Annotated in this window: 106 protein-coding genes, 1 pseudogene and 1 riboswitch (1 of these 108 only partly in view); of the genes and pseudogenes, 39 read left to right on the top strand and 68 right to left on the bottom strand. The window is 65.7% G+C overall.

Annotated features, from left to right (window positions below; all coding sequences use genetic code 11):
• Positions 1 to 117: 117 nt before the first annotated feature.
• Both proC and ACFPAH_RS15460 read right to left on the bottom strand, forming a co-directional pair.
• On the bottom strand, positions 118 to 927 hold the full coding sequence (gene proC / locus ACFPAH_RS15455) for a pyrroline-5-carboxylate reductase (protein ID WP_379747049.1): 810 nt from the start codon (positions 925 to 927) through the stop codon (positions 118 to 120).
• 9 nt (positions 928 to 936) lie between these two features.
• Complete coding sequence (locus ACFPAH_RS15460) at positions 937 to 1647, bottom strand: YggS family pyridoxal phosphate-dependent enzyme (RefSeq protein ID WP_379747051.1); 711 nt, start codon at positions 1645 to 1647, stop codon at positions 937 to 939.
• 69 nt (positions 1648 to 1716) lie between these two features.
• Between ACFPAH_RS15460 and ACFPAH_RS15465 the strand changes: the two genes are divergently transcribed.
• The 5 genes from ACFPAH_RS15465 to ACFPAH_RS15485 all read left to right on the top strand — a co-directional run bounded on the left by ACFPAH_RS15465 (position 1717) and on the right by ACFPAH_RS15485 (position 7595).
• Positions 1717 to 2760, top strand: a complete 1044-nt coding sequence (locus ACFPAH_RS15465) for a type IV pilus twitching motility protein PilT (RefSeq protein WP_379747053.1) — start codon at positions 1717 to 1719, stop codon at positions 2758 to 2760.
• Positions 2761 to 2768: 8 nt separating this feature from the next.
• Positions 2769 to 3905, top strand: coding sequence for a PilT/PilU family type 4a pilus ATPase (locus ACFPAH_RS15470; protein ID WP_379747055.1), 1137 nt, complete (start codon positions 2769 to 2771; stop codon positions 3903 to 3905).
• A 118-nt stretch (positions 3906 to 4023) separates the two neighbouring features.
• Positions 4024 to 4506: a glutathione peroxidase gene (locus tag ACFPAH_RS15475; protein ID WP_379747057.1), complete on the top strand. Its 483-nt coding sequence runs from the start codon at positions 4024 to 4026 to the stop codon at positions 4504 to 4506.
• A 103-nt stretch (positions 4507 to 4609) separates the two neighbouring features.
• Positions 4610 to 5560, top strand: coding sequence for a MerR family transcriptional regulator (locus ACFPAH_RS15480; RefSeq protein ID WP_379747059.1), 951 nt, complete (start codon positions 4610 to 4612; stop codon positions 5558 to 5560).
• A gap of 331 nt (positions 5561 to 5891) precedes the next feature.
• Positions 5892 to 7595 (top strand): methyl-accepting chemotaxis protein, encoded by a 1704-nt coding sequence (locus tag ACFPAH_RS15485; RefSeq protein WP_379747061.1) that lies wholly within the window; start codon positions 5892 to 5894, stop codon positions 7593 to 7595.
• Between the two features lie 61 nt (positions 7596 to 7656).
• Here the strand turns inward: ACFPAH_RS15485 and ACFPAH_RS15490 are convergent, their stop codons facing one another.
• From ACFPAH_RS15490 to ACFPAH_RS15500, 3 genes are all read right to left on the bottom strand, one after another.
• Positions 7657 to 9690 carry a glycoside hydrolase family 97 protein gene (locus ACFPAH_RS15490; protein WP_379747063.1) on the bottom strand — a complete coding sequence of 678 codons (2034 nt, stop codon included), beginning with the start codon at positions 9688 to 9690 and terminating at the stop codon, positions 7657 to 7659.
• 213 nt (positions 9691 to 9903) lie between these two features.
• A complete protein-coding gene (locus tag ACFPAH_RS15495) occupies positions 9904 to 10299 on the bottom strand; it encodes a hypothetical protein (protein ID WP_379747065.1) in 396 nt (131 codons plus the stop codon).
• A 211-nt stretch (positions 10300 to 10510) separates the two neighbouring features.
• A complete protein-coding gene (locus tag ACFPAH_RS15500) occupies positions 10511 to 10948 on the bottom strand; it encodes a pilin (protein WP_379747067.1) in 438 nt (145 codons plus the stop codon).
• Between the two features lie 264 nt (positions 10949 to 11212).
• Here ACFPAH_RS15500 and ACFPAH_RS15505 point away from each other — a divergent pair, with 264 nt between their 5' ends.
• Positions 11213 to 11689 carry a tetratricopeptide repeat protein gene (locus ACFPAH_RS15505; protein ID WP_379747069.1) on the top strand — a complete coding sequence of 159 codons (477 nt, stop codon included), beginning with the start codon at positions 11213 to 11215 and terminating at the stop codon, positions 11687 to 11689.
• On the opposite strand, the gene ACFPAH_RS15510 is transcribed toward ACFPAH_RS15505, so the two are convergent.
• From ACFPAH_RS15510 to ACFPAH_RS15530, 5 genes are all read right to left on the bottom strand, one after another.
• A complete protein-coding gene (locus ACFPAH_RS15510) occupies positions 11686 to 12087 on the bottom strand; it encodes a hypothetical protein (RefSeq protein ID WP_379747071.1) in 402 nt (133 codons plus the stop codon). The two genes, ACFPAH_RS15505 and ACFPAH_RS15510, sit on opposite strands and share 4 nt — an antisense overlap.
• Complete coding sequence (locus tag ACFPAH_RS15515; RefSeq protein WP_379747073.1) at positions 12084 to 12770, bottom strand: pentapeptide repeat-containing protein; 687 nt, start codon at positions 12768 to 12770, stop codon at positions 12084 to 12086. Before ACFPAH_RS15515 ends, ACFPAH_RS15510 begins: the two co-directional genes overlap by 4 nt.
• Positions 12771 to 12862: 92 nt before the next feature.
• The gene (locus tag ACFPAH_RS15520; protein WP_379747075.1) at positions 12863 to 13177 is read right to left on the bottom strand and encodes a hypothetical protein; all 315 of its coding nucleotides are present in this window, start codon (positions 13175 to 13177) and stop codon (positions 12863 to 12865) included.
• An 80-nt stretch (positions 13178 to 13257) separates the two neighbouring features.
• Positions 13258 to 14232, bottom strand: coding sequence for a tripartite tricarboxylate transporter substrate binding protein (locus ACFPAH_RS15525; protein WP_379747077.1), 975 nt, complete (start codon positions 14230 to 14232; stop codon positions 13258 to 13260).
• Between the two features lie 54 nt (positions 14233 to 14286).
• Complete coding sequence (locus ACFPAH_RS15530) at positions 14287 to 15348, bottom strand: porin (RefSeq protein ID WP_379747079.1); 1062 nt, start codon at positions 15346 to 15348, stop codon at positions 14287 to 14289.
• 157 nt (positions 15349 to 15505) lie between these two features.
• Here ACFPAH_RS15530 and ACFPAH_RS15535 point away from each other — a divergent pair, with 157 nt between their 5' ends.
• From ACFPAH_RS15535 to ACFPAH_RS15545, 3 genes are all read left to right on the top strand, one after another.
• Positions 15506 to 16195 (top strand): response regulator, encoded by a 690-nt coding sequence (locus ACFPAH_RS15535; protein WP_379747081.1) that lies wholly within the window; start codon positions 15506 to 15508, stop codon positions 16193 to 16195.
• Between the two features lie 13 nt (positions 16196 to 16208).
• A complete protein-coding gene (locus ACFPAH_RS15540) occupies positions 16209 to 17699 on the top strand; it encodes a sensor histidine kinase (RefSeq protein ID WP_379747083.1) in 1491 nt (496 codons plus the stop codon).
• A 263-nt stretch (positions 17700 to 17962) separates the two neighbouring features.
• Positions 17963 to 19465: a CitMHS family transporter gene (locus ACFPAH_RS15545; protein WP_379747085.1), complete on the top strand. Its 1503-nt coding sequence runs from the start codon at positions 17963 to 17965 to the stop codon at positions 19463 to 19465.
• 83 nt (positions 19466 to 19548) lie between these two features.
• Here the strand turns inward: ACFPAH_RS15545 and ACFPAH_RS15550 are convergent, their stop codons facing one another.
• From ACFPAH_RS15550 to ACFPAH_RS15565, 4 genes are all read right to left on the bottom strand, one after another.
• Positions 19549 to 22242, bottom strand: coding sequence for a TonB-dependent receptor plug domain-containing protein (locus ACFPAH_RS15550; protein WP_379747087.1), 2694 nt, complete (start codon positions 22240 to 22242; stop codon positions 19549 to 19551).
• A gap of 488 nt (positions 22243 to 22730) precedes the next feature.
• Entirely contained in the window at positions 22731 to 23963 is a 1233-nt protein-coding gene (gene glcF, locus ACFPAH_RS15555; protein ID WP_379747089.1) for a glycolate oxidase subunit GlcF, read from the bottom strand.
• 3 nt (positions 23964 to 23966) lie between these two features.
• The gene (gene glcE, locus ACFPAH_RS15560) at positions 23967 to 25025 is read right to left on the bottom strand and encodes a glycolate oxidase subunit GlcE (protein ID WP_379747091.1); all 1059 of its coding nucleotides are present in this window, start codon (positions 25023 to 25025) and stop codon (positions 23967 to 23969) included.
• A gap of 2 nt (positions 25026 to 25027) precedes the next feature.
• The gene (locus ACFPAH_RS15565; RefSeq protein WP_379747093.1) at positions 25028 to 26521 is read right to left on the bottom strand and encodes an FAD-linked oxidase C-terminal domain-containing protein; all 1494 of its coding nucleotides are present in this window, start codon (positions 26519 to 26521) and stop codon (positions 25028 to 25030) included.
• Between the two features lie 73 nt (positions 26522 to 26594).
• Between ACFPAH_RS15565 and ACFPAH_RS15570 the strand changes: the two genes are divergently transcribed.
• The 4 genes from ACFPAH_RS15570 to ACFPAH_RS15585 all read left to right on the top strand — a co-directional run bounded on the left by ACFPAH_RS15570 (position 26595) and on the right by ACFPAH_RS15585 (position 31848).
• Positions 26595 to 27149 carry a cob(I)yrinic acid a,c-diamide adenosyltransferase gene (locus ACFPAH_RS15570; RefSeq protein ID WP_379747095.1) on the top strand — a complete coding sequence of 185 codons (555 nt, stop codon included), beginning with the start codon at positions 26595 to 26597 and terminating at the stop codon, positions 27147 to 27149.
• 9 nt (positions 27150 to 27158) lie between these two features.
• Entirely contained in the window at positions 27159 to 28202 is a 1044-nt protein-coding gene (locus ACFPAH_RS15575; protein WP_379747097.1) for a rhomboid family intramembrane serine protease, read from the top strand.
• Between the two features lie 149 nt (positions 28203 to 28351).
• Entirely contained in the window at positions 28352 to 30961 is a 2610-nt protein-coding gene (gene cphA / locus ACFPAH_RS15580) for a cyanophycin synthetase (protein WP_379747099.1), read from the top strand.
• Positions 30962 to 31134: 173 nt separating this feature from the next.
• On the top strand, positions 31135 to 31848 hold the full coding sequence (locus tag ACFPAH_RS15585) for a 2OG-Fe(II) oxygenase (protein ID WP_379747101.1): 714 nt from the start codon (positions 31135 to 31137) through the stop codon (positions 31846 to 31848).
• A 7-nt stretch (positions 31849 to 31855) separates the two neighbouring features.
• On the opposite strand, the gene ACFPAH_RS15590 is transcribed toward ACFPAH_RS15585, so the two are convergent.
• From ACFPAH_RS15590 to ACFPAH_RS15615, 6 genes are all read right to left on the bottom strand, one after another.
• The gene (locus tag ACFPAH_RS15590; protein ID WP_379747103.1) at positions 31856 to 32332 is read right to left on the bottom strand and encodes a hypothetical protein; all 477 of its coding nucleotides are present in this window, start codon (positions 32330 to 32332) and stop codon (positions 31856 to 31858) included.
• A gap of 252 nt (positions 32333 to 32584) precedes the next feature.
• The gene (locus ACFPAH_RS15595) at positions 32585 to 33193 is read right to left on the bottom strand and encodes a PH domain-containing protein (protein ID WP_379747105.1); all 609 of its coding nucleotides are present in this window, start codon (positions 33191 to 33193) and stop codon (positions 32585 to 32587) included.
• Between the two features lie 55 nt (positions 33194 to 33248).
• Positions 33249 to 33785 carry a hypothetical protein gene (locus ACFPAH_RS15600; RefSeq protein ID WP_379747107.1) on the bottom strand — a complete coding sequence of 179 codons (537 nt, stop codon included), beginning with the start codon at positions 33783 to 33785 and terminating at the stop codon, positions 33249 to 33251.
• A gap of 196 nt (positions 33786 to 33981) precedes the next feature.
• The gene (gene dxs / locus ACFPAH_RS15605) at positions 33982 to 35856 is read right to left on the bottom strand and encodes a 1-deoxy-D-xylulose-5-phosphate synthase (protein WP_379747109.1); all 1875 of its coding nucleotides are present in this window, start codon (positions 35854 to 35856) and stop codon (positions 33982 to 33984) included.
• Positions 35857 to 36747 carry a polyprenyl synthetase family protein gene (locus ACFPAH_RS15610; RefSeq protein ID WP_379747111.1) on the bottom strand — a complete coding sequence of 297 codons (891 nt, stop codon included), beginning with the start codon at positions 36745 to 36747 and terminating at the stop codon, positions 35857 to 35859.
• The gene (locus tag ACFPAH_RS15615) at positions 36747 to 37004 is read right to left on the bottom strand and encodes an exodeoxyribonuclease VII small subunit (protein ID WP_379747113.1); all 258 of its coding nucleotides are present in this window, start codon (positions 37002 to 37004) and stop codon (positions 36747 to 36749) included. Before ACFPAH_RS15615 ends, ACFPAH_RS15610 begins: the two co-directional genes overlap by 1 nt.
• A 354-nt stretch (positions 37005 to 37358) precedes the next feature.
• Here ACFPAH_RS15615 and ACFPAH_RS15620 point away from each other — a divergent pair, with 354 nt between their 5' ends.
• From ACFPAH_RS15620 to ACFPAH_RS15635, 4 genes are read left to right on the top strand one after another with little or no spacing between them, the layout of a single operon-like run.
• Positions 37359 to 38459 (top strand): aromatic ring-hydroxylating oxygenase subunit alpha, encoded by a 1101-nt coding sequence (locus ACFPAH_RS15620; protein ID WP_379747115.1) that lies wholly within the window; start codon positions 37359 to 37361, stop codon positions 38457 to 38459.
• A 29-nt stretch (positions 38460 to 38488) separates the two neighbouring features.
• Positions 38489 to 39412, top strand: a complete 924-nt coding sequence (locus ACFPAH_RS15625) for a DMT family transporter (RefSeq protein ID WP_379747117.1) — start codon at positions 38489 to 38491, stop codon at positions 39410 to 39412.
• Between the two features lie 7 nt (positions 39413 to 39419).
• Positions 39420 to 40283: a sulfurtransferase gene (locus ACFPAH_RS15630; RefSeq protein ID WP_379747119.1), complete on the top strand. Its 864-nt coding sequence runs from the start codon at positions 39420 to 39422 to the stop codon at positions 40281 to 40283.
• Position 40284: 1 nt separating this feature from the next.
• Complete coding sequence (locus ACFPAH_RS15635; protein ID WP_379747121.1) at positions 40285 to 40653, top strand: Fur family transcriptional regulator; 369 nt, start codon at positions 40285 to 40287, stop codon at positions 40651 to 40653.
• 17 nt (positions 40654 to 40670) lie between these two features.
• On the opposite strand, the gene ACFPAH_RS15640 is transcribed toward ACFPAH_RS15635, so the two are convergent.
• From ACFPAH_RS15640 to polA, 11 genes are all read right to left on the bottom strand, one after another.
• Positions 40671 to 41093, bottom strand: coding sequence for a MerC domain-containing protein (locus ACFPAH_RS15640; protein ID WP_379747123.1), 423 nt, complete (start codon positions 41091 to 41093; stop codon positions 40671 to 40673).
• Positions 41094 to 41106: 13 nt separating this feature from the next.
• Positions 41107 to 43188, bottom strand: coding sequence for a TonB-dependent receptor domain-containing protein (locus ACFPAH_RS15645; protein ID WP_379747125.1), 2082 nt, complete (start codon positions 43186 to 43188; stop codon positions 41107 to 41109).
• Between the two features lie 191 nt (positions 43189 to 43379).
• Positions 43380 to 43925: a putative glycolipid-binding domain-containing protein gene (locus ACFPAH_RS15650; protein WP_379747127.1), complete on the bottom strand. Its 546-nt coding sequence runs from the start codon at positions 43923 to 43925 to the stop codon at positions 43380 to 43382.
• Positions 43926 to 44062: 137 nt separating this feature from the next.
• Positions 44063 to 44737: a ZIP family metal transporter gene (locus ACFPAH_RS15655; protein ID WP_379747129.1), complete on the bottom strand. Its 675-nt coding sequence runs from the start codon at positions 44735 to 44737 to the stop codon at positions 44063 to 44065.
• A gap of 223 nt (positions 44738 to 44960) precedes the next feature.
• Positions 44961 to 45845, bottom strand: a complete 885-nt coding sequence (locus ACFPAH_RS15660; RefSeq protein ID WP_379747131.1) for a dienelactone hydrolase family protein — start codon at positions 45843 to 45845, stop codon at positions 44961 to 44963.
• 98 nt (positions 45846 to 45943) lie between these two features.
• Positions 45944 to 47047 carry a sensor domain-containing diguanylate cyclase gene (locus ACFPAH_RS15665; protein WP_379747133.1) on the bottom strand — a complete coding sequence of 368 codons (1104 nt, stop codon included), beginning with the start codon at positions 47045 to 47047 and terminating at the stop codon, positions 45944 to 45946.
• Positions 47048 to 47320: 273 nt separating this feature from the next.
• Positions 47321 to 48538: a DUF4382 domain-containing protein gene (locus tag ACFPAH_RS15670; RefSeq protein ID WP_379747135.1), complete on the bottom strand. Its 1218-nt coding sequence runs from the start codon at positions 48536 to 48538 to the stop codon at positions 47321 to 47323.
• A gap of 187 nt (positions 48539 to 48725) precedes the next feature.
• Positions 48726 to 49361: a GIN domain-containing protein gene (locus ACFPAH_RS15675; protein WP_379747137.1), complete on the bottom strand. Its 636-nt coding sequence runs from the start codon at positions 49359 to 49361 to the stop codon at positions 48726 to 48728.
• Positions 49362 to 49515: 154 nt separating this feature from the next.
• Positions 49516 to 49911, bottom strand: coding sequence for a VOC family protein (locus ACFPAH_RS15680; protein ID WP_379747139.1), 396 nt, complete (start codon positions 49909 to 49911; stop codon positions 49516 to 49518).
• Positions 49912 to 50010: 99 nt separating this feature from the next.
• On the bottom strand, positions 50011 to 50406 hold the full coding sequence (locus tag ACFPAH_RS15685) for a GFA family protein (RefSeq protein ID WP_379747141.1): 396 nt from the start codon (positions 50404 to 50406) through the stop codon (positions 50011 to 50013).
• A 69-nt stretch (positions 50407 to 50475) separates the two neighbouring features.
• Positions 50476 to 53223, bottom strand: a complete 2748-nt coding sequence (polA, locus tag ACFPAH_RS15690) for a DNA polymerase I (RefSeq protein WP_379747143.1) — start codon at positions 53221 to 53223, stop codon at positions 50476 to 50478.
• Positions 53224 to 53512: 289 nt separating this feature from the next.
• On the opposite strand from polA, the gene ACFPAH_RS15695 reads away from it, so the two are divergent.
• From ACFPAH_RS15695 to ACFPAH_RS15705, 3 genes are all read left to right on the top strand, one after another.
• Entirely contained in the window at positions 53513 to 54061 is a 549-nt protein-coding gene (locus tag ACFPAH_RS15695) for a hypothetical protein (protein ID WP_379747306.1), read from the top strand.
• 122 nt (positions 54062 to 54183) lie between these two features.
• The gene (locus ACFPAH_RS15700; protein ID WP_379747145.1) at positions 54184 to 55149 is read left to right on the top strand and encodes a homoserine kinase; all 966 of its coding nucleotides are present in this window, start codon (positions 54184 to 54186) and stop codon (positions 55147 to 55149) included.
• Between the two features lie 5 nt (positions 55150 to 55154).
• Positions 55155 to 55925 carry a BPSS1780 family membrane protein gene (locus ACFPAH_RS15705; protein WP_379747146.1) on the top strand — a complete coding sequence of 257 codons (771 nt, stop codon included), beginning with the start codon at positions 55155 to 55157 and terminating at the stop codon, positions 55923 to 55925.
• Between the two features lie 124 nt (positions 55926 to 56049).
• Here the strand turns inward: ACFPAH_RS15705 and ACFPAH_RS15710 are convergent, their stop codons facing one another.
• On the bottom strand, positions 56050 to 58365 hold the full coding sequence (locus tag ACFPAH_RS15710) for a UvrD-helicase domain-containing protein (protein ID WP_379747147.1): 2316 nt from the start codon (positions 58363 to 58365) through the stop codon (positions 56050 to 56052).
• A gap of 22 nt (positions 58366 to 58387) precedes the next feature.
• Positions 58388 to 58594 carry a hypothetical protein gene (locus ACFPAH_RS15715; RefSeq protein WP_379747149.1) on the bottom strand — a complete coding sequence of 69 codons (207 nt, stop codon included), beginning with the start codon at positions 58592 to 58594 and terminating at the stop codon, positions 58388 to 58390.
• A gap of 262 nt (positions 58595 to 58856) precedes the next feature.
• Between ACFPAH_RS15715 and ACFPAH_RS15720 the strand changes: the two genes are divergently transcribed.
• Positions 58857 to 59339, top strand: coding sequence for an SRPBCC family protein (locus ACFPAH_RS15720; RefSeq protein ID WP_379747151.1), 483 nt, complete (start codon positions 58857 to 58859; stop codon positions 59337 to 59339).
• Positions 59340 to 59423: 84 nt separating this feature from the next.
• On the opposite strand, the gene ACFPAH_RS15725 is transcribed toward ACFPAH_RS15720, so the two are convergent.
• Positions 59424 to 61529 (bottom strand): M13 family metallopeptidase, encoded by a 2106-nt coding sequence (locus ACFPAH_RS15725; protein WP_379747153.1) that lies wholly within the window; start codon positions 61527 to 61529, stop codon positions 59424 to 59426.
• A 145-nt stretch (positions 61530 to 61674) separates the two neighbouring features.
• Between ACFPAH_RS15725 and ACFPAH_RS15730 the strand changes: the two genes are divergently transcribed.
• Positions 61675 to 62010: a YnfA family protein gene (locus ACFPAH_RS15730; RefSeq protein WP_379747155.1), complete on the top strand. Its 336-nt coding sequence runs from the start codon at positions 61675 to 61677 to the stop codon at positions 62008 to 62010.
• Between the two features lie 4 nt (positions 62011 to 62014).
• On the opposite strand, the gene ACFPAH_RS15735 is transcribed toward ACFPAH_RS15730, so the two are convergent.
• On the bottom strand, positions 62015 to 62230 hold the full coding sequence (locus tag ACFPAH_RS15735) for a hypothetical protein (protein WP_379747157.1): 216 nt from the start codon (positions 62228 to 62230) through the stop codon (positions 62015 to 62017).
• 110 nt (positions 62231 to 62340) lie between these two features.
• Between ACFPAH_RS15735 and ACFPAH_RS15740 the strand changes: the two genes are divergently transcribed.
• From ACFPAH_RS15740 to ACFPAH_RS15750, 3 genes are all read left to right on the top strand, one after another.
• Positions 62341 to 63735, top strand: a complete 1395-nt coding sequence (locus tag ACFPAH_RS15740) for a serine hydrolase domain-containing protein (protein ID WP_379747159.1) — start codon at positions 62341 to 62343, stop codon at positions 63733 to 63735.
• 74 nt (positions 63736 to 63809) lie between these two features.
• Positions 63810 to 64763, top strand: coding sequence for an IS1595 family transposase (locus ACFPAH_RS15745; protein WP_379747161.1), 954 nt, complete (start codon positions 63810 to 63812; stop codon positions 64761 to 64763).
• Between the two features lie 205 nt (positions 64764 to 64968).
• Positions 64969 to 65556 (top strand): PEP-CTERM sorting domain-containing protein, encoded by a 588-nt coding sequence (locus ACFPAH_RS15750; RefSeq protein ID WP_379747163.1) that lies wholly within the window; start codon positions 64969 to 64971, stop codon positions 65554 to 65556.
• A 1-nt stretch (position 65557) separates the two neighbouring features.
• Here ACFPAH_RS15750 and ACFPAH_RS15755 read toward each other — a convergent pair whose 3' ends face one another.
• Complete coding sequence (locus ACFPAH_RS15755) at positions 65558 to 66196, bottom strand: YidC/Oxa1 family membrane protein insertase (RefSeq protein WP_379747165.1); 639 nt, start codon at positions 66194 to 66196, stop codon at positions 65558 to 65560.
• Between the two features lie 150 nt (positions 66197 to 66346).
• Here ACFPAH_RS15755 and ACFPAH_RS15760 point away from each other — a divergent pair, with 150 nt between their 5' ends.
• Positions 66347 to 68116 (top strand): DUF885 domain-containing protein, encoded by a 1770-nt coding sequence (locus ACFPAH_RS15760; RefSeq protein ID WP_379747167.1) that lies wholly within the window; start codon positions 66347 to 66349, stop codon positions 68114 to 68116.
• Between the two features lie 19 nt (positions 68117 to 68135).
• Here ACFPAH_RS15760 and ACFPAH_RS15765 read toward each other — a convergent pair whose 3' ends face one another.
• On the bottom strand, positions 68136 to 68789 hold the full coding sequence (locus ACFPAH_RS15765; RefSeq protein WP_379747169.1) for a hypothetical protein: 654 nt from the start codon (positions 68787 to 68789) through the stop codon (positions 68136 to 68138).
• Positions 68790 to 68916: 127 nt separating this feature from the next.
• Positions 68917 to 70023, bottom strand: a complete 1107-nt coding sequence (locus ACFPAH_RS15770; protein WP_379747171.1) for an S-(hydroxymethyl)glutathione dehydrogenase/class III alcohol dehydrogenase — start codon at positions 70021 to 70023, stop codon at positions 68917 to 68919.
• A gap of 349 nt (positions 70024 to 70372) precedes the next feature.
• On the opposite strand from ACFPAH_RS15770, the gene ACFPAH_RS15775 reads away from it, so the two are divergent.
• Positions 70373 to 71929 (top strand): S8 family serine peptidase, encoded by a 1557-nt coding sequence (locus ACFPAH_RS15775; RefSeq protein ID WP_379747173.1) that lies wholly within the window; start codon positions 70373 to 70375, stop codon positions 71927 to 71929.
• Between the two features lie 151 nt (positions 71930 to 72080).
• On the opposite strand, the gene ACFPAH_RS15780 is transcribed toward ACFPAH_RS15775, so the two are convergent.
• The 7 genes from ACFPAH_RS15780 to thiC all read right to left on the bottom strand — a co-directional run bounded on the left by ACFPAH_RS15780 (position 72081) and on the right by thiC (position 77784).
• Complete coding sequence (locus ACFPAH_RS15780; RefSeq protein WP_379747175.1) at positions 72081 to 72749, bottom strand: ion channel; 669 nt, start codon at positions 72747 to 72749, stop codon at positions 72081 to 72083.
• Positions 72750 to 72874: 125 nt separating this feature from the next.
• Positions 72875 to 73351 carry a chemotaxis protein CheW gene (locus tag ACFPAH_RS15785; RefSeq protein ID WP_379747177.1) on the bottom strand — a complete coding sequence of 159 codons (477 nt, stop codon included), beginning with the start codon at positions 73349 to 73351 and terminating at the stop codon, positions 72875 to 72877.
• A gap of 101 nt (positions 73352 to 73452) precedes the next feature.
• Complete coding sequence (gene thiE, locus ACFPAH_RS15790) at positions 73453 to 74076, bottom strand: thiamine phosphate synthase (RefSeq protein WP_379747179.1); 624 nt, start codon at positions 74074 to 74076, stop codon at positions 73453 to 73455.
• Between the two features lie 11 nt (positions 74077 to 74087).
• Positions 74088 to 74858 carry a bifunctional hydroxymethylpyrimidine kinase/phosphomethylpyrimidine kinase gene (gene thiD, locus ACFPAH_RS15795; protein WP_379747181.1) on the bottom strand — a complete coding sequence of 257 codons (771 nt, stop codon included), beginning with the start codon at positions 74856 to 74858 and terminating at the stop codon, positions 74088 to 74090.
• Positions 74855 to 75637: a thiazole synthase gene (locus tag ACFPAH_RS15800; protein ID WP_379747183.1), complete on the bottom strand. Its 783-nt coding sequence runs from the start codon at positions 75635 to 75637 to the stop codon at positions 74855 to 74857. Before ACFPAH_RS15800 ends, thiD begins: the two co-directional genes overlap by 4 nt.
• A gap of 12 nt (positions 75638 to 75649) precedes the next feature.
• Positions 75650 to 75853, bottom strand: a complete 204-nt coding sequence (thiS, locus tag ACFPAH_RS15805; RefSeq protein WP_379747308.1) for a sulfur carrier protein ThiS — start codon at positions 75851 to 75853, stop codon at positions 75650 to 75652.
• Positions 75854 to 75870: 17 nt separating this feature from the next.
• Positions 75871 to 77784, bottom strand: coding sequence for a phosphomethylpyrimidine synthase ThiC (gene thiC, locus ACFPAH_RS15810; protein ID WP_379747185.1), 1914 nt, complete (start codon positions 77782 to 77784; stop codon positions 75871 to 75873).
• A 67-nt stretch (positions 77785 to 77851) separates the two neighbouring features.
• Positions 77852 to 77955, bottom strand: a riboswitch (TPP riboswitch).
• A 210-nt stretch (positions 77956 to 78165) separates the two neighbouring features.
• On the opposite strand from thiC, the gene ACFPAH_RS15815 reads away from it, so the two are divergent.
• From ACFPAH_RS15815 to ACFPAH_RS15825, 3 genes and pseudogenes are all read left to right on the top strand, one after another.
• Entirely contained in the window at positions 78166 to 80964 is a 2799-nt protein-coding gene (locus ACFPAH_RS15815) for a valine--tRNA ligase (protein ID WP_379747187.1), read from the top strand.
• 137 nt (positions 80965 to 81101) lie between these two features.
• A complete protein-coding gene (locus tag ACFPAH_RS15820) occupies positions 81102 to 81548 on the top strand; it encodes a DUF2147 domain-containing protein (RefSeq protein ID WP_379747189.1) in 447 nt (148 codons plus the stop codon).
• A gap of 60 nt (positions 81549 to 81608) precedes the next feature.
• Positions 81609 to 81951: pseudogene (locus ACFPAH_RS15825) on the top strand (SMR family transporter).
• A gap of 18 nt (positions 81952 to 81969) precedes the next feature.
• On the opposite strand, the gene ACFPAH_RS15830 reads toward ACFPAH_RS15825, so the two are convergent.
• Complete coding sequence (locus tag ACFPAH_RS15830; protein ID WP_379747191.1) at positions 81970 to 82341, bottom strand: response regulator; 372 nt, start codon at positions 82339 to 82341, stop codon at positions 81970 to 81972.
• A gap of 427 nt (positions 82342 to 82768) precedes the next feature.
• On the opposite strand from ACFPAH_RS15830, the gene ACFPAH_RS15835 reads away from it, so the two are divergent.
• Positions 82769 to 82978 carry a cold-shock protein gene (locus tag ACFPAH_RS15835; protein WP_379726014.1) on the top strand — a complete coding sequence of 70 codons (210 nt, stop codon included), beginning with the start codon at positions 82769 to 82771 and terminating at the stop codon, positions 82976 to 82978.
• A 109-nt stretch (positions 82979 to 83087) separates the two neighbouring features.
• Here the strand turns inward: ACFPAH_RS15835 and ACFPAH_RS15840 are convergent, their stop codons facing one another.
• From ACFPAH_RS15840 to tyrS, 15 genes are all read right to left on the bottom strand, one after another.
• Positions 83088 to 83582 carry an MgtC/SapB family protein gene (locus ACFPAH_RS15840; protein WP_379747193.1) on the bottom strand — a complete coding sequence of 165 codons (495 nt, stop codon included), beginning with the start codon at positions 83580 to 83582 and terminating at the stop codon, positions 83088 to 83090.
• A 210-nt stretch (positions 83583 to 83792) separates the two neighbouring features.
• Positions 83793 to 84398: a response regulator transcription factor gene (locus ACFPAH_RS15845; RefSeq protein ID WP_379747195.1), complete on the bottom strand. Its 606-nt coding sequence runs from the start codon at positions 84396 to 84398 to the stop codon at positions 83793 to 83795.
• On the bottom strand, positions 84395 to 85510 hold the full coding sequence (locus ACFPAH_RS15850) for a sensor histidine kinase (RefSeq protein WP_379747197.1): 1116 nt from the start codon (positions 85508 to 85510) through the stop codon (positions 84395 to 84397). Before ACFPAH_RS15850 ends, ACFPAH_RS15845 begins: the two co-directional genes overlap by 4 nt.
• 21 nt (positions 85511 to 85531) lie before the next feature.
• Complete coding sequence (locus ACFPAH_RS15855) at positions 85532 to 87334, bottom strand: CIA30 family protein (RefSeq protein WP_379747199.1); 1803 nt, start codon at positions 87332 to 87334, stop codon at positions 85532 to 85534.
• Between the two features lie 92 nt (positions 87335 to 87426).
• The gene (locus ACFPAH_RS15860; protein WP_379747310.1) at positions 87427 to 87882 is read right to left on the bottom strand and encodes a YaiI/YqxD family protein; all 456 of its coding nucleotides are present in this window, start codon (positions 87880 to 87882) and stop codon (positions 87427 to 87429) included.
• 20 nt (positions 87883 to 87902) lie between these two features.
• A complete protein-coding gene (gene ruvB, locus ACFPAH_RS15865) occupies positions 87903 to 88964 on the bottom strand; it encodes a Holliday junction branch migration DNA helicase RuvB (protein ID WP_379747201.1) in 1062 nt (353 codons plus the stop codon).
• A 26-nt stretch (positions 88965 to 88990) separates the two neighbouring features.
• Positions 88991 to 89566 (bottom strand): Holliday junction branch migration protein RuvA, encoded by a 576-nt coding sequence (gene ruvA, locus ACFPAH_RS15870; protein WP_379747203.1) that lies wholly within the window; start codon positions 89564 to 89566, stop codon positions 88991 to 88993.
• A gap of 39 nt (positions 89567 to 89605) precedes the next feature.
• A complete protein-coding gene (ruvC, locus tag ACFPAH_RS15875; RefSeq protein ID WP_379747205.1) occupies positions 89606 to 90142 on the bottom strand; it encodes a crossover junction endodeoxyribonuclease RuvC in 537 nt (178 codons plus the stop codon).
• A 267-nt stretch (positions 90143 to 90409) separates the two neighbouring features.
• A complete protein-coding gene (gene purH / locus ACFPAH_RS15880) occupies positions 90410 to 91996 on the bottom strand; it encodes a bifunctional phosphoribosylaminoimidazolecarboxamide formyltransferase/IMP cyclohydrolase (RefSeq protein ID WP_379747207.1) in 1587 nt (528 codons plus the stop codon).
• Between the two features lie 92 nt (positions 91997 to 92088).
• Positions 92089 to 92322, bottom strand: a complete 234-nt coding sequence (locus ACFPAH_RS15885) for a helix-turn-helix domain-containing protein (RefSeq protein ID WP_379747209.1) — start codon at positions 92320 to 92322, stop codon at positions 92089 to 92091.
• Between the two features lie 196 nt (positions 92323 to 92518).
• On the bottom strand, positions 92519 to 93544 hold the full coding sequence (dusB, locus tag ACFPAH_RS15890; protein ID WP_379747211.1) for a tRNA dihydrouridine synthase DusB: 1026 nt from the start codon (positions 93542 to 93544) through the stop codon (positions 92519 to 92521).
• Between the two features lie 323 nt (positions 93545 to 93867).
• The gene (locus ACFPAH_RS15895; protein WP_379747213.1) at positions 93868 to 94536 is read right to left on the bottom strand and encodes a histidine phosphatase family protein; all 669 of its coding nucleotides are present in this window, start codon (positions 94534 to 94536) and stop codon (positions 93868 to 93870) included.
• Positions 94537 to 94590: 54 nt separating this feature from the next.
• The gene (locus ACFPAH_RS15900; RefSeq protein WP_379747215.1) at positions 94591 to 95256 is read right to left on the bottom strand and encodes a YbhB/YbcL family Raf kinase inhibitor-like protein; all 666 of its coding nucleotides are present in this window, start codon (positions 95254 to 95256) and stop codon (positions 94591 to 94593) included.
• Positions 95257 to 95309: 53 nt separating this feature from the next.
• Positions 95310 to 95768 carry a D-aminoacyl-tRNA deacylase gene (dtd, locus tag ACFPAH_RS15905; RefSeq protein ID WP_379747217.1) on the bottom strand — a complete coding sequence of 153 codons (459 nt, stop codon included), beginning with the start codon at positions 95766 to 95768 and terminating at the stop codon, positions 95310 to 95312.
• Positions 95765 to 97033 (bottom strand): tyrosine--tRNA ligase, encoded by a 1269-nt coding sequence (gene tyrS, locus ACFPAH_RS15910; protein ID WP_379747219.1) that lies wholly within the window; start codon positions 97031 to 97033, stop codon positions 95765 to 95767. The genes dtd and tyrS overlap by 4 nt, the downstream gene beginning before the upstream one ends.
• Positions 97034 to 97181: 148 nt before the next feature.
• Between tyrS and ACFPAH_RS15915 the strand changes: the two genes are divergently transcribed.
• Both ACFPAH_RS15915 and ACFPAH_RS15920 read left to right on the top strand, forming a co-directional pair.
• Positions 97182 to 98546 (top strand): M23 family metallopeptidase, encoded by a 1365-nt coding sequence (locus ACFPAH_RS15915; protein WP_379747221.1) that lies wholly within the window; start codon positions 97182 to 97184, stop codon positions 98544 to 98546.
• Positions 98547 to 98670: 124 nt separating this feature from the next.
• Positions 98671 to 99774 carry an anhydro-N-acetylmuramic acid kinase gene (locus ACFPAH_RS15920; protein WP_379747223.1) on the top strand — a complete coding sequence of 368 codons (1104 nt, stop codon included), beginning with the start codon at positions 98671 to 98673 and terminating at the stop codon, positions 99772 to 99774.
• A 110-nt stretch (positions 99775 to 99884) separates the two neighbouring features.
• Here ACFPAH_RS15920 and erpA read toward each other — a convergent pair whose 3' ends face one another.
• Both erpA and ACFPAH_RS15930 read right to left on the bottom strand, forming a co-directional pair.
• On the bottom strand, positions 99885 to 100253 hold the full coding sequence (gene erpA / locus ACFPAH_RS15925; protein ID WP_379747225.1) for an iron-sulfur cluster insertion protein ErpA: 369 nt from the start codon (positions 100251 to 100253) through the stop codon (positions 99885 to 99887).
• Between the two features lie 66 nt (positions 100254 to 100319).
• Positions 100320 to 100718: a bactofilin family protein gene (locus ACFPAH_RS15930; protein WP_379747227.1), complete on the bottom strand. Its 399-nt coding sequence runs from the start codon at positions 100716 to 100718 to the stop codon at positions 100320 to 100322.
• Positions 100719 to 100927: 209 nt separating this feature from the next.
• On the opposite strand from ACFPAH_RS15930, the gene ACFPAH_RS15935 reads away from it, so the two are divergent.
• Positions 100928 to 101314: a MerR family transcriptional regulator gene (locus tag ACFPAH_RS15935; protein WP_379747229.1), complete on the top strand. Its 387-nt coding sequence runs from the start codon at positions 100928 to 100930 to the stop codon at positions 101312 to 101314.
• On the opposite strand, the gene ACFPAH_RS15940 is transcribed toward ACFPAH_RS15935, so the two are convergent.
• The 4 genes from ACFPAH_RS15940 to rplM all read right to left on the bottom strand — a co-directional run bounded on the left by ACFPAH_RS15940 (position 101315) and on the right by rplM (position 104187).
• Positions 101315 to 101890: a hypothetical protein gene (locus ACFPAH_RS15940; RefSeq protein WP_379747231.1), complete on the bottom strand. Its 576-nt coding sequence runs from the start codon at positions 101888 to 101890 to the stop codon at positions 101315 to 101317.
• Between the two features lie 117 nt (positions 101891 to 102007).
• Positions 102008 to 103045 carry an N-acetyl-gamma-glutamyl-phosphate reductase gene (gene argC / locus ACFPAH_RS15945; RefSeq protein WP_379747233.1) on the bottom strand — a complete coding sequence of 346 codons (1038 nt, stop codon included), beginning with the start codon at positions 103043 to 103045 and terminating at the stop codon, positions 102008 to 102010.
• Positions 103046 to 103356: 311 nt separating this feature from the next.
• Positions 103357 to 103749: a 30S ribosomal protein S9 gene (gene rpsI / locus ACFPAH_RS15950; RefSeq protein WP_027865814.1), complete on the bottom strand. Its 393-nt coding sequence runs from the start codon at positions 103747 to 103749 to the stop codon at positions 103357 to 103359.
• 9 nt (positions 103750 to 103758) lie between these two features.
• Complete coding sequence (gene rplM / locus ACFPAH_RS15955) at positions 103759 to 104187, bottom strand: 50S ribosomal protein L13 (RefSeq protein WP_192053289.1); 429 nt, start codon at positions 104185 to 104187, stop codon at positions 103759 to 103761.
• Positions 104188 to 104504: 317 nt separating this feature from the next.
• Here rplM and ACFPAH_RS15960 point away from each other — a divergent pair, with 317 nt between their 5' ends.
• The 4 genes from ACFPAH_RS15960 (at position 104505) to ACFPAH_RS15975 (ending at position 108378) form a co-directional block, all read left to right on the top strand.
• Positions 104505 to 105938: an alpha/beta hydrolase gene (locus ACFPAH_RS15960; protein ID WP_379747236.1), complete on the top strand. Its 1434-nt coding sequence runs from the start codon at positions 104505 to 104507 to the stop codon at positions 105936 to 105938.
• Between the two features lie 12 nt (positions 105939 to 105950).
• Positions 105951 to 106682: an ATP-binding cassette domain-containing protein gene (locus ACFPAH_RS15965; protein WP_379747238.1), complete on the top strand. Its 732-nt coding sequence runs from the start codon at positions 105951 to 105953 to the stop codon at positions 106680 to 106682.
• Positions 106679 to 107863 carry an ABC transporter permease gene (locus tag ACFPAH_RS15970; protein ID WP_379747240.1) on the top strand — a complete coding sequence of 395 codons (1185 nt, stop codon included), beginning with the start codon at positions 106679 to 106681 and terminating at the stop codon, positions 107861 to 107863. The genes ACFPAH_RS15965 and ACFPAH_RS15970 overlap by 4 nt, the downstream gene beginning before the upstream one ends.
• A gap of 89 nt (positions 107864 to 107952) precedes the next feature.
• Positions 107953 to 108378, top strand: a complete 426-nt coding sequence (locus ACFPAH_RS15975; protein ID WP_379747242.1) for an OsmC family protein — start codon at positions 107953 to 107955, stop codon at positions 108376 to 108378.
• 178 nt (positions 108379 to 108556) lie between these two features.
• Here the strand turns inward: ACFPAH_RS15975 and coq7 are convergent, their stop codons facing one another.
• Positions 108557 to 109201, bottom strand: a complete 645-nt coding sequence (gene coq7 / locus ACFPAH_RS15980) for a 2-polyprenyl-3-methyl-6-methoxy-1,4-benzoquinone monooxygenase (RefSeq protein ID WP_379747244.1) — start codon at positions 109199 to 109201, stop codon at positions 108557 to 108559.
• A gap of 243 nt (positions 109202 to 109444) precedes the next feature.
• Between coq7 and ACFPAH_RS15985 the strand changes: the two genes are divergently transcribed.
• Positions 109445 to 110190, top strand: the 5' portion of a protein-coding gene (locus ACFPAH_RS15985) for an ABC transporter ATP-binding protein (RefSeq protein WP_379747246.1). The gene runs 148 nt beyond the window's last position; the window shows 746 of its 894 coding nt (coding positions 1-746); its start codon is at positions 109445 to 109447; its stop codon lies beyond the right edge, outside the window.

Below are 110190 nucleotides of genomic sequence, written 5' to 3' on the forward strand. Positions count from 1 at the left end.
CCGGCTAGAATGAAACCACATGTGTTACCTATGTCCCTAGCCAGGTGTTACCTATGTCCCTGTGCTGAACACTCTCGAGCCCACGCGGTTCCGGCCCCACGCAAGTCGATATACAGCTTACTCGTCGCGCCCCAACTCATCCCCCAATTCGCGCCCACGCGCCGCGGCCGCCTTCATCGCCTCGACGATCGCCGCCTTCACCCCCGCCGCTTCCATGCTGGAGATCGCCGCATGCGTCGTGCCGCCTTTCGAGGTAACGCGCTGGCGCAGCAGTTCAAGCGGCTCGCCTGACTGCGCCGCCAGCTCGGTTGCACCGGCGAACGTCGCCAGCGCCAGCTGCTTGCCCTGCTCCGCGTCCAGGCCCATTTCGCTGGCCGCCGCCTGCATCGCTTCGAGGAAGTAGAACACATAGGCCGGGCCGCTGCCCGAGACCGCCGTCACGGGATCGATCAGCGCTTCGTCCTCCAGCCACACGGTCTGGCCGACCGCGCGCAGCACCGCGTCGGCGGCCGCGCGCTGGCCTTCGCTCACGCCGGGCAAGGCCACCATGCCGGTGATGCCCTGCCGGATCAGGGCCGGGGTGTTCGGCATCGCGCGCACGATGGCGCCATGGCCGCCCAGCCAGCGCGACAGGTCGGCGCCACGGATGCCGGCAGCGATCGAGAGCACCAGCTGCGGGCCCACATGCGGCGCCAGCGCTGCCGCGACCTCGCGCATCTGCTGCGGCTTCACGGCCAGCACGATGACGTCGGCGCTCGCCAGTTCGGCGTCGATCGCCGTCGCGGTGCCGGCGCCATAGTCCGCGGCCAGGCGTGCCAGCGCCTCCGGGTTCGGGTCCACCACGTGGAAACGGTTTTCCGGCTGTTTGGCCAGCCCGGCGATCAAGGCGGTGGCCATGTTGCCGCCGCCGATGAATGCGATGTTCATTGCGTATCCCTAGTCATAATTGCGTTCGCCAAAGATGGCGCTACCCACGCGCACGATGGTTGCGCCCTCGAGGATGGCGGCCTGCATGTCTCCCGACATGCCCATCGACAGCGTGTCGAGCGCCAGGCCGTACGCGCGTAGGTCTTCGGCAAGCCCGCGCAGTTTCGCGAACGCGGCGCGCTGCAAGGCCGGGTCGGCCTGGGCCTCGGGAATGGCCATCAGCCCACGCAGGCGCAGGTTCGGCAACGCGGCCACCTGGCGCGCCAGCTCCGGCAGTTCGTCCGGCCTGGCCCCGCTCTTGGTGGCCTCGCCGCTGATGTTGACTTGCAGGCAGATGTTCAGGGGGCCCATCTCGGGCGGGCGCTGCTCGGACAGGCGCTGGGCGATTTTCAGGCGCTCGACCGTGTGCACCCAGGCGAAGCTGGTGGCGATCGGGCGCGTCTTGTTGCTCTGGATCGGGCCGATGAAATGCCATTCGATGGGCGCGTCTGCCGGCGCCGGTTGCGCGCGCGCCACGTCGGCGATCTTTTCGACGCCTTCCTGCACATAGTTTTCGCCGAAGGCGCGCTGGCCGGCGGCAATGGCCTCCAGCACGGCTTCTGCCGGGAAGGTCTTGGAGACGGCAAGCAGCTGGACGCTCGACCGGGGCCTGCCGGCGCTGGTCAAGGCAGCGTTGATTGTCGCTTCGACAGCTTGCAAGTTAGCAGCGATTGTGGACATAATCTTTTCTATGGGCAATATTCGAGATGATACGAGTAGCTGCACCCCTTCACGGCACAGGGATTATAAATGGACATCTCAGAACTACTTGCCTTCTCGGTAAAGAACAAAGCTTCCGACCTGCACCTCTCGGCCGGCCTGCCGCCGATGATCCGCGTGCATGGCGACGTACGCCGCATCAACCTGCCGCCGCTCGAGCACAAGGACGTGCACGCGATGGTGTACGACATCATGAACGACGGCCAGCGCAAGCAGTACGAGGAAATGCTCGAATGCGATTTCTCGTTCGCGATCCCGGGCCTGGCCCGTTTCCGTGTCAACGCCTTCAACCAGGAGCGCGGCGCGGCCGCCGTGCTGCGCACGATTCCGTCGAAAATCCTGACGCTGGAAGACTTGAACGCGCCGAAGATCTTCGCCGACCTGGCCTTGAAGCCGCGCGGCCTGGTGCTGGTCACCGGCCCGACCGGCTCCGGCAAGTCGACCACGCTGGCGGCCATGATCAACCACCTGAACGAGACCGAGTACGGCCACATCCTGACCATCGAGGACCCGATCGAATTTGTCCACGAGTCGAAGAAGTGCCTGATCAACCAGCGCGAAGTCGGTCCGCACACGCTCTCGTTCAGCAATTCGCTGCGTTCGGCGCTGCGCGAAGACCCGGACGCGATCCTGGTCGGCGAACTGCGCGACCTCGAGACCATCCGCCTGGCCCTGTCCGCGGCCGAAACCGGCCACCTCGTGTTCGGCACCCTGCACACCTCGTCGGCGGCGAAGACCATCGACCGTATCGTCGACGTCTTCCCGGCCGAGGAAAAGGAAATGGTGCGGGCGATGCTGTCGGAATCCCTGCAGGCCGTGATTTCGCAGACCCTGCTCAAGACCAAGGACGGAGCCGGCCGCGTGGCGGCGCACGAGATCATGATCGGCACCCCGGCCATCCGCAACCTGATCCGCGAAGCGAAGATCGCGCAAATGTACTCGAGCATCCAGACCGGCAGCAACGTCGGCATGCAGACGCTGGACCAGAACCTGACCGACCTGGTTCGCCGCAACGTCATCTCCAGCGCCGCCGCTCGTTCAGCCGCGAAGATCCCCGAAAACTTCCCTGGTTAAGGATAAAAATGGAACGCGACCAGGCATCCAAGTTCATGTTCGACCTGCTGCGCCTGATGGTCAGCAAGGGCGGCTCGGACCTCTTCATCACCGCCGGCTTCCCGCCGGCGATCAAGATCGACGGCAAGATGACGCCGGTCTCGAACCAGCCGCTCACGGCAAGCCACACCGCCGATCTCGCGCGTTCGATCATGAACGACAAGCAGACCGCCGGCTTCGAATTGACCCGCGAAGCGAACTTCGCGATCAGCCCGGGCGACCTGGGACGCTTCCGCGTCTCCGCGTTCGTCCAGATGAGCAGCGTCGGCATGGTGCTGCGCACGATCACGACCAAGATCCCGAAGTTCGAGGACCTCGACCTGCCGCCCGTGCTGAAGGACGTGATCATGTCCAAGCGCGGGCTGGTCGTGATGGTCGGCGCCACCGGTTCGGGCAAGTCGACGACGCTGGCCGCGATGGTCGGCTACCGCAACGAGAACAGCTACGGCCACATCATCACCATCGAGGACCCGGTCGAATTCGTCCACCCGCACAAGAACTGCATCATCACCCAGCGCGAAGTGGGCGTCGACACCGACAGTTTCGAGTCGGCCCTGAAGAACTCCCTGCGCCAGGCGCCGGACGTGATCCAGATCGGCGAAATCCGCGACCGCGAGACGATGGAACACGCCATCGCCTTCGCCGAAACCGGCCACCTGTGCCTGGCCACCCTGCACGCGAACAGCGCCAACCAGGCCCTGGACCGCATCATCAACTTCTTCCCCGAAGAGCGCCGCCAGCAGCTGTTGATGGACCTGTCGCTGAACCTGCGCGGCCTGGTCTCGCAGCGCCTGATCCCGAAGAAGGAAGACAAGGGCCGCGTGGTGGCGATGGAAATCATGCTCAACTCGCCGCTGATCTCGGACCTCGTCTTCAAGGGAGAAGTGCACGAGATCAAGGAGATCATGAAGAAGTCGCGCGAACTGGGCATGCAGACCTTCGACCAGGCCCTGTTCGACCTCTACGAGGCCGACAAGATTTCCTACGAAGACGCGCTGCGCAATGCCGATTCCGTGAACGACCTGCGCCTCACCATTAAGCTGGGCAGCAAGCACGCGAAGAACCGCGATTTCTCCAGCGGCACCGAGCACCTCGGACTCGTTTGAGGTAGGGTGGACGGCTTCGCCGTCCACGCGTTCAACGCCTGTTCGATGCCTCGCGAATGACCGGATATAGGCTGAACGCGTGGACGGCAAGCCGTCCACCCTACGGTATCATGTCCGCATGAACGTTTTCGACTTCCAGGCGCTTGCCCTCGACGGCACCCCGATCGACCTGTCGCGCTACCGCGGCAAGGTCCTGCTCATCGTGAACACGGCGTCCGAATGCGGCTTCACGCCGCAGTATGCGGGCCTGGAACAGGTCTACCGCCAGTTCCGCGAGCGCGGCGTCGAGGTGCTCGGCTTTCCCTGCAACCAGTTCGGCAAGCAGGAACCGGGCGACGCGGCGCAGATCGGCGCGTTTTGCGAAAAGAACTTCGGCGTGAGCTTCCCGCTGTTCGCCAAGGTCGAGGTCAACGGCCCGCAGGCCCATCCGCTGTTCCGGCACCTCAAGCGCGCCGCGCCCGGCGTACTCGGCACGCAGCGCATCAAGTGGAACTTCACCAAATTCCTTGTCGACCGCGACGGCGAGGTACGCAAACGCTATGCGCCGCAGACCAGGCCCGAACAGATCGCCGGCGACATCGACAGGCTGCTGGCGTCCTGAGCGGCCTGCCCGCGCAGCCTGTGTTGCGGCGCGCAGCCTCCCCGCCGTATTTACCTTAGAGTAAGCTGGCACCTGTCCATTTACAACAGCAGGCAAGGCAGGCGTGAACCCGCAAAACGATGCACCTTCCATCACGGAAGAACACCTCTCCATCACCGAAGTCGAGCGGCAGACCGGGATCCGCCAGGCCACGCTGCGCATGTGGGAAAAACGCTATGGTTTTCCCCAACCCTTGCGCGACAGGCACGGCGACCGCGTCTACCCGCTCAGCCAGGTGGAGCGCCTGCAGGCGGCGCGCCGTCTCCTCGACCAGGGTGTCCGTCCCAGCAAGATTTTCTCGGACGCGAGCACGCCGGGCCCGTCCGATGCCCCGGCGCCGGCCGCGTCTCCGGACGCCGGGGCCGGTCCCTACCAGGCCATCCTTGACATGCTGCGCCAATACCGTCTCGGCGAACTGCACGGCCATTTCCATTACCGGCTGCTGGACCTGGGCCTGCGCCGCTTCGTGATCGAGTTCCTGGCGCCGCTGTCGAATGCGGTCGGGGCGGCCTGGGGGCGCGGCGAGCTGCCGACGCGCTGCGAACACCTGTATTCGCAACTGGCGACCTCGATCCTGCATGCCAGGCAGGCCGAGGTAAGGGCCGCCAGCCGGCGCGGGCCGCGTGTCCTGCTGGCCACCCTGACCGGCGAAACGCACGTGATCGGCATCCTGATGGTCGAAGCGGTGCTGGCCACCCTCGAAGTGGAATGCATACAACTCGGCAGCGAGGTGCCGCCGCTGGAGGTTGCGGCAGCCGCCCGGGAGACCGGGGCGGACATCGTGGCCTTGTCGTTCAGCTCCTATTTTCCGCGCAAGAGCGTGGTGCGCATGGTGACGGCGCTGCGCGCGGCCCTGCCGCCCGAGGCGATGCTGTGGGTCGGCGGCGACGGTGTACCCGACGCCGCCCTGCTCGGTGCAGGAGTACAGGTGTTTCGGACGCTCGCAGCGATCGAGCCGGCGCTGCTGGCTTGGCGTGCGTCCGTCAGCGCGGAAAAGGACGAGGCCGGACGCTGATCCACCCGGTTCTGGCCAAGAGCCAAGCTCGCGTTGCGCAAATGTAACAATCTGCGCTATTTTGTAGGACTTGTCTTACATGATGATCGTATTAAACAAACAGTGCGAAATTGCCTGGCCGGGCACGGCTTCGCCCGGTTTGTGCTGCACAAACACGACAAACCCGAGCTTAACTACATCCAGTCAACATTTGTTTCCTATTGGTACTAGTGAAATGCACTGATATCGTGCATTTTCAGGACAGGAATACGGCGTCGACATCCTGAACGTGCAGGAAATCCAGCGCCTCGCTGCCTGATCGCTCCCACTACTGCAACTTTGGAAACATCCCATGTTTAATCAAATGAAGGTCGGCACCCGCCTGATCGCCGCGTTCCTGATCCTGTCGGCGCTCGGCGCCATCGTGGCCGGGATCGGCATCGTCAACATGTCGCGCATGGACGCCAGGAACGACGACATCTACCAGAAAGAACTGCTCGGCATTTCCTACATCAAGGAAGCCAACATCGACCTGATCTACATGGGACGCGCCATCCGCAACGTCCTGTTGGCGTCGACCGACGAGGACCGCAAGGCGGCCGTCGCCAAGGTCGACGAGGCGCGCGCCCAGCTCAAGGCCAACCTCGACAAGGCGCGCCCGCTGTTCCACCTGGAAAAGGGCAAGCAGCTGTTTGCCGAAGTCGACCAGCGGGTGCGCGTCTACGACGCCGCCATCATGGAGGCGACCAAGCGCGCGCTGGCCGAGCCGCTGCAGCAAAACCGCGCCTCGGTCGAGTACCTGTTCGCGACTGTGGTACCGGTCGCCAACGCGGCCGATGTGCGCATGACCGACCTGGCCCGGCTGAAGGAACAAAATGCCGCAGAAGCGGTCGCCGCCGCCAGCGCTGCCTACCATGCGAGCCGCACGATGATGCTGTTGCTGGTGCTGGGCGGCGCTGCGGCCGGCCTCGGGCTGGGCGTGCTCCTGACCCGCAGCCTGACCCGCCAGCTCGGCGGCGAGCCTGCCTATGCGAGCGCCGTCGCCGGCCGTATCGCCGCCGGCGACCTGACGGTGGCCGTCGACCTGCGCCCGGGCGACAGCAACAGCATGCTGTTCGCCATGAAGACCATGCGGGACAGCCTGGCGCGCATCGTCGGCCAGGTGCGCAGCGGTACCGACACGATCGCCTCGGCCTCGAGCCAGATCGCCAGCGGCAACCTCGACCTGTCGTCGCGCACCGAAGAGCAGGCCAGCTCGCTGGAAGAAACCGCCTCCTCGATGGAAGAACTGACCTCGACCGTCAAGCAGAACGCCGACAATGCGCGCCAGGCCAACCAGCTGGCCTCCTCGGCCTCGCAGGTGGCCGAACGCGGCGGCACGGTGGTGTCGCAAGTGGTCGACACGATGGCCTCGATCAACGACTCGTCGAAGAAGATCGTCGACATCATCGGCGTGATCGACGGCATCGCCTTCCAGACCAATATCCTGGCGCTGAACGCCGCCGTGGAAGCGGCGCGCGCCGGCGAACAGGGACGCGGCTTTGCCGTCGTCGCCTCCGAAGTGCGCACCCTGGCCCAGCGTTCGGCCGCGGCGGCCAAGGAAATCAAGTCGCTGATCGACGATTCGGTGGCCAAGGTCGACGCCGGCGCGAAGCTGGTCGACCATGCCGGCACGACCATGGGAGAAATCGTCGCCAGCGTACGCAACGTCACCGACATCATGGGCGAGATCACGGCCGCCAGCCAGGAACAGACCTCGGGCATCGAGCAGATCAACACGGCCATCAGCCAGATGGACGAGGTCACGCAACAGAACGCCTCGCTGGTCGAGGAAGCGGCCGCGGCGGCCGAGGCGATGCAGGAACAGGCGGCGAAACTGGCCGAAATCGTGGCCGTGTTCAAGCTCGACGCTGCGCTAGACGTAACGGCCGGCGCGCCCGCGCGTCCGGCGGCGAAAGCGGCGCCGGCGCCGCGCCCGGGCGCGCGCCTGGCGGCCCCGGCGCGCCAGGCTGCCCGCCACGCAGCGCCCGCCGAGGCCGGCGAGGAATCGTTCTAAGGCGGCCCGGCGCGGGCGGAACCTGGCGAAAACACACGACGGGCGGGAACCGCCCTGCCCTTCAGCGCTGCGGCGTGAAGCGGATCGCCTGCCCGCCGCCCGGCGCCAGGCGCAATTGCAAGGTATCCCCGGCCGTCACCCTGCGCTGCTCGACGACCAGGTCGAAGCGCCGCTCGCTGCGGTAGTCGGCGCGGTCGCCGTCGCGGTAAATCTCGGCCATGTAGGTCTTGCCGGGGTCGAGGAAGGCGAGCGGCAGCGCCAGCGTGCGCGCCTGGCCGTCGGTGACGGCGCCCACATACCAGTCCTGCCCGCCCCGCTCCTTGCGCGCGATGGTCGCGTACTCGCCCACCGCCCCGTTGATCACGCGCGTATCGGCCCAGTCGGTCGGCACGTCGCGGATGAACTTGAAGGCGGCCGGGTACTTCTCGTAGTTCTCCGGCAGGTCGGCCGCCATCACCAGCGGCGAATAGATCACGACGAAGTTGGCCAGCTGCTTGGCCTGGGTCGAATTGAAGACCTTGCCGTCGGCGCCGACCAGGCTCAGGACGCCGGGCGTGTAATCCATCGGCCCGCTGAGCATGCGCGTAAACACCAGTTTTGCCTCGTGGTCGACGCTGTTGGGCGGGTTGCCCCAGGCGTTGTACTCGACGCCGCGCGCGCCTTCGCGCGTCAGCCAGTTCGGCCAGGTGCGGCGCAGGCCGGTGTCCTTGACCGGTTCGTGGGTGTCGATGGCGATCCGGTATTTCGCCGCCTCGGTCACGGCTTTCTGGAAGTGGCGCACGCCGTCCTGCGAATCGTAGTGGCCGTAGCGCGGCTTGCCGTCGCGCCCCGTAAACTGCATGCCGCCCGCCTCGTGCACATAGCCCGACTTGACGCTGTCGACGCCGTGTTTGGCATAGAGCCGGTAGGCCGCGTCCATCTGCCGTTCGTAGGCCGGCAGGTTGGCGCCGGTCTCGTGGTGGCCGACCAGGCGCACGCCTTTCGACTTGGCGTAGGCCGCCAGGCCAGGCAGGTCGAAGTCAGGATAGGATCGGGTGAAGCTGAAGTCGGCGCCGCCGTGGCCCCAGTCGCTTTCCCAGCCCAGGTTCCAGCCCTCGACCAGCACGCCGCGGAAACCGTTCCTGGCGGCGAAGTCGATGTAACGCCTGGTATTGGCCGTGTTGGCCGCATGCTTCGGCCCCGCGTTCCAGGTGCCTTGCTGCAGGTGCATCTCCCACCAGACGCCCACGAATTTCGACGGCTTGACCCAGGAGACGTCGCCCAGCTTGTTCGGCTCGTTCAGGTTGAGCACGAGGTCGGACATGTACAGGCCAGCCGCATCGTCGGCGATCTGCATCGTGCGCCAGGGCGTGGTAAACGCCCCGCTGCGCACCACCGCCGGGCCGTAGGAAGACGGCGCCAGCATCGCGCGCAGCTTCTGCCCGTCCACCTTGCGCAGCCACATCGAGGCATAGTCGACCAGGGCCGCTTCGTGGAAGGCGATGTGGGTGCCGTCCGCCAGGCGCAGGGTCAGCGGGGTGTTGGCGATGCCGATCTCGGCGAGCGGCGCCTTGCGGATCTCTTCTTCCAGCCCCGGCAGCTCGCCGGCCGGAATCCACCATGCGGTGGCGGGTTGCGCGACCGTGAATTCGGTCAGCTCGTCGAGGATCTCGACCGTCTGGAGCTGGGACTGGGCCGGGAATTCGTAGCGGAAGCCGACGCCGTCGTCGTAGATACGGAACACGAGCGCGAGCTTGCGGCCGGCATGCTTCTTCTGCTCGAGCTCGACGCGCAGCTCGCGGTAGCGGTTGCGCACGAACTGGCGCTCGCCCCAAGGCTGCTCCCAGGTCGAATCGTGCTCGCTCACGGCCTGCCGCTGCAGGCTGAAACCGCCGTCGAGCCGGGGCGCGTTGGCCAGGTTGAAGCCCAGGCGCGACAGGCCGATCACCTCCTTGCCGCGCCGCTTGACCGCGTAACCGAGCTTGCCGGCGCCGTCGACCTGCACCTCGACGTCGATAAGCTGGCCGGGAGAGCTAGCACCGGCAATGCGTTGTTGTGCCCACGCATTCAGGCAGAGCGTCAGGGAAGCGGCCAGGACGGCGGCGGTGCGATACATGCTCAACGGTGGTCTCCTCTCGCCACCTGTTTGAGGTAGCAAAACTACGTATTGTTCGGATAAGTGAAGGGAATCATAAGCCAAAAACTGTAACTCCACTACCAAAGTTGCTCGCTTATGCCTGCCCTGGCCTGGCCAAGCCCAGCGCCGCCGCCGCCGCCGGGCGAAAAAAAAAGCCCGCGATGACGCGGGCTTCGTTGATGCTGGAAAGGCTTACTTGGTCTGGGCGGTCGCCGAGACGTGGGCGCCGTGGTTTTCCGGATGGGCTTCGGTGCCCACTTTGGCATCGGCCTTCAGCTCGGCCTTGGCATCCTTCGCATCGGCTTTCAGCTCGGCCTTGGCATCCTTGGCATCGGCCTTCACGGCAGCCTTGGCATCCTTGGTGTCGGTCTTGGCGACTACCTTGCCTTTGGCATCGGCCGTGGCTGCCTTTTGGGCTTCCTTGGTCGTGGCCTTCAGGTCAGTCCTGGCTTCCTTGGTGTCCACCAGAACCGCGGTGTTCGCATCCTTGGTTTCGACAGTCGTTTTCGCGACAGGCGAATCCGGCACTTGGGCGAATGCGGTGGTAGCGAACAGGCCGGCGATCAGGGTGGCAGTGATTTTTTTCATGGTGCAGCTCCTCGGTTAGTTGTCGTCTCAGTGCACATTGCATATGTCACTGAACCGATAACGGGGCGGTTACGGAAGCTGTTGACCGATTTAACAATTTCTTACATCGCTGGCAATTGCTTACAAGTAAGGCAACGCCTGTTCCAATGAAAAAACCCGCACGGTGTGCGGGTTTTTCCGGTCCCTCCACCAAGGTGGAGGTGGGATCGTATTACTTGGCCAGGCCTTTGGTGACGGCGTCACCGCTCGTAGCCCAGGTCACGGCGCCATTGGCATAGGTCGGGGTCAGGATGTACGTATCGGTTGCGACCACGCCGCCGTAGGCTTTAGGGGCTGCAGTGATGACGCCGTTTAAGGTCGTCACGGAATCGGCGTAGGCTTTCGGGCTGCCAGCTGCGATATTTTCAGGAATGCCATGCTCGCCGCCATCGCAGCCGGTCACGGTGCCCAGATCCTGCGCACACATGTCGACAGCGATCTTCACAGCCGAGGTCGAAGCGACGACTTCAGCGTACTTCGACTTGTCCATGTACTTCGAGTAGGCCGGCAGAGCAATCGATGCCAGAATACCAATGATGGCAACCACGATCATCAGTTCGATCAGGGTGAAGCCCTTCTGTGCTTGTGCTTTGTATTGGGAAAATTTCATAATAGCTCCGTCAGTTTAGGTGAGTGTTCATGCAGACTTGTGTGTGCCTTACGTGTTTCTATACAGCAATGACCGTGCCAGCCCGAAACGACCCGATTTTCGTGGATTTGGATGGGCCAACGGGCCCGCCAGGCCGGATTTGGCGCCGCAAACGGGGTTTCACCGCAGCTTGGCACCCTGAAATGGGGTGTCAGCAGGATGTTGGCGCCAGCGCCAGGGGTATCAACCGTGTCGGAGTCAGTCCGCACTCGCAAGGAGCCGCAGTTGGAATTTATTAGTGTTGGTGCCGCCATCAGTTTGACGGAATGGAGCGAGAGTACGTTCCGGCGCAGGATTGCCGAGGGTTCGGTCAAGCGCAAGCTCGAGCCCGGAGTGAACGGCAGGTCGATGGTGGATGTCGAGTCGATCCAGCCCCATCTCTGCCTTGCCCTCGACGAGGACGACATCGCGCTGGTCAAGGCGGCGGACGCGGGCGACCCCGAAGCGCAGACCGACCTGGCGCTGCTGTTCCTGGCAGCGGACAAGACGAAGAGTGCGCTGTACTGGCTCGAGCTGGCGGTCAAGAAGGAGTACGCGAATGCGATGTACTACCTGAGCCTTTGCCACATCGACGGCAAGGGCGTCCCGCAGGACGAAAACCTGGGTTTGATGTGGCTGGCCCGGGCCGCCGTCCATGGCAGCGTCATCGCCCAGGACCATATGCAGGCCGTACGCGACAAGCTGGCCCTCAGCCCTGCCTAGACCCCGGGTCCCGCTTCGCCGCACCACGCGAGCTCACCGCGCGGCACCGCGGCATGCAGCACGAAGCGGATCGCATTCACCAGGGGCTGCGCCGCGTCGAAGGACGCGCCGCCGGCACCGTCGTCCCGCACCAGCGCAACGCGCCAGTGCTCCTTGCTGCCCTCGCAATTGACGCACACGACCTGGAACACGGCGCCTGGCTGCGCCTCCCAGCGCAGCAGCCAGCAGCGCTCTCCGGGGGCCGGATAGCCGGTCGCGATGCCCTGCAGCGCCAGCTTCCCCGCCAGCCAGAAGGCCAGCTCGGCGCCATAGGTTTTCGGCGCGAGCTGGCAGGCCTCGGGCAGGATCGGGACGAAGCGCCGGCTCCGGAAGCGCGCCAATTCCCGCACGGCCTTCATCCGACGTTCAGGCCCATCGCCCGCACCAGCTCGGCCGCCTGGCGCCGCGAGATGGTCGCGCCCGCGAACAATTTGGCGTTGACGAGTTTCAGGCCGCCGAGATCCGCTTCGCGCAGGTCGGCGCCGTCGAAGCGGGTGTCCTTGATATGGGCGTCGCGCAGGCTGCCGCCGGCGAACACGGCTTCGCGGAAATCGCAGCCGGACAGGTCGGCATCGGCGAAATCCAGGCCGTTCAAGGTCATCTTCCGGAACGACATGCGGCGCAGGTCGGCGCCGATGAGCAGGCTGTCCTCGAAGGACAGGCCGAGGTAGCTGACTTCCTCGAAGGCGGCGCCGGTCAGCTTGCAGCTGCGAAAAGAACACGAGGCCAGCTTGGCGCGGCGCCAGCTGGTGTTGTTCAGGTCGGACGATGCGAAGTGCGCGTCGACCAGGTCGCTCGACTCGAAATCGGCATGCCCTGCCCGGCAGCGCTGCCAGCGGGTACGCGCGAGCGTGGCGGCATAGAACGAGGTCTCGGCCAGGACACAGTTGCGAAACACGGCTTCCTGCAAATTCAGGCGCGAGAGGTCGGCGCCAGAGAAATCGCAGTCCTCGAAGACCAACAGGACATCCTGGGACAGCAGTTGTTCGACGCGCGAACGGTCGACCGTTTCGCTGGCGAGGGTGATGGTGTAACGTGACATGCAAGCTCGATGGAGACGACTCGGCCGCACAGGATACACGCGCCGGCGGTCCGGCACATCCCCCTTTGAAGCGGGACTCTAGAGGAACGGTGTCAGCGCGTCTCGATGTGCGCCGTGCCGTGGATGACGCAGGCGCGGTTGACGTCTTCCAGGAAGCGGATCGCCTCGCCTTGCGACAGCGAGGCGGGGATCAGGCGCGCCAGCGACGCCTCCTGGCTGACGCGATCGAGGCCGTAGGCAATGCTGCGCGAGACTTCGCGCGCCGGCTTGCCGTCGCTGTTATAGAGCGAATCGTAAACGCCGACCTCTTCCCACAAGGGGACGAAACCGGGGCTGGTCGAATCCTCGAAGACGATGACGGGCGCGTCGCCGCCCTCTTCGCGCACGAGGCGGAATACAAAACTCATTGCTTGCTCTGTTGAACTCGGGATGGAAACGGATGCTATCACGAGCGCGGGCGGCGCCGCGCATGGGTTTGGCCAGCCCCCTAGCGCTCGCGCACCAGGTTGAACTGCACGGCTCGGCGGTTGTAGTCGGCGACGGCTTGCCGGATGTAGCCGGTGAGCGCGTCGCCGGTGAGCGAAAACGGGTACAGCCCGGCCTGCGCGCGCATCTGCGCGAATTCCGGCGTCGCCTCGATGCGGGCAAACGCCGCCACCCAGCGCCGGTAGTCGGCCTCCGGCACGTCCGGGCCCATCCAGACGCCGCGGATCACCGGCCAGACGACATCGTAGCCCTGCTCGCGGGCGGTCGGCACCCCGGCCAGGATGCCGGGCAGGCGCCGTTCGGACAGCACCGCCAGCACCCTTACCTTGCCGGGGCCGGCGTACAGCAGGGCTTCGGAAGCGTCGCCCGAGATCGCCTGGACGTGGCCGGCCTCCATCGCGACGGCCTGCTCGCCGCCGCCTTCGAGCGCGACGAAGCGCATCTTGCGCGGATCGATGCCTGCCTTGCTGACCAGCAGCGCCATCTTCATCCAGTCCTGGCTGCCGATGGTGCCCGACATGCCGATCAGGACGCGCTGCGGATCGAGCCGCATGGCCTTGACCAGGTCGCCCAGCGTGCGGTAAGGCGAATCGGCGCGCACGGCGATCATGCCGTAGTCGGTGCCGAATGCCGCGACCCAGCGCACGTCGCCGACCCTGGCCTTGCCGAATTTGCCGCGCGCCAGGTTCAGGACCGAGCCGCCGGAAAACGCCACCAGGGTATTCGGTTCGCTGCGCCGTTGCGACACCAGCGTGTGCCAGGCGACCGCGCCGACCCCGCCCGGCAGGTAAGCGAGCTTCAGGTCGGGCGCGCCGGGCATGTCGTGCAGGGCCTGGCGCGCCAGCTTGCAGGTGACGTCCATCGCCCCGCCCGGCTTGGACGGGACCAGGCATTCGGGGCCGGCCTGGCGCGCGGCGACGACAGGCAGGCAGGCCGCGGCCAGCAGCGGCAGCAGGAGGGGGCGCAGTAGGTTCACGGCGTCATCATAGCCCGTCGCGGCCGGTAGCGCGGCCGGAGCTTAGAAGCGGGCTCAAAAGCGGTGCTGGATGCCGGCCGTGACGCCGGTCTGCGTGCTGCCGAAACCGGGGTCGTCGCGCGACAGCCCGACCAGCTGGCCGTTGTCGGCCCGCGCATGGGCCGCCGACAGGTAGAGCGTGGTGCGCTTGGACAGCGAAACCATCGCGCGCGCCACGAGCATGGTCGGATCGGCGTCCGCCGCGGCCGGCAGGTGCTTGGTATTGATGTGGTAGACGGCGCCGGTCAGGGTCAGCTTGTCCGCCGCCCAGGTGACCCCGCCCCAGAAGGTATCGCCGCGCAGGTCGGGCGTCGCCGCCGCGCCGGCCGCGAGCTTGTAGCTGCGCAGGCCCGCCTGGTAGCGCCAGGGGCCGGTTTCGTAGCTGGCAGCCAGGTGCGACGCGGTGGTCTTGCTGCGCTGGCCGGTGGCGGCCACCGTGTTGCCGTTGACCTGTTCGTGCGCGGCCATCAGGCCGACGCCGTTCGCGGACCAGGCAGCGCCGAGCGCCAGCTTGCGCCCCTCGGCCGTGTTGCCGGCCTGTTCGCCCAGGCCGGCCGAGGCCCCGTAGGTGAAGTTGCCGCTGCGCCCGGTGTACTTGACCAGGTTGTCGAACGAGGTCGTCATGCCGTATTTCGACGGTCCGGTGGCGCCGCCGCTGGTGGCCCAGGAGTAGTTCGGGGCAAAGCCCATCGGGTCGAACTTGATCAGCAGGTCGTAGGTGGTGGTGAAGGAACGCCCGACGATCACGCGGCCGAAGCTGCCCTCGAGGCCGACGTTGGCCTGGCGCTTGAAGAGCGGGCCGTCCGATTCCCCGCTATCCATCAGGATGCCGCCTTCGAGGTTGAACACGGCCTTCAGGCCGCCGCCCAGGTCTTCGCTGCCGCGCAGGCCCCAGCGCGACGTGTTCTTGCCGCCCGAGACCACCTGCACCAGGTTGCCGCCATCGGGACCGGCATGGTTCACCAGTTCGACGCCGGCGTCGACCAGGCCATAGACCTGGACGCCGCTCTGGGCATGGGCGGAATTATTCAGGGAAAGCGTTGCCAGGACGGCAAGCGCGAGGGCCGACTGCTTCATGGTGTCTCCGATCGGTGTTTTCGTGTGGTGTGCGGTTATCGGCGCCAACTATATGCGCGCCCGCCTTTCAATCAGCTTTCACTCGACAATCGTGGCGGCCCGGTGCACATGGCGGCCTGCCTTTCCGCGGCGGCGGCTTTGCGCTTACACTGGCGCGATGAGAATCTTGTTAGTCGAAGACCACGTCGAGCTGTCGCACTGGGTATCCAAGGCCTTGCGCGACGCCAGGCTCACCGTCGAATGCGCGGCCACCGGCGCCGACGCCGACGCCCTGCTGCACACCCAGGACTATGCGCTGGTGATCCTGGACCTGACGCTGCCGAAGATGGATGGCCTGGACGTGCTGCGCCGCCTGCGCGCCCGCGGCGGCGCGCGCGGCGGCACGCCGGTGCTGATCCTCACCGCGCGCGGCGGCCTCGACGAAAAGGTGCAGGGATTGAACCTGGGCGCCGACGACTACCTCGCCAAACCCTTCGAGCTGGCCGAACTCGAGGCCCGCGTCAAGGCGCTGCTGCGCCGGCGCAGCGGCAACGAAGCCCTGACCCATCGCTGCGGCGAACTCAGCTTCGACACGATCTCGCGCATGTTCCATTACTGCGGCGAGCCGCTGGCCCTGACCCCGCGCGAACACGCCGTGCTCGAAGCGCTGATCGCGCGCCCGGGCCGCGCGCTGTCGAAGGAAAAGCTGTTCGACGAAGTGTTCGCGCTCGACGACGACGCCAACCTCGACGCCATCGAGCTGTACATCCACCGCATCCGCAAGAAGCTCGAGCGCTGCCCCGCCGGCGGCACCGCCATCGTCACCCTGCGCGGGATCGGCTACCTGCTGCAGGAGCGCCCGGCCTGAGGCCGGCGCCGCCATGACTCCGCGCCCTCCCAAGCCCCCAGGCAGCCTGCGCAATCAACTGCTGCGCTGGCTGATCCTGCCGCTCGTGGCCCTCGTCGCGCTCAACGCGATCTCGCTGTACCGCGACGCGCTGGAGGCGGCCGACATCGCCTACGACCGTTCGCTGCTCGCGTCCACGCGGGCGCTGGCCGAGCGCGTGTCGGTGCGCGACGGCAAGGTGACGGCGGACGTGCCCTACGTCGCCCTCGACAGCTTCGAGACCGATACCCTGGGCCGCATCTATTACAAGGTGACGGGACTGCAGGGAGAAACCGTGTCCGGCTACGGCGACCTGCCGCCCGTGCCGAAGCACGTGCCGCGCTCGGACCTGTATCCGGCCCTGGTGCGCTTCTACCACGCCGACTACAACGGCGAGCCGGTGCGCATCGCGGCCCTGCTGCAGCCGGTGTTCGGCGACACGATCCGCGGCATCGCCCTGATCCAGGTCGGCGAGACGCTCGACGCCCGCCATGCGCTGTCGCGGCGCATCCTGGTCGACACCCTGCTGCGCCAGGCCTTGCTGGTGCTGGCGGTGGCGACCCTGGTGTGGTTCGCGGTGCGCCTGGTATTGCGTCCCTTGATGCGCCTGAAGAACGAGGTCGAGACGCGCGCGCTGTCCGACCTGTCGGACGTCGATCCGGCGCTGGTGCACAAGGAAGTGCGGCCTTTGGTGACGGCGATGAACGGCGCCATGGCGCGCATGCAGGACCTGGTCGCCAGCCAGCGGCGCTTCATCGCCGACGCCTCGCACCAGTTGCGCACCCCGCTCACGGTGCTCAAGACGCAAGCCGAGCTGGCCCTGCGCGAGGACGACCCGGCGGCCATGCGCGCGATCGTGCGCTCGCTCGCCGGCACCACCGATTCCGCCATCCACCTGGCCAATCGCCTGCTGACGCTGGCGCGCATCGAACACGGCGGCGGCGCCCTCGCCCTGCAGGCGCCGGTGTCGCTGGCGGCGTTGGCGCGCCAGGTCGGGCTGGAGCTGGCCGTGCCGGCGGTGCAAAAAGGGATCGACCTGGCTCTCGAGGTAGAGGACGGGATCGACACGACCGTGCAAGGACAGGAGTTGCTGCTGCACGAGCTGGTGTCGAACCTGGCCGACAACGCGATCCGCTACACGCCGCCGGGCGGCAGCGTGCAGCTGCGGGTCCGGCGCCAGGCGGCGGGCGTCTTGCTGGAGGTGGCCGACAGCGGCCCCGGCATCGCGCCGGGCGAACACGACAAGGTATTCATGCCCTTCTACCGGGCCCAGGCTACGCTCGAAGCCAATCCCGGCGGCACCGGCCTCGGACTGGCCATCGTGCGCGACATCGCGGACATGCACGGCGCCACCCTGGCGCTGGGCCGTGGCGCGGACGGCCGCGGCCTGCAGGTCGGCGTGCTGTTCCCCGCATCGGGAGCGGTGCCGGCCGGCGCCCGCCAGCCCGCGCCCGACACCGCCCCTGCCGGCGCACCCGCGCGCTGAAAGCAAACTGAAAGCCGGGCCCGCATATAGTTGGCGCAAACAAGGCAGACCACAATGCCGCCAACCGGAGACCCGCATGAAACAGCTACCTACCGCGCGTGCCATCCCGGCAGCGCTTTCCCCGCCTGATTCCGCCAAGGCCCGGCCCACGCCCAGCCTGCCGGCCTGAGCGGCGCCTACCGCGCGCCGCGCGCCCACATAAACAACCAGTCCCGCTGTCCTGCTCCCTATGAAGCAGGCACGCACCTGTGAGGAGAATCAAGATGTTAACCGCCCTGGCCTATTCGATGATCGTCGTGTTCATGTTCCTGATCATGACCAAGCGCCTGTCCGCCCTGATCGCCCTGATCGTCGTGCCCATTGCCTTTGGCCTGATCGGCGGCTTCGGCCCCGAGCTGGGGACGATGATGCTCGATGGCATCAAGAAACTGGCCCCGACCGGCGTCATGCTGATGTTCGCGATCCTGTACTTCGGCGTCATGATCGATGCCGGCCTGTTCGACCCCGTCATCCGCAGGATCGTGCAGGTGGTGCGCGGCGACCCGATGAAAATCGTGGTCGGCACCGCGGCGCTGGCGATGTTCGTCTCGCTCGACGGCGATGGCGCCACGGCCTACATGATCACGGTGTCGGCCATGCTGCCGCTCTACACCCGCCTCGGCATGAGCCGGCTGGTGATGGCCTGCGTGATCATGCTGGCCGGCGGTGTCTTCAACGTCCTGCCCTGGGGCGGGCCGACCGCGCGTGCCGCCAGCGCCCTGGGGGTCGACGTGAGCGAGCTGTTCGTGCCGATGATCCTGCCGATGGCCGTGGCCGCCGCCTGGGTGCTGTTCGTCGCCTACATGCTGGGCAAGAAGGAGCGCGAGCGCGTCGGGATGCTGCAGTTGGACGAGCGCACCCGTGCCCGGCGTCCGGCGAATGTCAGCGTGCTGCAGCCGGTGCACCTCGACCTGGCCGTCGCCGGCGAAAAGAACGGCACCACCGGCCAGTGGGTGTCCCATGCTGGCGCCGCCCAGCCGGCGCAGGTCGGCCTGGTCCAGGGCCGCAGCGCCGGCGCGGACGGCCAGCCGGCCGGCCTGGCGCCAAGCGCGGCCGGGGACAGCGAACCGGACGTGACCGCGTCCGCCCCCGGCTGCGCGCGTCCCCGCCTGATCTGGGTGAACGCCCTGTTGACCGCGGCGCTGATGGTCTTGCTGGTGCTCGGCGCCCTGCCCTTGCCGGTGCTGTTCATGATCTTCTTTGCGATCGCCCTGATGATCAACTACCCGGGACTGGAAGAGCAGAAGGAACGGCTCGCCTCGCATGCGCCGAACGTGCTGCCGGTCGTGTCGCTGATTTTTGCGGCCGGGATCTTTGTCGGCATCCTGCAAGGCACGAACATGGTCGATGCGATCGCCACCAGCGTGATCGCCGCCGTCCCGGCCTGGATGGGGCCGTACCTGGCGATCGTCACCGGCCTGCTCAGCATTCCGTTCACCTTCTTCATTTCCAACGACGCCTTTTATTTCGGCGTGGTGCCGATCCTCGCCAAGGCGGCGGCCGTGTACGGCATCAGCGCCGCCGAAATCGGCCGCGCCTCGCTGATCGGCCAGCCCGTTCACCTGCTCAGCCCGCTCGTGGCCTCGACCTACCTGCTGGTCGGCATGGCCAAGATCGAGTTCGGCGACCACCAGCGCTACACCCTGGCGTGGTCGATCACGGCCTCGCTGGTAATGCTGGCGGCGGCGGTGGTCGTCGGCGTGATTCCGCTGGTCGGGCGGATCTGACCGGGACGGCCGCGCAAACGGTTCCGCCATAAAAAAAGACCAGGCCGAGGCCTGGTCTTTTTCATGCTAAGTCACGCGTTCGATCAGAACGTGTAGCTGGCAGCGACGCCGAAGCGGCGGAATTGCGGGTAGCTTGTATTCCAGCCGTCGCGCCATTCGATCGGACGATCTTCGGCGAACAGGTTGGTCACGTACAGGTTCAGCTTCACGTTACGAATGCCCGAGTAAGCCAGGCTGTAGTCGACGGTGGTGTTGCGGTCGACGCGTTGGCAATCGGCCATGTCCGCCGCGGCGACTTTCTGGGTCACGCAGTAGGTCGGCGACGAGATGCTGTTGTTGGTGTAGCCGCTGGCGTAGTTCCAGGTGATGCCGTGGTCGAAGTCACCCTTCTTCACGTAGGCGCGCGCCTTGATCGACATGCGCGAACCGAAGTCCCAGGTGCCGACGATGTTCGGATCGTAGGCGTTGTTGGCCACGCTGAAGTTCTGGTACTTCAGCACGTAGGTGCCGTCCAGTTTCAGACGGACGTCGGTGCCAGCCACCTTGAAGCGGCCCGATGCATCGAAGTCGAGGCCCGAGACACGGGTGCGGCCGCTGTTGACGTACGGGTTGTACACCAGGCCCAGCTGGCCGACGCCACCGTAGTTGATGGTGTTGTTCGGCGCATACTTGCGCACCAGCGACAGGAACTCGTTGTCGGCAGTGGTGTTGTCGACACGAACCAGCTGGCCGGCCGGCAGGTTGGCTTCGCCCTTCAGGATGTCGACCGTCGAACGGGTGCCGATCTCGTTACGGCGCTCGATGAAGTAGTAGTCGATCGCGGTCGTCCAGTTCTTGACCGGTTCGAACACCATGCCCGCCGTGAACGAGCGCGAGGTTTCCGGCTCGAGGTCCGGGTTCGACGACACGAAGCTAGGCAGGTTGGCCGAGCATTCCGTGTTGCGGAAGGAGTTGGCCAGCGACTTGTCCGCGCTCGTTGCGCCCGCCGCGTTCTGTACCAGCGCGTTGAGCTGGTTGGCGATCGGGCAGCGGCGCGGGTCGTTGACGCCGGTCGCGACCGAGCTGCGGCCCAGGCCGTTACCGGATTCGACGATGTTCGGTGCGCGGAAGCCGCCCGAGGCGGTGGCGCGCAGCAGCAGCTTGTCGGTGACGTTGTAGCGCAGGCCGAGCTTCGGCGACAGGTGGGCGTCGGCATTGTCGCTCTTGTCGGCACGCAGTGCGGCGCTCAGTTCGACGTTTTTGACGACAGGAATGGTCGCCTCGGTGAACACGGCGTACTGGTTGACGCGGTCGTCGACCTGCAGGCCGAACACGCCGATCAGTTCGCCGCGCAGCACGTTTTCCGAGCTCTTCATCCAGTAGCCGTTGCTGCGGATGTCGGTGCCGACTGCGACATTCAGCGGGCCGGCCGGCAGTTGCATGACGGTACCCGAAATGGTCGCGTCGAAGAACTTGATGTCGGCTTCGCCTTCGGTGGTACGCACCGGGAACATCGAATCGAGCAATGCCGGATCGTTCTGCTGGCCGAACTTGTAAGTGCCGTTGACGATCGCGTTGGTGTAGCCGGCAGCGGCGGCGTTGCGGGTGGCCTTCGTTGCCGACGACTTCATCCAGCCGGCGGCCGAACGCCAGTCGAAGTTACCGACGGTGCCGGTCAGGGCCAGCATGACGCGCGACTGGTCGGACTCGGTGCGGTTGAAGTTGAAACCGTTGCCGGTATCCATCAGGCGGGTGCGGAACTCGGTCGCCGTGCTGTAAGGATTGTTCGGGTGGCCGACCGGCAGCTTCGGATAGAAGAACGGGCCCACCATCTTGCCTTCGCGGACGTTGTACCAGATGCTGGAAGACGAGGTCGGCTGCAGCGCGAACGGCGCCACGATGTAGTCGCTGGTGGCGCCGGCCGTGGTGATTTCCAGGTTGGCGTCGATGTCCTTGCCGATGCGGAAGTGGGTGTTGCTGGCGATCGCGTGACGCTTGTTGTTGGTCGTCAGGCCGGTGTACGGCAGCACGTCGAACTTGCACAGCTTGTCGGTCGGATCGATATCCTCGGCCGGGCAGCCTGGCGCGGCGACGATGTTGGTGGCGCTGCGGTAGTAGTTGCCGGTCGGCGAGTACATGCTTTTCGCGTCCCAGGTCGAGCGGCCCGGCGTACGGCGGTGCCAGTCAGGGTAATGCTCGCGCAGGTCGCCGCTGCTGTAACCGTCGCGCTTGTAGGCTTCGGCGGTGATGTAGGTGTTGAAGCCCTGCTGGTCGATATCGCCGTAGCCGACGATCGCCGACACGTTACGGTTGCGGTCTTGCTTGAAATGCTGCGATTCGGCGTAGTGGGTGCGTACCTTGGCGCCCTGGAAGTCCTTGCGCAGGATGATGTTGACCACACCGGCAACGGCGTCCGAACCATAGATGGCCGATGCGCCGTCCTTCAGGATCTCGATGCGTTCGATCGCGTCGCTGGCGATGGCGTCGAGGTTGGTGAAGTTTTGCTGCGCGCCGTCGGACAGGCCGTACTGGGCGATGCGGCGGCCATTGACCAGCACCAGGGTCGAGACCTTGCCCAGGCCGCGCATGCTGACGCCCGAAGCACCGGTTGCGAAGCTGCCCGAGCTGGCAGTGGCCGAGTTGATGCTGGTGTCGACCGAGGCTGCGCTGGTGAGAATGCCGAGTGCCGTCGTCTGGCCGGTCTTTTCGATGTCGTCGCGGGTCAGGACCTGAACCGAGCCGGCTGCTTCCGCAGCGGTGCGCTTGATGCTGCTGCCGGTGACTTCGACACGCGCCATTGGCGTCGTCGGTTCGATGGCCTGTTGTGCTACCGCCAGAGTTGGGAAGGCCAGGGCCACTGCGAGCGCGATGCTGCTCTTTTCAAAAGTACTTTTGTGCTTCAAAACGACTCCGGATAGTAAGTGTATTTTTTATATCGCTTTACTGACGCATTGTGCTGGTGACGATGCGGATAAATACGAACAAATACTTTTACACAACATTGGTTGCCGGAAAAGGACTTTGCGCAACTTTCTCACTGGATTGGCACAAAATTGTTAATTTAATTGACGAACGTCGCGAAAAAAACACAAATTATCACGTGTCCTCGTAATTGATCAGTTCACATTCGGTCAGAACGGGCACCGTCGGCAAGAGCATGAGCCTACCTTTTTACTTGCATTTATAGAATGTTTGCATTCCACGCAACTAACCCGGCGCCGCCTGCGCCGGGCATGCGGCTGCCATGCACGCCGGCGCGCATGGCGGGCGTTCGATTGTGGGAGGCTCAGGCGGGCGCGCGTGCCAACGCCTGGTCGAGCAACTCGATCCAGTGGCTCACCGGGGTCCTGGTGCCCGACTGCAGGTGGGTCATGCAGCCGATGTTGGCCGACACGATCTCGCTGGCGCCGGTAGCTTCTAGATTCGCCAGCTTGCGGTCGCGCAGTTCGTGCGCGATCTCCGGGTGCAGCACGGAATACGTGCCGGCCGAGCCGCAGCACAGGTGGCTGTCGGCGCACAGCGTCACGTCCACGCCGGCCGCGCGCAGCACGCCTTCGACCTTGCCGCGGATTTGCTGGCCATGCTGCAGGGTGCACGGCGGGTGGAAGGCGACCCGTTGCATGATCTTGCCGCGCAGCCGCTCGGCCAGCGCTTCTTCGAACTCGGGCATGATTTCCGACAGGTCGCGCGTCAGCATCGCAATGCGCCCGGCCTTGGCCGCATACTCCGGATCGTGCGCCAGCAGGTGGCCGTATTCCTTGACCGTGACGCCGCAGCCCGATGCCGTCATGACGATCGCTTCCACCTGCTCGACATAGGGCCACCAGGCGTCGATGTTGCGCCGCATGTCGGCCAGGCCGGCGTCCTGGTCGTTCAGGTGATAGCGCACGGCGCCGCAGCAGCCGGCTTGTGGTGCGCGCACCAGCTGCACCCCGAAGGCGTCGAGCACGCGGGCGGTGGCGGCATTGATGTTGGGGCCCATCGCGGGCTGCACGCAGCCGTCGAGCACCAGCATCTTGCGCGCATGGGTGCGCGCCGGCCAGCGGCCGGGGTCGCGCGCCGGCTGCAGCTTGTCCTGCAGCCCTTTCGGGAGCAAGGGACGCAGCGCAGCCCCCAGCCCGAACGCCGGCTTGAACAGCGCGCCGCGCGGCAGGAGCTCCTTCAAGGTGGTGCGCTTGATCCGGTCTGCCGCCGGGCGCGGCACCCGCTCCTCGACGACGCGGCGGCCGATGTCGGCCAGGCGCCCGTACTTCACGCCCGAGGGGCAGGTCGATTCGCAGTTGCGGCAGGTCAGGCAGCGGTCCAGGTGCAGCTGGGTCTTGCGGGTCGGTTCGACGCCTTCGAGCACCTGCTTGATCAGGTAGATGCGCCCGCGCGGGCCGTCGAGCTCGTCGCCGAGCAGCTGGTAAGTGGGACAGGTGGCGGTGCAGAAGCCGCAATGCACGCAGGCGCGCAGGATCGCTTCGGCCTCATCGCCGTCCGGCGTGCCCTTGATGAAATCGGCGAGGTTGGTTTGCATGGTCTAGTACATCCGTCCCGGATTGAAAATGTGCGACGGATCGAAAGCCGCCTTCAGGCGCTCGTGGATGCGCGCCACCGGTGGCGCCAGCGGCTGGAACACCCCGATGGCCTTGTCGCCGCCGCGAAACAGCGTGGCGTGCCCGCCGGCGGCGCTGGCCGTGCGGCGGATGCGGTCGGCGGCATCGACGCCCGCGCGCAGCCAGCGCTGCGCCCCGCCCCACTCGATCAACTGCGTCAGTTGCGCGCCGCCGAGCACGATGGCGCTCGTGGTCGCGGGCAGCGACAGGCGCCAGACCGGCGCCTCGCCGTCGAAGAACGCGTGGCGCTGCTCGCGCAGGCCGGCCCAGAAGGCATCCGCATCCGGCATCGGCTGCCCGCCCAGCGAGCGCACGGCGGCATCCACCGCCGCCTGCGCGCCCGACAGGCGCAGCGCCAGCACGCCGTCGACCCAGCAGCTGCCCGACACCGGCAGGGGTTGGCCGCCCCACTCGTTGAGCTTGCGGATCGCGTCGATCTCGCTCATCTCGAACTGCAGCGTGGTCTCGGCGACTGCACGCGGCAACACCTTGACCGAGATTTCCAGCATCAGCCCGAGCGTGCCGAGCGAACCGGCCAGCAGGCGCGAGACGTCGTAGCCGGCCACGTTCTTCATGACCTGGCCGCCGAAAGTGAGGACTTCGCCCTTCCCGTCCATCAGCTTGGCGCCCAGCACGAAGTCGCGCACGCCGCCGCTGTTGGCGCGGCGCGGGCCGGCTAGTCCCGAAGCGATGGCGCCACCGAAAGTGGCACCTGAGCCGAAATGCGGCGGCTCGAAGGCCAGCATCTGCTTGCGCTCGGCGAGTACCGCCTCGATCTCGGCCAGCGGGGTGCCGCAGCGGGCGGTGATCACCAGCTCGGTCGGCTCGTAGTCGACGATGCCTGCATGGCCGCGCGTGTCGAGGATCTCGCCCGCGAGCGCGCCGCCGTACCAGTCCTTGGTGCCGCCGCCGCGGATGCGCAGCGCCCTCTTGTGCGCGGCCGCCGCAAGGAGCTGCTCTCTGAATTGTTCAATCATCGTCATCGTTAAAAGCGCGGAAGGTCCGGGAACGGCACTTGCCCCTGGTGCACGTGCAGCTTGCCGAATTCGGCGCAGCGGTGCGGGGTCGGGATCGCCTTGTCGGGATTGAGCAGCATCGCCGGGTCGAATGCACGCTTGACCGCAAAGAAGGCGTCGAGTTCCGGCCGGCCGAACTGCACGCACATCGAATTGATCTTCTCCATGCCGACGCCGTGCTCGCCGGTGATGGTGCCGCCCACTTCCACGCACAGGGCCAGGATCGCGGCGCCAAAGGCTTCGGCACGCTCGAATTCGCCCGGCTGGTTGGCGTCGAACAGGATCAGCGGATGCATGTTGCCGTCGCCCGCGTGGAACACGTTGGCGCAGCGCAGTCCATAGGTGGTTTCCATTTCCTCGATGCCGAGTAGCACCCTGGCCAGGTGCTTGCGCGGGATCGTGCCGTCCATGCAGTAGTAATCGGGCGAGATGCGGCCCGCCGCCGGGAAGGCGTTCTTGCGGCCCGACCAGAAGCGCATGCGCTCGGCCTCGCTCTGCGACACGGCGATCGCGCTCGCGCCGGCCGCCTCCAGCACGGCCGTCATGCGCCCGATCTCCTCGGCCACCTCGAGCGGCGTGCCGTCGGCCTCGCACAGCAGGATGGCGGCGGCATCGGTGTCGTAGCCGGCGTGCACGAAAGGCTCGACCATGCGCGAGGAAGTGCGGTCCATCATTTCCAGGCCGGCCGGAATGATGCCGGCGGCGATCACGCTCGCCACCGCATTGCCGCCGGTGACGACATCGTCGAAGCTGGCCATGATGACCTGGGCGACGGCCGGTTTCGGCACCAGTTTCACGGTCACCTCGGTGACGATGCCGAGCATGCCTTCCGAGCCGATGAAGACGGACAGCAGGTCCAGGCCCGGCGCATCGAGCGCCTCGCTGCCCAGTTCGATGATCTCGCCGGCTATGGTGGCCACGCGCACGCGCAGCACGTTGTGGACGGTGAGCCCGTATTTCAGGCAGTGCACGCCGCCCGAGTTTTCGGCGACGTTGCCGCCGATGGTGCAGGCGATCTGCGAGGACGGGTCGGGCGCGTAATACAGGCCGTACTGGGCCGCCGCCTCCGAAATGGCGAGGTTGCGCACGCCCGGCTGCACGACGGCGGTGCGCGAATAGGCGTCCATGCGATTGATGCGGTTCATGCGCGCGGTCGACAGCACGACGCCGTCGGCGATCGGCAGCGCCCCGCCCGACAGGCCGGTGCCGGCGCCGCGCGGCACGATCGGCACCTGCAGCTCGCGGCAGACATCCAGGATCGCCAGCACCTGCTCCTCGTTCTGCGGGAGGGTGACGATCATCGGCAACTGGCGGTAGGCGGCCAGGCCGTCGCATTCATAGGGTCGGGTGTCTTCGGGGTCGTGCAGGACGACGCCGTGCGGCAGCCTGGCGCTCAGCGCCTGGGCAACCTGTTGCCGGCGCCCGATGAGGGCGCTGGGGGGGACTTGGAGAGGGGCGCTCATCCTGCGATTGTAAGCACAATCACATCGTTTTGTCGTATCCTCGGGCTATCTTTTTTAGGGTCTGGACATAATCATGGGTAATCGACTTTCCAAAATCGCCACACGCACCGGAGACGACGGCAGCACGGGGCTCGGCGACGGCAGCCGCACCGGCAAGGACAGCGCACGCATCCATGCCCTGGGTGAAGTCGACGAACTCAATTCCTTCGTCGGCCTGCTGCTGTGCGAAGACATGCCGCTTGAGCTGCGCGAGGAACTCGTGTCGATCCAGCACGACCTGTTCGACCTCGGCGGCGAGCTGTGCATTCCCGGCTACCAGATGATCAAGGACGAACACGTTGCGCGCCTGGATGGCCTGCTGGAAAAATACAATGCCGACCTGCCGGTCCTGAAGGAATTCATCCTGCCGGCCGGTTCGCGCGCCGCGTCCACCGCCCACGTCTGCCGCACGGTGTGCCGCCGCGCCGAGCGCGCCATCGTCGCGTTGTCGAAGGAAGACACGATCCACCCGCAGCCGCGCCAGTACGTCAATCGCCTGTCTGACCTGATGTTCGTGCTGGCACGCGTGCTCAACCGCTTCGCCGGCGGCAGCGACGTGCTGTGGAACCACGCACGCCAGCGCGGCTGAGGCGACTTGATGTCGGGTAGCAATCAGTTCGACGTCCGTTTTTATACCGCCGGCCGCAACTGGCCTTCCAACCCCTACCGCTTCCGCGGCAAGGGTTCGCTGGAGTTCGCGCCGGATTTCCTGTTCGTGCGCGGCAGCAGCCAGCGTTCCTTCCGCCTGCCCAAGCGCGAGGAACACCGCATCCGCATGGCCGACATCGTCAACGCCTGGTCGAACGGCCAGGACGTCCGCTTCGACGTGCTGGGCGTAAAGGGCGACGTGACGGTCGGGTTTTCCGTGGCGGATGCGGACACGGCCCGGCGCATCGTCGCGCTGCTGCCGGCGCGCCAGACCGAGGCTTTTACGCGCGAGCACGAAGAGAATGAAGTGTTCCACGACCGGATCGACTACTGGACCCCGTCCACGCCCGTGATCTGGGGCCTGCTGGCGGCCAACATCGGCATCTTTGCCCTGATGTGGCTGGCGCGCCAGCATTACCAGGCCTCGCTGGCCGGGCCACTGCGCGAAATCTTCGCGCTGCATCCGAACGTCTCGGCCATGCTGCATGCCCAGCAACTGGTGGATTGGGGCTCGAACTACGGCCGCCGCACGCTGGGCGGCGAATGGTGGCGCCTGGTGAGCTCGATGTTCCTGCATGGCAGCATCTGGCACCTGGGCTTCAACATGCTGGCCCTGTGGCAGGTCGGGCGCCTGACCGAGCGCATCTTCGGCAGCGCGCGCTTCGTCGGCCTCTACCTGCTGGCGGGCGTCTCCGGCAGCATCGCCAGCGTGCTGTGGAACCCCCATGTGAACAGCGTCGGCGCCTCGGGCGCGATCTTCGGCATCATCGGCGGCCTGCTGGCCTTCCTCGGCCGCCCCAACAGCGGCGTGCCGCCCACGGTGGTGTCCGAGCTGCGCTCCTCGCTGCTGCCGTTTTTATTGTTCAGCCTGTGGATGGGCTTCATCTATCCGCACACCGACAACGCGGCCCACATCGGCGGCCTGGTCGGGGGCTGGCTGGCCGGACACTTGCTGGCGCGCTCGATTCATGTGCCGGGGCAACAGCAGGCTTGAAGCCCCGAAAACATGGCAAAAAGAAAGGCTGGGCTGTCCTGATCTCTGACAGGCCCGGCCGATATCGCTTCGCATAATGTTGAGTTTGCTTCTGGCCACTCGGCGCTCGCCGCGCTGGCCTTACCCTGACTCAACATGCGAGGTGTGCCATGTCTGCACGTAGCCTGAAGGTCCTCGAACAACGCTTCCTGCGCGGCCCCAACCTGCACGCCGCGAGCCCCTGCCTGATGCTGCTGCTGGAGGGGGCGCCTGCCATGACCGACGACGTCAAGGAGACACTGCTCGCCCTGCTGCCCGGCCTGCCCGCGCCGTCCGCACCATCGGGCGCCCAAGCCGACGCGACGCTCCTGCTCGAGTGGGTCGAACCGGTCACGATGGAACTGCAGCGGCTGGCCGGGGCGCCGGGGCCGTTCAGCCGCACGCTGCCGGTGCCGGCCCGTCCCTGGGCGCGCCGCGTCGTCTGCGGCTATGCGATCGAGCAGGTGGCCGGCGCGGCCTTCGCCGCGGCGCTCGACCTGCTGGGCGCGCTCGCGCGCGGCGAGGAACACGACATCGATGCGGCGCTGTCGGACCTGCGGGACACGGCCGAAGACCATGCGATCGGCACCAGCACCGCCGCCGTGCTGGCCGCCGCGCAGCGCCGCGGCATTCCGAGCGTGCGGCTGCAGGACGACGCCAACCTGTTCCAGCTTGGCTGGGGCGCGCGCCAGCAACGCATCCAGGCGACCGTCACCGGCGCCACCGGCTCGATCGCGGCCAGCATCGCCAGCGACAAGCAGCTCACCAAGACCCTGCTCGACCAGGCCGGCGTGCCCGTGCCCGCCGGCTCGGTCGTGCGCACCGTGGAGGAAGCGCGGCGGGCGGCGGCGCGCCTGGACGGCCCGGTCACCGTCAAGCCGCTCGATGCCAACCAGGGCAAGGGCGTGACCACGCTGTGCGCCGGCCCCGACGAAGTCACGCGCGCCTTCGAGCATGCGCGCCGCTACGGCCGCCAGGTCATCGTCGAACGCCACCTTGCCGGCCGCGACTACCGGGTGCTGGTCGCCGGCAGGAGGGTGGCCGCGGCTTCCTGGCGCCGGCCGCCGCACGTCGTCGGCGACGGCATCTCGACCATCCGCCAGCTGGTCGATCTCGAGAACCGCAATCCCGCGCGCGGCGAGGGCCACGCCAACGTCCTCACCAGGATCCCGCTCGACGACATCGCCGCCGAAGTGCTGGCCAGGCAAGGTGTCGACCTCGAGACGGTGCTGCCGGCCGGCGCGACCGTCGCATTGCGCGGCAACGCCAACCTCTCCACCGGCGGCACCGCCGAGGACGTGACCGACCTGCTGCCCGAGGAAACGCGCGCGCTGTGCGTGCGCGCCGCGCGCACGGTCGGGCTGGACGTGGCCGGCATCGACATCGTCTGCGAGGACATCTCGCGTCCGCTGCGCGAGCAGGACGGCGGCATCATCGAGGTGAATGCGGCGCCCGGCATCCGCATGCACCAGTATCCGAGCCGCGGCAAGCCGCGCGACGCCGGCGACGCGATCGTCGAGGCGCTGTTCGGCCAGACGGACGGCCGGATTCCGCTGGTGGCGGTGACCGGCACCAACGGCAAGACCACGACCTCGCTGCTGATCGCGCATTGCGCCCGCGGGGCGGGCCTGGCCACCGGCGTCACCACCACCGAGGGCATCTACATCGACGGCCAGCTGACCATCTCCGGCGACTGCACCGGCTACCACTCCGCGCGCAGCGTGCTCGCTTCGCCCGAGGTCGAATTCGCGGTGCTCGAAACCGCCCGCGGCGGCATCCTCAAGCGCGGGCTCGGCTTCGACCGCTGCGACGTGGCGGTGGTGCTCAACGTCACGGCCGACCACCTGGGCCTGGACGGCGTCGAGACGGTCGCCGAACTGGCCAGGGTAAAGGCGGTCGTGGCCCAGCGCGCCTCGAAGGCGGTGGTGCTCAACGCCGAGGACGAGCACTGCGTCGCCATGGAGGCGAGCCTGCCGCAAGGCGTCGAAGTCCTCTATTTTTCGCTGGATCCCGACAACCCGGTCCTGCTGCGCCACCTGCAGCGCGGCATGCGTGGCGTCTACCTGCAGGACCGGACGCTCGTGCTGGCCGACGGCAAGCGCCACCGGGTGTTGCTCGACGTGCACGCGATGCCGGTCTCGCTCGGCGGCTGCGCGCGCTACAACATCGCCAATGCGCTCGCCGCGGCGGCGGCGCTCGCCGGCGCCGGCTTCGGCCGCCCCGAGATCGCGGCCGGGCTGTCGAGCTTCGTCTCCGACAACCGCCACAACCCGCTGCGCTCGAACGTGTTCGACGTCGACGGCGTGACCGTGATCGTCGACTACGCCCACAACGCGGCGGCCTGCGCGGCGGTGGCGCAAACGGCGCGCGCCATGACGCGCGGCCGGGTGGTCGGCGTGGTCGCCACGCCGGGCGACCGGCGCGACGGCGACCTGCTCCACATCGGCCGCGTGTGCGGCGCCGGCTTCGACGAGCTGGTGGTGTTCGAGGCGCTCAATCGCGGCCGGCCCGACGGCGAAACGGCGGCGCTGATCGCGCGCGGGGCGCGCCGCGCCCGGATGTCGCGCGCCCACGTGTGGGTCGAACTCGAGGTGCACCAGGCGCTGCGCCGCGCCCTGGCGCTGTGCCGCCGGGGCGACGTGCTGGTGTACGCCAGCGCCACGTCGATCCTCGACCTGGCCGAGGCGCTGCGGCCGGACCGGCAGGACATCGCGCAGCGGATCGAGGCGCAGGCGCTGTGAGTTTTTTCGGCGCGGCGCCGACAGAAGGCGTCCCACCCGGGATGCTCGCCGACGGCATGGATGCGGTTCCCGAACGCGCCCACCGGCGCGGTATGGCTGTGCACGCGCTCGCGTTGAGGGTGCGCCGGGTTACACTTGGCGGCGAACACCACCAACCCGGATAAGGACCGACCTTGAGCGACTTCATCGGAATCTACGACGGCGCCCTCACGCCGCAACAATGCGACGCCATCGTCGCCCGCTTCGAGGCCAGCGACAAGGTCGTGCGCGGGCGTACCGGCGGCGGCGTCGACACCAGCAAGAAGGACAGCTGGGACCTCTCCATCGGCGCCCATCCCGAATGGCACGACGTCGGCAACATCATGATGGGAGCGGTCGCGCAGCACCTCGCCAGCTACATCGACCAGTACCGCGCGCTCGTGCTGGGCGCCCTGGCGCCGACGGTCGCGCACCCGCAGACCGGCGAGCCGACCGCGCTCTCGCTTGCCAACTTCGACGAATGCGGCAAGCCTCTCCTCGCGGCACTGATGCAGACCATGTACCGCTGCGGCGCGATCAACCTGCAAAAGTATCTGCAGGGCTCGGGCGGCTACCACCACTGGCATTCGGAGCTGTATCCGCAGAACGCCAGCTGCGAGACGCTGCACCGGGTGCTGCTGTTCCAGTTTTACCTGAACGACGTGGCGGAGGGCGGCGAGACCGAGTTCCTGTACCAGGAGTGCAAGGTCGAGGCGCGCAAGGGCCGCCTGATCATCGCGCCGGCCGGTTTTACGCATACCCATAAGGGGCATGTGCCGGCCAGCGGAGACAAGTATGTGGCGACCTCCTGGATCCTGTTCCGGCGGGCCGAGGAGCTGTTCGGGCAGGCGGGCGGAGGAGGCAGGTAAGCGCCGCTTAGCGGAAGGCGTCCTGGCGCGTCGACAGGGCCACGATCGCGGCACCGGCAGCGACGATCAGCGCGTCCTCGATCAGTCCGCTTCGGGTCTGGCCGATATGCGCCATCGCACGCTTGCGGCCGGCCAGCGTCAGGTAGGCGAGCGGGACGGCGGTGGCGACCGCGACCGCCGCGCCGGCCTGTTCCCGGCCGCGCGGCGCCAGCGCCGCACCGGCGATGCCGGCGCTCATCACGCGCGCCAGCAGGCCCAGGAATACCGTGCGGTCGGGCGCGCTCTTCATCTTGTCGCCGACCAGTTCTCCGGCCCCCATCGCCATCGCACCGAACTTGAACAGGGGCCGGTCCAGGAGCATCAGCTCCCCCGGCGTGCGGCGGCCCACGAGGCGCGCGGTGGCGATGGTGGCCATCGGCGTCATCGAACGGGCGCTGGCGACGGCGCCGATCAGGGCGGAGGACAACAGGCTGGGGATGCGCATCTTGATGCACCTTTATGCGAATGGGTTAGTGGGTTTTGCCGTGCAGAGAACCGGTGGCCTCTGCCTTGCAAACGGTAGGCCGACTATAGTCGTGTTCGCATTCGGCTGTCGCCACTGAGGCACGCGACAAGCGCGTGGAGTCAGGACTCCACCCTACAGTCTTCTTCGCATTTGGGTGTCGCCACTGATGCAGGCGACGGCTGCGTGGAGTCAGGAGCGGTTCGCCGCCCGCTCCACCCTACTTGCTCCCGCTCAATTGTGGATGTACTTGGCAAACACGTCGCTGAAATCGCGCTTCGTGTGGGTGTCGAGCATGGCGGTGTTCAAGGCCGCCAGCAGTTCGCCGTATTGGCTGACGAGACTGCCCGCACCGGGAGCGATATTGAGCTTGTGGACCGAGGCGGTGGCATCGAGCGTGCGCAGGGCATTCTCGCGGCACACCGCGTCGCGGTGCTGCTGCTTGCCGATCGAGATCAAGGCCTTGTAGATGTCCTTGAGCTGTTCGATGAAGGTCTTCTTGACGTCGATCGAGAACACCACGTTGTCCAGCTTGAACTTGAGTTCGACGTCCATGTCCAGTGTGCCGGCGGTTTCGATGCTGACGTTGGAGATCGCGTGGGAAGCGTAATCGTAGCGCTTGATCGAGCGCTTCGACGACACGGCCGAGTCGCCGTCGACATGGATCAGGGCCAGGTTGGTGAAGCAGTACTCGTCCTTCTTGCTTTTGATGAGGAAAAAAATCTGCTCGCCGTCTTCGCTGAACAGGTAATCGTCCGCATCGACCTTGTTGTAATCGGCCGGTCCGACGATGACGCCGATATCGCTGATGCCCAGTGCTTCTGCTGCCAGTCTCTTGAACATGTTTGTCCTCGCGTTATAGATGAAACTGCTGAATGAATCGATCCACCCGAGACCGTCAGGGCGCCGGCGCCTTCGGCGGCGGCTCCGGATTGAGCTCCTGCGACCAGACCACCGCCGCGATCTTCCAGCCGTTCTCGGTGCGCACCATCTGCCAGCTTTCCTTGCCCCAGTTCTCGCGGTAGTTGCCGAACATGAAGCTGTAGTCGAACCAGACCTGGGCGATTTCTCCGTCGGTGTCGATGCGCACGTTCGAGAAGGTTTCGTCCAGGCGCTCTTTTTCCTTCACGATGAAATCGATGAATTTGCGCGGGCTGCTGCTGAACGCTTTCTTCGGGCGCGGCAGCTTGGGGTCCGGGCGGGTGGCGTAGAGCCGTTCGAGGCTGGCGTCGGTGGTCACGCCGGACCAGGTGATGTCTTCCTTCAGGAACAGCTTCATGAAGCTGTCCTGGTCCTTGTCGATGATCGCCTTGCGGAAGCTCGCGATCACGCGTTCGATCTCTTGTTTGCTGGCGGTATCCTGGGCAAAGGCCGCCTCGGGGGCGGCCAGCAGCAGGGACAGGGAAAGGCAGGCGGCGGCGTAGCGGTTCATCATGTCTCCCAAAGTTGGAAACATGAGTATAGGAAATTACAAGCCTGACAAACTCACCAAGTGTAACGGCTGGGCGCATGCGTCGCTCACGACTGCGCATCTGGTGCTTGAACGCGTGGACGGCGGAGCCGTCCACCCTACGGCATACACGAAAAAAAAGCGGCGCCATGGCGCCGCTTCATCATGTCGAACACAAGGCTCAGGTGTTGTTCACCACCAGCCGCGGCTCCCCGGCCGCGCCGAAGCGCGCGCGGATCGAGGCGGCGATGCCTTTCGCATCGAGGCCGACCGAGGCCAGCAGCGCGGCCGGGTCGCCCTGGTCGATGAATTTGTCGGGCAGGCCCAGGATCAGCAGCGGCTTGACGATGCCGGCCGCTGCCATCGCCTCGGCCACGGCGGCGCCGGCGCCGCCCATCGTCGCACCCTCTTCCACCGTCACGAACACCTCGTGGTCCGCCGCCAGCTTCTTGACCAGCTCGACGTCGAGCGGCTTCACGAAGCGCATGTTGGCGAGCGTCGCATTGAGTTCATTTGCCGCGCCCAGGCTCGGCGCCACCATCGACCCGAAGGCCAGGATCGCGATCTTTTCGCCCTGGCGCTTGATCTCGCCCTTGCCGATCTCGATCGAGGCGAGTTCGGCCTGGATCGCCGCGCCGACACCGGCGCCGCGCGGATAGCGCACCGCCGCCGGACCGGGATAGTGGTAAGCCGTGGTCAGCATCTGCCGGCATTCGTTCTCGTCGGAGGCCGCCATGACGACCATGTTCGGGATGCAGCGCAGGTAGGACAGGTCGTAGTTGCCGGCGTGGGTGGCGCCGTCGGCGCCGACCAGGCCAGCGCGGTCCAGCGCAAAGGTCACGTCCAGGTTTTGCAGCGCGACGTCGTGGATCAGCTGGTCGTAGCCGCGTTGCAGGAAGGTCGAATAGATCGCGACGACCGGTTTCATGCCTTCGGTGGCCAGGCCGGCGGCGAAGGTCACCGAGTGCTGCTCGGCGATGCCGACGTCGAAATAGCGCTCCGGGTATTGCTGGTGGAAGCGCACCATGCCCGAGCCCTCGCGCATGGCCGGCGTGATGCCGACCAGGCGGCCGTCGACGGCTGCCATGTCGCACAGCCAGTTGCCGAACACTTCGGTGTAGGTGATCTTGCTCGGGCTGGTCGCCGGGACGATGCCCTCGAGCGGGTTGAACTTGCCGGTGCCGTGGTACAGGATCGGCTCGGCCTCGGCCAGCTTGTAGCCCTGCCCTTTTTTCGTGACCACGTGCAGGAATTGCGGGCCCTTGAGCTTCTTGATGTTTTCCAGCGTCGGGATCAGCGAATCGAGGTCGTGCCCGTCGATCGGGCCGATGTAGTTGAAGCCGAACTCCTCGAACATGGTCGCCGGGACCACCATGCCCTTCGCATGTTCTTCCAGGCGGCTGGCCAGCTCGCGCAGCGGCGCCGGCAGCACGGTCTTGCCGACGCTCTTGGCGGCGGCATAGAACTGGCCGGACATCAAACGCGCCAGGTAGCGGTTCAGGGCGCCCACCGGCGGCGAGATCGACATGTCGTTGTCGTTCAGGACCACCAGCACATTGCAGTCTTCCTCGACCCCCGCGTTGTTGAGCGCTTCGAAGGCCATGCCGGCCGTCATCGAGCCGTCGCCGATCACGGCGATCGCGTGGCGGTGCTCGCCCTTGAGCTTGGCGGCGGCCGCCATGCCGAGGGCGGCCGAGATCGAGGTCGAGGAGTGGGCGGTGCCGAAGGTGTCGTATTCGCTTTCGTCGCGCTTCGGGAAGCCCGACAGGCCGTTCAGCTGGCGCAGCGTGTTCATGCGCTCGCGGCGGCCGGTGAGGATCTTGTGCGAATAGGTCTGGTGGCCGACGTCCCATACGATGCGGTCGTGCGGCGTCTCGAACACGTAGTGCAGCGCGATGGTCAGTTCCACCGTGCCCAGGTTCGAGGACAGGTGGCCGCCCGTCTTCGAGACCGACTCGAGCAGGAACTGGCGCAGTTCGTTGGCCAGGGGCGTCAGCTGGTGGCGCGGCAATTGCCGCAGGTCCGACGGGTCGTTGATGGTTTCTAGCAGTTTCATTTATGCCTTCCGCTGCACGATCAGGTCCGCGAGTTCGCGCAGCCGCAGTGCTTGTTCTCCAAATGGCGCCAGCGCATCAATCGCCTCGCGCCGCAATTGCCCGGCCAGTGCCGTGGCCTGTTCCATGCCGAGGATCGATACATAGGTCGGCTTGTTGTCGGCCGCATCCTTGCCGGCGGTCTTGCCCAACGTGACCGAATCGGCGGTGGCGTCGAGGATGTCGTCGACCACCTGGAATGCGAGGCCGATGGCTTTCGAGTAGGCGTCGAGCGCTGCGCGTTCCGGCGCTTCCAGGTCCTTGCCGCACAGGGCGCCGAGCAGCACCGAAGCGTGCAGCAGCGCACCGGTTTTCAGCTGGTGCATCTGTTCCAGCTGCTGGCGCGTCAGGGCCAGGCCCACGCTGTCGAGGTCGATCGCCTGGCCGCCGCACATGCCGCGCGAGCCGGCGGCGCGCGCCAGCAGCTGCAGCATGGCGATCTGGCGCGCCGGCGGCAAGGCCACGTTCGACGCCAGCAGCTCGAAGGCCTGGGCCTGCAAGGCGTCGCCGACCAGCAAGGCGGTCGCTTCGTCATAGGCCACGTGCACGGTCGGCTTGCCGCGCCGCAGTGCATCGTCGTCCATGCAAGGCATGTCGTCGTGCACCAGCGAATACACGTGAATCATTTCCAATGCGCAAGCTGCACGGGCGAGCGCGCCTGGCTCGGCATCGAACAGGGCGCCGCTGGCGTAGACCAGCAGCGGGCGCACCCGCTTGCCGCCGCCGAGCACGGTGTAGCGCATCGCTTCGTGCAGCTTGTGGGGAACGGCGTCGGGCTTCGGGAGGAAGCCCGACAAGGCCTGTTCGACCTCGGCCTGCACGCCCGCCATCCACTGGGCGAATGGAACGCTCATCAAGCGCCCTCGCCTGCGCCGTCGGCGCTGAAGGGTTTGAGCATGTCGCCTTCCAGTACCTTGACCTGCGACTCGACCCGGTCGAGCTGCGCCGCGCAATACTTCACCAGTTCGGAGCCGCGCGCATAGGCGGCCACCGACGCTTCCAGCGGCAGCTGCCCGCCTTCCATCTGGGTGACGAGCTGGGCCAGTTCGGCCATTGCCTCTTCGAACGAGGCCGGTGGCGTGGCCGCTCCAGCGTTTACATTGTTTGCCATAGTATCTTGTTGTGTGGGCCGGCGATACTGCCTCCATGTGCAACCGGTGCGCCATGGGGAAGTCCAATCGCGTATTTTAAAACAATCCTAACCCTTGGGGTGGTCTGCGCAAGTGACAAGGTTTCTCGCCAGCGAGTTCGCATGGTAGCGCAAGCACCGATTGACATGAAAACGACGCCTTTTCGGCACATTTCCTGCTGTGCACCACAATCTCGTGCCGGTCCCGGACTGTAGAGCTCGTTCCACGGTATAATTGCCGGTTCTGTCCGAAACACCGTATCTCTGCAGCCAGAATACTGGTCTTTGGATTCTTATTCTCTTCTTTGGCTCGATGCTTTTATAAGGGGGGTTGGGATGTCCGATCTGGCTACCCACGCCAAGCTGGCGCGCTCGTGCGCTCAGCTTCCGGTAAATGTGTACTTTGATGATGCGCTGTTGCAGCGCGAGCTCCAGCACCTGTTCAAGAACGGTCCGCGCTATGTCGGCCACGAATTGATGGTGCCGGAAACGGGCGATTTCGCGACGCTGGCCTCCGAAAACGAAGGCCGTATGCTGGTGCGCAACGCCAACGGCATCGAGGTGCTGTCCAACGTCTGCCGCCACCGCCAGGCGCTGATGTTCAATGGCCGCGGCAACGCGAACAATATCGTGTGCCCGCTGCACCGCTGGACCTACGACCTCAAGGGCGAGCTGATCGGCGCACCGCATTTCGCCGACACGCCCTGCCTGAACCTGTCCAAGACCTCGCTGCAAAGCTGGAACGGCCTGCTGTTCGAGCAGAACGGCTACGACGTCATGGACAAGCTCAAGGACATGTCGGTCACGAAGGACCTCGACTTTTCGGGTTACCTGTTCGACCATGTCGAGATCCACGACATCGACTACAACTGGAAGACTTTTATCGAAGTCTACCTCGAGGACTACCACGTCGAGCCCTTTCATCCGGGCCTGGGCAATTTCGTGTCCTGCGAAGACCTGAAGTGGGAATTCGGCCGCGACTACAGCGTGCAGACCGTCGGCGTGAACCGCGGCCTGCAAAAGGCCGGTTCGCCGACCTACAAGAAGTGGCAGGAAGCGGTACTCAAGTTCAACGGCGGCAAGGAGCCGAAACAGGGCGCGATCTGGCTGACGCTCTACCCCAACATCATGGTCGAGTGGTATCCGAACGTGCTGGTGGTGTCGACCCTGTGGCCGCTGGGCCCGCAAAAGACGCGCAACGTGGTCGAGTTCTACTATCCGGAAGAGATCGCCCTGTTCGAGCGCGAGCTGGTCGAAGCCGAGCGCGCCGCCTACATGGAAACCTGCATCGAGGACGACGAGATCGCCCAGCGCATGGATGCCGGCCGCAAGATCCTGCTCGAGCGCGGCGTCAACGAGGTCGGCCCCTACCAGTCGCCGATGGAAGACGGGATGCAGCACTTCCACGAGTGGTACCGCAGCAAGATCGAACTGTAACAATCGCGCTGTCACCAACCAGGAACCTGATGCCTTCACTCTGGATGCTGTTTGCCAGCTTCGCGTTCGCCGCCATGGGCGCGGGCGTGAAGCTGGCCTCCGAGTTCTACACCACCTCCGAACTCCTCTTCTACCGCGGCCTCATCGGCGCCCTGGTCCTGCTGGCCCTGGTGCGCCACCAGGGCGGCAGTTTCCGCACCGCCTTCCCGAGAGAACACCTGTTCCGTAGCCTGGTGGGCGTGGTCTCGCTCTGGCTGTGGTTCTTTGCCATCAGCAAGCTGCCCCTGGCCACGGCCATGACCCTGAACTACATGGCGCCGATCTGGATCGCGGCCGGGCTGTTCGTGGCCGGCTGGTGGTCGCGCGCCAATACCGTCGAATGGCCGCTGATCCTGGCCGTGGGCGCCAGCTTCTTCGGCGTCACCCTGGTGCTGCAGCCGGCCTTCGAGACCCACCAGTGGCTGGGCGGCCTGGCCGGCGTGTGCTCCTCGGTCATCTCGGCCATGGCCTACATGCAGGTGCGCAAACTCGGCCAGATGGGCGAACCCGAATACCGGGTCGTGTTCTATTTTTCGCTGACGACGACCCTTGCCGGCCTGGCCGGGGTGCTCTCGGGCGACGGCCAGGCGAGCGGGCTGCCCTTCCACTCCCATACGCAGGGCGGCATCCTGCTCCTGCTCGGGATCGGCTTCGCCGCCCTGATGGCGCAGATGGCGATGACCCGCGCCTACCGCGTCGGCAAGGTGCTGGTGGTGGCGAACCTGCAATACACCGGCATCGTGTTTTCCAGCCTGTGGGGCCTGGCCTTGTGGGGCGACCGCTTCGACTGGCATGTGTGGCTGGGCATCGCCGTGATCCTCGCTTCGGGCATCGCGGCGACGTTCTACAATACGCGCAGCACGCCGAAAGGCGCCGTCATCAAGAAGACCGATCCGATCGCAAGCGAACTGTGAGGAGCGCATGTACACGACCCTGATTTCCGCCGCCGAGCTGGCGGCCCGCATCGACCACCCGGACTGGGTCGTCGTCGATTGCCGCCACGACCTCGTCAACCTCGCCTTCGGGCGCGCAGCCTATGCGGCCGGCCACCTGCCGGGCGCCGTGTTCGCGGACATGGAAACCGATCTGTCGGGCGCCAAGCGCGGCGGCGACGGCGTGTTCCGCGGGCGCCACCCGCTGCCGGAAAAGGAAGCGCTGGTCGAGACCCTGCGCGCCTTGGGCGTGAACGACGGCACCCAGGTCGTGGCCTACGACGCGCACGGCGGCATGTATGCGGCGCGCCTGTGGTGGCTGCTGCGCTGGATCGGGCACGAGGCGTCGGCGGTGCTCGACGGCGGCCTGCCGGCCTGGCAGGCGGCGGGGCAGCCGCTGGTCACCGATGTGCCGGCGCGGCCGCGCGGATCGATCGAGGCGCGCGCGCCTTTTGTCCCGACCGTGACCGTGGCCGAGGTGCTGGAGAATATCGAGACGGCGCAGCGCACCGTGGTCGACGCGCGTGCGGCGGACCGCTTCCGCGGCGAGAACGAGACCATCGACCCGGTCGGCGGCCATATCCCGGGCGCGAAAAACCGCTTCTTCAAGGACAACCTGCAGGACGATGGCCGCTTCAAGGCGCCCGCCCAGCTGCGCGAAGAGTTTTCAGGCCTGGTCAACGATCCGAAGGACGCGATCATGCAGTGCGGCTCCGGCGTCACCGCCTGCCACAACCTGCTGGCGCTGGAAGTGGCCGGCATGCCGGGCGCGGCCCTGTATCCGGGCTCGTGGAGCGAGTGGTGCAGCGATCCGGCGCGCCCTGTCGCCACCGGCCCGGCCGCGGGGGACTGAGATGGAGCGCAATACCCGGCAGCGCAAGGCCATCCACCAGTGCATCGCCGATGCCGGGCGTCCGCTCGCGCCGCAGGAAATCCTCGAACACGCCCAGGGCGTCGTGCCCGGCATCGGCATGGCCACCATCTACCGCAACATCAAGGCCATGCTCGAGGCGGGCGACATCACGACCGTGTCGCTGCCGGGCGGCGGCGACCGCTACGAACTGTCCGGCCACGGACACCACCACCATTTCCACTGCCGCAGCTGCGACCGTGTCTACGAAGTGCACGCCTGCCCGGGCGACATGCAGAAGCTCACGCCGGAAGGCTTCGTGCTCGAATCGCACGAGCTGACCTTGTATGGGGTGTGCAGCCACTGCCGCTGAGCGCAAAACGCGTGGAGTCAGGACTCCACCCTACGGCTACGGCATATCTCGCCCTGCGGCGCCACGCATTGCCGGCAATGCCGGTGATTGCGAAGGTGGGCCGCCAGCAGCAGCACGCTGCTGGCGACGGCCAGCGCGGTCTCGAAGCCGTGCCCGAAACGCGGTCCGGCGACCGTCACCGCCAGCAGCAAGACGCCCAGCCCGGCCGCGCCCAGGAGCGGCGGCGCCGGGTCGCGGTGCGCCAGGTAGCCCGGCACCAGGGCCAACAATACCGGCACCGCCACGCCCAGCAGCAGGACGTCATGCAGGGCGTGGTGCTCGTCTTTCAAACCCAGCAGCGGGAAGGCCAGCAGCACCAGCGGCATCGCCAGGCAGTGCAGCAGGCACAGGACGGAGGCGGCCATGCCCGCGAAGTCGGCGAAGCGGATCAGCTTTTTCATCGCTTGTTTCAGTTTAAAAGACGAAACGCACGCCGGCCGTCACATTGCGTCCCGCCAGCGGCGCCGCCTCCTTGATGAACGAGGTATGGCTGAAGGCCAGTTCGTCGGTCAGGTTGTTGATACGCGCATAGATCTGGGCCGGCACGCCGCCGATGCGGGTGGTGTAATGCCCGCCGATGTTGAGCATGGTGTACCCGCCGGTCGGCGCTTCGAACGCCGCCACCCGGTCCTGGGTGCCGACCCGCGACAGCTCGGCCATGCCGTGCCAGGACTGCCAGTCCGCGTTCAGGCGCACGCCGATGCGGTGGGCCGGGATGCGCGGCAGGTCGCGATCGTCGAGGCCGGGGCCGCCGTCGAAACGGGCCCGTACCAGGTCGCCGAACAGGGTCGCGTCGAACACCGGCGAGAACTTGTGGCGCAATTCTCCTTCGAGTCCCGTGAACACCGCGTCGCGCTGGGCATATTCGACCAGCTGGAAGCCTTCGTGCTTGTCCAGGGTGCGGGCATAAATATAGTTGGCGACCCGGTTGCGGAAGGCGCTCAGCGAAAAGGTGGTGGCGCCTGAAAACTTGCGCAGGGTGAGGTCGAGGTTGTTCGATGTTTCCTTGCGCAGGTCCTGGTTGCCGATCTCGTAGGTTGCGGTGGCCAGGTGCACGCCGTCGGCATACAGTTCCTCGGCCGTCGGCAGGCGGTGGCTGCGCGCCAGCGAGGCGCGCAGCGAATACGCAGGCGCGAACTTCCACACCGCCCCGGCCGCCACCGAGGTGCCGCGCGCTGCCGTGTCGCGCCGGCCTGCGCCGTCGACCTCGATGCGTTGGCGCTCGTGGCGCAGGCCGGCCTCGAAGCGCCAGTCGCCGGCCCGGTATTCCTCGGTAGCGAACAGCGCGTGTTTCTTGGTGACCGTCGGCGGCACGTAGCCCTCCTCGCCTTCGGTGCTGAAATCGCGCTCGGTGGTCTGCACGCCGACGACGCCGCGCCAGCCGCCGACCGGCACGTGCTCGAGTTCGACGCGCGCATCGTGCGCCTTGTTGAAGAAGCTGGTGGCGACGACGCCCTCTTCCAGCTCGTCGTGGCGGTAGTCGGTGAACGAAGCGCGCAGGCGCGCCCTGGCGAAGCCGGCCAGCGGATTGCGGTATTCGCCGCGCACATCCCAGCGCTCGCTGTCGAGCTGCACGACCGGCACTTCCTCGGCCCCGTGTTCGTGCCCGTGGTCGTGGCCCTCCCCTTCGTCGTGGCCGCCGCAGTGCAGGTGGCCGCCGTGCGGGTGGCAGCTGCCGAATTCGTGCTGGTGGCCGGGGATGCCGTACTCGTTGCGCTCCTTCGTATAAGCCGCGCCCAGGTAGCCGCGCGCGCCGATCCAGGACAGGCCGACGCTGCCCGTCTCGGTTTTCTTGAAGCTGCCCGCGACCTTGCCGCCCTCGCTCCAGCCCTTGCCCACGCGGTAGGCGTCGGCGTCGCGCTTGACGCCTTCGGCATGGACGGCGACGTTGCCGGCGCCGCCGGTCACCTCGAAGGCGCCGGTCTTCTCGCGCGCGGCGGAATTCGCGCGCAGCTCGGCGCTGCCTTCGACCGGCGCGGACGGCAGTTCGGTCGGGATCTTGCGGTCGAGGATGTTGACGACCCCGCCGACCGCGCCGCCGCCATAGGCCAGCGCCGACGGGCCGCGCAGCACCTCGATGCGCTCGGCCAGCACCGGCTCGAAGCCGACGGCGTGATCCGGGCTGATGGTCGAGGCGTCCTGGATTTCGGCGCCGTCCGACAGGATTTTGACGCGCGGGCCGTCCATGCCGCGGATCACCGGACGGCTGGCGCCGGCGCCGAAGTGGCTGGAGGTGATGCCCGGCTGGTTATTCAGCGTTTCGCCGAGGGTCGATTCGCGCGCGCGCACCAGTTCGCCGCCGGACAGCGAGGTCACCGGCGTGATCATGTCGTCGCCCAGCACGCCCAGCGCGCTGGCCGACACCACCACGGTCGGCATGCTGTCGGGGTCGGCCTGCAGCCGGTCGCCCGATTGGGCATGGGCGCCGAGCGGCGCGCCGAAAGCGAGCAGGATGGCCAGTGCGAGCGGGGTACGGTGGCAGGTCGGGACGGACATGAACGGCTTCCTTGAATGAGTGAACGTGGGCGCGGCAGGCACAGGCCTCCCCGCTTGTTCGATAATGATAATTCATTCTCATTAGAAGCTCAACAAAGAATTCGACGGTGTGGGTTGGTGGCGTGGATGGCGATGACGGGGCCGCGGGACCACAGGCCTCGATGCGTGGCAAGCGCGCGACAGGACAGGCGTCACCCAAGGCGCCGGAACAGCCCCGGATACGACACGACGAGCCCCTCGTCATCGACCTCGAGCACCGCCTGGAAGCCATCGGCGATCGACTCGAAGAGGTAGCTGTTCGGGCCCAGGCGCGTATAGGCCTGGGCCGTCCGTTCCAGGCACAGCCCGGGAATCTGGACGTAGGCCACGTCGATCGCGCGCCGTTCGCCGGGCGCGAGGGCCAGGCGCCGGATCGGCAGGGTATTCGTGAAGCAGCTGGCGCTCAGGTCGATGTCGATGCAACCGAGCAGCGCATCGACCGGCCTGCCGTCGTGGCCGCGCCAGCGGCCTTCGCCATCGGCATGCAGGCCCAGGTGTCCGCCGCCGGCGACATCGACGACGAGCTGCGTGACGCGCCAGGCGAGGTCGCAGCCGATGGTATAGGCGGCGCCATACGCCGGGGCATCGCGCTCGCCGGCCACCACGCCCTGGGCAAGCAGCCCGGCGCCCTCCTGCCACAGCACCAGATGCTCCAGCCCGGCGCCGGCCTGCGCAATCCAGCGGACCGTTTTTTTCATCGCAAGTCCCTTTCCAACGCGGCAGGGAGCGCATGCGCCGCGCCCGCCGGGAAGGACGATGATAACGCCGATCGAAGGCAGGGCCGGGCCGGTTCAGGCGCGCGGGCGCGCGCACGCGGCGAAAGTCGGGGGTGGGCTTACTTCCCCGCCGTCAGGAACAGCACGATGATGACACCGAGCCCGATCAGCAGCACCTGCGGCACCGATTCCTTCACCGTCGCCCTCCTCTGCATCTGCGGCATCAGGTCGCTCACCGCGATATAGATGAAGCCCGAGGAGGCAAACACCAGCACGTAGGGGATCAGGGCGCTGGCGCGGTCGAGCGTGTAGTAGCCGAGCAGGCCGCCGGCGACCGCCAGCAGGCTGCACAGCAGGTTGAAGACGTAGGCGCGCATGCGCGAAAAACCGGCATTGAGCAGCACGATGAAGTCGCCGATCTCGGTCGGGATCTCGTGGGCGACGATGGCCAGCGCGGTGACGATGCCCAGCTCCGGATTGGCCAGGAAGGCCGCCGCGATCAGGATGCCGTCGGTGAAGTTGTGCATGCCGTCGCCGATCAGGATCATCCAGCCCGACTTGCCGGCCGCGTGGGCATCGTGGCCGTGCGCATGGTGGTGGCCGTCGCCTTCGTGGTGGTGCGAATGGCGCAGCAGCGCCAGCTTTTCGAGCAGGAAGAAGACCAGCAGGCCGGCCAGCAGCGTGGCGAACAGCTTATGGGTGTCGGCGCCCGACTCGAAGGCCTCGGGCAGCGCATGCAGCAGCGAGGTCGCGAGCATGATGCCGACCGACAGGCTGACCAGCCGCTCCACCATTTTGGAGAGCAGCGTAAACGAAAATACTGCCGCGGCCGTGATGCTGACGACGCCGGCGATCAGGGTCGCCAGCAGGATGGAGATGAGAATCGGGTCGATTTGAAGCCTCTTGTTCTGGTCTTGTGCGGCGCGCCCGGCATCTGGTGCTTGCGCTGCGCGGCAAGCCGGGCATTGTACAGCTCCCGGCTCATGTGCGTCTTACTGCGCGTGCTGGTTCACCGATTCAAGCCACGCCGTGGCGCCGGAACCAGTCGATCGCGCGCTTCCAGCCGTCCTTCGCATCGGCCTCGTTGTAGCTCGGACGGTAGTCGGCGTGGAAGGCGTGTCCCGAGTTCGAATAGACGACGAATTCGGACTTGCTGTTGCCCTTCGCGAGCGCCGCCTTCATGCGCTCCACCGATTCGAGCGGGATGCCGGTGTCCTTGGCGCCGTACAGCCCCAGCACCGGCACCTTCAGGTTCGGCGCGATGTCGATCGGGTGCTTCGGCGAGTTGGCGCTCGGCTCGCCGACCAGGCGGCCATACCAGGCCACGCCCGCCTTGACCTTCGGGTTGTGCGCCGCGTACAGCCAGGTGATGCGCCCGCCCCAGCAGAAACCCGTGATGCCGAGTTTTTCGGTATCGCCGCCGCGCTGTTTGGCCCAGTTGACGACGGTGTCGAGGTCGAGCATGACCTGGGCATCCGGCGTCTGCGAGATGATGGTCTTCATCAGGTCGGCGATGTTGGCGACCTTGGTCGGGTCGCCCGCGCGCACGAACAGGTCGGGCGCCAGCGCCATGTAGCCCTGCTTGGCCAAGCGGCGCGCCACGTCCTTGATGTGCTCGTGCACGCCGAAGATCTCGGAGACCACGAGGATCACCGGCGGATTCGCCTTGCCCTCGGGCTGGGCGCGGTAGACCGGCACGTCCTGGCCGTTGATGACGATGATGTGCTCGCCCGCGGACAAGCCCGCGGTGTCGGTCTTGATGACCGTTTGCGCCGCGACCGGCAATGCCGCCGCGGCAAAGCCGGTGCCGGCCGCCGCCTTCAGGAACACGCGGCGGTTGACGCCTTCTTCGAAACTGGTGGCGGCAACCAGGCTGTCGCCGTCTTGTACGAGATCCTTCATGTGCATCCCTCCGGTCGTGGGTTATCAGGCTGACTATCTTACAGCGCCCGGATGGGTTGCGCATGTGCACACTTGTGCCGGCGCCGGCCGCGCCCCTGTCAGGCCAGCACGATGCGATCGCGCCCGGCCTGCTTGGCCTCGTACAGGGCGCGGTCGGCGCGGCTGATGAGTTCGGCGCTCGGCTCGCCCGGGCGGCGCGTGGCCAGCCCGGCCGAGAAACTGATGGCGGCGCCTTCGAGGCCCGGCACTTCGAGGGCGCGCACGCGCTCGGCCATGCGCTCGAGCACGACGCGGGCGTCGCCGGCGGCGGTATCGGGCAGCAGCAGCAGGAATTCCTCGCCGCCCCAGCGCGCCAGGACGTCGTCGGCGCGCAGCGAGGCGCGCGCGGCGACCGAGAAAGCGCGCAGCACGGCGTCGCCGGCCGCATGGCCGTGGCGGTCGTTGACCTGCTTGAAGAAGTCGAGGTCGAGCAAGGCGATGCACGTGTCGGCACCGGCGCCGGCCGCGTGGCGGCGCTCCTCGGCCTCGAGCACGCCGGTCATGTGGCGCCGGTTCACCAGCGAGGTCAGCTCGTCGATCGTGGCGAGCTTGCGGATCGTTTCGAGCGCCTCGGACAATTCCCCTTTCTGGTACTTCAGGCGCGAGCGCAGCTTGCTCATTTCCCCGGACAGGAGCGCCGTCGACATCAGCGCGCCGGCCAGGTAGCCGAAGGTGATGGCTTCGTTGAGCGGCGGGAAGCGCAGCGGGTCGTGCGCCTGCAGCCACCACATGGCGGCGCCCATGCCGAGGGTGGCCGCGCCCGAGAGCATCAAGGTCTGGCGCGGGCGCAGGGCAAACATGCAGAACACGATGATCACGACCGCCATCGACAACATGGCCGCGCGCAGGGGGCCGGAAATCACGTAAGCCCAGACGGCGCAGACCAGCGAAAACGCGGCCTGCGCGACCGCCAGCTGATCGGGCGCCAGCTTGAGCCGTGCATTGGTCCGGATCAGGAGATAGAAAGCGCTGGCGCCGCAGGCGCCGAACACGATCAGGCCGTTTGCTGCGCCTGGCTGGCTCAACCCCTGCTCCACCTGCACCACCGGCAGGGCGATGCAGACGACATACAGCACGCAGGTCGCCGCCCAATACTGGAGCATGCGGTGCAGGCCGGGCTCACTACCGCAGAGCAGGACGGAAAGACGGCGCAGCATGCTCATCGCCATCTCCGGGGGGCGGCAAGGCGCCTAGCTTGCCTGCGATACATGGAACCTGGCCTGTAGAATCGGATACGTCATCATGCTCGAAAAATGGCCCGCGCCCCCGCCAGGATGCGGGGCCGCATGCGCGCGCGGAGCGGGCAACGGCTCAGACTTTACCGAATATGCATGGCAAAGTCGACATTTTCAGTAACAGAAAGAAATATTCGGCTGCTATCAGTTTCCGTTCAACAACACTGCCTGGCGCCCCGGCGCGCCAGGCAGCGGTCCCGCTTACGGGGTCAGCGTGAAGTTGACGCCGGCCTGGTTGCCGGTGGCGATGCTGACCGCGTCAACGCCCTTGACGGCGTAGCCGGCGGCAGCGGCCTCGACCCGGTAGGTGCCCCCGGTCACGCCCGTGGCCACCGCAAAAGCGAGCGGACGCGCGCTGCTGTAGGCAACATACTGGGGCGCGGCGAGTGGCAGGTTGGCAATCGTGTAGGCACCGCTGGCCAGGTCCGCGCCCTGGTACTTGATGGTCACGGTCGGGCCGGCGGTAAACGCCTGCTTGGCCGCGACATAGGCGACCTCCGTGCTGCTCGGCGGCGTCAGGGTGACGGTGCCGCCGATGCTGCCCATCGCGCTGGCGGCCAGCGTCAGCGGCGCGGCCGCGCTCGAGAGCGAGGTGGTGCTGGTGGTCGAGGCGACCGGCACGGCGCCGATCACGGCAGCGGCGCTGTTGTCGGCCGTGATGACGACATCGTAATTGCCCGGCGCCAGGCGCGACAGGAAGAATTCGCCCGTGGTCGGGTTCGGCGTGGTGGCGCTGACGATGCTGCCGTTCTGCTGCGCCGAGACCGTCACGTTATTGGCCAGCAGTGCCGTGCTGACGACGCCGGAAATACCGTTGATGGCGCTCGGCAGCATCTTGACGACCGGCTTGAGCGCATAGGCGCCCTTGCCGCGCGTAACAACCGACTTGCAGGCGTCGAAGTCGATCACGACATCGGCCCGCCCGCCGGCTTCGACCGTGAAGGCCCCGACCAGCTTGATCCCGCTCTGGACGGCGCTCGGCGTTTCCAGTGGCTGCTCGGCCTTGGCGCCGGTCGGCAACACGGTGTTGGCGCTGCCGCTGGCATTGCCGTCGAGTACGAGGCGCAACTGGTTGTACTGGCCGGCCTCGAGCGCGGTTTGTCCCAGGGTTTCGAGGACGCCGTTGGTCAGGTTCAGCAGGTTGATCTTCTTCGGGGTGGCGAGCACGATGTCGGTCCAGCCGCCATCGGTTTCGCTGGCGGCGGCGCTCTTGTTGACGCGCACCTTGGCGACAGTCACGTTGACGGCGTCGAAACCGCAGGCCGGGGCATCGGTCAGGGCGACGCTCAGGGTACCCATGGTCGAGACCGGCGCCGGCGCGGGCGCGCTGTCCCCGCCGCCACCGCCGCAAGCGCTCAGGGTGGACGCGACAACGATGCCGCCGAGGAGAAGCTGGGTACGCAGGGAGGTGGAACGCATGGAAGACCTTTCAAAAATGAACTTGCCCGGAGGCACTGAAAGGACATTAACATTCCACAAGGAAACATTGTGTTAAGCAATTCACATTGAAACGTTTCATTACATCTGAAACATTTAACTGTTGTCTTAACACAACTTTACATGTGCACAGGGCTGGCGGCCTGCGTCCGCCAACCCCGGGAACCGTTTATTCTCCCGCCTTCACCGAGCCGAGGCCGGCGACCGACCGGTTGACCGAGCGCGGCTTGCCGAAGTAGCTCAGGCTGCCCAGGCCCTGCACGGCCACGTCGAGCCTGTCGCTGGCATACACCTTGACGTCGCCGATGCCCCGGAAGCGGATGTCGGCATCGTTGGCGATCAGGGCCTTGCTGTCGACCTCGCCCACGCCTTCGGCCGTCATGCTGAAGGTTTTGACTTTACCGTTGATCACCATGCGGCCCGCGCCGCGGTAGTTCACGTCGAAGCGCTCGCCGCGAATGTTGTTGAGCTTGATCTCGCCGGCGCCTTCCGCGTCGAAGGCGCGCAGCTGGCCCATCTTGACCAGGACGATGCGCTCTTCGCCATTCGCCGAATTCAAACTCTTGTCGCGCATCCGCAGGCGCAGCTCGCCATTGACGACCTCGGTGATCACGCCGTTGACGAACCGGTCGCTGCCGCTCACCACCACCGACTGCGACGCGCTGCCGGCGTCCACGGTCACGCTGAACGGGCCTTGCGCCTTGATCGAGGTGAACGGCGCGGCCGCGCGCACCTGCTCGGCGGCCTGGGCGGCGGTGGCGGAAAAAGCGAGGCCAAGGGCGAATGCAAGAGCGAGTGGACGCATGATGATTTCCTTTATATGTCTTGTGTTGAAGAGTGAAATCATCGTAAGCCGAAACGCGTGCATGGGCGCGGCTTTTGCGACGGACTGCACATTTGGCGGCCCGTGCTGCGCAGACGGGCGGCCCGTCGGGCCGCGCGCGTCAGGGCCGTTTACTTCACTGCTTCACGCGGTACAGCGCGCACAGCTTGTTGCCGTCCGGGTCGCGCACATAGGCCAGGTGCATCGCCCCCATGCTGCCCTCGCGCAGTCCGGGCGGCTCCTCGATCGAGGTGCCGCCATGCGCGACCGCCGTGTCGTGGAACAGCTTGACCTGCTCGGGCGAATTGCACTTGAAGCCGATCGTGCCGCCGTTGGCGCAGCTGGCCGCTTCGCCGTTGATCGGCACCGTGATGCCCAGCGTATTGCCCTCGTGCCGGTAGAACAGCCGCGGCTGGCCGGTAGGCGCCCGGGTAGCGAAGGGCTCGCCGGCCCCAAGCAGGCCGAGCACGGCGTCATAGAAGCGCTTCGAGCGTTCGATGTCATTCGAACCGATCACGACGTGACTGAACATGGATATCTCCTCGGTGTTGTGGAGCGTCCGAGTGTACGAGAGGCTTGACTGCCGGGCAAGAACATCGGCGCACGCCGGGTGTGCGCAGGCCGGCCGCGCTCAGGGGATATGCTCGGCGCCGGCCGGCGGGACGACCCATCCATGCATGCGCGACTCGTAGACCGACACCGTCGGCGCGGGGAAGGCCGGGTCGGCAAAGGCGCCGACCGGAATCGTGACATAGGCCTCGAGACCCTCGGCCTCATAGTAGACCGTGGCGCCGCATTGCGGGCAGAAGTGGAAGCTGGCATGCGAGCCCTCGTCTCCCGCCAGCACGTACCGGGTCGACTGGCCTTGGATCGCCACCTGTTCGCGCAGGAACCGTGCCTGCTGCGCGAAGGGACCGCCGCTACGACGCTGGCAGGCCAGGCAGTGACAGATCGAGACGCGCACCGGCTCTCCGGTGGCGCGGGCCGACAGCTGGCCGCAAGTGCAAGCGGCAAGTCGCGTGATCAAGCGTTCCTCCCTGGTGGTTTGACCTTCAGTGCGCCCTCAGTGCGCCCTCAGTGCGCTCTCAGTGCGCTCTCAGTGCGCCTCCTCCCAGTTGCTGCCCACCCCCGTCTCGGCCACCAGCGGCACCTTCAGTTCGGCCACACCGGCCATCAGTTCCGGCAGCTTGGCCTTCACCCGCTCCAGCTCGGCTTCCGGCACTTCCAGCACCAGTTCGTCGTGCACCTGCATGACCATGCGCGTGGCCAGCTTTTCCGATTCCAGCCAGTCCTGCACGGCGATCATCGCCAGCTTGATCAGGTCGGCGGCCGTGCCCTGCATCGGCGCGTTGATCGCGGCGCGTTCGGCGCCGGCGCGGCGCGGGCCGTTCGGCGAGTTGATCTCGGGCAGCCACAGGCGGCGGCCGAACACGGTTTCGACATAGCCGCGCGCCTTGGCGGCGGCGCGGGTTTCGTCCATGTACTGCTTCACGCCCGAGAAGCGCGCGAAATAACGCTCGATGTAGCTGGCTGCTGCCGCGCGCTCGATGCCGAGGCGCGCCGCCAGGCCGAACGCGCTCATGCCGTAGATCAGGCCGAAGTTGATCGCCTTGGCATAGCTGCGCTGCTGGTTTTCGACTTCGTCGAGGGCGACGCCGAAGACTTCGGCGGCGGTCGCGCGGTGGATGTCCTCGCCATCGGCGAACGCTTTGAGCATCGCTTCGTCGCCCGAAATATGGGCCATGATGCGCAGCTCGATCTGCGAGTAGTCGGCCGAGACGATTTTATTGCCCGGCGCCGCGATGAAGGCTTCGCGGATGCGCCGCCCCTCCGCCGTGCGCACCGGGATGTTCTGCAGGTTCGGGTCGTTCGAGGCCAGGCGGCCGGTGATCGCGACGGCCTGCGCATAATTCGTGTGCACCCGGCCGGTGGCCTGGTTGACCATGGTCGGCAGCTTGTCGGTATAGGTCGACTTCAGCTTGGCCAGGCCGCGGTGTTCGAGCAGCACCTTGGGCAGCGGGAAGTCCTCGGCCAGCTTTTGCAGCACTTCCTCGTCGGTCGAGGGCGCGCCGGTGGCGGTCTTCTTGATGACGGGCAGGCCGAGTTTACCGAAGAAGATCTCGCCGATCTGTTTCGGCGAGCCGAGGTTGAAGGGGCCGCCGGCCAGCTCGTAGGCTTGCGCTTCGAGTTCCATCAGGCGCGCGCCGATCTCGCGCGACTGCGCGCCCAGCTTGTCGGCGTCGATCAGCACGCCGTTGCGCTCGATCTTCTGCAGCACGATCTGGGTCGGCAGCTCGACTTTTTCGTAGATATAAGTCAGGCCCGGGTCCTGCAGCACGTGCGGCAGCATGGTCTGGTGCAGGCGCAGGGTGATGTCGGAGTCCTCGGCCGCGTATTCGGTGGCGCGGTTCAGCTCGACCTGGTCGAAGCAGATCATGTTCGCGCCCTTGCCGCACACGTCCACGAATGGAATCGTCGTGTAGCCGAGGTGGCGCATGGCCATCGTGTCCATGTCGTGCGGCTTGTGCGACTCGAACACGTAGGACTGCAGCAGCGTGTCGTGGACGATGCCGCGCAGGGTCACGCCATGGTTGTTGAAGATGTGCATGTCGTACTTCAGGTTCTGGCCCAGCTTCGGCTTGTCCGGATTTTCCAGCCAGGGCCGCATGCGTTCGAGCACTTCTTCGCGCGGCAGCTGCTCCGGGACGCCGGCGTAGCGGTGCGCCACCGGGATGTAGGCGCCCTTGCCCGCTTCGGTCGAGAGCGAGATGCCGACCATCTGCGCCGTCATCGGGTCGAGCGAGGTGGTTTCGGTGTCGACCGAGGTCAGCTCGGCCGCGTCGGCCAGGGCCAGCCATTTGTCGAGCTGTTCCCAGGTGGTGACCAGTTCGTATTCGCCCTTGATGATCGGCATGCCGGGCAGCGTATCCTGGGTTTGCTGCGCGCCTTCCGGCGAGTTCAGCGCCGGCGCGCCGACGCCCGGCCCCTGCGACAGTTCGCGCAGCATGGTTTTGAAGCCATAGCGCTGGAAGAAGTCGCGCAGGGCATCCCTGTCTTCCGGGCGGGCGACCAGGCTTTCCTCGATCGTCACCACATGTTTGACCAGGTCGCAGTCGGTCTTCACGGTAATCAACTGGCGGCCCTGGGGCAGCCATTCCAGTGCCGAGCGCAGGTTTTCGCCCACCACCCCGCCAATGCTGTGCGCGTTCTCGATCACGCCGTCGAGCGAGCCGTGCAGCGCCAGCCATTTCAGGGCCGTCTTCGGGCCGCACTTGCTCACGCCCGGCACGTTGTCGACCGTGTCGCCGATCAGGGTCAGGTAGTCGATGATGCGGTTCGGCGGCACCCCGAACTTGGCGAGCACGCCGGCTTCGTCGAGCTTTTCGTTGCTCATCGTATTGATGAGGGTGACCTTGTCGTTGACCAGTTGCGCCAGGTCCTTGTCGCCGGTGGAGACAATCGTCTGCATGCCCTTGGCGGCGGCCTGCACGGCCAGCGTGCCGATCACGTCGTCCGCTTCCACGCCCTCGACCATCAGGATCGGCCAGCCCATGTGGCGCACCACTTCGTGGATCGGTTCGATCTGCTTGGAGAGGTCTTCCGGCATCGAGGCGCGCGTCGCCTTGTACTCGGGGTACATGTCGTCGCGGAAAGTCTTGCCTTTGGCGTCGAACACGCAGGCGATGTAGGCGGCGGGATAGTCGGCGCGCAGGCGGCGCAGCATGTTGACCATGCCGTGCATCGCCCCGGTCGGGTGGCCGTCTGGACCGCGCAGGTCGGGCAGCGCGTGGAAAGCGCGGTACAGGTAGCTGGAACCGTCAACGAGCAGCAGGGTATTTTGCATAGGAGTGAGTGGTAAAACCGGCGGCGAGCCAATGAGCAAGCGGAACGACATTATCGCAGAATCCGGCATGGTGAAAACGCAACGACGGCGTTGCGGCGCTTTAAAGCGCCTAACAAAACCTCCATGGCTGCGTTGCAGCGTCTCGCCGTACAGGCGTACTGTCTTCGACGCCGCGCCTTGCCCTGAAGGTTTTGTTAGGCGCTCTTAGCCTGTATGGGCAATCGGTACACTTTTCACTGGGAACGGTGTCTGTTTGTTACAATGGTCCAAACGAATTAAGGTGACCATCATGCCGCGCACAATTCCCCGCCTGTCCCTCTCGCTCGTTCTGCTGGCATGCGCCGGCGCCGCGGGCGCACAAACGTCGACGCCGCCCCAGCCGCAGCCCCGGCCGCAGAGTCAGCCTCCGGCAACGGAGCCGATCGAGGCAGGCAGCGACGAGCCGGCCACCCGCATCGAACCGCGCCGCGGGACCGAGATCAGGGAAAAGCGCAATAACAACGGCCAGGTCACCGAGATCGAAGTCAAAAGCGGCAAGAGCCGCTACATCATGCGTCCGAACCAGGCGGCCGGCAATGCGCAGGCGGGCGACGCCCAGAGCAGCGCCTTCCGTGCGCCGCAATGGCAGGTGATGGAATTCGACGGCAACGCCAAGAAAAAGGCGCAGGCCGAAGCGCAGGCAGCGGCTGAGGCCGCCGCTGCGGCAGGAAGCGGCGCCGCGGCGAAGAAGGTTTCGACGCCCGCGACCGGCGCACCGGCCAAGGTGCCGCCGGCAACGGCTCCGATGCTCAGCCCGGCCGACGTGCCGCCACCGCCGCCGCTGCCGGCCAGCCGCTGAACGGTGGGCCTGATCGTGGTATAACATCCCACAGATAGAACCCGACAACAACCTGCTGATCCGGCTGACCGGCTCAGCAGGTTCTATTTTTTTCGCTGACCCTTCAATTCGTTGCTCGCATAATGGCAGTCTTCACCGCGGTCACGCTCGATGACCTCACCCAGTGGATGGATCAGTTCCCCCTCGGTCAACCGCTGGCCCTCAAGGGCATCGCTTCCGGTATCGAAAACAGTAATTTCTTCCTGACGACAGAGCGCGGCGAGTTCGTGTTGACGGTCTTCGAGAACCTGAATTTCGAGCAGCTTCCCTTCTACCTGCAACTGATGCGTCACCTGGCCGAGCGCGGCATTCCGGTGCCGGCGCCGGTCGCCAACGCCGGCGGCGAACTAGTGGCCAGCCTGCAAGGCAAGCCCGCCGCCATCGTCAGCAAGCTCGACGGCAGTTCGCAGATGGACCCGCAGCCCGTCCATTGCGCGGAAGTCGGCGCGATGCTGGCGCGCATGCACCTGGCGGCGCAGGACTTTCCGCTGGTGCAGCCGAACCTGCGCGGCCTCGACTGGTGGCAAGCCACGGCGCCGACCGTGCTGCCCTTCCTGGCGCCCGATAACGCCAGGTTGCTGCAGGACGAGCTCGCCTACCAGGCGGACTTTGCGGCAAGCGAGCCGTATGGACGCCTGGCGCGCGGTCCCGTGCATGCCGACCTGTTCCGCAATAACGTGATGTTCGTCGGCGAGCGCCTGACCGGCTGTTTCGACTTTTATTTTGCCGGCGTCGACACCTGGCTGTACGACCTGGCGGTGACCGTCAACGACTGGTGCATCGACCTTGCCAGCGGCAAGCTCGACCATGTGCGGGTGCGCGCCCTGCTCGATGCCTATGCGGCGGTGCGCCCGTTCACCCTTGATGAGATCCACGCCTGGCAACCGATGCTGCGCGCCGCCGCGCTGCGCTTCTGGCTGTCGCGCCTGTACGACCTGCACGTGCCGCGTGCCGCAGAAATGCTCACGCCCCACGATCCGACCCATTTCGAGCGCATCCTGCGCGACCGCATTGCCAACCCGGCACCGGGTCTGGCCGACCACGAATGAATAACATGCCCGCAATTACCGGCTGGAACTGGCTGAAGGAAGGCGCCGGCCTGTTCCGCAAACAACCGGCCGCGCTGACCACGCTGCTGTTCGCGAACATCCTGATCAGCCTGCTGGTCAGCGCGGTGCCGCTGCTCGGCCCGATGCTGGCCTTCATTTTGATCCCCTCGTTCTCGATGGCCTTCATGAAGGCCTGCCTGATGATCGAGAACGGCGAACGCGTGACGCCGGCCGTGCTGATGACGGGCTTTCGCAAGCCGGTGCTGGCGCAGTTGTGCAAGATCGGCCTGATCTACCTGGGCGTCTCGGTGCTGCTGACCGTGCTGGCGCGCTTCTCCATCGATCTCGAACTGATGCGCCAGGTGGCCCAGCCGGACGACCCGAAGAACGTGCCGCAGGTGGCTGGCTGGGAATTCGTCAAGATGTTCGCGCTGTCGGCCCTGAACGTGAGCGTCCTGATTGCCCTGTCGTTTGCCGCGCCGCTGATCTACTGGCAGCGCATGTTGCCCGGCAAGGCGATCTTCTACAGCTTCTTCGCCGTCCTGCGCAGCGCCCGCGTATTCCTCGTGCTCTTGATGAGCTGGTTCGGCATCCTGCTGGCCTTCTCCGCCGTGATCGCCATGCTGATGGGCGGCTCGGTGCTGGGACGGGTGCTGGTGATGTGGCTGATCTTCCTGTTCATCCTGCTGTTGCAGTGCGCGATGTATGCGGGGTATCGGCAGATCTTCGGCAAGCCGGTGGAGAACGGCGCGGGGCGCGTGAACCTGGAGAAGTGATGGGTTGGTGTTGGCTGGGAAAGGCCAACACTGTTCATCGTTCCGCGTGGGCACGGGGCGCCCACCCTACAAAAAACGACGATCCCGAATCGGGGTAGGCGTTTCCGCCCACCCCGATCCAGCATCAGCGGCTGACGCGTTCCAGCTTGGCCACCGACAGGTCCAGCACCTTGATGCCGGACGGGCCGAAATTGATTTGCGCCCGCGCTGCCCCGGCACCGCCTTCGATGTTTACGATCACGCCCTCGCCGAATTTGGCATGCGCCACGGTTTCGCCGATGCGCCAGCCCGAGTTGCTGCTGCCTGACTTTTGCGTGATCTGCTGGGCGATTTTATTGTCGCTGCCGGCATTGCGGAAGGCCGCGTCGTCCCAGGCGTTGGGCGCCTTGTTCTTGGCGAACCAGTGGCTCTGCACGCGCGGCGACAGCCATTTCAGGGCCTCTTCCGGCAGCTCGTCGAAGAAGCGCGACTTCATGTTGTAGCGCGTCTGGCCGTGCAGCATGCGCTGCTGGGTAAAGCTCATGTACAGGCGCTTCCTGGCGCGCGTGATCGCGACGTACATCAGGCGCCGCTCTTCGTCGACGCCATCGAGTTCGCGCGCGCTGCTTTCGTGCGGGAACAGGCCCTCTTCCAGGCCGGTGATGAACACGGCGTCGAATTCCAGGCCCTTGGCCGAGTGCACCGTCATCAATTGCATCGCGTCCTGCCCGGCCTGGGCCTGGGCATCGCCCGCTTCCAGCGAAGCGTGCGACAGGAAGGCCGACAGCGGCGACATCACCGAGGGCAGCGCCGCGTCGGCGTCGAGCAGCTCGATGCCGTCCTGGTTCAGGATCGCCTCGCCGGCCTGCGCCTGCGCCGGCGGACCCAGGTGGGCTGGAGCGAACTGTCCGAAGCCCTCTTCCTGCACGAACTGGGTCGCCGCGTTGACCATCTGCTCCAGGTTTTCGATGCGGTCGGCGCCTTCTTTTTCGTTGGCGTAGTGGGTCAGCAGGGTGCTGCGCTCGAGCACGACGCGCACCATTTCCGGCAGCGCCAGCTGTTGCGTCTCGAACCGCGCCCCTTCGATCAGTTTGACGAAGGCGCCCAGCGAGGTCCCGGCCTTGCCGCTCATGTAGGGCACCGCCGCATACAGCGAGACGCCATAGGTGTCGGCCGCCATTTGCAGCTGCTCGATCGAGCGCACCCCGATGCCGCGCGTCGGGAAGTTCACCACGCGCAGGAAGGCCGAATCGTTGTGCGGGTTGTCCATCAGCTGCAGGTAGGCGATCGCGTGCTTGACCTCGGCGCGCTGGAAGTAGCGCAGGCCGCCGTAGACGGTGTACGGGATGCCGGCCGAGAACAGCGCATGCTCGATGACGCGGCTCTGCGCGTTCGAGCGGTACAGGATGGCGATCTCGCTGCGCGCCATGCCCTCGGCCATCAGGCTTTTCGCCTCTTCGATGATCCACTGCGCTTCTTCCAGGTCGGACGAGGCCTCGTAGACACGCACCGGCTCGCCCTGCCCGGCATCCGTGCGCAGATTTTTACCAAGGCGCTTGGTGTTGTTCGCAATCAGGTAGTTCGCGCTGTCGAGGATGTGGCCGTGCGAGCGGTAGTTCTGCTCGAGCTTGATCAGGTTCTGCACCCGGAAATCGCGCTCGAAGGCCTGCATGTTGCCGACATTCGCGCCACGGAAGGCATAGATGCTCTGGTCGTCGTCGCCGACCGCGAAAATCGCCCCGCCGCCCTGCTCGCCATGCCCGGCCAGCAGTTTGAGCAGGTTGTATTGCAGGTCGTTCGTATCCTGGAACTCGTCGACCAGCACGTGTTTAAAGCGCATCTGGTAGTGCTGGCGCAGCGGCGCGTTGCGCGACAGGAGTTCGTAGGCGCGCAGCAGCAGCTCGGCGAAATCGACCACGCCCTCGCGCTGGCATTGCTGGTCGTAGAGCTCGTAGAGCTCGACCATCTTGCGCTCGATGGGGTCATAGGCCTCGACCTTGTTGGCGCGCAGCCCCTGGTCCTTCGCATTATTGATGAAGTACATCAGGTTCTTGGCCGGGTACTTCTCGTCGTCGACGTTGGCCGCCTTGAGCATGCGCTTGATCATCGACAGCTGGTCTTGCGAATCGAGGATCTGGAACGATTGGGGCAGCGCGGCATCCTTGTAATGGGTGCGCAGCAAGCGGTTGCATAGGCCGTGGAAAGTGCCGATCCACATGCCGCGCGTGTTCACGGGCAGCATGGTCGACAGGCGGGTCAGCATCTCCTTCGCCGCCTTGTTGGTGAAGGTCACCGCCATGATGCCGGCGGGAGACACCTGCCCGGTCTGGATCAGCCAGGCGATACGGGTCGTCAGCACGCGGGTCTTGCCCGAGCCCGCACCAGCCAGGATGAGGGCGCTTTGCGACGGCAGCGTAACGGCGGCTAATTGTTCGGGATTGAGGTTGTGAAGGAGATTCATGCGGTCATTATACCGCCGCGGTTTACTGTATGCCCATCCAGTCTTGCAAGGAAAGGCGATACAGGCGAAAGAATATTTCAAAAATGTTTATTTCATGAAATATTCTTTCCCGGATTTTCATGTGGTGGCGCGCGTGGGCGGGCGCTTGCGGCCTTGGCCTACCCACGCCAAATAAAAACTTCCCATCACTAAAAGTTGCATTCCATACGACATCTTGCAGCAACTTCATTTAACTCATCCTTATCGGCAGATAACTCTCCCGCGCGCCACCTGTCCAGAAATTCGCTTAACTTAACGACAAATACGCGAACCAGCGCGTGGCCCGCTTCGACCCAACCATTTTCAAGCCCTCGGGTTTGTACGCGCTCCGGGTCGGGCCCTTAGTTTGCCGTAGCGTACAGACCTGCTTATTGCCAAAGGAGATACACATGCTTAATCGAGTGGTTACTGTCGCCGCACTTGCAGTCGGCGGAATGATGCTTTCGAAAAAAATGAAGCAAAAAGGCAACTCGAACGGCGACTCATCCATCATCGAGTCGATCGAAGTGAACGTGCCGCTCCGCACTGCGTACAACCAGTTCACCCAGTTCGAGGACTTCCCGCAGTTCATGAAGAGCGTGAAGGAAATTCGCCAGCTCGACGACAAGCGCCTGCACTGGAAAGCGAATGTGGCCGGTGAAGACAAAGAGTGGGATGCGGAAATCACCGAGCAGATCCCGGACAAGCGCATCGCCTGGCGCAGCATCGGCGGCGTGCGTAATGGCGGCGTCGTGACCTTCCACAAGATCTCGGATTCGGTCACCCGCGTCACGCTGCAGATGGACTACCGGCCGGACGGCGTGCTCGAGGCCATCGGCGACGCCCTCGGCGCCGTGCGCATGGAAGCCCGTTCGAATCTGTCGAACTACAAGGAATTGCTGGAATCGCGCGGCTCGGAGACGGGCGCATGGCGCGGCAAGATCAACCAGCACTGATCCCGGCAGGCCGCGCTTGACGGCCTGAGCACGCAGACATGCCGCCCGGCTTTGCCCGGGCGGCATTTTTTTATGGCCGGGCCCTTACCAGACGCGGCAGCGCTTGGCCGCCACCATCGGCTGGCCCTTCTTGCACTGGAAGGCCTGTTCGAACTCCGGCATGTTGATGACGACGCCGTTGACCCGGTATTTGCCCGGAGAGTGGGGATCGGTCACGGCGTTCACCCGCAGGTTTTCCGGACGATCGTTTTCGCAGGCCCATTGTGCATAGCCGACGAAGAAGCGCTGCTCGGGCGTCAGGCCGTCCCGCAATGGCTGGGCCTGCTGCGGCATGCTTGCCATCTGTGTCTTCCAGGCCATCCAGCCGAGGATCACGCCGCCCAGGTCGGCCACGTCTTCGCCCAGCGTCAGCTTGCTGTTGATCTTGATGTCGTCGACCACCGTGTAGCCGGCGTACTGGTCGGCGATGCACTGGGCGCGCTGGTTAAAGGCCTTGCCGTCTTTCTTGGTCCACCAGTCCTTCAAATTCCCTTTCGCATCGAACTGGCGTCCCTCGTCGTCGAAGGCATGGGTCAGTTCGTGGCCGATGGTGCCGCCGGTGTTGCCGTAATTGGGCGCGTCGTCCATCTTCGGGTCGAACAGCGGCGGCTGCAGCACCCCCGCCGGGAAATTGATGTCGTTCATCTGCGGATTGAAATAGGCATTCACCGTCGGCGGCGTCATCAGCCACTCGCTGCGGTCGAGCGGCTGGCCGATCTTGGCCAGCTGGCGCCGGTTCTCGAACAGCGTGCCGCGCACGACATTGCCGGCGAAGTCGTTGGTGCGCACCTCGTAGGCCGTGTAGTCGCGCCATTTGTCGGGATAGCCGATCTTGTTGACGATGGCGTCGAGCTTGTCGCGGGCGCGCTGTTTCGTCGCGTCGCTCATCCAGCTGAGCGACTCGATGTCTTTCGCCATGGCCTCCTCGACCTGGCGCGTCATGTGCAGCGCCTTGGCCTTCAGTTCGGGCGAGAAGCTGCGGCGCACGAATTCCTGGCCGAGCGCTTCGCCCAGCTGGGCGTCGACCAGCCGCACGCAGCGTTTCCAACGCGGCGGCTGGCGCTCGACGCCGCGCAGGGTCTTGCTGTAGAAGGCGAAATGCGGCTCGTCGAACCGGGGCGCCAGCACCGGCGCCATCGTTTTCAGCACATGCCAGCGCAGATAGGTCTTGATCGCCGCCAGGTCGTTCGCCTTGAGTTGCCGGGCGAAGGCCTTGAAGAAGGCCGGCTCGGTGACGTTGAGCGAGGCCAGGTCGGGCTGGCCGATCTCTTTCAAATAGGTTTTCCAGGTGAAGCCGGGCGTGAGCGCCTGCAGGCGGGCCAGGCTGGTCTTGTTGTATAGCCTGTACGGATCGCGTTTCTCGACCCGGGTCAGCGAGGCAGTCGCCAGCGCGGTCTCGATGCGCAGCACGGTCGCGGCCGAGCGTTTCGCCTCCTGCGGCGACTCGCCGGCCAGGCCGAACATCGTCGCCAGGTGGGACGCGTACTTTGCCCGGATCTCCTTCGAGCGCGCATCGGTTTTCAGGTAATAGTCGCGGTCCGGCAGGCCGAGGCCGCCGCCGCTGGCAAAGGCGATCACGCGGCTCGAATCGCCGAAGTCCTGGTTCGAACTGAAGCCGAAGAAGAACTCCTCGTTTGACAAGGTCAGCTGCAGGGCCGCCAGCACGCGCGGCAATTCGCGCTTCGAGCCCATCTCCTCGATTTGTTCAAACCAGGGTTGCAGGGGCGCCGCGCCGCGCTTCGCGATCGCGTCCTCGTCCATGCAGGCGCCGAAGTAGTCGCCGATCTTTTGCTGGGTGGCGTTACGGCCCGTCATTTGCCTGGACAAGCCGTCGAGGATGCCCCACAGGTAGCGCTGATTGTCCTCGGCCAGCTTGCTGTAGACCGACCAGCGCGCCTGGTCGGCCGGCACCGGATTGTTCTTCATCCAGCCGCCGCAGGCATACTGGTAGAAGTCGACGCAGGGGTCGGCGTTCTTGTCCATCGAGCTCACGTCCAGGCCCGGCGTGTAGGGGAAGGACGTGGCCGGGCGCTCCGCTGCGGTGGACTGCTTGGCGGACGGCTCTGCGCCCTGCGGGGCGTCCTGGGCAGAGGCGAAGGCGGCGGCGCCAAGGATGGCGGTCGAGAGGGCAAGGCGGGCGAATGGCGGCATGGAATCGGCTTCGAACGGTGGTGCCCGATGCTGACATACAAATATTGTCGAGGCAATATCGTTCGCCTGGCGTGCGCGGCCCGGGAAGCGCTTCCCGGCTCCCGGGATTTGATAAGCTGCGTCCGTCCCTCAACCTGGAAACACGATGCCTGAACTACTCAAAGTCGCAAGCCTGTTCGCCCTCACCGCGCTGGCCGAAATCATCGGCTGCTACCTGCCCTGGCTGGTACTGAAGGCCGGCAAGCCGCTCTGGCTGCTGCTGCCGGCCGCCCTGTCGCTGGCCCTGTTCGCCTGGCTGCTGACCCTGCATCCGGCCGCGGCCGGCCGCACCTATGCGGCCTATGGCGGCATGTATATCGCGGTGGCCTTGCTGTGGCTGCGCTTCGTCGACGGTATCGAACTGAGCCGCTGGGACATGGCGGGCGCGGCGCTGGCGCTGGCGGGCATGGCCGTCATCGCACTGCAGCCGCGCGGCGTGTAGAAGTTTAGTCCCCTGGGCCTTCGCCCGGCATGGTATCGGCCATCAGGCGCAATTCTTCCGGGGTCAGCTCTTCCGGCTTCTTGCCCTTCAGGCCGTCCACGTTGTCGTCATCCGGGCGCTCCGGCGGCTGCTGCGCGGCGACCGGTTGACCCTGTCCTTGGTCCTGCTGATCCTGTCGTTGATCCTGCTGATCCTGCCGTGCTTGCTGGTCGTGTGCCATGTTCTGCTCCTCCTGCGAAATCGGAAATCCAGTGTGACACAGCGCCGTTTTCGACGGCGTCCGCCACCGGTTTGCTACCATGCGCCAACACCACCTCCTCCGAACAATCCATGCGCTCCCTGCTGACGATGCTGACCCTGACCATGCTTGCCGGCGCCGCCAACGCGGCCCCTTTACCGGAACCGCAGGCCGCCGCGCTGACCCGGCAACTCCAGGCCATCGTGGACGACCCCGCCCTGCCCCTGCCGAGCCTGTCGGTGGTGGCGATCCGCGGCGGCGAGGCCGTCTACCGCCAGCAACTGGGCCATAAACGCCTGGCCACGGCGACGTCCCCTGCGCGCCCGGTGGACGCCAGCACCCTGTTTCGCATCGCCTCGATCTCGAAACTGGCGACGGCGCTCGGCGCCATGAAGCTGGTCGAACAGGGCCGCCTGTCGCTCGATGCCGATATCGGCGAAGTGCTCGGCTACCGCCTGCGCAACCCGCACTTCCCCGAGCACCCGATCACCCTGCGCATGCTGCTGACCCACCAGTCGTCCCTGCGCGACGACGGCGGTTTTAAGTGGGACCCGGACGTCGACCTGCGCGAGGTACTGCTGCCCGGCGGCAAGCATTACGGGAAAGGCGCGATGTGGTCGGCAAGCGCCGCGCCGGGCCGCTTCTTCGAGTATGTCAATTTCAATTCGGGCCTGGTCGCCACCCTCATGGAGCGCGCCGGCGGCGAACGCTTCGACCGCCTGATGCGCCGCCTGGTATTCGATCCGATGGGACTGAAGGCCGGCTTTTACCTGGCCGACTTCGCGCCAGCCGATATCGACGATGTCGCCACGCTGTACCGCAAACGCGAAAAGGACGGCGCCGAGGTGTGGGACCCGCGAGGACCCTGGATCGCCCAGTCCGACGACTTCGGCGTGGCCGCGCCGGTCGCGCCACCCGGCCTGGACACCTATCGCGTCGGCAGCAACGGCACGATTTTCGGACCGCAGGGCAGCCTGCGCATTTCCGCGGACGAGCTGGCGAAGATCATGCTGATGCTGATGAACGGCGGCCGCCACGAAGGCCGCCAGGTCCTGCAGCCGGCCACCGTGGCCGCCATGCTGGCGCGCCAGTGGACCGCCAACGGCAGCAACGGCAACGCCGACAGCGACAACTTCCGCGGCCTGTACCACGCCTGGGGGCTGGGCAACCAGCATTTCGTCGACGCCAGCGGCACCGATGGCGCCATCCCGGGCCGGGCGCGCGGCGACCGCCTGGTCGAGGGCGGCGGCTTCACCGGCGTCGGCCACCTGGGCTGGTCCTGGGGACTGAATGCCTTGTTCGTCTTCGATCCGGCCTCGAAGGACGGCATGATCTATATCGCCAGCGGCGTCGGCGCCAATCCGGACCTGCAGCCGGGCCGGTTCTCGTCGGAGGCGCGTTTCCAGGAGCGCATTACCGATGCGCTGTACCGTGCTGCGATCCGGCCGCAGGCGCTAGGCGCCGCGCCGCCAACGGGGAAAAAATAAGGCGCTGTTCGCGTTAAGTGTGGAATCTTCGCATACGGCTGAGGTCCAACCTGACCCACGATGCCGGAGGCGCCATGCAAGCACGTCCGTTCAAGCAATTGCTCGCCCGTATAGCCTCATTGACGCGGCGCCAGCGCGAGCAATTGCTCGGCTTGCTACTGCCCGCAGCGAAACTCGACAAGGTGGCCGACCTGGTCGAGCAGGCCAGCGCCGACAGATTGGCTTGCCCCGCATGCAGCTCGCAGCAGCTGTACCGGCACGGACGGGCCAATGGCCTGCAGCGCTATCGCTGCAAGGAATGTGGGCGCACCTGCAATGCCCTGAGCGGCACGGCGCTGGCGCGCCTGCGCCACAAGGAGCGCTGGCTCGATTACTTACAAACCATGCTCGATTCGCGCAGCGTGCGTCGCAGCGCTGGTGATCTGGGTGTCGCCGGTGCCACCAGCTTTCGCTGGCGCCATCGCTTCCTGAGTACGAGCAAGCACGACCGGGCAGCACGCCTGTCCGGCATTGCCGAAGCCGACGAGATGTATCTGCTCGAATCGCACAAGGGATCGCGCACGCTGGCGCGTGCGCCACGCAAGCGCGGCGGGAAAGCGACAAAACGCGGCATCTCGGGCGAGCAGGTATGCATTCTGGTTGCGCGCGACCGCACTGGCCAAACCCTGGATTGGGTGCCCGGCAAGGGACCGGTGACGCGCGCGCAATTGCAGCAACACCTGCTGCCGCGGCTGGAGCGCGACGTGCTGCTCGTCACCGATGCCCACGCCGCCTACCGGGCGTTCGCCCGCCAAGCCGGGATATCCCATGAAAGCGTCAACCTGCAGGCGGGCATTCGGGTACGCGGCGCGATCCATGTGCAAAACGTGAATGCCTACCACAGCCGGCTGCGCGGCTGGCTGCTGCCGTTCCGGGGCGTTGCCAGCCGTTACCTGGACAACTACCTGGGCTGGCGCTGGGCGCTCGACGGCCAGCGGATCGCCACGCCCGAAGCCTTGCTGCGCGCGGCGCTTGGGGTACGACGCTAAGCGTGTGACTCCCGGCGTGCGACGCCCGGCATTTCCACACTTAACGCGAACAGCGCCAAAAATAAGGAGTGCAAGGTGTCGAGGCGTTTTACATTGTGTGACCGGAAAGCGCCTGTCCATACAACAAACCCTTTCGGCTCAACCACTTACATTGCTGGCGTGGAACTTGCTTAGATTCAATTGTCAAATCTAGGAGACCACAGTAATGAACATTCAGTCCTGCATCGCCGCCCTCGGCCTCTGCCTGCTTCCGCTCGCCAGCCAGGCCGGCGTCATCTACGAATGGAGCGCGCTGAATGCCGAGACGCCGCGCGGCATCACGCTGCAGCTCGAGTTCGAACGCAGCGCGATCGACAGCGGCGCATTCAGCTTCGCCATCAACCAGGACTACGACTTCGAAGAGCCGCTCGCCGCCAACGGCCTGCTCGGCCTGCGCTATACCTTCCCGGGCGCCTCCGAGGCAATGGACTATTCCTGGAAAAAGGGGTTCAACCATGGCTACGGCATCCTCGAGCTCGAACTCAGCTTCGACAAGGGCGGTTTCCTGAGCGGCTACATCTACGCCAACAACACCGAACACCACATCATGCTGGCCTCGCAGGGGCGCCGGTTCACCGTGCTCGACGCCAACAGCGACGAAGGCATGGCCGACTGCGGCTGGACGACCGGGGTCGACTGCGCCGGCGCCAGCGGGCATATCCGCCGCACCGATATTCCCGAGCCGGGCTCGCTCGCCCTGCTGGGCATCGGCCTGCTGGCGGCGGCCGGCCTGCGCCGCAAGGCGGCGCGCTGAATCACCGGGCAGCAGGAGCAACAACACCGGCGAGGCGCCGTTCGCGGCGCAACACCAGGCTTTGCAGCGTGCCGACGCAGGCCGAAGCCAACCAGTACAGTCCGACGCCGGCCGACAGTTTCCACAAGATGAAAGCGGTCACCAGCACCTGCACCGCGATCATCCACATGGCCGGCGCGCCTGCCGAGGGCATGTACCAGGCTGCGACGGCGGTCAGCAGGAGGACGATGCCGGTCAAGGCGGCATCCGGCGTCGCCAGGCTCTTCATCCACAGGAAGGGTCCGCTTCCCGAACCGGCATTCGTAATGGCTTTATAGAGCAGGCCGAACACGGGCAGCTGGACCAGCAGGCCGGTCACGCTGGAGCGGTCGAGGACCTGGGCGCCATGCGCCTTGTACAAGGCCGAGATCGCCGCGTATGCCGTTTGCGGCTTGCCGGCAAGGCGCTTCTTGATCGCATCGACCTCGGGTTGCAGGGCCCTGATTTTCTGCTGGTTGGCCAGCATCCTGCGCGACAGCTTCAGGGTCAGCGGCAGCAGCGCCAGCCGCACCGCCAGGGCCAGCACCAGGATCGCCCATCCCATGTTTCCGCCGAACAGCAGGGAAAACTGGTCCATCGCCGACGTCAGCATCGCATTCATTTTTTGCTCTCTCATTGATTAACAAAGAATTATTGGTCATGATTCTACGCATGGATTGCTGCGAAAAAACGTGCAATTCCCGATGCTTCACTTCCGTTTTTCGGAAGCGAACCCTTATATGACTGACTTCTGACCGTACAAAGGAACCGCATGCTGCCCGCCCGTCCCTTCGCCAAGACCGTCCTCTGCACCCTGCTCGCCGCGCTGTCCCTGCCCGCCGCTGCCGCCGAGCCGGCCTGGGTCACGAAAAGCAATACCAACGCCAAAGTCCTCCTCAACGTCCTTGCCAAGTATTCGCCCGAGAGCGCCAGCAACCTCGGCGTCGAGGGCTATGACGAGCAGATCATGGACTTGTCGCGCGACCAGTTCGAGCCCGCCAACCGCGACATGCGCGCGGCCATCGCCGAACTGCAGAAGCGCCTGCGCAGCGAGACCGACAGCAAGGTCAAGCAGGATTTGCAGATCCTGATCGACAAGGCCCAAGACCAGCTGAAATCGAGCGCCCTGCAGCGCAAGTACTTCATGCCCTACCACGACCTGACCCGGATGATGTTCGGCGTCGTGCGCTCGACGCTCGACCCGCGCATCCCGCAGGCGCGCCAGCAGGCGCTGCTGGCGCGGCTCGACAAGTACACCGGCCAGGCCAAGGGCTACCGCCCGCTGACGGAACTGGCGCAGGAGCGCCTCCAGGAACGCCTGAAGGCCGACAAGAACCTGCTCGGCCCCTACAAGGGCGAACTCGAGCAGGCGCTGAACGACGGTCCGACGCTGTTGAAGGGCATGCGCGATCTGCTCGCCAAGAGCCAACTGAAAGACTGGGAGCCGCGCTTCGCGCTGCTGGAAAAGCAGCTCATGGCGTATAACGCGCGCCTGAAAACCGAGATGCTGCCGCGCGCGCGCAGCGACCATCGCCTGCCGCCCGAAGTGTATGCGGACAACCTGAAGAATTTTGGGGTCGACATCAGCCCGCAGGAGCTGATCGCCAAGTCGCTGACATCCTTCGCCGAGATCCGCAACCAGATGCAGATCACGGCCAACCTGCTCGCCAAGGAACGCGGCTTCAAGGACAGCGACTACCGCGTCGTCATGGCCGAACTGAAAAAGCAGCAGATCCCGGCCGAACAGGTGATGCCGCTGTACGCCGAGCGCCTGGCGGCGCTGGAGTCGGCCGCGCGCGCGCACCAGGTGGTCACCCTGCCCGAGCGCAAGGCCGTCATCCGCCTGGCGAGCATGGCCGAGAACGCGGCCCAGCCCGCCCCGCACATGAGCCCGCCGCGCCTGATCGGCAATACCGGCGAGTATGGGGAATTCGTGCTGACCACCGGCATGCCGCCCGACGCCAGCGGCAAGCGCCTGGTGTTCGACGACTTCACCCACCAGGCCGGCACCTGGTCGATCACGGCCCACGAGGCGCGTCCCGGCCACGAGATGCAGTTCGCGAAGATGATCGAGACCGGCGTGTCGACGGCGCGCGCGGTGTTCGCCTTCAACAGCGTCAACGTCGAAGGCTGGGCCCTGTATGCGGAAGCGGAAATGCAGCCCTACGAGCCGCTCGACGGCCAGCTGTTCGCGCTGCAGGCACGCGGCATGCGCGCGGCGCGCGCCTTCCTCGACCCGATGGTCAACCTGGGAGAAATCACGCCCGAGGGCGTCAAGGCCTTCCTGATGCAGGACGTCGGCCTGTCCGAAGGCATGGCGACCCAGGAGGTGCAGCGCTACACCTTCCGCGCACCGGGCCAGGCGACGTCCTACTTCTATGGCTACCAGCGGCTGATGGAAACCCGGCAAGCCGCCGAAGTCGCATTGGGCAGCAAGTTCGACCGCCAGAAGTTCAACGACTTCGTGCTGGCCCAGGGCCTGGTGCCGCCATCCCTGCTGAGGAAAGCGGTGATGGAGGAGTTCGTGCCCTCGCAGAAGTAGACGGTAAAACCGCCGCGGATCAGCCGCGGCGCGGCGCCGGACGCGCCGTGCCGTTCGCCAGGGCCTCGGCGATGATGGCGCGCGTCGCGCGGTCGGCAATGGCGTGCTCGGCTTCCATCTGCTTGCCGAGCACTTCCATCTTCTTGCCGACCGCTTCCATCGGCTTGCCGGCGTCTTCCATCTGCTTGCCGATGGCTTCCATCCTGGTCCGGTTCAGGGTGACGGCGGCCAGCGCCATGTCGGTCCCGAACGAACCCATCACCTTCCCGTGGCGCCCCATTTCCTCGCCGTGCTTGCCCATCTCGGCGCCCAGCTTGTCGACCGGCGCCCAGGCGCTGCGCACGCGTTCGAGGGTGGCAGCGTCCTGCACGATGTATTCCTTGCTGTCCTTGCGGAACCAGAAGAACTCGCCGCGCACGCTGTCCTTGAGGGCGTCGATGTCGGCGCTGCTGACCCGGCTGCCCACGCGCAGGTCGCCGCGCGTGCCGCCGCGCACCAGGGCGTAGGGCTCGCCGGTCTCGGACCGATGCATGCCGCGCACCTGTTCCAGGCCATCGCTTGGGGGCGCCGCGTGCACGGCCAGCAGCGGCGCGGCGCAGGCGGCAGCGGCTGCGCTCAGCAGCAGTGCGTGCTTGATCGTGCGGGAAGCGAAAGGAAAACGGGTCTGCGGCATGATGTGCTCCATGGCGTGAATGACAATGGAAGCACTGTAGAAGAAGCAGACGCCGCCTGCCCGCTACTTGCGACAGACCGTCGCTTTCGCGGGACAGACTACATGAAACCGCCGTGGACCAGGGAGATCAGTACACCACGACCGAGCGGATCGACTCGCCCGACTTCATCAAATCGAAGCCTTCGTTGATCCGCTCGAGCGGCAAGGTGTGCGTGATCAGGTCGTCGATGTTGATCTTGTTCTCCATGTACCAGTCGACGATCTTCGGCACGTCGGTGCGCCCGCGCGCGCCACCGAAGGCCGAGCCCTTCCACTCGCGGCCCGTCACCAGCTGGAACGGACGGGTCGAGATTTCCGCGCCCGCCTCGGCCACGCCGATGATGATCGACTGGCCCCAGCCCTTGTGGCAGCATTCGAGCGCCTGGCGCATCGTGTTGACGTTGCCGATGCACTCGAACGAATAGTCGGCGCCGCCGTCGGTCAGCTGGACGATGGCGTCGACCACGTTCTCGACCTGGCTCGGGTTGACGAAATGGGTCATGCCGAACTTGCGCGCCATGGCTTCGCGCGCCGGGTTCAGGTCGACGCCGATGATCTTGTCGGCACCGACCATTTTTGCTGCCTGGATCACGTTCAGGCCGATACCGCCGAGCCCGAACACGACGACGTTCGCGCCGGCTTCCACCTTGGCCGTGAAGATCACGGCGCCGATGCCGGTGGTGACGCCGCAGCCGATGTAGCAGATCTTGTCGAAGGGCGCGTCCGGACGCACCTTCGCCAGCGCGATTTCCGGCACCACGATGTAGTTCGAGAAGGTGGAGGTGCCCATGTAGTGGTAGATCGGCTGGCCGTCGAGCGAAAAGCGAGACGTTGCATCCGGCATCAGGCCGCGCCCTTGCGTCGAGCGGATCGCCTGGCACAGGTTGGTCTTTTGCGACAGGCAGAATTTGCATTGCCGGCATTCCGGCGTGTACAGCGGAATCACGTGATCGTCGCGCTTGACCGAGGTGACGCCGGGGCCGACCTCGACCACCACGCCCGCGCCTTCATGGCCGAGGATGGCCGGGAACAGGCCTTCCGGGTCGGCGCCGGACAAGGTGTAGTAATCGGTATGGCAAATGCCGGTGGCCTTGACTTCGACCAGCACTTCGCCGGCCTTCGGGCCTTCGAGGTCGAGTTCTTCGATCGTCAGCGGCTGACCCGCCTTCCATGCAATGGCTGCCTTGGTTTTCATGGGGATTCCTATCAAATGGGTTGGAGCGATTGCCATGATACCAAGCCACCGGAATCCCCGCCGCCGCATGCCAGATGCCTACCTCATGCAGGCTGCAAAAATGCTGCATATGCACAAGGGCGAGGGCCAAAAATATACCACCGAATGAACGAATCATACTGTTTCTAACTGTGCGTGTATGCAACATTGCAACACAGCTGAGCACGATTGATTTGTCAATTGCTTGCGCACAGCTTTCATGCCTACACTGGATCAGCCGTTAATAACGGCGTTTAGCGTTTTTCAAAAAACGTGCACGCGATCGGAGATATCGCGGCATATCGATAGGCTTTTATACGGAGAAGTAAACATGACTCGTGCTTCAAAGAAGACCTTCAGCCTGTGCCTGGCCGCTGCCGCGGTCGGGATGCTCTGCAACGCTGCCTATGCGGCCGCGCCTGACACCACCCGCATCATCGTCGCCTTCAAGCCGGGCGCGAAAGCAGCAGTGAAATCGGCCGTCACCGTCGCCAAGGGCGCCGTGAAGCACGAAATCTTCGGCATGAACGCGATGGCGATCGAAGTGCCGCGCGTCGCCCTCAAGGGCCTGGAAAACAACCCGAACGTCGAATACATCGAAGAAGACGTGATCCGCAAGCCGTTCGCCCTGACCACGCCGTCGACCGGCACCCCGTACGCATCGGGCCAGCTGGTCCCGTACGGCATCAAGCAGGTACAGGCTGACCTGCTGAGCGACTCGGCCGCGGGCAACCGCAAGGTCTGCATCATCGACTCGGGCTACGACCAGAAGCACGAAGACCTGTCGGCCAACCCGGTCACCGGCGAATACGACAGCGGCACCGGCTGGTGGTACACCGACGAGAACAGCCACGGCACCCACGTGGCCGGCACCATCGCCGCGATCAACAACAGCGGCACCGGCGTGGTCGGCGTCAACGCCAACAAGCAGCTCAAGCTGCACATCGTGAAGGTGTTCGGCGCGGCCGGCTGGGCCTATTCGTCGACCCTGGCCACCGCGGCCAACAAGTGCGGCGCAGCCGGCGCCAACGTGATCAGCATGTCGCTCGGCGGCGGCCGCTCCAGCCGCACCGAGCAGAACGCCTTCGACAGCCTGCAATCGAAAGGCGTCCTGAGCATCGCCGCTGCCGGCAACGACGGCAACACCGTGATCTCCTACCCGGCCGGCTACAACAGCGTGATGATGGTCGGCGCGGTCGACGAGAACAAGCAGTGGGCCACCTTCTCGCAGTACAACAGCCAGGTCGAAATCGCCGGCCCTGGCGTCAGCGTCCTGTCCACTGTGCCGATGGGCACCGGCCAGGAAGCGGTCCTGACCGTCGGCTCGACCACCTACGCGCCGGGCGCGATGGAAGGCTCGCCGGTCAAGACCGCCACCGCTGCGCTGGCCGACTTCGGCATCGGCGACACGACCAATACCGCCGTCTCGGGCAAGGTCTGCCTGATCGCACGCGGCACCGTGGACTTCGCCACCAAGGTCTCGAACTGCGAGAAGAGCGGCGGCGTCGGCGCCGTGGTCTACAACAACGTGGCAGGCGCCTTCGGCGGCACGCTGGGCACCACCGTGACCAACATCCCGTCGGTCACCGCCACCGATACCGATGGCGCGGCGATGAAGAACCAGCTGGGCCAGAGCGCCACCGTCGGCATCAAGGCATCGAACTACGCCTACTTCGACGGCACCTCGATGGCAACCCCGCACGTGTCGGCAGTCGCCGCGCTGGTGTGGAGCTACTTCCCGACCTGCACGGGCTCGCAGATCCGCACTTCGCTGACCAAGAGCGCGCTCGACCTGGGCACCGCCGGCCGCGACACCAAGTACGGCTTCGGCCTGGTGCAGGCGAAAGCTGCCTACGACCGCATCAAGGCACTGGGCTGCGGCATGTAATCTGCTGTAGGCTGTAACGGAAAAGGGCGCCTCGGCGCCCTTTTTTTTCGTCCTGGTTTGCGTAGGGCGGGCGCGGCCGGCGTAGGCTTTCGAGCCCGCAGGCCCGCACAGGGTGAAACCGCGTGGGCACGAGTGCCCACCCTACGTGGTTCTATTTTTGATGCGGCTGCATCGTCAACCCGATCAGCCGGGCCACGACCGCCGCCAGGTACATCAGGCCGGCGAACATCTCGACGCTGGCCAGCGAGCGCGCGTGCACGGTGAGCGGAATGACGTCGCCGATGCCGGTCGAGGACAGCAGCGCGAAACTCAGGTAATTCAGCTCGGTCCAGCTGCGCGGCAGCTCGGGGTTGACGGCGGCGGAGAAGGAGCCCGGCGCCAGCGCCTGCACCACCAGGTAGAGGTGGGTGAAGCCCCAGGCCAGCAGGGTAAACGTGGCGCCGGCGGCAAACAACTCGTCGGTCGTTACGCGCCGGTCTTCCAGCATATAGGCGATCAGGCTGCCGGCGGCATAGAAATAGAACAGGGCCTCGAGCCCCGAGGACCACGGCTGCAGGTGGGGCACGTCGAACAGGATCTGGGCCGACAGCAGCGCGATGATCGGGATCGTCATCGCCACGCTGAACCAGGTGTGCCCGGGCGTGCGGCGCACCATGCGGATGGTGAAGGTCAGGATCACGATGCCGAAGGCGTTGAAGGCGACGTGGCCGAAGCGGGTGCCCTCCAGGAAGGGGTACAGCAGCATGCCGAGCAGCTGGGCCAGCAGCAGGATGGCCGACGGGTGGCGCCGGGTGTGGACGATCAGGCGAAGCAGGCGCATCGGTTTCTCTTGGGTGAACGGTCGACGGCCTTATTGTATTCACAAGCGCGGCCGTGGCGTGCACGCCCGGCTCGGCCATGAAAAAACCCGCCTCGCGGGCGGGTCGGGAATCGCGGCGGCCGCGCTCAGGCGGCGACGCTGTCGATGACGCCCATTTCCTCGGACGTCATCATGCGGTCGATGTCGACCAGGATGATCATGCGTTCGTCGACGGTGCCCAGGCCGACCAGGTAATCGGTGTTGAGCGCGCCGCCCATGTCCGGCGCCGGCTTGATCTGGTCGGCCGTCAGCGAGATCACGTCCGACACCGAATCGACCACCATGCCGACCACGCGGTCCTGGATGTTCAGGATGATCACGACGGTGAACTGGTTATAGGTCGGCTCTCCGAGTTTGAACTTGATGCGCATGTCGACGATCGGCACGATCGTGCCGCGCAGGTTGACCACGCCCTTGACGTGCTCCGGTGCGCTGGCGATGCGGGTCACCGTTTCGTAGCCGCGGATTTCCTGCACCTTCAGGATCTTGATGCCGTATTCCTCGTTGCCGAGCTTGAAGGCCAGGGCTTCGAGCACGCCGTCGTTCATCAAGGTGTTGTCCATGGTTTACCGTCGTTCAAAAAGAAAAAGAAGACGGTCATTATATATTTTTGCCGCACGGCAACAAACAACCTGCGCGTGCGGCCAGCCATTCTGTCTCGCCCCTACAACTGCCCCGGCGTGCCGAACAGGTCCGCGAAGCGCTGCGCGGCCGTGCCGGGCGCCGGGTCGGCATACACGGCCGTGATCGCCGCCACCATGTCGGCGCCGCGCGCGACCAGCGGCGCGGCGCGCTCCGGCGTCATGCCGCCGATGACGACCAGCGGCAGGGAGAACGCCTCGCGGGCGGCTTCCAGCAGCGCGGGCGGCGTGACGAAATCGTACTTCTTCACCAGGGACGGATAGAAACCGCCGAAGGCCAGGTAGCTGGCGCCGGCCGCCGCGGCCGCCCGCGCCAGCTGCAGGTCGCCGTAGCAGGAGGCGCCGACGATCTTGCCGCGGCCGAGCAGCGCGCGCGCTTCGGCCAGGGCGAGGTCGGAGGCGCCCAGGTGCACGCCGTCGGCATCGAGCCGGCGGCACAGGTCCAGGTGGTCGTTGATGACCAGCGGGCGCTTGCTGCGCCGGCACAGGTCCAGCAGCGCGCCGGCCTGTTCGAGGCGCAACGCTTCGCCGGCGTCCTTGTGGCGGTACTGGACCATGGCCACGCCCGCCTCCAAAGCGGAAGCGGTTGCCGCCAGCAGCCTGTCGGTGTCGTCCCAGTTCGGGGTGACGAGATAGAGACCGCGCATGGGATGTCCTTTCAAGGTATTGGGGATGATGGTGAGATAAAACAGCGGCGCGGAATGCGCTGCCCGGGCGCGATGGCGAACGACTCGGCCAGCGTCCTGTGGCAGTAGGCCTGGGCGCTGTCGAGGGCCTGCTCCATGCCCTCGCCCAGCGCCAGCCGCCCGGCCAGGGCCGCGGCCAGGGTGCAGCCGCTGCCGTGGAAGGCGCCGGCCAGGCGCGGCCGGCGCCAACTGCGCACCAGCCGGCCCTGGACATACCAGTCGTTGCATACGACAGGGCCGTCGTCGTGCCCGCCCGTGACCAGCAACTGCGCGCACGGCGCGCACGAGAGACGGTCCAGGGCGCGCGCTTCCGGCGCATTCGGCAGCGCGATGGTGGCGAGCGCCAGCAGCACGCCGAGCGCGCCCAGCGGATCGCCCTCCCCCAGCGCATCGCCGTGGCCGCTGGCCAGCACCGGGTCGAGCACCACCGGCAGCGCCGGATCGCGCGCACGCAACTGCCGCACGACGGCGGCGATCGCGCGCGCGTTGGCGCCGCTGCCGGGAATGCCGATCTTGACCGCCTTGATCGCGCAGCGGTCGAGCAGCGCATCGGCCTGGCGCAGCACGAAGGCGGTATCGACCGGCGCCACCCCGTGCACGCGGTTGTTGTCCTGCGCCGTGAGCGCGGTCGCCACCGGCAGCGCGTGCGCGCCCTGGGCGGCAATCGCCAGCACGTCGGCGGCGAGGCCGGCGCCGCCGCTGGGGTCGAGCCCGGCGAAGACCAGCACCGAAGGCAGCGTCATGCGACGCGGCCTTCGCCAGGTGACGACGGCGAGGCCATGAAGCGTTTCGGCATGCGCCCGGCCAGCCAGGCTTGGCGCCCGGCCTGCACCGCCAGCTTCATCGCGCCTGCCATGCGCACCGGCTCGCGCGCGCCGGCAATCGCCGTGTTCATCAGCACGCCGTCGCAGCCCAGCTCCATGGCAATCGCCGCGTCCGAGGCCGTGCCGACCCCGGCATCGACCAGCACCGGCACCGTGGCCTGCTCGACGATCAGGCCCAGGTTCCAGGGGTTGAGGATGCCCATGCCCGAGCCGATCAGGGAGGCCAGCGGCATCACCGCGACGCACCCGATCTCCTGCAGGATTTTCGCCTGCACCGGATCGTCGCTGCAGTAGACCATCACGTCGAAGCCGTCGCGCACCAGGGTCTCGGCCGCCACGATCGTCTCCGGCATGTGCGGGAACAGGGTTTTTTCGTCGCCCAGCACTTCGAGCTTGACGAGCTTGTGCCCGCCGAGCAGTTCGCGCGCCATCTGCAGCGTGTAGACGGCGTCGCGCGCGTTGTAGCAGCCGGCCGTGTTCGGCAGGATCGTGAACTGGCTCGGCGGCAGCACGTCGAGCAGGCTCGGCGCGTTCGGGTCCTGGCCGATGTTCACGCGGCGGATCGCCACCGTCACGATCTCGGCTTCGGCAGCCAGCGTGGCCTCCCGGGTTTCGCTGAGGTCGCGGTATTTGCCGCTGCCCACCAGCAGGCGCGAGCGGTAGGTCTTGCCCGCGATGGTAAGGAAGTCGTCGTTCATGCTGGTCTCCTGTTAGCCGCCGCCGATGGCGCGCACGATGTCCACCCGGTCGCGCGGCAGCAGCGCGCGCGCCTCCCATTGCTGGCGCGGCACCACTTCGCGGTTGACCGCCAGCGCCACCGCCTGCCGGCCCACGCCGAGCGCGTGCACCAGGTCGGCCAGTGTCTGCCCGCCTGCCAGGCGGTAGGGTTCGCCATTGAGCTCGATCTCGAGCAAGTTGGTAGCGGGCACGGTCACACCTCGCGGTAGAGCCGGGCGCCGCCGCGCACGAATTCGATGGCCTTTTCCTGCATGCCGTGCGCCAGCGCCTGCCCCTCGTCGACTCCGCTGGCGGCCGCATAGGCGCGCACCTCCTGGGTGATCTTCATCGAGCAGAAATGCGGGCCGCACATCGAGCAGAAGTGCGCGACCTTGGCCGACTCCTTGGGCAGCGTCTCGTCGTGGAAGGCGCGCGCCTTGTCCGGGTCCAGGCCCAGGTTGAACTGGTCCTGCCAGCGGAATTCGAAACGCGCCTTGGACAAGGCGTTGTCGCGGATCTGCGCGCCCGGATGGCCCTTGGCCAAATCCGCCGCGTGGGCCGCGATCTTGTAGGTGATGATCCCGTCCTTGACGTCGTTCTTGTCGGGCAGGCCGAGGTGTTCCTTCGGCGTCACGTAGCACAGCATCGCGGTGCCGTACCAGCCGATGGTGGCGGCGCCGATGCCGGAGGTGATGTGGTCGTAGCCGGGCGCGATGTCGGTCGTCAGCGGTCCCAGGGTGTAGAACGGCGCCTCGTGGCATTGCTCCAGCTGGAGGTCCATGTTCTCGCGAATCAGGTGCAGCGGCACGTGGCCGGGACCTTCGACCATGACCTGCACGTCGTGCTTCCACGCGATTTGCGTCAGTTCGCCGAGGGTCTTCAGTTCGGCCAGCTGCGCCTCGTCGTTGGCATCGAAGATCGAGCCCGGGCGCAGGCCGTCGCCCAGGCTGAAGGCGACGTCATACTGCTTCATGATGGCGCAGATCTCTTCGAAATGCGTGTACAGGAAGGATTCCTTGTGGTGCGCCAGGCACCACTTGGCCATGATCGAGCCGCCGCGCGAGACGATGCCCGTCAGGCGCCGGGCCGTCATCGGCACATACGCGAGGCGAACGCCGGCGTGGATGGTGAAGTAGTCGACGCCCTGCTCGGCCTGTTCGATCAGGGTGTCGCGGTAGATCTCCCAGGTGAGGTCCTCGGCCTTGCCGTTCACCTTTTCCAGCGCCTGGTACAGGGGCACGGTGCCGATCGGCACCGGGCTGTTGCGGATGATCCATTCGCGCGTCTCGTGGATGTGCTTTCCGGTCGAGAGGTCCATCACGTTGTCGGCGCCCCAGCGGATCGCCCAGGTCATCTTTTCGACCTCCTCGCCGATCGACGAGGTAACGGCCGAGTTGCCGATGTTGGCGTTGACCTTGACCAGGAAATTACGGCCGATGATCATCGGCTCGCTCTCCGGATGGTTGATGTTGGCGGGGATGATGGCGCGCCCGCGCGCCACCTCCTCGCGCACGAATTCCGGCGTGATCTCCTCGCGCAGGGCGGCGCCGAACGACTGTCCCGGATGCTGGCGGCCCAGCAGCGCGGCCATTTTTTGACCGACCGGGCCGCCGGACTCGAGCTGCTCCAGGTAGTGCCTGCGCTGCAGGTTTTCGCGCAGGGCGATGAATTCCATCTCGGGCGTGACGATGCCGCGGCGCGCGTAATGCATTTGCGTGACGTTCGCACCCGGCTTCGCGCGGCGCGGCGTGCGCTGCAGTTCGAAGCGCAGCGCGTCCAGGCTCGGGTCGCGCAGGCGCTCGGCGCCGTAGGCGGAACTCGGTCCGGGCAGCTGCTCGGTATCGTCGCGTTCAAGAATCCAGCCGGCGCGCAGGGCCGGCAGGCCGCGCCGGATGTCGATCCGCGCCGCCGGGTCGGTGTAGGGACCCGAGGTATCGTAGAGGAAGACCGGCGGATTGGTTTCGCCGCCGAAGCTGGCCGGGGTGTCGTCCTGGGCGACCGCGCGCATCGGCACGCGGATGTCGGGACGGCTGCCTTCGATGAAGACCTTGGTCGAATTCGGGAAGGGGGCGATGGCGGCGCTGTCCACGATGGCGGTGGCGGCGTCGAACTTCAATGGGGCGTTCATGTGGCTCCTTTGCGTGAGGAGCCAGCAAAGGAGGCGGGAAAGGCATGGGGTGCGTGCGTACGCGCCCCGGCAGTTCCGAAAGCTTCCCTTCGCTGGCATTATCCAGATCAGGTTCAGAGGGTATTTCTCACCCGCGCATCGCATCGATGCGCAGGACCCCTAGCGGTGCTGCCTTGTGGCAGCGGATCGATTATAGCCGGTTTGGTCGGCTTGACAAGTGGTGTCTCGGCGGAGGTGGGGCTGTTGCCTGTGCTGTTCGTGGTGTGCCGAATCCGCGCGGGCACAAGTGCCCACCCAGCCCGAAATTCGCGGCGCGCCTTGAACGCATCCCCTCCCTCCTCCTCTATAATGTTCTTTTCTGCAAATCACTCCCTCCCTATCATGGAATTAGCCAAGTCTTTCGAGCCAGCCGACATTGAACAATACTGGCGTGCCGAGTGGGAACAGCGCGGGTATTTCGCCGCCACCCTCGACGCCGACAAACCGTCGTTCAGCATCCAGCTGCCGCCGCCGAACGTGACTGGCACGCTGCACATGGGCCATGCGTTCAACCAGACGGTGATGGATGGCCTGACCCGCTACTACCGCATGCGCGGCCATAACACGGCCTGGATCCCAGGCACCGACCACGCCGGCATCGCGACCCAGATCGTGGTCGAGCGCCAGCTCGACGCCCAGAAGATTTCGCGCCACGACCTCGGCCGCGACGAGTTCATCAAGAAGGTCTGGGAGTGGAAGGAACAATCGGGCAGCACCATCACCGGCCAGATGCGCCGCATGGGTGCCTCGGCCGACTGGGGCCGTGAATACTTCACGATGGACGAAACGCGTTCGAAGACCGTCTCGGAAGTGTTCGTGCGCCTGTACGAGCAAGGCCTGATCTACCGCGGCAAGCGCCTGGTGAACTGGGACCCGAAACTGGGCACGGCGGTGTCCGACCTGGAAGTCGATTCGGTCGAGGAAGACGGCTCGATGTGGTACATCCGCTACCCGCTGACGGATGGCAGCGGTTCGCTGACGGTCGCCACCACCCGTCCCGAGACCATGCTGGGCGACGTCGCCGTGGCCGTCGATCCGACGGACGAGCGCTACACCCACCTGGTCGGCAAGACGCTCACGCTGCCGCTGACCGGGCGCGAAGTGCCGATCATCGCCGACAGCTATGTCGACAAGGAATTCGGCACCGGCTGCGTGAAGATCACCCCGGCCCACGATTTCAACGACTACGCCGTCGGCCAGCGCGCCGGCCTGGCGCCGATCAACATTTTTACGCTTGACGCGAAGGTCAACGAGAACGCGCCCGCCCAGTACCAGGGCCTGGACCGTTTCGCCGCGCGCAAGCAGATCGTGGCCGACCTCGAGGCGCAAGGCTTCCTGCAGGAAGTCAAACCGCACAAGCTGATGGTGCCGCGCGGCGACCGTACCGGCGTCGTCATCGAACCGATGCTGACCGACCAGTGGTTCGTCGCCATGACCAAGCCGGCGCCGGAAGGCACCTTCAATCCGGGCAAGTCGATCACCGAAGTGGCCCTGGAAAAGGTCGCCAACGGCGAGATCAAGTTCGTGCCGGAGAACTGGACCACGACCTACAACCAGTGGCTCGGCAACATCCAGGACTGGTGCATCTCGCGCCAGCTGTGGTGGGGCCACCGCATCCCAGCCTGGTTCGACGAGGCGGGCAACATCGTCGTCGCCCGCGACGAGGAAGAAGCGAAGGCGAAAGCGGCAGCGCAAGGCATCACGGGTGAGCTGCGCCGCGACGAGGACGTGCTCGATACCTGGTTCTCGTCGGCCCTGGTGCCCTTCTCGACCATGGGCTGGCCGGAAGAGACGCCGGAAATGAAAATGTTCCTGCCGTCGTCGGTGCTGGTGACCGGCTTCGACATCATCTTCTTCTGGGTCGCGCGCATGGTCATGATGACCGCGCACTTCACCGGCAAGGTGCCGTTCGAGACCGTCTACGTGCACGGCCTGGTGCGCGACTCGCAGGGCCAGAAGATGTCCAAGTCGAAGGGCAATACGCTCGACCCGATCGACCTGATCGACGGCATCGACGTCGACTCGCTGGTGGCGAAACGCACCGCCGGCCTGATGGACCCGCGCGCCGCGGAAAAGATCGCGAAAGCCACGCGCAAGGAATTCCCGGCCGGGATCCCGGCCTTCGGCACCGACGCCGTGCGCTTTACGATGGCAAGCTACGCCTCCCTGGGGCGCAACATCAACTTCGATCTCGGCCGCGCCGAAGGCTATCGCAACTTCTGCAACAAGCTGTGGAACGCGACCCGCTTCGTGATGATGAACACGGAAGGGAAAGACTGCGGTCAACCGGATGATGCCGATTTGTCGCCGGCCGACAAGTGGATCATCTCGCTGATGAACCGCGCCGAGCTGGAGGTGGCGAAAGGCTTCGAGGACTACCGCTTCGACAACATCGCCAGCGCGATCTATAAATTCGTCTGGGACGAGTACTGCGACTGGTACCTGGAAGTGGCGAAGGTCACGGTCCAGCAAGGCAGCGAGGCGCAACAGCGCGCCACGCGCCACACCCTGCTGCGCGTGCTCGAAGTGATCCTGCGCCTGGCGCACCCGATCATTCCCTTCGTGACCGAAGCGCTGTGGCAGGCGATCGCGCCGATGGCCGGCAAGACGGGCGATTCGATCATGCTGCAGCCCTACCCGATCGCCGACGAAGCGCTGATCGACGAGTCCGCCGAAGCCTGGATGGCCCAGCTGAAGGATCTGACCAACGCCACGCGCAACCTGCGCGGCGAAATGAAGCTGTCGCCGTCGGTGCGCGTGCCGCTGATCGTCGAGCCGGGCAACGAGCAGGATCGTGCCAACATGGCGGGCTTCGCGCCCTTCATCCAGTCGCTCGGCAAGCTCGCCGAGGTGCAGATCGTCGATGCGCTGCCCGAGTCGCCGGCGGCCGTGTCGATCGTCGGTACAACGAAACTGATGCTGAAAGTCGAGATCGACGTTGCCGCCGAGCGCGAGCGCCTGTCGAAAGAGATCGCGCGCCTGGAAGGCGAAATTGCGAAAGCCAACGGCAAGCTGTCGAGCGAGAGCTTCGTCGCCCGCGCCCCGGCGGCAGTGGTGGCGCAGGAGAAGGAACGCCTGTCCAGCTTCTCGGCGACGCTGGCCAAGATGCAGGAGCAGCTGGGTAAGCTGGCTGCGGGCTAAGCTTGCGGACGCGTGTAGCGTGGAGTCCCCGACTCCACGCTTTTTCGGAAACACCTTGCAACTTTTTTATTGCCAAGGTGTACGCACAGTTTGCTACACTGCCTGCAGCGACACTACACAACAACGGAGACACGACTATGCGACCACTGATCAAAGCCAGCCTGCTTGCCGCCATGATGTTCACCTCCGCCGCCTGGGCGCAGAACGCCTCGCCGGTCGGCCTCTGGAAAACCATCGACGACGAAACCGGTAAACCGAAGGCGCTGGTCCGCATCACCGAGGAAAACGGCGCCCTGCAAGGCAAGATCGAAAAGCTGTTCCGCGGCCCGAACGAAGACCAGAATCCGGTCTGCAATGCCTGCACCGACTCGCGCAAGGGCCAGCCGCTGGTCGGCCTGACGATCGTGTCGGGCCTGAAAAAGGACGGCAACGAGTACACCGGCGGCGAGATCCTCGACCCGGCCAAGGGCAAGGTCTACAAGAGCAAGGCGAGCCTGCGCGACGGCGGCCAGAAGCTGGAAGTGCGCGGTTACATCGGCGCGCCGATGTTCGGCCGTTCGCAGGTATGGCATCGCGAGCAGTAAGCCGATTCCGTTTCAACCGAAGCGGCCCGCGTGGCCGCTTTTTTATTCCGCGATCCCATCATGACCCTCACCCAGAGCTACCTCTTCCTCGGCCTTGCCATCGTCGTCGAAGTGATCGGCACCACGGCCCTGAAAGCGACCGACAACTTCACCCGGCTCTGGCCGAGCCTGCTGACCATCGTCTGCTACGCCGCCTCCTTCTACCTGCTGACCTTCAGCCTGCGCGTGCTGCCGACGGGGATCGCCTATGCGATCTGGTCGGGTGTCGGCATCGTGCTGATCTCGGCCGTGAGCTGGGTCGTCTACAAGCAGAGCCTGGACCTGCCGGCCCTGATCGGGGCTGGGGATGATCATCGGCGGGGTGCTGGTGATTAACCTGTTTTCGAAGAGCGTCGGCCACTAGGGGGCCGTCGTTGCCCGCTCAGCGGCGCAGCAGCTTGAGGACGGTCTCGATCAGGTAGGGTTTCGCCGCATAGCGGTACGACCGGTGGCCCGCCATCAATGCCGGCGCCGTGTAGCCGGAGCACAGCACGACCTTGACCGAGGGGTAGAGGCAACCGATCGCCTCCGCCAATTGCAGCCCCGTCATCCCGGGCATCATCACGTCGGAGAACACCGCGTCGATCTCGGGGTCGTGCGCCAGGATGTGCAGCGCCTCTCGTGCGCCATAGGCGACCCGCACGTCGAGGCCATGGCCGCACAGCAAAGCGGCGGCCAGGTCGGCCAGGTCGCGCTCGTCGTCGACCACCAGCACCTTGCGCGGATCGGGGCTGCCGGCCGGATCTTCGTTCACCCCCGCGACAACCCCGGGAAGCCGGATGCCTTCGGGGGCACTACTTGCATGGAGCGGTGCCATATTGCGGCCGATAAAGCCGTGCAGTCGGCATTCTGTCATTAATTTGATGACCTTTATATTCCTCGATTCCGCGCGGTCGCCCGGATCGGGTTTCTGCATAATAACAGTTATTGCCTCTATTTACAGAAAAGCAAAATTAACAGAAAAGCAAAAGTTCGCAAGTACCCAAATAAACCCGAAATCATTAGGACATTCCGGGAAATGCCTGTATCTTCCATCTCGCACTACATCAAGTCGTTGTTATTGTTGGTCTTTCTTTCCCGTCTCGCCTTTCGGCGGTCCTGTTTGATTTCCTCCCGTTACACCCGCTCTTGGTCGAATGTGCCGGGCATTGTTGCCCATGCAAATTTAAAAAGGAATGGTCATGACTACTCAAACTGGCACCGTCAAATGGTTCAACGACGCCAAGGGCTTCGGCTTCATCACGCCTGACGCAGGCGGCGGCGACCTGTTCGCCCATTTCCAGGACATCCAGTCGGAAGGCTTCAAAAGCCTGGCCGAAAACCAGCGCGTTTCGTTCGTGCGCTCGACCGGTCCTAAAGGCGAAAAAGCCGGCAATATTTGCGCGATTTAATCGGCAATCGTGATTGGCGCGCACTACGCAACTAGCGTGGGCGAGGCCGCAGCGAAAAAAAGCCCGCCAACCGGCGGGCTTTTTTTGCATGCGCGCTCAAGCGAGTGCGTTATCGATCGTCATCGCCCCCGTCCGTCTTGCCATTGGGCGTAATGCGCAGGATCGACAGGATGACGAGCGCGATCAGGGCACTGACCACCGCCGTCGCCTCGCGCCCCATGCCGGCGGCGATGCCGACGGCCGCGGTCAACCAGACGCTCGCCGCCGTGGTCAGGCCCTTGATGTCGTTCTTGTCGGTCTGCTTCAGGATGGCGCCCGCGCCGAGGAAGCCGATGCCGGCCGTGACGCCCTGCAGCACGCGCGACAGGTCGCTCACTTCCATCCCCGCCTGCAGCGGGATCAGCACGAACAGCGCCGAGCCGAGCGACACCAGCATATGGGTGCGCAGTCCGGCCGAGGCGCCGACCGATTCGCGTTCGTAGCCGAGCAAGCCGCCGAGCAACACCGCGACCAGCAGGCGCACGATGAGGCGCGTGATGTCCTCCACGTTGCCGAGGTCCGAAAATTCCTGCTGTATCGTGATCCAACTTTGATCCAACCACACGGCGCTGCTCCTCTTGCGTATCCACCAGAAATAATGGCAGAAAAGCAAAAACAACGGCGCAGCGCTCAGCCGGGAACGCGGAGCGACTTTTCTAAGCCAGCCTGCAGCCGTGAGCGCTTGACACAGGCTTCAGGGCAAGGCGCGTCGTCGAAGACAGTACGCAAGTACGGCAAGACGACGCAACGCAGCCATGAGGTCTGTGTCAAGCGCTCACAGCCAGCCGGCGTCGCGGGCGAGGCGATAGGCCTCGATCCGGTTAGTGGCGCCGAGCTTGCTGATCGCTTCGGACAGGTAGTTGCGCACCGTGCCTTCGGACAGGTGCACCTGGCGCGCGATGTCGGCGCTGCTGCGGCCTTCGCCGGCCAGCCGCAGCACTTGCCGTTCGCGTTCGGACAGCGGGTCCTGGGCGCCGCCCCAGCTCTCCAGCGCCAGTTCGGGCGCGACCGCGCGACCGCCCGCGTGCACCTTGCGGATCGCGGCGGCCAGTGCGTCGGCCGGCGCATCCTTGAGCAGGTAGCCGCGCACGCCGGCCGCCAGCGCGCGCCGCAGGTAGCCGCTGCGGCCGAAGGTGGTGACGATCACGACGCGGCTGGCCGCGCCGCGTTCGCCGAGGCAGGCGGCCAGTTCCAGGCCCGTCATATGCGGCATTTCGATATCGGTCAGCACGATGTCGGGCGCCAGCTTCGCGCACAGCGCCAGTGCTTCCCTGCCGTCGGCGGCCAGGCCGACCACCTCGAAATCGGGCTCGAGGCCGAGCAGCGCCGCCAGCGCGCCGCGCACCAGGGCCTGGTCTTCGGCGATCAGGATGCGGATCACGCGGGCACCCGCAGTTCGAGCGACAGGCCGGCTTCGGCCCGCAGGGCCAGCTTGCCCCCCAAGGCCGCGGCCCGCTCCTGCATGCCGGCCAGGCCGTTGCCGGGCCGCGGCGCGACGCCGCCGCGCAGGCGTTCGCCATCGTCGGCGACGCGCAGCACCACGCTGTTGTCTTCGCGCCCGAGCGACAGCCGGCAGCGGCGCGCGCCCGCGTGGCGCACCACGTTCGTCACCGCTTCGCGCAGCGCCAGGGCCAGCACGTGCTCGGTGGCGGGCGCCACGTCGATGCGGTCGACCTGTTCGACCAGTTCGACCCCGGCTGCCGCCAGGCTGGCGCGCGCGCCCGCCAGCGCGTGGGCCAGGCCGCTCTCGCGGTAGCCGCTGACGGCGGCGCGCACTTCGGCCAGGGCCTGGCGCGCGCTGGCCTCGATGTCGCCGATCTCGCGCGCGCAGGCCTCACTGTCGCGGTGCACCAGTTTGCGCGCCAGTTCGGCCTTGAGCGCGATCAGCGACAGCGAGTGGCCCAGCAGGTCGTGCAGGTCGCGCGAAATGCGTTCGCGCTCGGCGATGGTGGCCATGTGCTCGACTTCCTCCTGCTTGCGCAGCAAGGCCTGGCGCGAGCGGCGCAGGCGCGCATCCATGACCGCCCCGAGACCCACGGGCAGGCTGATGGTCAGGATCGGCATCAGGAACAGGAAGCGCATCTGCGCCTGCGCGACCTGCAGCGAGGCGAGCAGGCCGAGTGCGATCACGCAAGCGATCGCCAGCATGGCGTAGCGCATGGCCGCGATCCCGGCAGCGGCCGCGCAGGCGAAGATGAAAAAGGTGGCGGCGCCGATATTCCAGCGCACCCAGAGGGCGCCGATCAGGCAGCCCGCCAGCATGCAGCCGACCGACTGCCAGTCGCGCGCCCAGTAGGTCGCGAAGTACAGCGGCACGAACACCGCCAGGGTCAGCGCCAGCAGCGCCGCCTCGACGGCGGTGGGCGGCACGTAAGCGTACTTCCAGCCCATGTATCCCAGGCTGAGCAGCCAGAAGTACGGCATCCTGCCCTGCTCCGGGGGCAGCCACGGCCCCGCCCACAGTCTTGCTATCGCCTGGCTGATCCTGTTCATCGCTCTTTTCGTCGGTTATCGTTATTCGGCCAGCAGGCGCACGTCGGCAATCTCGAAACGGTAGTCGCCCGGCTGCGGGCCGGCGTTGAATCCTAACATGGTGACCGCTGCCGGATCGATGCCTTTGAGCTCGCTGAAAGGAACGCTCACCTCGAGCCATTCCGGCCCGGCGACGAAGCTCTTCGCGCCCGGAATCTGCACACCCTGCGACATCGCGATCAGCTGGTAGCGCTTGCCGTCGCCGCGCACCTTGAAACGCACGGTCCTGGCGGCCGACAGGTCGACCGCCTGCATCGGCTGCGCCCCCGGCATGAAGGCCACGCCGGCCCAGGCAAAGGGCAGGCCCGGCGCTACCTTGGCCTCGATCGCAAGCGGCACCTGGCCGTCCGCCAGCGCGGGCCCGGCCGCCAGGGCGACGGTCGATTTGCCGCCGGCGAAAGCGTCGGTCGACGGTCCCCATCCCATGCCGAACGGGCTGGCCAGCTGCTTGTCGCTGAACTGGCTGATACGGCCGCCGGGCGGCAGTGCGAGGGCGCCCTTCCCCTGCTGCGCGTCCTGCGCCGCCTTCGCGACCCGCTCGCGCTGGGCTTCGCGCAGGCCGTTCGCGCTTTCTCCATCCTTCCAGACCTCGACGATGCGGCGCGTGGCCAGGATGTCCGCCGCCGGGTTGCCCTCGACCAGCAGCAGGTCGGCCTTGTAGCCCTGCGCGATGCGCCCGCGCCGGCCCAGTTTGAACACCTGCGCCGGCACGCTGGTGGCGGCCGCCAGCGCCTGCGCCGGGCTCAATCCCGCTTCGACCAGCGCCGCCAGTTCACGGTGCATGCTCACGCCGAACTGGGTGCCTGGGTTGCCGGCGTCGGTCCCGGCCAGCACCGGCACGCCGGCCTTGACCAGCGCCGCGGTGACGGCTTTGGGCGCGGCCAGCTTTTCCGCGCGCGCCCGGTTGCCGTAGCGCGCCTTGAGCGATGCCTGGCCATCCTTGTCGAGCAGGCCGGCCAGGCTCGGGTCGGCCAGCAGGTCGTCGCCGCGCACCCCTGCCATGCTTTCCAGCACGGTGAAGGTCGGGATCACGAAGGCACCGCGGCGCGCGGCCAGCTGCGCCAGGCCCTGCGCGTCGCTCGACTCGCCAGGGAACAGGTGCACCAGGCCGTCGGCGCCTGCCGCGAGGACGGCGCGCGCATCCTTCTCGTTGCCGATGTGGACGACAGCGAGCTTGCCGCGCCTGTGCGCCGCCTCGATCACGGCTTTTGTGGTTGCCAGGTCGAGCGACGGGAAGCCGTAGCCGCTTTCCATGACGATCTTGATGAAATCGGAACCTTCGGCGATGCGCGCATCCACGAACCCCTGGGCCTGCTCCGGTTTGGTGATGGTGGGGATGGCGATGCCGAACTGGGTACCGTGGCCGTTCGGGGCAGTGACCAGGGTGCCGGCCGAGAACAGGTCGGCGCGGCGGGGGTTGCCGCCCTGCGCCATCTCCGCCTTCGCTTTCTTCAGCATGCCGATCTCGGTGAACATGTCGACCTGGGTCGTCACGCCGAACAGTACCGGCAGTTCCTGGGCGCGGAAGGCGTGGGTGTGGGCGTCGATCAGGCCGGGCAGCAGCGTGCGGCCGCGGCCATCGACGACGCGGCTGCCGCCTGGAGCCGCGCCGCGGAAGTCGGCATCGACAATGGCGCCGTTCTCGAACAGCACCGAACGACGCTCGTGCACGCGTTGACCGTCGAAGACGCGCACGTCGCGCACCAGGGTGGCGGCGGCCATGGCACTCGCACAGCAGGCCAGGCCGGCTGCGAGCAATAGGGTGTGAAGGACGTTTGGTTTCATGTGGCTCTCCCAGTGGGTTGGTATGAGCCGAGTATCTGCTGCCGGCGCAGGGCGCGACAGAAGCGGTTGCCACTAGAATGGCATGACAAATGTCACGTACGTGGACGGTGCCGCGCCAGGTGGCGGTCGAGGGCGTTGGCGAACTGCTGGCGGTCGGCCTGGCTGAAGGCGGCCGGGCCGCCGGTGTCGACGCCGCCGCTCCTGAGTTCTTCCATGAAGGCGCGCATCGTCAGTTGCTGGGCGATGGTGTCCTTCGTATAAAAATCCCCGCGCGGATTGAGGGCGTAGCCGCCCTTCTCCAGCACCTGCGCCGCCAGCGGGATGTCGCCGGTCACGACCAGGTCGCCCGGGTTCATGCGCGCGACGATCTCGGCGTCGGCCACGTCGGCCCCGCTCGGCACCTGTACCGAGCGGACGTATTTCGAGCCGGGCACGCGCAGCAGCTGGTTCGCCACCAGCGTGACGGGGATGTGCGTGCGTTCGGCAACCCGGTACAGGATGTCCTTGATGACGGCGGGGCAAGCGTCGGCGTCGACCCAGATCTGCATCGCGTGGGCGGCGTCCGCGCTCAACGCAGATTGTCCCAGAGGTCGCCCGTCGGGCTGATGCGCGGCGCGGCGACGCCGAAGTGCTGGTACGCCGCCGGGGTCGCGATGCGCCCGCGCGGGGTGCGCTGCAGGTAGCCCTGCTGGATCAGGTAGGGTTCGAGCACGTCTTCGATGGTGTCGGCCGCTTCACCAATAGCGGCCGCCAGGTTGCCGATGCCGACCGGCCCGCCGCCGAACTTGAAGAGCACCGCCTCCAACAGCTTGCGGTCCATGACGTCGAAGCCGACCGAATCGACGTCGAGCATTTTAAGGGCCAGGTCGGCGATGTTCTTCGTGATCTCGCCGTTCGCCTTGACTTCCGCATAGTCGCGCACGCGGCGCAGCAGGCGGTTCGCGATACGCGGCGTGCCGCGCGCGCGCAGCGCCACTTCGCGCGCGCCGTCTTCCTTGATCGGCGCTTCCAGCAGCGCGGCGCTGCGGGTGACGATCTTGGTCAGCTCCTCGACGTTATAAAACTCGAGGCGGGCGACGATGCCGAAGCGGTCGCGCAAGGGATTGGTCAGCATGCCCGCGCGGGTGGTCGCGCCGACCAGGGTGAACGGCTGCAGGTCGAGCTTCACGGAACGGGCGGCAGGCCCTTCTCCGATCACGATGTCGATCTGGTAGTCTTCCAGCGCCGGGTACAGGATTTCCTCGACCACCGGGGACAGCCGGTGGATCTCGTCGATGAACAGCACGTCGTTCGGCTCGAGGTTGGTCAGGATGGCCGCCAGGTCGCCCGGGCGCTCCAGCACCGGGCCGGAAGTCTGGCGCAGGTTGACGCCCATCTCGCGCGCGATGATGTGGGCCAGCGTGGTCTTGCCGAGGCCCGGCGGGCCGAACAGCAGCGTGTGGTCGAGCGCCTCGCGGCGCTTGCGCGCGGCGTGGATAAAAATTTCGAGCTGGTCGCGGATCTTTTCCTGGCCGACGTATTCGTCGAGCTGCTTCGGGCGCAAGGCGCGCTCGATCGCCTCCTCGTTGGGCGAGCTTGGGGCGGCGTCGATGACCCGCTGCTCGGTGAAATTGTCGGTCTGGATGCTCATTGTTTATCTCGATAATGCAGGGGGCCTCAGCCTTTCGACAGCGCCTTGAGGGCAAACTTGATGCCGTCCGACACGGTCGCGCCGGCCGGCAGGTTCTTGGTGGCCAGCAGCGCTTCCTTGTCAGAATACCCCAAAGCCAGCAGCGCGTTGAGGACGTCGGACTGGGTGTCGTCGCGCGGGGCGCCAACCGTGCCGAGGTCGGCGCCGATCTTGCCCTTCAATTCGAGCAGCAGCCGCTCGGCGGTCTTCTTGCCGATCCCGGGAATCTTGACCAGGCGCCCTGCTTCCTGCAGCGTCACGGCCTGCGACAGGTCGGCGACGGTCATGCCCGACAGGATCGACAAGGCCGTGCGCGCGCCGACGCCGGTGATCTTGATCAATTGGCGGAACAGGGCGCGCTCGCTGGCGGTACCGAAGCCGAACAGCAAGTGGGCATCCTCGCGGATCGCCTGGTGGGTGAACAGCACCACCTTTTCGCCCGTGTGCGGCAGGTTATAGAAGGTGCTCATCGGCACGTCGACCTCGTAGCCGACGCCGTTGCAATCGACCAGCAATTGCGGTGGAGTTTTTTCCAGCAGGATTCCGGAGAGACGACCAATCATGGTTGACCTTTATTCTCAGTTGTTCTCAGTTGTTCTCAGTTAGACCAGGCGGCCGCGCTTCATGCGCAGCGTCGCCATCTGCGGGGCCAGCGCACCGACCAGCGCCAGCGTGTCGTGGGTATGGGCATGGCAGATCGCCACGCCGAGGGCATCGGCGGCATCGCTGCCCGGGATGCCCGGCAACATGAGCAGGCGCGCCACCATGTCCTGCACCTGCGGTTTCGCCGCCTTGCCGGTGCCGACCACCGATTGCTTGATCTGGGTCGGCGAGTACTCGGCCACGTCGAGATCCGCGCCGACCAGGGCGCTGATGGCGGCGCCGCGCGCCTGCCCCAGCAGCAGGGTCGACTGCGGATTGACGTTCACAAACACTTTTTCGATGGCCGCACAGGTCGGCTGGTAGGTGGCGACGATCTCGCGCACGCCCTGCAGGATGATTTTAAGGCGCGGAGGCAAGGCGCCCTCCAGGCCGGTCTTGATGGTGCCCGACGCAATGTAGCGCAGCTTGCTGCCGTGTTTTTCAATAACCCCGAAGCCGGTCGTGCGCAGGCCTGGGTCGATGCCGAGAATAATCATTATCGAATGTTATACCGGCCAGCAACGGTCGTGGGGAAAATACTGTGTAAAAACACAGTTGAGGTAGGTTTTGTGGTGCCGACGTTCGAACCACCCATACCCTCATTGGAGGGATGTAGGGTGGGCGGGTTCCCCGCCCACGCGTTCAACAGCCCCGTGCAAATCCGGATTCGATTCGCACCCGTGCGTTGAACGCGTGGGCGGCACGACGGCTGCGTGTGGGCAGGCATTCGGGTGGAGCCGCCCACCCTACGAGTTACACAGCAATCAATGCCGGAAGTGACGCGTCCCCGTGTACAGCATCACCACGCCGCGCTCGTCGGCGGCGTCGATCACTTCCTGGTCGCGCATCGAGCCGCCCGGGTGGATTACGCAAGTCGCGCCGGCGTCGACCACGACGTCCAGGCCGTCGCGGAACGGGAAGAAGGCGTCCGACGCCACGGCCGAACCGCTCAGGGACAGGCCGGCATTCTGCGCCTTGATGGACGCAATGCGGGCCGAATCGATGCGGCTCATCTGGCCGGCGCCGACGCCCAGCGTCATGCCGTTGCCGCAGAACACGATGGCGTTCGACTTGACGAACTTGGCGACGCGCCAGGCGAACATCAGGTCCTGCAATTGCTGCGGGGTCGGCTGCTTCTTGCTGACCACGCGCAGGTCCTGGATACCGACGTTCTTCGCGTCCGGCGCCTGCACCAGCAGGCCGCCGCCGACGCGCTTGACGTCATACTGGTTCTGGCCGGCGCCCAGCGGGATTTCCAGCAGGCGCACGTTCTGCTTGGCCGCCATGATCCGGCGCGCCTCTTCGGTAAAGGACGGGGCGATCAGCACTTCGACGAACAGCTTCGCCAGCGCTTCGGCTGCGCGGCCGTCGACTTCGACGTTGAACGCGATGATGCCGCCGAAGGCCGAGGTCGGGTCGGTCTGCAGGGCGCGGGTGTAGGCGTCGAGGGCATCGGCGCCGATCGCCACGCCGCACGGGTTGGCGTGCTTGACGATCACGCAGCCGGCCGGGTGCTGGAAGCCGCCGAGCGACTTCACGCATTCCCAGGCCGCATCGGCGTCGGCGATGTTGTTGTACGACAGTTCCTTACCCTGCAGCTGGCGGTAGTTGGCCAGCGCGCCATCGACCGAGACGATGTCGCGATAGAAGGCGGCGCCCTGGTGCGGGTTTTCGCCGTAGCGCATGTCCTGCACCTTCTCGAAGGCCATGTTGATGGTCTGCGGATAGCTCGAACGCGTCGCGTGCTGCTTGTCCTCGCCCAGGCTGGTCAGGTAGTTGGTGATGGCGCCGTCGTATTGCGCGGTGTGCGCGAAGACTTTCTTGGCGAGCATGAACTTGGTGTCGTAGCCGACCGTGCCGGCCGTCGTACCGGTGCCTTTCATTTCCGCCAGCACGACGCCGTAATCGCTCGGGTCGCAGATGACGACCACGTCGCGGTGGTTCTTGGCCGCCGAGCGCAGCATGGTCGGGCCGCCGATGTCGATGTTCTCGATCGCGTCTTCCAGCGAGCAGTCATCCTTGGCGACGGTGGCCTGGAAGGGGTACAGGTTGACCACGACCATGTCGATCTGCGGGATGCCATGTTCTTCCAGCTTGGACACGTGCTCGGGGAAATCACGGCGCGCGAGGATGCCGCCGTGCACTTTCGGGTGCAGGGTCTTGACGCGGCCGTCGAGCATTTCCGGGAAGCCCGTGTAGTCGGCGACTTCCGTCACCGGTACGCCGCTTTCTTGCAGCAGCTTGGCGGTGCCGCCGGTAGACAGGATGTTCACCCCGAGCGCAGACAGCGCGCGTGCAAAATCGAGCACGCCGGTCTTGTCGGAGACGGAAATGAGAGCTTGTTTGATCATGGGAGTGGCCACTGTTGATGAAAATCGGTGTGTCATCCCGGCGCGCCGTACTGGCCGCGCCCACGCGGCCAAGCTATGCCGGTGAATAAAACTTAGAGCAGTCCGTGCTCTTGCAGTTTCTTGCGCAAAGTATTGCGGTTGATGCCCAGCATCTGGGCGGCGTGCGACTGGTTGCCGTCGGCGCGCGTCATCACCACTTCGAGGATCGGCTTTTCAACCGTCATGACCATCATGTCATAGATGTTCGACGGTTTTTGCTCGCCCAGGTCATTGAAATAATCCTCAAGGCTCTTCTGGACAACTTCCTGGATACTCTCTTTGCTCATGTCTGCTGCTTCATCCTGGTTAGTAATTGCTCCGCCGATTTTGTCGGCGGCGTCCCCATATCGTTTTTATAATTTTGGAGTGCCTGCCAAAGCCGCCATGGCGGCGTTGCATCGTCTCGCCGTACTGGCGTACTGTCTTCGGCGACGCGCCTTGCCCTGACGACTTTGTCAGACACTCGTACTGCTGTGCTACTTGTTATGCCGCTTTCGCAATTTCGACAGACTGCGCGGGCCGGTATTGTAACCGCTCGCCATGCTGAAGTTGCGATTGGAAAAAATTATCGACGGCCGCCAGTTGTTCGGCCGTCGACTCCAGCAGGTTCATCCGCTGGCGGAATGTTTCGCCGCCCGGCAAGTCCTCGACATACCAGCCGATGTGCTTGCGCGCGCTGCGTACGCCGATGTGCTCGCCATAGAAGGCGTAGTGCGCCGGCAGGTGTTCGTTCATCAGCGCGCGCACCTCTTCCACCAGCGGCGGCGGCAGGTGCTCGCCGGTACGCAGGTAATGGTCGATCTCGCGGCAGATCCAGGGCCGGCCCTGGGCCGCGCGGCCGATCATGACCGCATCCGCACCCGTGTAGTCGAGCACGAATTTCGCCTTTTCCGGCGTCGTGATGTCGCCGTTGGCGACCACCGGAATGCCGACCGCCGCCTTCACGGCGCGGATGGTGTCGTACTCCGCCTCGCCTTTATAGCCGTCGGCGCGGGTACGCCCGTGCAGGGTCAGCATTTGGATGCCGGCCTGTTCGGCCAGGCGCGCGATACGCAGCGCATTCTTGTTCTGGCGATCCCAGCCGGTGCGGAATTTCAGCGTGACGGGCACGTCCACCGCCTCCACCACGGCGTGCAGGATGCGTTCGACCAGGTCTTCGTGCTGCAGCAGTGCGGAGCCGCACCAGCTGTTGCACACCTTCTTGACCGGGCAACCCATGTTGATGTCGATGATCTGGGCGCCGCGCTCGACGTTGTGGCGGGCGCAATCGGCCAGGTCTTGCGGGTCGGCGCCGGCGATCTGCACCGCTTTCGGCTCCATCTCGCCCGCGTGGTCGGTGCGGCGGCTGGTCTTTTCGCTGGCCCACAGGCGCGGGTTCGATGCTGCCATTTCGGACACGGCATAGCCCGCGCCGAGCTGCTTGCACAGCTGGCGGAACGGACGATCCGTCACACCCGCCATGGGTGCGACAAAGACATTATTCAGCAGTGTATACGGGCCGATTTGCACAGCAGGAACAAGATGAGAATGGATGGGAACCTGCTATTTTAACCGAACTGCTGCTCAATTAAACGGCAAAATTTTTCCCGGATTGTAGCGAACGCGAGAATCGCGTCTGGACAACTGGAAATAAATTGGGAAGAAAGCGCCGTGTGCGGCCCCTGGCGTAGGGTGGTCGGCTACACCCGGATGGTGCATCGACGCGCCGCGTGCGCCGCCCACGCGTTCAAGCGGCTTCTGCGCAGCCGCGTCGTTTCATGCGTCGGTTGAACGCGTGGGCGGCGCAAACGATGCGTCAGCGCAACTTACTCGGTATAGCCGACCACCCTACTTCATGAGACGTCGTCGAGTACGACCGGCTGCAAATGGCCGACCTCGCCCCAGCTCTCGAGCACGAGCTTGCCGCCCTGCACCGTAAAACGGTTGACGCTGGCGTTGAGCACCTTGAAGTCGCGCGGGGTGTCCAGTGCCAGGCCGAGCGCGGCGCGGTAAGCGCACTCGAGCACGCCGCCGTGGGCCACCAGCACCAGCGATTTGCCGGGGTTGTCCGCCGCCCAGCCAAGAATGGCGGGGATCACGCGGTCGTAGAACTGGCGGAAGGTTTCGCCCTGATTCTGGCCGGGCGGCAGCGTGCCGTCGATGTCGCGTCCTTGCCAGGCAGCAAACTCGCGCGGGTAGCGCGCCGCGATGTCCGAGTACAGCAAGCCTTCGAAGCCGCCATAGCAGCGCTCGCGCAAGCGGCCGTCTATGAACAGCGGCAACTGCAAGACCTCACCCAGCGCCTTGGCGGTCTGGGCGGCGCGGGCCAGGTCGCTCGAGACCAGCAGGTCGACCGGCTCGCCGGCCAGTGCATCGGCCAGCGCGCGCGCCTGGCGCCGGCCTTCGTCGTTCAGGTCGATGTCGAGGTGGCCCTGCAGGCGGCGTTCGGCGTTCCAGGCGGTTTCGCCGTGACGGATCAGGGCGATGCGGGTGATGGTGTGGTTCTGGGTATGGTTCTGCATGAGGTCCAAAAACGCCCGGGCCTGCGGGCGGGAACGGGCGTACTGTCGGGCGCGCTAGGTGGAGAGCGTGGGTGCGATTTCCGGGTTGAGCGAATAGACGGCGAAGATCTGCGCCTCGTCGAGGATATGGCCCATCAGCGCCAGCCGCGCTTCCTGGCCGGTGAAACTGCCTTCCAGCGGGAACTCGGCGATGTCGAGTGCGTAGATGGTAAACACATAGGTGTGCACGCGCTCGTCGTTCCATGGCGGACAGGGGCCGTCGTAGCCGAAGTACTCGCCGGCCATGGAAGGGTCGCCCGCGAACCAGTTGGTGTAATCGTTCACGCCCTGGCGCAACTGGTGTTCGGTGCCGTTCTTGACGAGGAAGGAGACGTTCGGGCCGGGTTTGCCGTGCGGCGTGACCATGTCGGAAAACTGGCCTTCGGCGATCGACTTCAGGCTGGGCGGGATATCGACCAGGGTCCAGTGATAGAAATCGGTACGCTTGAGCCCTTCCGGGACCAGCTTGCCTTCCTTGTTGACGTCGGTGCCGTCGGCCGGGACATCGCCGTCGTGGCACAGGATCGCGAGCGACTGGGTACCGGCCGGCACGTCGTCCCAGGCGAGGTGGGGATTGCGGTTGTTCGACAAACGCACATGCGTTTTCGGGTCGATGACCGCGAACGCGCACTCGGGCGGGATCAGCCCGCCTTCGGTAAACGAATCACTCCAGATGTTCATTGCAGACTCCCGGTGGGCCTCCATGATATTGACCGCAGGGCGCGCTACGGGTTTCAACGTGAAATATCGACCGGATCAACACGCAGCCAGATCGTGACTGGACCGTCATTGGTCAGCGACACTTTCATGTCGGCGCCGAATTGACCAGTCTCAACTTTGCCATGCAGTGCGCATGCCTGGCGCACGAAATGGTCGAACAGGCGGCGCCCGTCGGCTGGCGATGCGGCCGGCGAGAACGAGGGCCGGGTGCCGGAACGGGTGTCGGCGGCCAGCGTGAACTGGGGGACGAGCAGCAGCGCGCCGCCCGTGTCGCGGAGGCTGCGGTTCATCTTGCCGGCCTCGTCGGCGAACACCCGGTAGCCGAGCAGCTTGGCCAGCAAGGCGTCGGCCTCGCGCTCGGTGTCCCCCTTTTCGGCGCAGACCAGCACCATCAGGCCGGCGTCGATCGCACCCACGGTCGCGCCGTCGACCACGACGCTGGCGTGGCTGACCCGTTGCAGCAGCCCGATCATGCTGGCGTGAAGCTCACGCGTGCGAACTTGCGCTTGCCCACCTGCATCACGAAATTGCCGGCATCGACCTGCAGGTTCTTGTCGCTGACGACCGCGCCGTCGATGCGCACGCCGCCCTGGTCGACCATGCGCATCGCCTCCGAGGTCGAGGCGCACAGGCCGGCCGCTTTCAGCAGCTGGGCCACGCCCAGCGGTGCGCCGGACACCGCCACTTCCGGCACATCGTCCGGGATGCCGCCCTTGGAGCGGTTGACGAAGTCGGCCAGCGCATCGGTAGCGGCCTGGCTCGAGTGGAAGCGGGTGACGATTTCCTGCGCCAGCGCCACCTTGGCGTCGCGCGGGTTGGCGCCGCCTTCGACGGCCGCCTTCAGGGCCGCCAGTTCGCCCAGCGGACGGAAGGACAGCAGTTCGAAATAGCGCCACATCATGACGTCGGAAATGCTCATCAGCTTGGCGAACATGGTGTTCGGCGCTTCCGTGATGCCGATGTAATTGTTCTTCGACTTGGACATCTTCTCGACGCCGTCCAGGCCTTCGAGCAGGGGCATGGTCAGGATGCACTGCGGTTCCTGGCCATAATCTTTCTGGAGTTCACGGCCAACCAGCAGGTTGAATTTCTGGTCCGTTCCACCTAGCTCAAGATCGGCCTTCAAAGCGACCGAATCGTAGCCCTGCATCAGCGGATACAGGAACTCGTGGACGGCAATCGGAGTCCCACTCTTGTAGCGCTTGGTGAAGTCGTCGCGCTCCATCATGCGCGCCACCGTATAGCGCGAGGCCAGCTGGATCATGCCGCGCGCGCCGAGCGGGTCGCACCACTCCGAGTTGTAGCGCATTTCGGTGCGCGACGCGTCGAGGATCAGGGCGACCTGGCGGAAATAGGTGTTCGCGTTTTCCTCGACCTGCTCGCGGGTCAGCGGCGGACGCGTCGCATTGCGGCCCGACGGGTCGCCGATCATCGAGGTGAAGTCGCCGATCAGGAAGATCACCTGGTGGCCCAGGTCCTGCAGCTGACGCAGCTTGTTCAGCACCACGGTATGGCCCAGGTGCAGGTCGGGCGCGGTCGGGTCGGCACCCAGTTTGATCCGCAGGGGAACGCCGGTCGCTTCCGAGCGTGCCAGCTTGTGTGCAAATTCGCTTTCGATCAGCAGTTCGTCGACACCGCGTTTCGTGATGGCGAGCGCCTCCTGAACCTTGTCCGAAAGAACGACTGCAGGGGCGGTAGAAACGGAGTTGTTATTACTACAAGACGCGGAGTCTGTCATAAATTCTTTGTAGGAAAATGGCTAAAGCGGTTGTAGGTGTGCGTATTTTGGTACAATAACCGATCCCATCAATCTTGCCGCAAGAAAACTTTTCAAAACAACAAGAAAAATAGCACCCTAGTTGAGGCGGTAAATTTTAACTGATTGCATGAACCCTATCTATAAAATCACCGGAAAGCTGTCGTCCAGCCTGGCCAATACGAGCCGCAAAGCCCGTATCGTCGGTGCCGGCGCCATCGGCCTGGCATTGTGCGCCTTCGGCGCTGTTGCCACGGCGCCGATCGCGCAAGACGACGCCAACGTGTCGGTCAAATCGATCGCCGAAGACCTGGCCCTGCCCAACCTCTCCGACCAGATCGCCGCTCTCCAGCAAGACGAGCAGCAATTCATCCACGAAGAACGCGTCCGTTCCGGCGACTCCCTCGGCACCATGCTGGGCCGCCTGGGCGTCGAAGACGCCGAAGCGCAAAAGTTCATCCGCTCGAACAAGGTTGCCCGCCGCATCCTGACGCTCAAGAACGGCAAGCGCCTGCAGGCCGAGACCGACGAGAATGGCCTGCTGCTGTCGCTGCGCGCCACCTTGACCGACAAGAACAAGGCCCCGACCCTGCTGACCATCGCCCGCGAAGGCGACGGCTTCACCGCGACCGAAGCACCGGCCAAGCTCGAGCGCCGCGTCGAAATGCGTTCGCGCGAAATCACCAGCTCTTCCCTGTACTCGGCGACCGACGCCAACGTCGACGGCGGCTCGATCCCGGATTCGGTGGTCGGCGAGATCGTCAAGATGTTCTCGACCAACATCGACTTCCGCGGCGACCTGAAGCGCGGCGACCGTTTTAATGTTGTCTACGAAACCTTCTGGCTCGACGGCGAAATGGTCAAGACCGGCCGCATCCTGGCCGGCGAATTCATCAACCGCGGCGTCAGCCACCAGGCCGTCTGGTTCGAAGATCCGGTCACCAAGGACGGCGGCTACTACAGCCTCGACGGCAAATCGCTGAAAAAAGCCTTCCTCAAGTCGCCACTGGAATTCTCGCGCGTCTCGTCGGGCTTCGCGAACCGCATCCACCCGATTTCGGGCAAGTGGAAAGCCCATAAAGGCATCGACTACGCCGCCTCGACCGGCACCCCGATCCGCGCCGCGGGCGACGGCACCATCGACTTCGCCGGCAATTCCGGCGGCTACGGCAACATGGTCGTCATCAAGCACTGGTCGAACTACAGCACCGCCTACGCCCACATGAGCCGCATCGGCAGCGGCCTGCGCAAGGGCGCCAAGGTCAGCCAGGGCCAGGTGATCGGCTACGTCGGCTCGACCGGCTGGTCGACCGGCGCCCACCTGCACTACGAATTCCGCGTCGCCGGTGTCGCCCGCGATCCGGCCAAGCTGAAAAACCTGATGGCCGCTCCGCTGGATGCCGGCGAAATGGCCCGCTTCCGCATGGCCGCCGCCGACATGAAGCACCGCTTCTCGCTGCTGACCCCAGGTGGCAACGCAATGGCCGCCCGCTAAGCCATTCGCACCACCTCCCGACGCCTTCCCCGCTTCGTTGCGCGGAAGGCGTTTTTGTTTGGTGTCCTGGCTGCCCGGCCGGCCCGCCCTTCCAGCACGCCTTGCCATGCATTAAGATGCGCGCATGACTTCCTCTTCCTCTTCCCTCTACATCGGCCTGATGTCCGGTACCAGCCTCGACGGCGTGGATGGCGTGCTGGCCGACTTCGGCAACGGCGCCATCCGGACCATCGAGGCCGCCTTCGTTCCCTTCCCCGCTGCCTTGCGCGCCGAGCTGATGGCATTGCAGGCGAACGGCGGCAACGAGATCGAGCGCGAGGCGATTGCCGCCAACGGCCTGGCGCACAGCTACGCTGCCTGCGTTGCCGCCCTGGTCGAGCACGCGGCCGGTCCGGTCGCCGCGGTCGCGGTGCATGGACAGACCATCCGCCACCGCCCGGAACTCGGTTTTACGCGCCAGACGAATAATCCGGCCTTGCTGGCGGAACTCGCCGGGATCGACGTCATCGCCGATTTCCGCAGCCGCGACATTGCCGCCGGCGGCCAGGGCGCGCCGCTGGTGCCGGCCTTCCACGCGGCAGTCTTCGGCAAGCCGGGCACGACGCGCGTGGTGGTCAATATCGGCGGCATCGGCAACATCAGCATGCTGCACGGCGACGGCCGCGTGACCGGCTACGACACTGGCCCGGGCAACGTGCTGCTCGACGGCTGGATTCAACGCCACCGGGACCAGGAATACGACGACGGCGGCGCCTGGGGCGCCAGCGGCAGCGCGGTCCCCGAATTGCTTGCCGCGCTGCTGGACGAGCCGTATTTCCACCAGCCGGCACCGAAGAGCACCGGCCGCGACCTGTTCCACATGGACTGGCTCGATGCGCGCCTGGCCGGCTATCCCGGCCTGGCGCCGAACGACGTCCAGGCCACGCTGGTCGAACTGACGGCGCAAACGATCGCGCGCTCGATCCTGGACGAGGGCGTGGCGGTGGATGCCGTGTACGTATGCGGCGGCGGCGCCTACAACGGCGCCCTGCTGCGCAGCCTCGCAGCGGCGCTGGGCGGCAATGTGCCGGTCGACTCGACGGCGGCCCTCGGCATTGCCCCGAACCGGGTCGAGGCGCTGGCCTTTGCCTGGCTGGGCTATCGGTTTACGATGCGCGAGCCGGGCAACATGCCTGCGGTGACCGGGGCCAGGGGGCCGCGAATCCTGGGGGCGCTGTATCCGGCCTGACAACGACATCGTGCATCGCGGCCCACCGCTCACGGTGGCACCAAAAACAAATCCGGGCATTGCCCGGATTTGTTGTATTCACGCCCGGCAGGCCGGGCTGTGCGTCGGTTTTACGCCGAGAACGAGGAACCGCAGCCGCAGGTGCTGGTTGCGTTCGGGTTCTTGATGACGAACTGGGCGCCTTCGAGGTCGTCCTTGTAGTCGATTTCGGCGCCGACCAGGTACTGGTAGCTCATCGAGTCGATCAGCAGCTGCACGCCGTTCTTCTCCATGGTGGTGTCGTCGTCGTTCACGATTTCGTCGAAGGTGAAGCCGTACTGGAAGCCCGAGCAGCCGCCGCCCTGCACGAACACGCGCAGTTTCAGGTCGGGATTGCCCTCTTCCTCGATCAGTTGTGCCACTTTTTCGGCAGCGCTGTCGGTGAAGACGATGGGGGTCGGGATGGTGTCAAAGTCAACTACTTCGGCCACTGCAGTCATGGATAAACTCCTGATTGGATTCAAATTTATTCCATTATAGACGGTTCGCGGTGGTCACGCTGACGCTCATGCTCCCGACGCTTCCGCCACTGCCAGGTGGAACACCGGCTCGCCCGCCGGCTGGTGCGTGAGCTTGCCGGTCACCAATGCGCCGCCGTGCATCTCCAGCAGTTTGTAATGGACATCCCCATGTATGCGGCCTTTCGGCTGTAATTCAAGCAGTTCCGTCGAATGCACCGAGCCGGCGATGAAACCGTTCACCACCAGGTTGGCGCAGCGCACCTCTCCTTCGATGCGCGCATGCTCGGATACGATCAGGACGCTGTCCACGCCCTCGCTGGCGATCACGTTGCCGTGGACCTCGCCATCGATGCGCAATCCGCCGCTGAAACACAGGTCGCCCTCGATGCGGGCGGAGATGCCGATCAGGCTATCAATTTCGCTTTTTGCGTTGCGACCGAACATGGTGGCACCCCTGTGAGATAGAGAATATGGCGACGCAGAAACCAATCAGTGCATCGGCCAATTTACCGCTCTCAACAGTTGCCACGTTGATCTAGCTCGAATCGGGCAAGCAAGCCGAGCTGCCGATCTTGCTTTACTGGCAAGACAGGCACCGTTATAATATTGGACTAAACCAACACTCTCCGCGGCGACCACCGCGACCAGCAAGCATGCTCACAATCGGCGAACTTGCCCAACAGACCGGCGCCAGCGTGCGCTCGCTGCGCCACTACGAACAGTGCGGCTTGCTGGTGTCGGCACGCCGCGACAACGGCTACCGCGTGTTCGACCCGGCCACCGTCGAGTATGTGCAACGCATCCGCATCCTGTTGCGCAACGGTTTTACCCTCGAGCAGATCCGCCCGGTCGCGTCCATGCTCTCCCCGGCCCCGCAGGACATGCGCGCGCTGTGCGCCGACGTGATGGCGATGTACGACAGCAAGCTGGGCGAACTCGACGAACGCATCGCCGAACTGCAGCAACTGCGCAAGCGTGCCGCCGAGCGCCTGGCTTTCCTGCATGAACAGCGCCGCCAGGGCGGCCCAGGTCCAGACTGATCAGCGCCCGCTGGCGCCCTCGAACTGCGGCGGCAGCGGGTGGTCCGGCGTTTCGATATCCCAGGTGGCCGACAGGATGCACCAGCGCTTGCCGTCGTCCATCAGCTGGAAACTGTTCACGCCGCGCGCACGTGGCGCCATATCGAGCCCATCGCGCGTATCGAAACTGCTCCAGACATGAGCGATGTGGCCATAGCGTTCGATCCTTTGCGCCAGCTCGCGCTCGTAGAAGGCGCGCTGGCCGAATACCCGGTCGTTCAGCTCGGCAAACTGGTCGGGCCGCTGCGGCGCGGCCAGGAAGCCGCTGCCGTGCAGTGTCGGCGTCACCAGGGCGCCGGGCGCGAACAGGCGGGCCATGCGCGCCCAGTCCTTGGGCGCGCCGGCCGGTCCCGACACGATCTGGTACAGGGCAAGCACCAGCGACTCGGGACTGCGGCTGTCCTCGTCGGGCGCTGCATTGCCGCAGGCAGGGGTGGCGCCGAGCCGATTCGGTGCGGTTTGCGCCGACGCCGGCAGAACAAGGGAAGAGACAAGGAAGGCGGCGCCTAGGCCGCGCAGGAGGGCAAGCGGTTTCATTCGGGTTCCTGATTGGTGCACGCGCTGGTGCGGAACCCGTATGCTCGGGCCTGACACTGGTGTCAGGGTCAAGCACTATTTTAAAAACAACGGCCGGGCAGGCCCGGCCGTCTTTATTTACGGCAGCAGTGCGATCTGCTCGAGCCCGGTCGTTTCCTCGAAACCGAACATCAGGTTCATGCACTGCACGGCTTGGCCCGATGCGCCCTTGACCAGGTTGTCCTGCACCACCAGGATGACGACCGTGTTGCCGCCGTCCGGACGGTGCAGCGCCAGGCGCAGCATGTTCGAGCCGCGCGTCGAGCGCGTTTCCGGGTGCGAGCCGAAGGGCATCACGTCCACGAACGGCGAATCCTTGTACTCGGCCTCGAACAGCGCCTGCAGGGCGGCGTCGTCGACCTCCTTGGTCAGGCGCGCGTACAGGGTCGAATGCATGCCGCGGATCATCGGCACCAGGTGCGGGGTGAAGATCAGGCCCACTTTCTGGTCGGTGAAGCGCTGCAGCTGGGCCGAGGTTTCCGGGGTGTGGCGGTGACCGGCCACGCCGTAGGCCTTGAAATTGTCGCTCGCCTCCGAGAACAAGGTGCCGATCTCGGCCTTGCGTCCGGCGCCCGACACGCCCGATTTCGCATCGGCGATCAGGTTGCCGGCGTCGATCAGCCCCGCTTTCAACAGCGGCACGAAGCCCAGCTGCATCGTCGTCGGGTAGCAGCCCGGGTTGGCGATCAGGCGCGCCTGCTTGATGTCTTCACGGTTCAGTTCGGGCAGGCCATACACGGCTTCCTCGATCAGCTCGGGCGCGGTGTGCTCGATCTTGTACCACTTCTCGAAGCTGGCGCGGTCCTTCAGGCGGAAATCCGCCGCCAGGTCGATGACTTTGACGCCGGCCGCCAGCAGCGCCGGGGCCTGCGCCATCGCCACCCCGTGCGGGGTGGCAAAGAACACCACGTCGCACTGCGTCAGGTCGGCCTTGTCCGGGGCCGAGAATGCCAGGTTCACGCGCCCGCGCAGCGAGGGGAACATGTCGGCCACCGGCAGGCCGTCTTCCTTGCGCGAAGTGATCGCGGTCAGCTCCACGCCGGGGTGGACGGCCAACAGCCGCAGCAGTTCCACGCCCGTGTAACCGGTTCCGCCAACGATGCCAACTTTGATCATGTCTATTCCTTCATCAAAAAAAATGATGCCCATGGGGCCAAGGCTGCAATTTTAACAGTCCTGCAAATAACCAAGGCGCAAGGCACCCGCATCCCCGTTGCAAAGATAATTTGCATCGGATGCCGATATTGCAAATATTGCATGGTCTGCAGCACGCGGCAGGTGCAGGCGCTGCAAGCCAGCAAGTAGCTTACCGTGGCAGGCACAGCCGCGCCGTACGCTACCGGACGTCAACACATCCCGGCAGAAATAAAAAAGCCGCCCGAAGGCGGCTTTCTGTCCAGCAATCGCAGCCCGAAGGCTGCAAGCGATTAACGCTTCGAGAACTGCTTGGCGCGACGTGCTTTACGCAGGCCGACTTTCTTACGCTCGACTTCACGGGCGTCACGGGTGACGAAACCGGCACGTGCCAGGTCGCCCTTGAGGCCTGCGTCGTAGTCGATCAGAGCGCGGGTGATGCCGTGACGAACGGCGCCAGCCTGGCCCGACTCACCGCCGCCATGGACGTTGACTTTGATGTCGAAACGCTCGACGTTGCCGGTCAGTTCCAGCGGCTGACGGATGACCATCAGGCCGGTTTCGCGCGAGAAGTATTCGTTCGCAGGCTTGCCGTTCACGACGATCAGGCCGGTGCCGGCTTTGATGAACACGCGAGCGACTGCACTCTTGCGACGGCCGGTGCCGTAGTTGTAGTTACCGATCATGTCAGTTCCTTAGAGGGTCAGTGCTTGTGGTTGCTGTGCTGCGTGCGGGTGCGAACCTTCCGCGTACACTTTCAGCTTCTTGATCATTGCATAGCCCAGCGGGCCCTTCGGCAGCATGCCTTTGACAGCCTTCTCGAGCGCGCGGCCCGGGAAACGCTGTTGCATTTTCAGGAAGTTGGTTTCGTAGATACCGCCCGGGTAGCCCGAGTGACGGTAGTAGGTCTTGTTGGTGGCCTTCGTGCCGGTCACACGCAGCTTGCCTGCGTTGACGACGACGATGTAGTCACCGGTATCGACGTGAGGAGTGAATTCTGGCTTGTGTTTGCCGCGCAGTCGGAGTGCCACTTCGCTGGCAACACGTCCGAGGACCAAGTCCGTCGCGTCAATCACGAACCAGTCGCGCTGGACTTCATGGCCCTTAGCGGAAAAAGTTTTCATGTTGACTTCCTAAATAGGTAAATTGCTCAAATGGCGGTTCCGCAATTGTTGCTGCGGACTCTTCCTTATTATCTTTTCCAGAGCAAATGGAAAGCCGACGATCATACCTCACCCAGCCGTGAGCGGTCAAGCTGCCCGCCCGGCGGCTGTCGCATCCGCGCCTCCTGCGACTCCCGCATCCGGCCCCTGCGATGACATAGAACAATTAACCTATTGCGTAGACGGCTAGACTCGGCTGAACCATTCCATACTGAAACTATGTGTTGACCGTGAAAACGCTATCAAATTACCATGAGTCAACTGCCTGAGGAGTCTTTGTGAAAACCAGTTTCATTTTGCCTGCCCTGCTCGCGCTGCTGGCATCGACAAGCAGCCCGGCCGCCGCCGCGCCCGCTGCCAAGCCCGTCGCCCGCACCTGCCACCTGCCCGGCGCCGAAGGGGCACTGCGCTGCCTCACCGTTCCGGTGCCGCTCGATTACGCGCAACCGGCGGCGGGCGGCCTCCAGATCCACGTCACCGTCGCGCCGGCCTTCCGCGAGGGCGCGAAAAACGACCCGCTGTTCGTGCTGGCCGGCGGCCCCGGCCAAGCCGGCAGCGAAGTGATCCGGGCGCTCTCGACCGCCTTCAAGCGGGTGCGCGCCACGCGCGACATCGTCTTCATCGACCAGCGCGGCACCGGCCTGTCGGGCAAGCTCGACTGCGAAAGCCGGCCCGAGCACGAGACGATGAGCGACGCCGAGCAGGAAGCCGAGATCCACAAATGCATCCGCGCCAGCCGCGCCCCGTTCGCGGCCTATACCACGCTGAACGCCGCGCGCGACCTCGAGGAGGTGCGGCGGGCGCTCGGCTACGGCAAGGTCAACCTGTTCGGCGGCTCGTACGGCACCCGCCTCGGCCAGGCCTATGCGCGCGCGTTTCCGGGGAGCGTGCGCGCGCTGATCCTCGACGGCGTCGCCGCTCCCGAGCAGGTGATTCCGGCGGCCGGGCGCGACGGCCAGGCCGCCCTCGACAAGCTGTTCGAGCAGTGCGCCAGGGATGCGGGCTGCAGCAAGGCCTATCCGAACCTGCGCGCCGAATTCGACAGCCTGGCCGCGCGCGCCGAAGCGGGCATCAAGCTCTCGATCGCCGACCCGCGCACCGCCCAGCCGACCACGGTCACGATGTCCGGGCCGCGCTTCAACGGCACCGTCCACAGCATCCTGTATTCGCCGGCCGACGCACGCCGCCTGCCCTTCCTGATCCACAGCGCGTTCCGGGGCCGCTGGGAGCCGTTCATTGCGCGCCAGAACGTCAGCGGCGACTTCACCACCGAATCGACCAGCGCCTTCCTGCTGCACCTGGCCGTGGTCTGCGCCGAGGACGTGCCGCGCATGACGCCGGGCCTGATGAAGGAAGAGGACGCCCTGCTCACGCGCGCCTGGGCCGAGCGCATGCCGGCCATGTGCAAGACCATGAACGTGCCGGCCGTGCCGTATGTGGCGCCGACCATGATCGAGGCCCCCGCCCTGCTGTTCTCGGGCGCGCTCGACCCGGTGACGGCGCCGCGCCGCGCCGAAAGCGCCAAACGCGCCATGCGCAACGCGCGCCATGTGGTGGTGGCCAATGTCGGCCACGGCGTCGCGCAGCTCGGCTGCGCGCCGCGCCTGATGCGGGAATTCCTCGACAAGCCCGGCGCCGCCCTCGATACCGCCTGCCTGGCCGAGATCCCGCCCCCGACCTTCCAGCTCGGCAGCGCCGGGCCGCAACCCTGAATCGAGCTCCCCATGATCGAAGTTCACGATGTACGTAAACAGTTTGGCGAGGTCAAAGCGCTCGGCGGCGTCAGTTTCAGCGCGCGCGACGGCCAGATCACGGCCCTGCTCGGCCCCAACGGCGCCGGCAAGACGACCCTGCTGCGCACCCTGGTCGCCCTCCTCAAGCGCGACCACGGCACGATTGCCGTCGACGGCGTCGACCCGGAACGGGACCCGCTGGCGGTACGCCGCAACATCGGCTTCCTCACCGACCAGTTCGGCCTGTACGAGCGCCTCTCGACGCGCGAATACCTCACCTATTTCGGTGAACTGAACGGCATGGGCGGCGCCGCGCTCAAGGCACGCATCGGAGAGGTATCGGAACTGCTGGCGATGGACGACATCCTCGAGCGCCGCACCAAGGGCTTCTCGCAGGGCCAGCGCATCAAGGTGGCGCTGGCGCGCACGCTCCTGCACCGCCCGCGCAATTTGCTGCTGGACGAACCGAGCCGCGGCCTGGACGTGATGAGCACGCGCGCCTTGCGGCGCGCACTGGCGGCGCTGCGCGCCGACGGCTGCTGCGTGATCATGGCCACCCACGTGATGCAGGAAGTGACCCACCTGTGCGACGACGTGATCGTCATCGCCAAGGGCCATACGGTGGCCCAGGGCTCGCCGCTCGAACTGTGCCGGCGCACCGGCATCGAAAACCTCGAGGATGCTTTCGTCAGCCTGGTCGGCGAAGAAGGGATTGCCGCATGAAGCCGCCATTCCTGACCATCTTCCTGAAAGAAATGCGCGAGACCCTGCGCGAAAAACGCAACGTCGGGCTGCTGCTGTTCGTGACGCTGATGTATCCGGTCATGTTCGGCTTCCTGATGCAGCAGATCATCGACCGCAACACGCGTTCCGAGCGCGAAGGCATCGAACTGGCCGTCATCGGCGCCGCCAAGGCGCCCACGCTGATGGCCCAGCTCAAGCAGAAGAACATCACCGTGGTCGACACCGCCCCGATGGACGAAGCGGCCATCGAAGCCCTGCTCCAGAAAGGCAAGGTGGCCGGGGTGCTGCGCCTGTCCGAGAAATTCACCGACAACTACGCGGCGATGCGCCCGGCGCGCATCGAGCTATGGTACGACTCGGCCGCCGAAAAAGGGGCGCAGCGGCGCGAGATCGAGGACGTGCTCGAGGCCTACGGCGCCAACGTCGCCAGCGCGCGCCTGCTGGCGCACGGGGTGTCGCCGGCCACCCTGGCGCCGATCGAGGTGCAGCGCTACGACACCGGCACCAACGCCTCGCGTTCGGCCGCCGTCATCGGCAGCATGCTCAGCATGCTGTTCTTCCCGGCCTTCTTCTGCGGCATGTCGGCCGCGGTCGACAGCACCGCCGGCGAGCGCGAGCGCCGCTCGATGGAAGTGCTGATGGCGCAGCCGGCGCGGGCCTGGGAAATCGTGACCGGCAAGTGGCTGATGGCCGGCGCGCTGGCCATCATCGGCCTGACGCTCGAACTGATCCTCTCGCACGTGGTGCTGTCCTGGCTGCCGCTGGAAGAACTGGGCATGTCCTGGGGCCTGAACTGGCTCGACGTCGCCAAGGTATGCATCGTCGCGCTGCCGCTGGCGCTGCTGGCCGCGGCCCTGCAGATCGCGCTGGCGATGAACGCGAAATCGTTCAAGGAAGCGCAAAGCCTGCTCAGCATCGTGCTGTTCCTGCCGATGCTGCCCGGCGTCGTGGTCTCGATGATGGAGCTGAAAACGGCGCTGTGGATGTATGCGGTGCCGATGCTGTCGAACCAGACGCTGCTGCGCGAGATGGCGAAAGGCGTGGAGGTCGGTACCCTGCCCTTCGTGTTGACCTTCCTGAGCGCGGCGCTGCCGACGCTGGCGGTGGTGGCCTTTGCCGGCTGGCGCATGAAGAGCGAGCGCTACGTGCTGGCGGTCTGATTCCCCTCACCCGCCGAAACACAGCCCACCCCGGCATGCCGCGGTGGGCTGTTTTACAATACGGCCACCCACCACACCGGAGAAACGCAATGGAAGTCAAAGTCAGCTGGAACGGCCCCTCGGGCATGAGTTTTCGCGCCCAGACCGGGTCGGGCCACATGGTGGCGATGGACGGCGCGCCCGAAGGCGGCGGCCATAACCTGGCGCCGCGGCCGATGGAGATGCTGCTCGTCGGAACCGGCGGCTGCACCGCCTACGATGTCGTCCTGATCCTGCAGCGCGGGCGCGAGAACGTGCTCGGCTGCGACGTGACGCTGCAGGCCGAACGCGCCGAGACCGACCCCAAGGTATTCACGAAGATTAACTTCCACTTCGTCATCAGCGGCCGCAACCTGAAGCCGGCGGCGGTGGAACGCGCCGTAAAACTGTCGCACGAGAAGTACTGCTCAGCCTCGATCATGATGGCCAAGACGGCGGAGATGACTTATTCGTTCGAGATCGTCGAAGCCGCGTAATCCGAAACCACGGGACGGTATCGAAGGGACGTAGGGTGGGCGGGTCTCCCGCCCACGCGTTCAACCAGCCCTTGAAACATCGCGCCTGCGCGCCCGTGCGTTGAACGCGTGGGCGGCGCAAGCGGCTCGTGCTTGCCCGCTATCGGGTGGAGCCGCCCACCCTACGAACCCCGCATCGTCACAAATAATACGCCGTCGTCGTCATCACCTTCGCCATCGCCCGCATCGCCAGCTTGACCGGCACCGGCATCTCGGCGGCGCCCAGCGCCTGGGCCGCCGCGCCGTGCTCGACTTCGTCCTGGCGCATCTGCTCGACGATGGCGCGCGACTTGGCGTCCTTGAGCGGCAGCGAATCGAGGTGGCTGTTCAGGTGGGCTTCGACCTGGCGCTCGGTTTCGACCACGAAGCCGAGGCTGCGCGCGTCGCCGAGCTTGGCGGCCACCGTTCCCATCGCATAGGCGCCGGCATACCACAGCGGATTGAGCACGCTCGGCTGCGAGCCCAGCTCGGACAGGCGCTGCGCGGTCCAGGCCAGGTGGTCTTCTTCCTCGCGGCCGGCCTGCTCGAACTGGGCGCGCATGCCCGGTCCTTGCGCATGGCGCGCCTGCGAGTCGTAGAGCGCCTGGGCGCACACTTCGCCGACGTGGTTCACGCGCATCAGGCCGGCGCTATGGCGCTGCTCGCGCTCGTCGAGTTCGCAGTCGAGGGCATGCGCCGCCGGGTTCGGGCGCGACGCCGCCGCCACGCCGCCGACCACGCGCAGGGCCTTGTCGAAGCCGACGATCAGGTCGTCGAGGGGACTGATAAAACGGTTCGCAAACATAGGATTCCAGTTATGCATGGAAAAACGACATTATATGCGCCGGACTGCCGGCCCGCCGCGCGGCAGCCTGCGGCCACTGCCGTTTTTTCCCTCTGCGCGCCCTATCCCTGCTTTCGCGCACTCTGGACGGCGCAATGCGCCGTGCGTCGCACGGGCCCGCCGGAGTCAACCGTTAGCGCATACAATGCAAGCGTCAAAAAGGCTTGGCGGAAATGAACCATGCCAAGTTTACATGGAGCCAGAATGGAATTACGCATCCGCAATCTGTCCAAGACCTACGCCAATGGCGTGGTGGCACTGGACAAGGTCACGCTGAACATCCCGCCCGGGATGTTCGGCCTGCTGGGGCCGAACGGCGCCGGCAAGTCGACCCTGATGCGCATCCTCGCCACGCTGCAGGAATGCGACAGCGGCTCGGTGTTCCTCGACGACATCGACGTGCTCGACGAAAAGGACGAGGTGCGCCGCATGCTCGGCTACCTGCCCCAGGACTTCGGGGTCTACCCGCGCGTCTCCGCCTGGGAACTGCTCGACCATTTCGCCCAGCTCAAGGGCATCGCCAGCAAGGGGCGCCGGCGCGAAGTCGTCGACGGCCTGCTGCAGCAGACGAACCTGTTCGAGGTGCGCCACCAGAAGCTGGGCACCTTCTCCGGCGGCATGCGCCAGCGCTTCGGGGTGGCCCAGGCCCTGATCGGCGATCCGCAACTGATCATCGTCGACGAGCCGACCGCCGGCCTGGACCCGCAGGAACGGGTGCGCTTCCATAACCTGCTGGCCGACATCGGCGCCGACAAGACGGTGCTGCTGTCGACCCATATCGTGTCGGACGTGGCCGACCTGTGCGCCAACATGGCGATCATCAACAAGGGCCATGTGCTGCTGTGCGGCGAACCGGCGCGCCTGATCGACGACATCGAGGAATGCATCTGGGCGCGCTTCGTCGACAAGGCCGAGCTGCCGCTGTTCCAGAAGCAGCATGCGGTGATCTC

Source organism: Massilia sp. GCM10023247 (genome assembly GCF_042653325.1).
Taxonomy (GTDB): Bacteria; Pseudomonadota; Gammaproteobacteria; order Burkholderiales; family Burkholderiaceae_D; genus Telluria.

What these genes read in the sequence shown, in the direction of transcription:
- proC (WP_379747049.1), bottom strand. Translation starts at nt 927, where the DNA reads ATGAACATCGCATTCATCGGCGGCGGCAACATGGCCACCGCCTTGATC.
- ACFPAH_RS15460 (WP_379747051.1), bottom strand. Translation starts at nt 1,647, where the DNA reads ATGTCCACAATCGCTGCTAACTTGCAAGCTGTCGAAGCGACAATCAAC.
- ACFPAH_RS15465 (WP_379747053.1), top strand. Translation starts at nt 1,717, where the DNA reads ATGGACATCTCAGAACTACTTGCCTTCTCGGTAAAGAACAAAGCTTCC.
- ACFPAH_RS15470 (WP_379747055.1), top strand. Translation starts at nt 2,769, where the DNA reads ATGGAACGCGACCAGGCATCCAAGTTCATGTTCGACCTGCTGCGCCTG.
- ACFPAH_RS15475 (WP_379747057.1), top strand. Translation starts at nt 4,024, where the DNA reads ATGAACGTTTTCGACTTCCAGGCGCTTGCCCTCGACGGCACCCCGATC.
- ACFPAH_RS15485 (WP_379747061.1), top strand. Translation starts at nt 5,892, where the DNA reads ATGTTTAATCAAATGAAGGTCGGCACCCGCCTGATCGCCGCGTTCCTG.
- ACFPAH_RS15490 (WP_379747063.1), bottom strand. Translation starts at nt 9,690, where the DNA reads ATGTATCGCACCGCCGCCGTCCTGGCCGCTTCCCTGACGCTCTGCCTG.
- ACFPAH_RS15495 (WP_379747065.1), bottom strand. Translation starts at nt 10,299, where the DNA reads ATGAAAAAAATCACTGCCACCCTGATCGCCGGCCTGTTCGCTACCACC.
- ACFPAH_RS15500 (WP_379747067.1), bottom strand. Translation starts at nt 10,948, where the DNA reads ATGAAATTTTCCCAATACAAAGCACAAGCACAGAAGGGCTTCACCCTG.
- ACFPAH_RS15510 (WP_379747071.1), bottom strand. Translation starts at nt 12,087, where the DNA reads ATGAAGGCCGTGCGGGAATTGGCGCGCTTCCGGAGCCGGCGCTTCGTC.
- ACFPAH_RS15515 (WP_379747073.1), bottom strand. Translation starts at nt 12,770, where the DNA reads ATGTCACGTTACACCATCACCCTCGCCAGCGAAACGGTCGACCGTTCG.
- ACFPAH_RS15520 (WP_379747075.1), bottom strand. Translation starts at nt 13,177, where the DNA reads ATGAGTTTTGTATTCCGCCTCGTGCGCGAAGAGGGCGGCGACGCGCCC.
- ACFPAH_RS15530 (WP_379747079.1), bottom strand. Translation starts at nt 15,348, where the DNA reads ATGAAGCAGTCGGCCCTCGCGCTTGCCGTCCTGGCAACGCTTTCCCTG.
- ACFPAH_RS15535 (WP_379747081.1), top strand. Translation starts at nt 15,506, where the DNA reads ATGAGAATCTTGTTAGTCGAAGACCACGTCGAGCTGTCGCACTGGGTA.
- ACFPAH_RS15540 (WP_379747083.1), top strand. Translation starts at nt 16,209, where the DNA reads ATGACTCCGCGCCCTCCCAAGCCCCCAGGCAGCCTGCGCAATCAACTG.
- ACFPAH_RS15545 (WP_379747085.1), top strand. Translation starts at nt 17,963, where the DNA reads ATGTTAACCGCCCTGGCCTATTCGATGATCGTCGTGTTCATGTTCCTG.
- ACFPAH_RS15550 (WP_379747087.1), bottom strand. Translation starts at nt 22,242, where the DNA reads ATGGCGCGTGTCGAAGTCACCGGCAGCAGCATCAAGCGCACCGCTGCG.
- glcF (WP_379747089.1), bottom strand. Translation starts at nt 23,963, where the DNA reads ATGCAAACCAACCTCGCCGATTTCATCAAGGGCACGCCGGACGGCGAT.
- glcE (WP_379747091.1), bottom strand. Translation starts at nt 25,025, where the DNA reads ATGACGATGATTGAACAATTCAGAGAGCAGCTCCTTGCGGCGGCCGCG.
- ACFPAH_RS15565 (WP_379747093.1), bottom strand. Translation starts at nt 26,521, where the DNA reads ATGAGCGCCCCTCTCCAAGTCCCCCCCAGCGCCCTCATCGGGCGCCGG.
- ACFPAH_RS15570 (WP_379747095.1), top strand. Translation starts at nt 26,595, where the DNA reads ATGGGTAATCGACTTTCCAAAATCGCCACACGCACCGGAGACGACGGC.
- ACFPAH_RS15575 (WP_379747097.1), top strand. Translation starts at nt 27,159, where the DNA reads ATGTCGGGTAGCAATCAGTTCGACGTCCGTTTTTATACCGCCGGCCGC.
- cphA (WP_379747099.1), top strand. Translation starts at nt 28,352, where the DNA reads ATGTCTGCACGTAGCCTGAAGGTCCTCGAACAACGCTTCCTGCGCGGC.
- ACFPAH_RS15590 (WP_379747103.1), bottom strand. Translation starts at nt 32,332, where the DNA reads ATGCGCATCCCCAGCCTGTTGTCCTCCGCCCTGATCGGCGCCGTCGCC.
- ACFPAH_RS15595 (WP_379747105.1), bottom strand. Translation starts at nt 33,193, where the DNA reads ATGTTCAAGAGACTGGCAGCAGAAGCACTGGGCATCAGCGATATCGGC.
- ACFPAH_RS15600 (WP_379747107.1), bottom strand. Translation starts at nt 33,785, where the DNA reads ATGATGAACCGCTACGCCGCCGCCTGCCTTTCCCTGTCCCTGCTGCTG.
- dxs (WP_379747109.1), bottom strand. Translation starts at nt 35,856, where the DNA reads ATGAAACTGCTAGAAACCATCAACGACCCGTCGGACCTGCGGCAATTG.
- ACFPAH_RS15610 (WP_379747111.1), bottom strand. Translation starts at nt 36,747, where the DNA reads ATGAGCGTTCCATTCGCCCAGTGGATGGCGGGCGTGCAGGCCGAGGTC.
- ACFPAH_RS15615 (WP_379747113.1), bottom strand. Translation starts at nt 37,004, where the DNA reads ATGGCAAACAATGTAAACGCTGGAGCGGCCACGCCACCGGCCTCGTTC.
- ACFPAH_RS15620 (WP_379747115.1), top strand. Translation starts at nt 37,359, where the DNA reads ATGTCCGATCTGGCTACCCACGCCAAGCTGGCGCGCTCGTGCGCTCAG.
- ACFPAH_RS15625 (WP_379747117.1), top strand. Translation starts at nt 38,489, where the DNA reads ATGCCTTCACTCTGGATGCTGTTTGCCAGCTTCGCGTTCGCCGCCATG.
- ACFPAH_RS15630 (WP_379747119.1), top strand. Translation starts at nt 39,420, where the DNA reads ATGTACACGACCCTGATTTCCGCCGCCGAGCTGGCGGCCCGCATCGAC.
- ACFPAH_RS15635 (WP_379747121.1), top strand. Translation starts at nt 40,285, where the DNA reads ATGGAGCGCAATACCCGGCAGCGCAAGGCCATCCACCAGTGCATCGCC.
- ACFPAH_RS15640 (WP_379747123.1), bottom strand. Translation starts at nt 41,093, where the DNA reads ATGAAAAAGCTGATCCGCTTCGCCGACTTCGCGGGCATGGCCGCCTCC.
- ACFPAH_RS15645 (WP_379747125.1), bottom strand. Translation starts at nt 43,188, where the DNA reads ATGTCCGTCCCGACCTGCCACCGTACCCCGCTCGCACTGGCCATCCTG.
- ACFPAH_RS15650 (WP_379747127.1), bottom strand. Translation starts at nt 43,925, where the DNA reads ATGAAAAAAACGGTCCGCTGGATTGCGCAGGCCGGCGCCGGGCTGGAG.
- ACFPAH_RS15655 (WP_379747129.1), bottom strand. Translation starts at nt 44,737, where the DNA reads ATGGTGGAGCGGCTGGTCAGCCTGTCGGTCGGCATCATGCTCGCGACC.
- ACFPAH_RS15660 (WP_379747131.1), bottom strand. Translation starts at nt 45,845, where the DNA reads ATGAAGGATCTCGTACAAGACGGCGACAGCCTGGTTGCCGCCACCAGT.
- ACFPAH_RS15665 (WP_379747133.1), bottom strand. Translation starts at nt 47,047, where the DNA reads ATGAGCATGCTGCGCCGTCTTTCCGTCCTGCTCTGCGGTAGTGAGCCC.
- ACFPAH_RS15670 (WP_379747135.1), bottom strand. Translation starts at nt 48,538, where the DNA reads ATGCGTTCCACCTCCCTGCGTACCCAGCTTCTCCTCGGCGGCATCGTT.
- ACFPAH_RS15675 (WP_379747137.1), bottom strand. Translation starts at nt 49,361, where the DNA reads ATGCGTCCACTCGCTCTTGCATTCGCCCTTGGCCTCGCTTTTTCCGCC.
- ACFPAH_RS15680 (WP_379747139.1), bottom strand. Translation starts at nt 49,911, where the DNA reads ATGTTCAGTCACGTCGTGATCGGTTCGAATGACATCGAACGCTCGAAG.
- polA (WP_379747143.1), bottom strand. Translation starts at nt 53,223, where the DNA reads ATGCAAAATACCCTGCTGCTCGTTGACGGTTCCAGCTACCTGTACCGC.
- ACFPAH_RS15695 (WP_379747306.1), top strand. Translation starts at nt 53,513, where the DNA reads ATGCCGCGCACAATTCCCCGCCTGTCCCTCTCGCTCGTTCTGCTGGCA.
- ACFPAH_RS15700 (WP_379747145.1), top strand. Translation starts at nt 54,184, where the DNA reads ATGGCAGTCTTCACCGCGGTCACGCTCGATGACCTCACCCAGTGGATG.
- ACFPAH_RS15705 (WP_379747146.1), top strand. Translation starts at nt 55,155, where the DNA reads ATGCCCGCAATTACCGGCTGGAACTGGCTGAAGGAAGGCGCCGGCCTG.
- ACFPAH_RS15710 (WP_379747147.1), bottom strand. Translation starts at nt 58,365, where the DNA reads ATGAATCTCCTTCACAACCTCAATCCCGAACAATTAGCCGCCGTTACG.
- ACFPAH_RS15715 (WP_379747149.1), bottom strand. Translation starts at nt 58,594, where the DNA reads ATGAAGTTGCTGCAAGATGTCGTATGGAATGCAACTTTTAGTGATGGG.
- ACFPAH_RS15720 (WP_379747151.1), top strand. Translation starts at nt 58,857, where the DNA reads ATGAAGCAAAAAGGCAACTCGAACGGCGACTCATCCATCATCGAGTCG.
- ACFPAH_RS15725 (WP_379747153.1), bottom strand. Translation starts at nt 61,529, where the DNA reads ATGCCGCCATTCGCCCGCCTTGCCCTCTCGACCGCCATCCTTGGCGCC.
- ACFPAH_RS15730 (WP_379747155.1), top strand. Translation starts at nt 61,675, where the DNA reads ATGCCTGAACTACTCAAAGTCGCAAGCCTGTTCGCCCTCACCGCGCTG.
- ACFPAH_RS15735 (WP_379747157.1), bottom strand. Translation starts at nt 62,230, where the DNA reads ATGGCACACGACCAGCAAGCACGGCAGGATCAGCAGGATCAACGACAG.
- ACFPAH_RS15740 (WP_379747159.1), top strand. Translation starts at nt 62,341, where the DNA reads ATGCGCTCCCTGCTGACGATGCTGACCCTGACCATGCTTGCCGGCGCC.
- ACFPAH_RS15745 (WP_379747161.1), top strand. Translation starts at nt 63,810, where the DNA reads ATGCAAGCACGTCCGTTCAAGCAATTGCTCGCCCGTATAGCCTCATTG.
- ACFPAH_RS15750 (WP_379747163.1), top strand. Translation starts at nt 64,969, where the DNA reads ATGAACATTCAGTCCTGCATCGCCGCCCTCGGCCTCTGCCTGCTTCCG.
- ACFPAH_RS15755 (WP_379747165.1), bottom strand. Translation starts at nt 66,196, where the DNA reads ATGAATGCGATGCTGACGTCGGCGATGGACCAGTTTTCCCTGCTGTTC.
- ACFPAH_RS15760 (WP_379747167.1), top strand. Translation starts at nt 66,347, where the DNA reads ATGCTGCCCGCCCGTCCCTTCGCCAAGACCGTCCTCTGCACCCTGCTC.
- ACFPAH_RS15765 (WP_379747169.1), bottom strand. Translation starts at nt 68,789, where the DNA reads ATGCCGCAGACCCGTTTTCCTTTCGCTTCCCGCACGATCAAGCACGCA.
- ACFPAH_RS15770 (WP_379747171.1), bottom strand. Translation starts at nt 70,023, where the DNA reads ATGAAAACCAAGGCAGCCATTGCATGGAAGGCGGGTCAGCCGCTGACG.
- ACFPAH_RS15775 (WP_379747173.1), top strand. Translation starts at nt 70,373, where the DNA reads ATGACTCGTGCTTCAAAGAAGACCTTCAGCCTGTGCCTGGCCGCTGCC.
- ACFPAH_RS15780 (WP_379747175.1), bottom strand. Translation starts at nt 72,749, where the DNA reads ATGCGCCTGCTTCGCCTGATCGTCCACACCCGGCGCCACCCGTCGGCC.
- ACFPAH_RS15785 (WP_379747177.1), bottom strand. Translation starts at nt 73,351, where the DNA reads ATGGACAACACCTTGATGAACGACGGCGTGCTCGAAGCCCTGGCCTTC.
- thiE (WP_379747179.1), bottom strand. Translation starts at nt 74,076, where the DNA reads ATGCGCGGTCTCTATCTCGTCACCCCGAACTGGGACGACACCGACAGG.
- thiD (WP_379747181.1), bottom strand. Translation starts at nt 74,858, where the DNA reads ATGACGCTGCCTTCGGTGCTGGTCTTCGCCGGGCTCGACCCCAGCGGC.
- ACFPAH_RS15800 (WP_379747183.1), bottom strand. Translation starts at nt 75,637, where the DNA reads ATGAACGACGACTTCCTTACCATCGCGGGCAAGACCTACCGCTCGCGC.
- thiC (WP_379747185.1), bottom strand. Translation starts at nt 77,784, where the DNA reads ATGAACGCCCCATTGAAGTTCGACGCCGCCACCGCCATCGTGGACAGC.
- ACFPAH_RS15815 (WP_379747187.1), top strand. Translation starts at nt 78,166, where the DNA reads ATGGAATTAGCCAAGTCTTTCGAGCCAGCCGACATTGAACAATACTGG.
- ACFPAH_RS15820 (WP_379747189.1), top strand. Translation starts at nt 81,102, where the DNA reads ATGCGACCACTGATCAAAGCCAGCCTGCTTGCCGCCATGATGTTCACC.
- ACFPAH_RS15835 (WP_379726014.1), top strand. Translation starts at nt 82,769, where the DNA reads ATGACTACTCAAACTGGCACCGTCAAATGGTTCAACGACGCCAAGGGC.
- ACFPAH_RS15850 (WP_379747197.1), bottom strand. Translation starts at nt 85,510, where the DNA reads ATGAACAGGATCAGCCAGGCGATAGCAAGACTGTGGGCGGGGCCGTGG.
- ACFPAH_RS15855 (WP_379747199.1), bottom strand. Translation starts at nt 87,334, where the DNA reads ATGAAACCAAACGTCCTTCACACCCTATTGCTCGCAGCCGGCCTGGCC.
- ACFPAH_RS15860 (WP_379747310.1), bottom strand. Translation starts at nt 87,882, where the DNA reads ATGCAGATCTGGGTCGACGCCGACGCTTGCCCCGCCGTCATCAAGGAC.
- ruvB (WP_379747201.1), bottom strand. Translation starts at nt 88,964, where the DNA reads ATGAGCATCCAGACCGACAATTTCACCGAGCAGCGGGTCATCGACGCC.
- ruvA (WP_379747203.1), bottom strand. Translation starts at nt 89,566, where the DNA reads ATGATTGGTCGTCTCTCCGGAATCCTGCTGGAAAAAACTCCACCGCAA.
- ruvC (WP_379747205.1), bottom strand. Translation starts at nt 90,142, where the DNA reads ATGATTATTCTCGGCATCGACCCAGGCCTGCGCACGACCGGCTTCGGG.
- purH (WP_379747207.1), bottom strand. Translation starts at nt 91,996, where the DNA reads ATGATCAAACAAGCTCTCATTTCCGTCTCCGACAAGACCGGCGTGCTC.
- ACFPAH_RS15885 (WP_379747209.1), bottom strand. Translation starts at nt 92,322, where the DNA reads ATGAGCAAAGAGAGTATCCAGGAAGTTGTCCAGAAGAGCCTTGAGGAT.
- ACFPAH_RS15895 (WP_379747213.1), bottom strand. Translation starts at nt 94,536, where the DNA reads ATGCAGAACCATACCCAGAACCACACCATCACCCGCATCGCCCTGATC.
- ACFPAH_RS15900 (WP_379747215.1), bottom strand. Translation starts at nt 95,256, where the DNA reads ATGAACATCTGGAGTGATTCGTTTACCGAAGGCGGGCTGATCCCGCCC.
- dtd (WP_379747217.1), bottom strand. Translation starts at nt 95,768, where the DNA reads ATGATCGGGCTGCTGCAACGGGTCAGCCACGCCAGCGTCGTGGTCGAC.
- tyrS (WP_379747219.1), bottom strand. Translation starts at nt 97,033, where the DNA reads ATGACAGACTCCGCGTCTTGTAGTAATAACAACTCCGTTTCTACCGCC.
- ACFPAH_RS15915 (WP_379747221.1), top strand. Translation starts at nt 97,182, where the DNA reads ATGAACCCTATCTATAAAATCACCGGAAAGCTGTCGTCCAGCCTGGCC.
- ACFPAH_RS15920 (WP_379747223.1), top strand. Translation starts at nt 98,671, where the DNA reads ATGACTTCCTCTTCCTCTTCCCTCTACATCGGCCTGATGTCCGGTACC.
- erpA (WP_379747225.1), bottom strand. Translation starts at nt 100,253, where the DNA reads ATGACTGCAGTGGCCGAAGTAGTTGACTTTGACACCATCCCGACCCCC.
- ACFPAH_RS15930 (WP_379747227.1), bottom strand. Translation starts at nt 100,718, where the DNA reads ATGTTCGGTCGCAACGCAAAAAGCGAAATTGATAGCCTGATCGGCATC.
- ACFPAH_RS15935 (WP_379747229.1), top strand. Translation starts at nt 100,928, where the DNA reads ATGCTCACAATCGGCGAACTTGCCCAACAGACCGGCGCCAGCGTGCGC.
- ACFPAH_RS15940 (WP_379747231.1), bottom strand. Translation starts at nt 101,890, where the DNA reads ATGAAACCGCTTGCCCTCCTGCGCGGCCTAGGCGCCGCCTTCCTTGTC.
- argC (WP_379747233.1), bottom strand. Translation starts at nt 103,045, where the DNA reads ATGATCAAAGTTGGCATCGTTGGCGGAACCGGTTACACGGGCGTGGAA.
- rpsI (WP_027865814.1), bottom strand. Translation starts at nt 103,749, where the DNA reads ATGATCGGTAACTACAACTACGGCACCGGCCGTCGCAAGAGTGCAGTC.
- rplM (WP_192053289.1), bottom strand. Translation starts at nt 104,187, where the DNA reads ATGAAAACTTTTTCCGCTAAGGGCCATGAAGTCCAGCGCGACTGGTTC.
- ACFPAH_RS15965 (WP_379747238.1), top strand. Translation starts at nt 105,951, where the DNA reads ATGATCGAAGTTCACGATGTACGTAAACAGTTTGGCGAGGTCAAAGCG.
- ACFPAH_RS15970 (WP_379747240.1), top strand. Translation starts at nt 106,679, where the DNA reads ATGAAGCCGCCATTCCTGACCATCTTCCTGAAAGAAATGCGCGAGACC.
- ACFPAH_RS15975 (WP_379747242.1), top strand. Translation starts at nt 107,953, where the DNA reads ATGGAAGTCAAAGTCAGCTGGAACGGCCCCTCGGGCATGAGTTTTCGC.
- coq7 (WP_379747244.1), bottom strand. Translation starts at nt 109,201, where the DNA reads ATGTTTGCGAACCGTTTTATCAGTCCCCTCGACGACCTGATCGTCGGC.